The following is a 110,855-nucleotide window of genomic DNA, read 5'->3' as shown; positions in this document are numbered from 1 at the left end:
AACGATACCCTTCCGCAGCCATCAGCTATCACGCCCCCGATAGTTAGCAGCGCGGATTCGCTATTCATTGTAGAGAGTGCTTCGGTGATACCGAATCGAGTTTGAAAAGAATTGATGCCTTGGACTTCAATTTGAGCTTTTGTGCCGGAAGCCATTTCCACAAATTTTTGGATGTCCTGGACTGGCACGTTGAACTTTACACTGAACGCTCCGGCTTCGTATCCAACCTGATTCAGGGAGTTCTGCTTCCTTGAAACATAATCTCCTTGCGATTTACCAACATAGTCTAGTATCGCTTTTTTAAGTCCATAGCCATTTAAGGGTTCAATCTTTCTTGCCTTTTTGAAGCTTAATGTCATTGTTTTTCTATTGAGCTCAGGTTTCCCAAGCTTCGCTGTTTCGATTCGGATTCGCTTCAGTATTTTTTCGCACAGTGAGTTATCAAGGTGTAGGAGGTGGCCGGCAATTGGTCTATCACTGCCACCGTACTCCAGTAATAGATAAAAAGCAGGGAGGGCTGATGTCGCCATCGCCCGAAGGTTGGACAGCTCTATCTTTCTTGTTTTAGCGTCGCCGTCGGTTGCCTTGACTTGGACTTTGCACTCTATGTTTGATTCATGAAGACCGCTGGCGGTTGCTACATCGTTGGTGCTTTCCAACTCAAATAATAGATCCCATCCATAACGATCAGTTAAAGACTGATTTGCGGTGATTCCGCCAATAGCGCACCATTCCTGAACTGCCGACTCACCCGCCTTACCTAAATCTCTCATCATCCTGCTTCCTGATGCGGTGATTTCATGCTGCCAGCATACAAAATCCCTACTCAGAAAAAAATCGAGCGCGGAAATCACTTATCCCCCTCCCGCCGACGGGCTTTGCGTTGGAAAATTGTGCAAAGCCGGAAGGTGCGCCGGCCAGGCCAGCCGCGGCCCTTGTGGCATCATGACTGGTTTCACCCAGTGCAAGGTTTTGCAATGCTGCGCAAGGGCAATCGCTGGAGAGCGTCCACAAAGTGTCCACGGCGGCACGACTTATCCGCGCCCAATAAGCCTACATATGTCAGAAAACATTGAGGATTGCGGGTTTTCCCAATGGACACTGGTCGATTTTTTGGACTTGTAATCAGTAGGTCTCGGGTTCGACTCCTGATGCCGCACCATCACAAGGTTGCAGAGACAATTTTCAGTGTTTCCGGAACCACGAAAAACACGCTTTGGCGGGTTCTTTCGTTTTTGACGTACTGAGTGTGAAGCGGCCCCTTCCTACGAAGCTATAGCCACCGACAGTTCGATGCTTTAGCCGCCGTCCAAGCTGGCAGGCGAACCACCGGCTGGCCGGGTGCCGCCGGCGATGGTAGCGGTATGGCAATACGCTGATCCACATAAAAGGAAAGCGCCGACCCCAGGGCATCTACCGCACCGAAAAGCGCTGCTTCAACCGTATCACCGGCGCAGGCCATTTCAGGCACGTCGGCGCACCTCACCTGTGGGCCGCCGTCTCCCTCGTACACGGCTACAGGGTAGTCATCCTGAACCGAAGCCCAAATTGAAGCGAATTTCTCTTTGTGCCTTGATATTGCAGGGCGATTGTAGAGTGTGATGTAATACATCACACTTTATCGATGATAAAGAGCTTTCAACACAAAGGCCCCAAGGCGTTTTACGAAACCGGCTCGACTCGACGGATCCGGGCCGACCATGCCAAGCGGCTTGCGCGCCTGCTTCCATTTCTGGATCGCGCAACCTGTGCGGGCGACATCGACATGCCCGGTTGGAGGCTCCACCCGCTCAAAGGCGACTTGACCTTGTATTGGTCAGTGACCATCAGCGGAAACTGGAGGGTAATTTTCCGATTCGACGGCACAGACGTTGAACTGGTTGATTACCTCGACTACCACTGAGGAGTTCCCCACATGGCCATGTTCACCCCCCCGCACCCAGGCGAAACCTTGCGCGAAGATGTGTTGCCCGCCCTGGATATCAAGGTGGCCGAGTTTGCACGTCGGCTCGGTTACGCCAGAGAAACACTGTCTCGAATCCTTCACGGCCATGCACCTGTCAGCCCGGACCTCGCCGTCCGGCTTGAGCGGGCCGGCATCGGCAAGGCTCGAACCTGGCTGGCCATTCAGGCTGACTGGGATCTGTGGCAGGCCGAGCATCGCGAACAACCTGTGATCGAGCGCTTTGCGTCTATCGCGTGATACTGAAATAGCCGACGCCAATGGTTTTTCAGTTACCCACAAGCATGGCGCTCGAGCGCACGCTCAAGGTCAGCCAACTCAACACCTGCCCCCTCGCCGCATCTCGCGACACGCCCCGCGCAATCAACCCTCACCCGTAACCCTTCCCCTGTCAGATGCCCTGGATACTTGCCCAACATCAGCTCGACCTACGTATCGCTCATGGGGTGGCAGCTGTACGCGAGTTGGCGGGCCTCTTCGCCGGCAAGGCCGGCTCCTACAAAGGACCACGCCGTCGGTTGGAGCCAGCCTTGCTGGCGAATGGCACCCCACGCTAGTGGGCGCTCTGCCCTTCAAGCAACGCCAGAATCCGCGGCCAACCGGCAATGCCTGCCAACGCCAGCGAAGTCTGGCCGTTGCCGTTGGGCAGCAACGGGTCAGCGCCATGACGCAACAGCGCATCCACCACCGTGTAATTGCCCGCCAGCACCTCGCGGTGCAACATCAGCCATCCCTCGTCATCCGGGTCTCGGGCCACCTGCGGCTGTGCGCTCACACCCTCCTCGATCTTGTCGCGCATGTTCAAGGCCATCGGGTGCTCGGTGCATTCCAGCACCGCCAGCGTCTGCTGGTCTTGAGCACGGTTCAACGCACGGGAGAGCAGCCAAGGCTGCTGACCTTCTGCAGCCGGGACAACTTCAACCAAACCCGGCTCACCGAAATCCATACCCCAGGCCTCATCGTGCTCCAGGCGCTCGTCTTCGTGCATGGCCGCGCGTATCGCATCGACGATGAAGCCGCCGTATACATGGCCCTGGCGCACATACATCCAGTCGTTCAGCAAGGCCAACGGCAGCGTCACAGGCTCCCACGCCTTGAACGAGGTGGCCCAGCTTGGTTCATTCATCAGCACGCCGGTGATGGACTGCCCATCGAACTCGATCTCGCTCACCCACATGTTCTCGACGCTGGGTACCTCGGGGTCGTCGCTCTCGATGGGGAAGGACATTTTCACAGCCGCCATGTCCAGGCCCTTCACGATCCTGCGTGCCTCCCACGACAGCTCTCGCCAGAAATACTTGAACGTCGCCTGAGCACTGGCCACGGCGGCCTTGAACTCGTCGCTTTCGCCTTCAACACCGTAGATGATCTGTTCGGTCATAGATAAATCGTTCCATCGCCTGGTTCACTGAAATGCTCAAGCCAGAGCACTTGCGGCCTGTGCCGCCACTTGAAAAACGGGAGCAGGATAACCTGATCCAGTGAACGTGGCAGCCTTGCCCCCAAGCCCCCGTTACGCTAAAAACCTGCACCCTTGGATACCACGCAAAAGGACAGGCCCAATGTTTGAAAACATCACTGTTACCGGCAGCCCGCTGGTGCTGTCCACAGACGCCGAAGTGGATCAGGCACAAGCTGTGCTGGGTACCCGCTTCCCCACCGGCTACCGCGAGTACGTCACGCAGTTCGGCGAAGGCATTCTTGGCGGCGTGTACGTGCGCATCTACCCACCCCATCAGCTGCTGCACGGCGGAAACAGCCAGGCCCAGTGGGTTGAGCGCATCAACCAGTACTGGTTCTGGGACGACGACAAGGAGCTGATGCCCAAGGAAAAGGCCTTGCAGTGCATCATCATTGGCGACACCTACGACGGCGACGAACTCATCATTCACCCCAGCGACCCGGAGCGCATCTATGTGCTGCCGCGTCACAGTGAAGCCGCCCTCGTTGCGGGTAACGGGCTGGTGGAAGCGATCGAATGGCTGTGCAGTTCGAATGTGCTGACAGAAGCGTTCACCGAGCGCGACTTCGAACCGTTCGACAGTCGCGTACAGCCCTGACAGGAAACGAATACCCAGGCGCACCCACGCCGGGTATTCGCCCGAACAATGAAATCCCGGTCGTCATCCAGAAAGACCCAACATCCGGCCATGGCCTGACCGGGCCCTGCACTTCGAATCGCTGGTAGCCGATGGCTTTTCAGTTACCCACAAGCATGGCGCTCGAGTGCAGTCTCAAGGTCAGTCAATTCAACGCCCGCCCCCTCACCGCACCTCGCGACACGGCCCGCGCAATCAACCCTCACCCGTAACCCATGCCCTGTAAGTTGCCCTGGATACTTGCGCAACATCAGCTCGACCTGCGTATCACTCAACCATGCCGCGCGGTCCAGGGACCAGCGCGGGTCCTGGAACTCGAACAGGCAGGCACCCGACACGGCATCGATAATCCGTGGCGGATACACCCAGTGCGAGTTGCCGGCTTCCCACGGCGCAGCCTCGATGCGATAGCGGCCGTCGGGTGAGGTGGATTGGGTTTCAAATGGGATCATCGGCATTGCGCTCCGTGCATGATCGGAAAGTCTGTCACAACAGGGGCTGAACAGGTCGGCCCCTGTCGCTTCCTCTACGCAGTGGCCTTGCGATTGCCCATGCCGTCGAGCACCGCATCCACCAGCACCTTGGCTAATTCCGTCGAATGCAACGAGACCCACAGCAGAACTTTGCTGGTGGAGTCCTCGGGGTGCAAACAGGCTTTCTGGAGGGTGTCGAAGATGCCTCTGAGCAACAGCGAGGCATGCATCAGGGCGTCTTCTTCGGGTATGTCTGCGCGTACCAGGAAGAATGGCGAGTGTTCGATACGAGGATCAACGCTGGGCTCACCCAGCAGAGCAGTCGGCGGATCAGGAACGATTTTTTTCATGGCGATCACTTTTTGTGGAGTGAAGCTGCCACTGCTCGCGACCAAGCAAGTTGGGTGGCAGCTGTACGCGAGTTGGTCGACCGGGACAAAAAGATCAAAACCCGGCAGGCACGAGGCCTCCCGCGTACAACCGCCATAGGCGGCGCCGAAGCGTGATTTTTTGTCAACGGGCGACCAAACCCGATCGCTGATGCTCAGCGACCGCAGGAGCCTAACGGCCTGCCTGAACCCCAGCAAGGCGCACCGCCCACGCAAAATCTGTCCGCATATTACAGTCCTTCAGACGTGTCTGGCCAAGCGTGTGTAAACGCAGCCCTGCGCCGCAGTGGACGGCCTCTTCGCCGGCAAGGCCGGCTCCTGCAGGGTGGCACCCACAAACGTACAAGCCAGCCGCAGGCCAGCCGTTTAACGTCACCTGCACACCACCTACCCACACTCGCAGGGGATACAATGGAAATCTTTCTCTACGCCTTCAGCGTGATGTACAGCCCCGGCCCGGTGAACGTGATGGGCCTGAACGCCGGCCTTACAGGCCAGTTCCGCCGTACCGCAGGCTTCTTCGTCGGCGTGGGCGGCGCAATGTTCGTGCTGTTCATCCTGTTCGGCTACACCGGCGAAGCCATCATCTCCAAGGCCGCGCTGCCCTACCTCGCCCTGGCCGGCGGGCTCTACACCAGCTACCTGGCCTTCAAGGTCTACACCGCCAGGGTCCAGCTCACCCAATCGTCCGATGCCCCCGCCAAGGCGCTGACCTTCTGGAACGGCTTTCTGATCCAGGCCCTCAACCCCAAGGGCATGATGGTGGTGCTGCCGATCACCAGCGTGATGTTCCCCGCCGCGCACCTCAGCGGCGCCAGCATCGCCGCCGTGTCGGCGCTGATCGCCCTGGGCGCTGCCGGCGCGCCGGGCCTCTACGCCTTGCTGGGCGCCGTGCTGGGCAAGCGCATCAGCAAAGAGGTGTACTTCAACCTGTTCAACCGCCTGATGGGCATCGCCCTGGCCGTGTGCGCCGCTTTCATGTTCCACGATTTCTACATTCACATTCAGGCAAACGCCGGCACGCTGTAACCTGTGTTGTCGCCGGCCTGACTCTATCGCTCGAAAGGTGAGCAGAATGCTCGATCTACCGTCACCGCAAGACTGGGTGAAACACGCCCCGCCGTCCCCCAGGGTCGAACGCCTGGAGGCCTTCTTCAGCGCCCACGGTTTCGACCCGCACCGCCACGATACCTATGCCATCGGCCGCACCCTGGCCGGGGTGCAGAGCTTCAGCTACCGCGGCGCCAGCCGGCACAGCCTGCCGGGGGAGATCCTGGTGCTGCACCCGGACGAGGTGCACGACGGGCATGCGGGCTCGGCGTCGGGGTTTCGCTATCGCATGCTCTACCTCACCCCGGCGCTGGTGCAGGAGGTGCTCGGGGGCCAGCCGTTGCCGTTTCTCAAGGGCGGCATCTCCCGCGACCCGCGCCTGGCGGCCGCCACCCACGCGATGCTCGCGAGCATGGACGACAGGCTAGACCCGCTCGAAGAGGACGACGCGCTGCTGGGCCTGGTAAGCGCGCTGCAGGCCGTGTGCGGGCGCCCGGCATCAAGGCAGGCCCACGACTACGCCGCCGCCCGGCGTGCCCGCGAGTACATGGATGACAGCCTGGAGCAGCCCATCACCCTGGATGACCTGGCCGCCTGCGCCAACCGCGACCGCTGGAGCCTGTCCAAGGACTTTCGCGCCTACTTCGGCACCAGCCCCCACCGCTACCTGACCCTGCGCCGCCTCGACCGCTTCAAGGCCTCGGTGTTCGCCGGTAGGTGCCTGGCGGACGCAGCCGTAGAGGCCGGTTTCTTCGACCAGAGCCATATGTCCAGGCACTTCAAGAACGCCTACGGCATCACCCCCTCGCGCTGGTGCAAACCCCTGCTCGGGCGCCTTGATTGAGTTTGCGCGCTGGCGGGTGGTGGGGTCGCCGACCTTGATATCCCCACCCCCATCCGTTATAGATAAAAAGGAAACCATAACGAAAAGAGGCCATTCCAGCCCCCCATGAACGAGATCACACGCATCTTTCGCCCTTCAGGCCCCCATTTTGCGCCCTGCGCTGATGGCTACGGGCCGAACACAGTCACCCCTTCCCCGCTCTCGACCCTGTTCCACGCACTGTCGATTCCGCCAGGCAACATCCTGCTGGCCCAGATGCGCAAGCGCCCCGTCCCTCCACCTGCACCGTAGCGCCTGAATTCCACCACCCTCGGCTTTTGCCGCTCGGGGTTGGGGAGCCTTTGCATTTTTTCAGCGTTCAACTGTTCAGGAATCTCTATGACTCTTCGTGTAGCCATCATCGGTGCCGGCCCGTCCGGCCTTGCGCAACTGCGTGCCTTCCAATCCGCCCATGCCCAGGGCGCCCCCATGCCCGAAATCGTCTGCTTCGAAAAGCAGGCCGACTGGGGCGGCATGTGGAACTACACCTGGCGCACCGGCCTCGACCAGCACGGCGAACCGGTGCACGGCAGCATGTACCGCTACCTGTGGTCCAACGGCCCCAAGGAATGCCTTGAATTCGCCGACTACAGCTTCGACGAACACTTCGGCCGGCCGATCTCCTCGTACCCACCGCGCGAAGTGCTGTGGGACTACATCCAGGGCCGCGTGAAAAAGGCCGGGGTGCGCGACTACATCCGCTTCAACACCGCGGTCAAGAACGTCAGCTTCGATGAAACCACCCGCGAGTTCACCGTCAGCGCCTACGACTACAGCGCCGGGCAGGGCATCGAGCAGGTGTTCGATTACGTGGTGGTCGCCAGCGGGCACTTCTCTACGCCGCACGTACCGGAATTCGAAGGGTTCGAGCGCTTCGCCGGGCGCATCCTGCACGCCCACGACTTTCGCGAGGCGATGGAGTTCAAGGGCCAGGACCTGCTCATCGTCGGCAGCAGCTACTCGGCCGAAGACATCGGCTCGCAGTGCTACAAGTACGGCGCGCGCTCGATCACCACGGCCTACCGCACCCAGCCGATGGGCTACAAATGGCCCAAGGGCTGGGAAGAGCGCCCGCAGTTGGTGCGTGTCGAGGGCAACCTGGCGTTCTTCGCCGACGGCTCGAACAAGCGCGTGGATGCGATCATCCTGTGCACCGGCTACCAGCATCACTTCCCGTTCCTGCCCGACGAACTGACCCTCAAGACCAACAACCGCCTGTGGCCAACCGGCCTGTACCAGGGCGTGGTGTGGGAGCAGAACCCGCAGTTGATCTACCTGGGCATGCAGGACCTGTGGTACAGCTTCAACCTGTTCGACGCCCAGGCCTGGTTCGCCCGCGACTACATGCTGGGGCGCATCAAGCTGCCGGCCAAGGCCGACATGCAGGCCGACAGTGCCAGCTGGCGCGCCGATGAAGAGGCCCTGGACACCACCGCCTCGATGTACGAATTCCAGGGCCGCTACATCAAGCACCTGATCGCGCAGACCGACTACCCCAGCTTCGATATCGATGCCGTGAACCGCATCTTCCTCAAGTGGAAGAGCGACAAGAAGAGCGACATCATGGGCTATCGCGACAAGTCGTACCGTTCGGTGATCACCGGCACGGCAGCGGTGCCGCACCATACGCGGTGGCTGAAGGCGATGGACGATTCGCTGGAGGAGTACCTGCGCGAAACGGACGGCAAGAAGGGCGAAGTGAAGGCACTGCGCGGGTAGCCCCGCCGACGCCCGAAACCGGTGCCCCCACAAGACCGGCCCTTGCCGGCGCGGCCTCTACTGCGGGCACTGGTAACCGGTTTGCCCCCGCTGCAGGCCGATGACCTCGCGATGCACCTGGCTGGGCGCGTAGTCGGCATTCCAGCCACGGCGTTCGGCCACCGGCTGCGGCGCATAGCCGTCCTTGCAGGCCAGCAGGTTGAGCATCACGTTCGCCTCGCCCATCAGCGGCTCCAGCTTGAGGGTGCGCCTGGGCGCCAGTTGTACCCTCCCCTGCGCGTCGCTGCGGGCCACCACCACCCCTGCATCAACAATGCTCACCCCGGCCAGTGGCTGCCGGGTGTGCTGATCGACGACCGTGGTGTCGAGCCCGTCGTGCACGATCACCGAGCGTGGCATGCAGCCTTGCAGCAGCAACAGCGCGGGCAAAGCGGTGTACCTCCACCAGCGGAATCGGACTGTCATGGCAAGCTCCTGCAAGGCCTGAAACACGGCAGTCTACTTGCGTGACCGGATTTGTGCAGAAGCGTCGACATCGACACGCAGGTGCCTTTCCGTCGCCCGTGGCGCTCACGTATCATCCGCCCCCTGCCCCGGCCCACATGGACGTCCGATGACCCCCGCCGCCCGCCTGTTCACCCTGCTGGCTTCCAGCACCCTGCTTGCCCTTGCCCTGCACACTCCGGCCGCCGTCGCCGCCGGCTTCGATTGCAGCAAGGCACGCACCCTCATTGAAAAGTCGGTGTGCGACACGCCAACGCTGTCGGCCAAGGACGACCAGCTCAACGCGCTGTACAAGCCACTGATGACCCGGCGCATCTATCGCGAACTGGAAACCCGTTGGGTAAACGAGGTGCGCGACCGCTGCCAGACCGCCACCTGCCTTGAGCGCGCCTACGACCTGCAGATCCGCAACCTGACCGCGCTGCCGCCACCGCCCGTGCCCGGCCTGCGCGACGCGGTGCCGCTGCCCCAGGGCAGCGCCTACCGTACCCTGCAGGACGAGCCGTGGCCGCGCTTTGCGCTGGCGGCTATCCCGGACATGTACCCCGATTCGCTGGCCCAGCTGATCGATGTGGGCATCAAGGACGGCGTGCTGTACGCGCTGCTCTACGTGGCAAATTCGTCCGACGGCCCCGGCTACAACCAGGACAACTGGTCGGTGCAGCCGTCTTCGGGCGTGCTGCTCGAATACGCCGACAACCGCCCCGGCCTGCATGTGATCGACCGCGACGTGCGCTTTGCCGGCTGGCGCATCAGCGAGCTGATGGACCAGGGTGAACGCTATGCCGGCATCCAGGACGGCGCGTTCTACTACCGCCAGCGCACCGAGGGCGAGCTGCAGCAGGCCATGGTCTACACCCTGGGCAGCCGCCAGCCGCCGCAGGCCACCACCACGGTGTTCCACGCCCAGTCGCGCACGCTGCGCTTTGCCAAGGCAAGGGTGCTGGGCAACATGAACGACGAGAACAGCGACCTGCGCCTGAACTACGAACACGCCCTGCCGCGCCCCGCCAGCGAAACCGTGCTCGACCCCGAGAGCGGCGGTTGGAGCCTGTCCAACCTGGCCTGGAGCGAGCGCCGCCAGGTGCTGTACTTCGAGAACAGCGGCGCCATGGCCTGCATCTGGCGGGTCGACCTGAGCGGCAAGGTGCTGTCCAAGATCGTGCCCGAACACACGGCCGGGCAACCGCTGGCGGTGGAGCTCGACGGCCGTGAAGCGATCGTGTACGTCGAACACGACCAGTTGATGTTCGCCCTGTCGCCCGACCTGTAAGGACACCCCCATGCATACCGTGACCCGCCTGCTCACCCTGCCCGCCTTGCTGGCCCTGGCCCTGCACGCGCCGGTGGCCTCGGCCGCCGGTTTCGATTGCAGCAAGGCCAACACGATTCTGGAAACCGCGATTTGCAACACGCCCTCGCTGTCGGCCAAGGACGACCAGCTGAATGCGCTGTACACCCCGCTCAAGGCGCAGAAGATATTCCGCGAGCTGGAAACCGACTGGCTGAAGAACGTGCGCAACCAGTGCAAGACCCCCGAGTGCCTGGAGAGCGCCTACGACCGCCAGATCCGCCGGCTGACCGCCGTGCCGGCACCGGCGCCGGTTGCCTCCGACAGCCTCGCACCGCTGCCCAAGGGCGAGGTGTACGCAAAGGTCGAGGACGCGCCGTGGCAGCGCTTTGCCCTGGCCCCGTTCATCGGCATGAGCGAGGACTCGGTGGCGCAACTGATCGATGTGACCGTCAAGGACGGCGTGCTGCACGCGTTCGTGTACGTCTCCGGCGACCCTGACGGGCCCACCTACGTGCAGGACAAACACGTGACGCTGGCCACCTCCGGTACCCTGCTCGAATACGCCGACGATCACCCCGGCTGGCATGTGATCGCGCGCAACGTGCGCTTTGCCGGCTGGTCCCACAGCGGCTTCAACGACCAGCGCGAGCGCTATGCCGGGGTGCAGGACGGCGCGTTCTACTACCGCCAGCGCAGCAACGGCGAGCTGGAGCAGTCGATGGTGTATGCCGTGGGCAGCCAGCAGCCGCCGCAACCGACCACCCAGGGCTATCACGCCGGCTCCAACACCGTGCGCTTTGCCAAGGCGCGTGTGCTCGAAGACCTCAACGTGGCCAACGACCAGTTGCGCCTGGCCTACGAAAGCGACGGCAACTCGCGCGGCTACGAGAGCGTGATGGCGCCCGACTCCAGTGGCTGGAGCCTGGTCAACCCGACCTGGAGCGAACACCGCCCGGTGCTGTACTTCGACAACAGTGGCGGCATGGCCTGCGTCTGGCGGGTCGACCTGGTGAACAAGGTGCTGTCCAAGGTCGTGCCCGAGCACGAGGCGGTGTCGGCCCGCCCGGTGGACATCAATGGCCGCGAAGCGCTGGTGTATGTGCAGGAGAACCAGCTGATGTTCGCCATCGCCCCGGATCAGTAACCCTGTGGCAACGCTCGGGCCCGCCAGCGCCCGAGCAGCCGGCCCACGCTCACCAGCCAGTTGAGCAGCGCCACGCACAGCACGCTGAGCAGCAGTGCATGCGGGCCGCCCTGCACGATCAGGGTGCCGGCCAGCAGCGGGAAGCCGAACACGCCGATGAAGTACCCCAGGCTGAACAGCAGCAGTGCCTGCGGCGTGTAGCCGGTGGGCGCTTCGTTGGCCGCCAGGCCGTTGATCACCGAATAGTTGAGCCCGTAGCCCACCCCCAGCAACGCCGCCGCCAGCAGGTAGCTGAGGGCGTCCTGCACCCACCAGCCCAGTGCGATGACGGCCAGCACCATCAGCCCGGTCAGCAGGCACGAGGTGCGGTAGGCGTCATGCCGCACCACCCAGCCGGCGATCAGCAGCCGGCAGCCGATGGCGGCAAGCATGAAGCCGACGAAGAACAGCGAATAGTCCAGCCCGCGACTGGCCGCGTAGGTGGTCTGAAAGCTGCCCAGCCCGCCGAACACCGCGCCGCCCAGGCCCACCATCAGGATCGGCCAGCGCGCCGACGAGCGCAGCACCTGGATGCCGGCGTGGCGGCTGATGCGGGCGCTGGCTGCCTGTGCCGGGTGCTGGCGGGCCAGCCAGGCGAAGACCAGCATACCCACAGCGGCGGCCAGGGCGGCGGTGTAGAACGCGGTTTCCAGTGGCAGGTGCAGCAGCGAGGCGAGCTTGCCGGCCAGCGGGCCGGAGCCGATGCCACTCATCATGCTGCCTGACAGCAGCGCGAAGCAGTGGGTGCGCCGGGCCGGCTCGACCAGCGCGGCAACCAGGATCGGGCCCAGGGTGTAGAACGCACCCCAGCCCAGGCCCAGCAGCAGGCCGCACAGCCACAGGCTGAAGTCGACACCGGGTACCAGGGCAAAGCCCAGGCAGGCGCCGATCAGGCACAGCGCCGACTGCGCGATGGCGCGGGCGGTGCCGAGCCAGTCGGCGAGATGGCCGCTGCCGAGCACGGCGATCACGGTGCTGAGCATGGCGATGGCGATGATGCTGCCGGCGTCCTGTTCGTTGCCACCTCGGGAAGTGACCAGCAGAGAGAGCAGAAAGGTCGAGCCGTAGGACAGCGACAGCAGGTAGCTGGCCAGGCACAGCAGGCCGAAATGCGGGGTGGTTGTTTTTGTCATGGTGGGTCCGCCGATGGGTATGGCTGTTTTAGCATGGGGATTGGCGGTGGCAGTTGTGCATATACCGGAGTTGGGATCTGCAGCGGCTGGACAAACGCCTTCGCCGGCAACGCCGGCTCCTACAGGGTCAGCGCGGCCCTGTAGGAGCCGGCGTTGCCGGCGAAGAGGCCCGCCAGCCCACCCGCCCGATCAACATGAACACCGCCTGAAACCCCAGAATCAGCACCACGCACCCGGTCCAGCCCCACTGCTGCCACAGCACCGCCGGCAACAGCGCGCCGGCACTCCCGCCCAGGTAATAGCAGGTCAGGTAGCGCCCGATCGCCCCGGCCTTGTTCGCGCCGGCCGTGGTCGCAATGAAAGTGTTGGCCGCCGCCTGCGCCAGGAACACCCCGGTCGAGCTCAACGCCAGCCCCAGCACGATAACCCACAGCGTGGGCACAAGCGTCAGGCCGATGCCCACCGCGCCGACAACGCCCGCCACCATCAGCAGGTGCAACGGCGGGCGAGCCCTGGCCAGGCGGCCGGCAATCGGCGTGACCACCAGCGCCAGCAGAAACACCGCATAGATCGACCCCAGCGCCGCCGCCCCCAGCCCGAACGGCGCCCGGCTCAGGTGCAGCCCCACATAGGTGAACGACGCCACCTGCGAAAACAGCACGCAGAACCCCACCGCGCACGCCGACCACAATGGCCAGCCAAACCGTGGTGGCGCACTGGCCCTGCGCGTGCTCGCCGGCATCGGTTCGAGCACCAGCAGCCAGCGAATCCCCAGCCCCATCAGCAGCACCACCAGCGCCAGCACCTCGAACGCTTCGCGCCAGCCCCAGTACTCGGTCACCCACGCCACCACGAAGCGCCCGGCAAAGCCGCCCAGGATGGTGCCGGTCACGTACAGGCTGGTGACCTCGGTCACGCTCGCGCCCTGCCACCGCTCACCAATCAGCGCCACGCTGCAGGCGAAGATCACCGGTATCAGCAAGCCCTGCACCGCCCGCCACAGCAGCAGCTCGGCAAAGCTGCCCACCGTGGCCATCAGCAGCACCGGGGTGGCCAGCAGCAACGCCGCCACCACGATCAGCGTCACCGGCGACCAGCGCCGCGCCAGCCAGCCGACCCAGGGCGCAGTCAACGCCACCATCAGGGTGGTGATGGTCAGGCTCCAGCTCACCTGGCCAATGTCCACGGCAAACTGCCGGGCCAGTTGCGCGAGGATGCCCTGGGTGGCGTACAAGGGGAGGAACGCCGCGCAGCCGCACAACAACATCGCGACCCGCGCAGCCGAAGAAGGCGCCTGCATGGCAAAACTCGTTAAAGTGTGTGGCGCCCTTTATACGGCGCCCCACTCGCCCCGGGCCAATACCGATTTCGGACCGATCGATACCTCAAGGTGCACCATGCTCGACCTCCGCAAACTGCGCTATTTCCTGGCCGTGGCCCAGGCCCTGCATTTCGGCCGCGCCGCCCAGGCCCTGCACCTGGCCCAGCCCGCGCTGACCCGGCAGATCTCGGCGCTGGAAGCCCAGCTGGGGTTCAGCCTGTTCGAGCGCAGCAGCCGCAACGTCAGCCTCACCGTGCAGGGCCAGGCCTTCGTGCCCTATGCACGCAACGTGATCGAGCAACTGGCGCTGGCCGAAACCATGGCCGCCAGGCTCGCCAGCGGCATGGCCGGCCACCTGAGCCTGGGCTATGCCAGCTCCGTAGCCCTGAGCGACCGCTTTACCCAGGCCATCCAGCGCTTCGCCCAGGCCTTCCCCGAGGTGCAGTTGAACCTGATCGAACAGGCGTCGATGAACCAGTGGGCGCAGCTGCGCGACGGCACCCTGGACATCGGCCTGAGCCGCCTGCCGCCCCCCGCCGAGCACAACCTGCACACCGACACCCTGGAGCACGAACCCCTGCTGCTGGCGCTGCCGGTCAGCGACCCGCTCAGTGACCAGGCACAGGTCAGCCTGGCGCAGTTGCAGCAGCGCCCGGTGATCCTCTACCCCGAGCAGCACGGCACCGGCCTCAACCTGGCCATCGAGACCCTGTTCGCCAACGCCGGCCTGCCGTTGCACCGCGGCCCCAGCGGCCAGCAGACCACCACCATCATCGCCCTGGTCGCCGCCGGCCAGGGCGTGGCGGTGGTGCCGGCCTGCACCAGCGCGCTGGAACGCAAGGGCGTGTGCTACCGCCCGCTGAGCGATGCCGATGCACACATCGCGCTGCATGCCATCAGCCGCCGGCACGGCCGTTCGCGGGCGGCCGAGGCGTTCCTGGCGATCATTAACCAGCCGGGCCCATGAGCCCCGGCGCCTGGCAAGCACGGCGCGGATAAAACTGTTTTACCGAAACCACGGGTTTTCCGCCGCAGTGCTTTGCCTATCCTAGGCGCAACAAACACCATCAGCGGAAGATTCATGCGCCTCTCGTTTCCCAGCCGTTATGCCTGCCTGGCGGCGTGCCTCACGTTCAGCCTGGCCAGCCTGCCGTTTCTTGCCACTCACGCCTGGCTCTGGCCATTGACCCTGATCGGCACGCTGCTCTCGCTGGTGGGCCTGAACGACCTGCGCCAGCGCCAGCACGCAGTGCGGCGCAACTACCCGATCCTGGGCAACCTGCGCTACCTGATCGAGACCATCCGACCCGAGATCCGCCAGTACCTGCTCGAAGGCGACGACGACAAGCTGCCCTTCTCCCGCGCGCAGCGCTCGCTGGTGTACGCACGGGCCAAGAACGAAAGCGCCGAGAAAGCCTTCGGCACGCTCAATGACGTGTACCGCCCGGGCTTCGAGTTCATCAGCCATTCGATGCTGCCGGTCAACACCCCCGACCCGGCCTCGTTTCGCATCGCCATCGGCGGCCCGCAATGCCGCCAGCCGTACTCGGCATCGATCTTCAACATTTCGGCCATGAGCTTCGGCGCCCTCAGCGCCAACGCCATCGGCGCGCTGAACAAGGGCGCCAGCCTCGGCCGTTTTGCCCACGACACCGGCGAGGGCAGCATCAGCCCCTACCACCGCGAACATGGCGGCGACCTGATCTGGGAAATCGGCAGCGGCTATTTCGGCTGCCGCGACGCCCACGGCCGCTTCGACCCGCAGCGCTTCGCCGAACAGGCCCGCGACCCGCAGGTGAAGATGATCGAGATCAAGCTCAGCCAGGGCGCCAAGCCCGGCCACGGTGGCATCCTGCCGGGGCACAAGGTGAGCGCCGAGATCGCCGCCACGCGCGGTGTGGCGCCCGGCGAAGACTGCATCTCGCCCGCCGCCCACAGCGCCTTCAGCACGCCGGTGGGGTTGCTCGAGTTCGTGGCGCAGTTGCGCGAGCTGTCCGGCGGCAAACCGGTGGGCTTCAAGTTCTGCCTGGGCCACCCCTGGGAGTTCATGGGCATCGCCAAGGCCATGCTGGCCACTCAGATCGTGCCCGACTTCATCGTGGTCGACGGCAAGGAAGGGGGCACCGGCGCTGCGCCACGCGAATTCAGCGACAACATCGGCGTGCCCATGCGCGAGGGGTTGATGTTCGTGCACAACACCCTGGTGGGCCTGAACCTGCGCCACAAGGTGCGCATCGGCGCCGCCGGCAAGATCGTCAGCGCGTTCGACATCGCCGGCGTGCTGGCCCTGGGCGCCGACTGGGTGAACTCGGCGCGCGGCTTCATGTTCGCCATCGGCTGCATCCAGTCGCAAAGCTGCCACACCAACCAGTGCCCCACCGGCGTGGCCACCCAGGACCCGTTGCGCCAGCGTGCACTGGTGGTGCCCGACAAGGCCGAACGGGTGTTCAGCTTTCATCGCAATACCCTGCATGCGCTGGCCGAGATGCTCGCGGCCGCCGGCCTCGAGCACCCCAGCGAACTCAAGCCCAAGCACCTGGTGCGCCGCGTCAGCGCCAGCGAGATCCGGCTGTTTTCGCAGTTGCACGTGTTCCTCAAGCCCGGCGAATTGCTCAGCGGCTCGATCGACAGCGAATTCTATGCACGGATGTGGCGGATGGCCCGCAGCGACAGCTTCGCGCCGCAATTGCAGGATGCGCCCGTGGCGCCGGCGAATGCGGTACGCCGAAAACAAACAACCCCGGCCTAGGCCGGGGTTGTTTGAAGGTCGAATCGATCAGAGGATGCTGATCGGGTACTCGACGAATACGCGGACTTCGTTGCCGTCTGCGGTGTAGTCGATAGCGTTGAGGTTGTTGGTGCCACGCAGGAACGAGCTACGCAGTTTGACGGACAGGTCCTTGGCCGGACCTTCCTGAACCACGTACTTGAACTGGTTGAAGATTTCGCGCTCTTTGCCTTCGCCGAAGCCGTGGGTGTTGATGTTGTCACCCGCTACGTATGCAAAGTTGTAGGTCAGACCCGGTACGCCGAAGGCGCTGAAGTCCAGGCCGTAGCCGATCTGCCACGAACGCTCGTCTTCGGCGTTGAAGTCGGACCAGTAGGAGTTGGCCAGGAAGATGGTCGAACCACCGTCACCCACGCCGCGGCGGTTCTGGTACCAGCCGTACTGGTAGCCGGTGTCGCCGGTGTTGCGCTGGTGCGCCAGGGTGATCGAGTGCGGGCCGAAGGCGTAGGTGGCCGCCAGGCTCCAGATGGTGTTGCGGTCACCGGTCAGGCCTGCACGGTTGACGTACTTCTTGTCGATGTCCGACTTGTAGCCGTTGAAATCCAGGGTCAGCGACTGGTCGTCGGAGATGGCGTGGACGTAGTTCAGGCCCAGGTAGTGCTTCTTCAGTACGTCTTCGACGTCGGAGGTGTACAGCGCACCGGTGAAATTCTCGGTGAACTGGTACTTGCCGCCGAACACGTTGATCGACTTCAGACCACCGCTATCGCGACCTTCGGCGCTCTTGCGCGCTTCCTGGGTGTAGCGACCGGCGTTCAGTTCCAGGCCCTTGATCTCCTTGGAGGTGATCGATGTGCCAGTGAAGCTCTCTGGCAGCAGGCGGCCGTCGTCATAGTTCAGCACTGGCAGGGTCGGCATCTGGTCGCCGTATGCCAGTACGGTATTGGAGACGCGGAACTTGATCGCAGCACCGGCACGCGCCAGGTTGTGCGGGGAGTTGCTCGGTTCGGTATCGCTTGGCTTGAAGAAGTCGATACCGGCGCCGCCGTTACGACCCTTGCCGCCGTCCAGGCGGATGGCATACAGGCCGAAGGCGTCTACGCCCACGCCCACGGTGCCCTGGGTGAAGCCCGACGAGAACTTGCCGATGAAGGCCTGGCCCCACTCGGACTGGTCACTGCTGCCATGCTTCTTGTCACGATTGATGAACGCGTTGCGCAGCAGAACGCTGGCCTTGCTGTCTTCCTGGAAACCGTTCGACGCGGCCTGGTCGTTGGCCATTGCCTGAGTCGCCGCCATAAGCCCCAGCGCGATCAGACTGATCCGTGTTTTCAACATGTTATTTTCCTTATTTCGGAGTGTTTTACGCTCTGCGACCAACGCCAGGAACCACGCCCCCTGCGTGGGTTGACGCTCACGGGTCTGCAAACAAAAAGCCCGCCTGCAACAAGGGTGCAGCGGGCCTTTTCTTGGGACTCTTGGCCGATGGGCCTACAGGCGTTGGGTCCGATCCTAGCCGTGCGTACAAGGCCATGTCAAAAATTCGTGAAAACGACAAGTCATATGGCCATTACGCCGTCTTCAGCGGCGCAGACAAGGCAGCCCGCAATCGGTTGCGCCCCGGTGGAAATACCTGGATACGACCGCACCACAAAGGTGCGTAAATAGCGCTAACATTTGTGAATGCAAAGCATTACCATTCGCACCCTTTTCATCACCAAGTACCTTTGCCGATGCGTGCCACGCCCGTCCCTTGCCGTCTTTCCCCTGTGTCTCTGGGGCTTTGCGCCCTGTTCAGCTCCAGCCTGGCGTGTGCTGCCAGCACCACGTTGCCCGAGCTGTCGGTAACCGCCGACAGCGACCGGGATGACCCCCGGGTCAAGGAAGTGACCACCGCCACCCGCACCTCCACCCCGGCGCGCTACGTGCCCCAGGCCATCGATTCGATCAAGACCGCCAGCGTGCACGACTACGGCACCCATGACCTGGGCAAGGCCCTGAGCGGCATCCCCAACGTCAGCAACAGCGCCGACACCCGCTTCGACAGCCTGCGCATCCGAGGCTTCGACGCCAGCAACGACTTCTACCTGGACGGCATCCGCGACGACAGCCAGTACGTGCGCGACCTGTACAACATCGAACGGATCGAGGTGCTCAAGGGGCCGGCGGCGGTGCTGTACGGCCGCGGCAGCCAGGGCGGTATCATCAACCGCGTGAGCAAGGCGCCCGAAGCCGGCCGACACTCCAGCATCGAGGCCCAGGGCGGCAGCGACGAACTGCGCAGCCTGTATGCCGACCTCAGTGCCGACCCCAGCGACACCCTCAGCCTGCGCCTGAACATGGGCAACCGCGACAACAACAGCTTCCGCCACGGCATCGACGGCAGCCGCCAGCTGTTCGCGCCCTCGATGAGCTGGCAGCTCAGCCCGGACCTGAACTGGCTGGTGCAGTACGAATACAGCCGCTACAACCGCACGCCCGACCGCGGTATCCCCGGCGATCCGCGCACCGGTCGCCCGGTGGATGTCAGCCGCAGCACCACCTATGGCGACCCGCAGCGCGACTACATCGACGACACCGCGCAGTCGCTGCGCTCGCGCCTGAACTACCAGCTCAACGATGCCTGGCAACTGCGCCATACCCTGGGCCTGTTCCAGCTCGACAGCGACTTCGACAACACCTACCTCACCGGCTACAACGCCAGCACCGGCCTGGTCGGGCGCCAGCGCTGGCAGCAGGACCTGAACACGCGCAACCTGTTCAACACCGTGGAAATCGAAGGCAACGTATCGACCTTCGGCCTGGAGCACACCCTGCTCACGGGGCTCGAACTGGGCGAGCAGCGCCGTCACTCGCTGCTGCGCAGCGGCAAGGGCGTGCCGGGCGTCGACCTGTTCAACCCGGACCGCGGCCAGCAACACAACGGCGTGCTGGCGGTGTCCAGCAACAACCATACAGACGTGCACAGCCGTGGCCTGTATGTGCAGGACCAGGTCCGCCTGAACGATCAGTGGCAACTGCTCGTGGGCCTGCGCCATGACCGGTTCGAGGTGGACACCACCAGCAAGGTCAGCGGCCTGAGCGAAAAGCAGCAGAGCAACAGCACCAGCCCGCGCCTGGGCGTGGTGTGGACGCCGCTCAGGGACCACGCTTTCTATGCCTCGTGGAGCAAGACCTTTTCGCCGGTGGGCGGCGGCCTGATCGGCATCACCCCGGGGGCGGCGGGCAACGCCAACGAAACCGGGCCTGAACATACCCGGCAGAAGGAGATCGGGGTCAAGAGCGAGTGGCTGGACGAGCGCCTGAGCACCACCCTGGCGGTGTACGAGCTGGAGCTGTACGACCGCCGCAGCCGCGACCCGGACAACGCCGACCGCTACATCCTCACCGGCCTGCAGCGTTCGCGCGGGGTCGAACTGACCGCCACCGGCAAGCTGGGAGGCAACTGGTATGTGCGCGGGGGCATCGGCCTGCAGGACGCCACCATCGTCGAGGACACCGAAGGCAATGCCGGCAACCGCATCAACGACGTGGCGCGGCGCAACGCCAGCCTGTTCGTCACCTGGAAACCGGAAATGGGCTGGTACGCCGAAACGGGTGTGACACTGGTGGGGCAGCGTTATGCCGATACCAGGAACACCATCGTGCTGCCGGGGTATGGCAGTTGGGACGCGCTGGTGGGCTGGCGCACGCAGGATTGGGATGTGCGCGCGGCGCTGAGCAACATTGCCGACAAGACCTACTACAGTTCGGCGACCAGTGCCGGGCAGATCCAGTTCGGTGATCCGCGCAGCCTGGTGGTGACGGGTACCTACAACTTCTAAGTGCTTCGCCGGCAAGGCCGGCTCCTACAGGGTGCAAGTGGCCTGTAGGAGCCGGCCTTGCCGGCGAAGGGCCCAACATGGCCTTTTGTGTTTCAGCGGTAGCACACCCCCAGCAGCGCATCGAGCTCTGCCTCGGTGATCAACCCCTGTGGATAACGTTCCACCAGTGCACGTCGTGGATCGGTCTTCCTGACCCGGAGGGTTCCATGGTGTTTCAACCACTGCGCCACTGCCTCAAGCGCCTCGAGGTTCACCACCGACGGGTGCGAAACCGGTTCACTTGTCGCATTCATTTCCACACGTACTCCCCAGAAGTGTGAGCGGCTACCTTAATCAAACTTTGTGACAGAACTGCGCCGTCGTACTTGCTTGAAATACAAGGCAAAACGAATACAAGAGGTGTGCCAGTTGCGTCGCCGGCCATCGCACAGGCAAAAAAAAGCCCGTCGATGACGGGCTTGATTTGCCAGGCCGCTCTCAGCGCTTGGCAGGGGCGGGTTGCTGCTGGGTCAGGCAATGGATGTTGCCACCGCCCAGCAACAGCTCGCGGCCCGGCACCATGACCACTTCGTGATCGGGGAACAGACGTGCCAGGACCGCTCTGGCCTCGGCATCGGCGGGGTCGTCGAAGCTCGGCGCGATGATCCCGCCGTTGACGATCAGGAAGTTCACGTAGGAACCGGCCAGGCGTACCGACGGGTTGCGCTCCTGGCTGCCGGCCACCAGATCGACCCCGGCGCACTCCTCTTCGGTAGCGTACAACGGGCCCGGGATCGGCATCTTGTGCACCACGAATTCACGGCCCCTGGCATCGCGCTGGCTTTGCAGCACCGCCAGGGCGGCGCGGCAGCGTGCGTAGTTGGGGTCTTGCGAATCATCGGTCCAGGCCAGTAACACTTCGCCCGGGCGAACGTAACAACAGAAGTTGTCCACATGCCCGTCGGTTTCGTCGTTGTACAGGCCCTCGGGCAGCCACACGATGGTATCCACCGCCAGTTGATCGCGCAGGATCGCCTCGATCTGCTCGCGGTTCAGGTGCGGGTTGCGGTTGTGGTTGAGCAGGCACTCCTCGGTGGTGATCAGGGTGCCTTCGCCATCCACGTGAATCGAGCCGCCTTCGAGCACGAAGCCCTCGGTGCGGTAACGCTGGCAGCGCTCCATTTCCAGCACCTTGGCCGCCACCTGTTCGTCGCGGTTCCACGGTGCGTACAGGCCGCCCTCGAAGCCGCCCCAGCTGTTGAAGCCCCAGTGCACGCCGCGCACTTCGCCGCTGTCGTTGATCACGAAGGTCGGGCCGGTGTCACGCACCCAGGCGTCGTCGTTGCTGATTTCCACCACACGGATGTTGGGCATGTCCAGTTGCGCACTGGCGTTTTCGTACTGGCCGGCCGACACACCCACGGTGACCGGCTCGAAACGCGCGATGGCCTTGGCCACCGCCACGTGGGCGGCCTGGGCCGGCTTGCCGCCCAGGCGCCAGTTGTCCGGGCGCTCGGGCCACAGCATCCATACCTGGGTTTGCGGTGCCCACTCGGCAGGCATGTGGAAGCCGTCGGCGCGCGGGGTAGTGTTCAGGGTCTTCATGGTCAGGATTCCAGTGAACCGTCGAGGGTTTTGATCGCACCATACAGGTTCGGACGGCGGTCACGGAAGGTGCCCCAGGCGCTGCGCACGTGTTCCAGTTTGTCCAGGTCAAAGCTGTGCACCAGCACGCCCTCTTCGGTCTGGTCCAGTTCCTCGACCTTTTCGCCGAACTGGTTGGCGATGAACGACGAGCCGTAGAAGGTGATGGCGTAGCCGTCCTGTTCTTCGCGGCCGATGCGGTTGCTGGCCACCAGCGGCATCAGGTTGGCGCCGGCGTGCCCCTGCTGCACACGCTGCCAGTGCTCGCGGGAGAGGATATTGGCATCGTGCGGTTCGCTGCCGATGGCAGTGGGGTAGAACAAAATCTCCGCGCCCAGCAGCGCCATGCTGCGGGCGCACTCGGGGAACCACTGGTCCCAGCAGATGCCCACGCCGATCTTGGCGTAGCGGGTCTGCCACACCTTGAAGCCGGTGTCGCCGGGGTTGAAGTAGTACTTCTCGTGGTAGCCGGGGCCGTCGGGGATGTGGCTCTTGCGGTACACGCCCAGGTTGCTGCCGTCGGCGTCGATGATCGCGATGCTGTTGAAGCGGGCGCGGCCGGCCAGCTCGTAGTAGCTGATGGGCAGCACCACCTGCAGCTCCCTGGCGAGCGTCTGGAAGTGCGCGATGGCGGCGTTGGTTTCGGTGGGCGTAGCCAGTTGCAGGTAGTCGGCGTTGGGCTTCTGGCAGAAGTACGGGGTTTCGAACAGTTCCTGGATCAGGATGATCTGCGCGCCCTTGGCGGCGGCTTCGCGCACCAGTTTTTCGGCGGTGGCGAGATTTGCCTGGCGGTCCCAGGAACAAGCCATCTGGGTGGCGGCGACGGTGACGGTACGGCTCATGGGAACCTCCTTGGGAAGGTACAAGGGAAGACGATGAGCACTTTATAGCCGATAAATATCGGCTTTAAAAGCCAAAAATAATTAAACCTCTCAGCTTCGCCCGATTATTAATCGATATTAATCGACGCAAGGGAGGGTTCGTTGACTGCTTCGCTGGCAAGCCAGCGAATGCAGGACAGCGCCCTCCCGACTCCGCCGCTACACCCCCTGCGTCAACACCCGCTCCACACTGTCCACAAAGAAATCCACGCTCGCCCGCGTAGTGCACATGGGCGGCTTGATCTTGAGGATGTTCAGGTAGTCACCGGTCGGCTGCATGAAGATGCCCAGCTCGCGCAGACGCTCGCACAGCGCCGCCGTCTCTTCGGTGGCCGGTTCCAGGCTGGCGGCATCACGCACCAGCTCCAGGCCCAGGTAGAACCCCGACCCATGCACCGCACCCGCCAGCGGATACTTATCGACAAGCGCCTGCAGACGCGCCTTGAAGTACCCACCCACCTCGCGCGCGTTGTCCCACAGGCCCTCCTCCTCCATCACGTCCAGCACTGCCATGCCGATACGGCAGCTCACCGGGCTGCCACCAGCCGACGAGAAGAAGTAACCCTCGGCCTCCAGCGCCTCGGCGATCTCGCGCCGGGTGATCACCGCGCCCAGCGGCTGGCCGTTGCCCATGCCCTTGGCCATGGTGATGATGTCCGGCACCACACCCTGCTGCTCGAAGCCCCAGAAGTACTCGCCCAGCCGCCCATAGCCCACCTGCACCTCGTCGGCGATGCATACCCCGCCCCGCGCGCGCACCCTGGCATACACCTGCTGCAGATACCCCGCCGGCAACGGAATGCCGCCGGCATTGCCGTACACCGGCTCGCAGATGAACCCCGCCAGCTGACGCTCACCGATCTCGGCCAGGCGTTCGTCGACATCGCGCACATAGTCGGCGGTGGTGTCCTGCCCACGGTACTTGCCGCGGTAGGTGTTCGGTGCGGTCACCGGGTGCACCCAGTCGGGCCGGGTGCTCAATGCCTGCGGGTTGTCGGCGATGGAGGTCGAGATGGCATCGGTGGCCACCGACCAGCCGTGGTACGCCTCCAGCACGCTGAGCATGTCGCGACCACCGCTGGCCGCCCATGCCAGGCGGATCGCCAGGTCGTTGGCCTCGGTGCCGCTGTTGACCAGGAACACCCGGTCCATCCCCGGCGGCGCCAGCGCCAGCAGGCGCTCGGAAAACTCGGCGATGGCCGCATAGTGAAAGCGCGAGTTGGTGTTGAGCAGCGACCACTGGCGCGCCGACTCGCTCACCATGCGCGGGTGCCCATGGCCCAGCACCGCGACGTTGTTGAGCATGTCCAGGTACGAGCGCCCCTGCATGTCGATCAGGTAGTTGCGCCAGCCGCGCTCGATATGTGGCGGCTGCTGGTAGTAGTGCTTCTGCGAGCGCGCGAAGCTGGCGTCGCGACGCGCCAGCAGGGCATGCGGGTCGGGCAGTGGCGCGGCGTCGCAGTCAAAGCCCAGCAGCGCAGCCGGCGAAGGGCACAGCGCCTGCCACGCCAGCGCACGCGAAGGCGCGACGAAGTTCGGCGGTTGCAGGCCGGCCACGCGGCACAGCTGCACCTCGAGCTCGGTGGCGTGCCCCAGCGGCTCGCCCTGGGCGATGACCGCGCCCGATGCGGGGCTTTGCACCACCCCGCGCAGCCACAGGCTGGAGGCGTCACCTTCAAGGCACGCCCAGCCCTGCTCGCCGTGGCGCCAGGTGCCGGCAAACGGCGCCACCAGCGCACTGTCCACGGGCAGGTGCAGCTCCACGTGCAGCGCACAGGTGTGCGGTTCCAGCGGGTTGTCGATATGGGTCTGCGACAGGCGGTACTGGGCATACAACGTGCTGGCCGGGGCCGCATGGGTACGCAGCAGGTGCTGGTCGATGCCGGGCTGCTGCCAGTTGCCGGCGCTGAAGTGCTCGCTCAGCACGCCAAGATCGACCCGCGCTACAGCCTGGTCGCGCAACCCCGGCAGCAGCATGCCCGTGGCCGGCAGCGGCGCGGGCGCAAGGCCGGCTAGTTGCATGATCGCCGCCTCCATCAATGCAAACGGCACACCGGCTGCCACCTCGAAGATCTGCCACTCATGGGCCAGGTTGTCGCGGCTGTAGGTGTTGCCGGGGTCGACGCCCACCTGCTGCTCGCCACTGAGCACCAGCACCGCCGCGCGCGCCACGATCATCGGCCATAGCGCTCGCAGCTCGGCCTCGTGCAGCGGGTTGAACGCATGGTAGGCAGCGATGGCCGGCAGGATGCGCAGCGGGTCGCCGTCGACATGATGCAGCAGCGCCGCGCAGGTCACCGACAGGTCGGCGATGCGCCAGGTGTGCAGCAGGTCGCCGAAATCGATCACCCCCTGCAACTGCCACTCGCGTGCGCCATCGCGCTGCCACACGGCGTTGTCATCGGTAATGTCCAGGTGCACCGCCTGCATCGGCAGCTGCGCCAGCAACGGCTCTAGCGCCACGCGGGCCTGCTCGGCAATGGCCTGCACCCGCACCTTGCGCGGCCCGTCGGCCAGCACCGGGAGCAGGTGGGCGATCACCGCCTGGGCATGGCGCGGGTCCCATTGCAGGGTGCGCTCCAGCCCGGGGTGGGTGAAGTCCGCCAGCGCCAGGTCGACCCGTGCACACAACGCCCCCAGCGCGTGCATCAGGCGCGGCGCCATGTACGGCAGGCGGGTCAGGGTCTGGCCCTCGATGTAGGTGAGCACCCGGGCGCGCACCGGCTGGCCGTCGATCTTCAGTGCCAGCAGCGGCTCGCCACCGTTGGCACGACGAACGGCCGGTACCGGCACACCCTGACGGTGCAGGTGCTCCAGCGCCGCATGCTGGGCTTCAAGCTCCTGCTGCGCATAGTCGCCATGACAGACCTTGAGCACGAAGCGCCCGTGGGGCGTATCGACGCGAAAGTTCAGGTCCTGCTGGCTGCCCAGCGGCTGCAGCGTGCCTTGCAGCCCGTAATGCGCCTGCAGCAGCTGCGCCGCCTGGGCCGGGTCGAGATCGGGGCATGGCAGGCTGGCGCGGTGAATGAGGGTGTTCAGCGACATGGAGAAGGCCTCGATTTTTTTTGTCGCTTATATCGCCACCGCTGCTGCCGATAAGCAAGGGGAGTGACGAAGGGAAAGAATTGAACGTATTCTGACCCGCCGTCGATTTCGCCCTCCAACCCCGGGACAGACGCTTGAAGCAGGTTGCCATCCTCCAATCCAACTACATTCCCTGGAAGGGGTACTTCGACCTGATTGCGGCCGTGGACGAGTTCATCGTCTACGACGACATGCAGTACACCAAGAACGACTGGCGCAACCGCAACCGCATCAAGACCCCCAACGGCCTGGAGTGGCTGACCATCCCGACCGGGCAGAACATCAACCGGCGCATCCGCGACGTCGAGCTGGCCCCGGGCAACTGGCAGGCCAAGCACTGGAAGAGCCTGGTGGCCAACTACGCCAAGGCGCCTTGCTGGCACGAAGTGGCCGCATGGCTGCAACCGCTGTACCTGGACCGCCAGCACCGCAACCTGAGCGAGCTCAACGTGCTGCTGATACAGGCCGTGTGCGACTACCTGGGCATCACCACGCGCATCACCCGCTCGTGGGACTACACCCTGGGCGAAGGCAAGACCGAACGTCTGGTCGATCTGTGCCAGCAGGCCGGAGCCACGCACTATGTGTCCGGGCCGGCAGCCAGGGACTACCTTGATGAACGCCAGTTCGCCGACAGCGCCATCGAGCTCAGCTGGTTCGACTATGACGGCTATCCCACCTATCCACAGCAATGGGGCGAATTCAGTCACGCGGTCAGCATTCTCGACCTGCTGTTCAACTGCGGGCCCCGCGCCGCGCACTACATGAGGTATGCCCCACGATGACCCGCGACACTTCCACCCCACGTCCACCTCTCGGCAGCCTGGTCATCGGCAGCACCTCCGTGATCGGCCAGGCCATCGCCCACGGCCTGGCGCAACTGGGCCCGGTGCAGACCGCAGGGCGGCGTGATGCCGACGTGTTCTTCGACCTGAGCCAGCCCGACCGCGTACCAGCCAGCGTGCCGCCGTTCGACGTGGTGGTACTGGCCGCCGCCGACTTTGGCGGCCCCGGCATCGACGACCTGATCCGCGCCGAGCAGGTCAACGCGGTCGGCACGCTGGCCGCCTGCCAACTGGCACAACGCAGCGGGGCCAGGCACCTGATACTGATTTCGTCGGTGTTTGCCAGCCACGTCCCGGGCGACCCTCACTACAGCATCTACTCGCTATCCAAACGCCACTCCGAGGAGCTCGCCAGCCTGTTCTGCAGCGCGCACGGCATCGCCCTGACCATCCTGCGCCCCAGCCAGGTGTATGACGCCGCCGGTGCCTGCCGCACCCATCAGCCGCTGCTGTATGCCTTCGCCGACCAGGCCCAGGCCGGTAACGACATCAGCCTGTTCGGCAACAACGACGCGCGGCGCAACTACCTGCACCTGGACGACCTGGTGCAGATCTGCACCCGTGTGGCCGCCACCACGACCACCGGGCTGTTCAACTGCGTCCACCCCGACAGCCCTGCACTGAGCGAAATCGCCCAGGCCGCGTTGTCCGCCTTCGGCCAGCAGGGCCAGGTGCGCTTTCTGCGCGACAAGCCGGATGTGCCCGACCTGCCAGCGCAGCTGCTCGACCCGGCGTTGCACGCCGCCATCGACTTCATGCCACAGGTGAATATCCATATGGGTTTCGAAATGATCCGACAGCACCGGGAGCGCACGGCATGAGCACGGTCATGGTTACCGGCGTGGGCGCCATCATGGGCTACGGCCTGCTCAAGTCGTTGCGTGCCAGCGACCCGGCCGTGGTGCTGGTAGGCACCGATATCTACGACGATGCCGCCGGCAGGGCCTGGTGCGACGCCTTCGCGCAGGCGCCCCTGACCGCCAGCGCCGACTACCCGGCGTGGCTCGAACGGGTGGTCAGGCAGCACGCGGTCGACCTGGTGATACCTGGCATCGAGCAGGACCTGCACTGGTTCTCGGACCACCGTGAACAGGTGGCGCAACTGGGCTGTGGCGTGGTGCTCAACAGCCGAGCGCTGATCGATCTGTCCCGCGACAAGTGGGCAATGGACCAGGCGCTGGCCGCCGCCGACGAGCCGGCGCGAATCCCCAGCTACCTGTCGGGCAGTTTCGCCGAGCTGGTCCGGACCCTGGGCCTGCCCTTCCTGCTCAAGCCTCGTCGCAGTTATGCCTCCAAGGGCCTGGTGTGGGTACAAAGCGCCAGCGACTTCGAACCCCATGCGCACCTGCTGGGCGAGGTGCTGATGGCCCAACCGATCATCGGCAGCGCCGAGCAGGAGTTCACCGTGGCGGTGTTCGGCGATGGCGAAGGCGGTAGCTTCGGGTCGATCACCCTGCAGCGCAAGCTGGCCGCCGACGGTTCAACCGCCAAGGCCTGGGTGCGCCAGGAGGCTTCGCTGGATGAAGTGGTGGCGCGCCTGTGTGCACACTTCAGGCCCGTGGGCCCGACCAACCTGCAGTTTCGCCGCGACGCCGACGGCAGCTGGAAACTGCTGGAGATCAACCCGCGTATCTCCTCCACCAGCTCCATGCGCCGGGCCTTCGGCTACAACGAGGCGGCCATGTGCCTGGACTTCTTCCTGAACCGCAAGGCGCCCCCCACTCCCGAGATCCGACCGGGGTTCGCGGTGCGCTACATCGAGGAGCTCGTGGTCCATGATCGGGATCATTTCTGATATCCACGGCAACTTCGTCGCACTCTCGGCGGTGCTCGACGAGCTGGAGCGCCTGGGCGTGTCGCAGATCATCTGTCTGGGCGACACGGCCGGGTACTACTGCCAGATCAACGAGTGCTGCGACGCGCTGCGCGAACGCGGCATCTTCAGCCTGATGGGCAACCACGACTGGTACCTGTCGAGCAACACGCCCTGCCCACGCTCCAACAGTGCCAACGCCTGCCTGGACTACCAGAAGGGCATCCTCACGGCCGCCAACGCGGCATGGCTCGCGGCATTGCCCGCACGCGGCCGGCAACACGGCATCGAGCTGGTGCACGGCGGCTGGAACGACCCCATCGAAGAGTACCTGCGCCCCTCGCAGGCGTATTTCGAGGCGCTGCCCGGCACGCACTTCGCCTCGGGCCACACCCATGTGCAGATGCTCTGGCAGGGCCGCGACAAGGTCTACTGCAACCCCGGCTCGGTCGGCCAGCCACGCGACGGCGACCCGCGTGCGGCCTTCGCCACCTGGCACGCCGGCCAGTTCACCCTGCACCGCGTGGCCTACGACATCCCGCGCATGCAGCAGGCGATGAGCGACGCCGGGTTCACCGCGTACTTTTCCGACAACCTGCCCCTCGGCGCGCAGATCGGCGGCAGGATCAGCCACTATTAACTACGCGGGCATCCGGCCGATAGCCTGACGTCGGCCAGCGCTGCGTTGCCCTTGCACCGGCCGGCGCCTGGCGACAAGCTACGAGCCACCTGAACACCACCCGCTGCACCAAAGGCCATTCGACATGCGCATACTCATCACCGGCGGTGCCGGCTTCATCGGTTCGGCGCTGGTCCGCCACCTGATCGAGCACACCGACCACCACGTGCTCAACCTGGACAAGCTGACCTACGCCGGCAACCTGGAGTCGCTACACAGCATCGCCAGCAACACCCGCTACGAGTTCGTGCAGGCCGATATCGTCGACCAGGCCACGGTGAGCGCGGTGCTGGAGCGCTTCCGGCCCCAGGCGATCATGCACCTGGCAGCCGAGTCGCATGTCGACCGCTCCATCGACGGGCCAGCGGCGTTCATCCAGACCAACATCGTCGGCACCTACAGCCTGCTCGAAGCCACCCGCGCCTACTGGGGCACGCTGCCGGCCGCCGAGCGCGAGGCGTTTCGCTTCCATCACGTGTCCACCGACGAGGTGTATGGCGACCTGCATGGGGTCGACGACCTGTTCACCGAAACCACCCCCTACGCACCCAGTTCGCCCTACTCGGCGAGCAAGGCCGCGTCCGACCACCTGGTGCGCGCCTGGCAGCGCACCTACGGGCTGCCGGTGCTGCTGACCAACTGCTCGAACAACTACGGGCCGTACCACTTCCCGGAAAAACTCATCCCGCTGGTGATCCTCAACGCCCTGGCGGGCAAGCCGCTGCCGGTGTACGGCAATGGCCAGCAGGTGCGCGACTGGCTGTTCGTCGAGGACCATGCCCGCGCCCTGCTCAAGGTGGTCACCGCAGGTGAGGTGGGCCAGACCTACAACATCGGCGGGCACAACGAGCAGACCAACCTCGAGGTGGTGCACGCCATCTGCGCACTGCTCGAAGAGCTGGCCCCCGCACACCCGGCGGGCGTGGCGCGCTATGCCGACCTGATCACCTTCGTGCAGGACCGCCCCGGCCACGACCTGCGCTACGCCATCGACGCCGGCAAGATCGAGCGCGAGCTGGGCTGGCGCCCTGAAGAAACCTTCGCCACCGGCCTGCGCAAGACCGTGCAGTGGTACCTGGATAACCTGGAATGGTGCCGCCATGTGCAGGACGGCAGCTACCAGGGCCAGCGCCTGGGCAACAGCGATTTCAAGGACCTGATTGCATGACCAAAGGCATCGTACTGGCAGGCGGCTCCGGCACGCGCCTGCACCCCATCACCCTGGGCATTTCCAAACAGCTGCTGCCGGTTTACGACAAGCCGATGATCTACTACCCGATCTCGGTGCTGATGCTGGCCGGCATCCGCGAGATCCTGATCATCTCCACCCCTCACGACCTGCCACACTTTCGCCAGCTGCTGGGCGACGGCAGCCAGTTCGGGGTGCACTTCGAGTATGCAGAGCAGCCCTCGCCCGACGGCCTGGCCCAGGCGTTCCTGATCGGCGAATCGTTCATCGGTGACGACTCGGTGTGCCTGATCCTGGGCGACAACGTATTCCACGGCCAGCGTTTCACCGAGCAACTGCTGCGCGCCGCCGCCCACTCCAGCGGCGCAACGGTGTTCGGCTACTGGGTCAAGGACCCGGAGCGTTTCGGCGTGATCGAGTTCGACGCGGCAGGCAACGCCTTGTCGATCGAAGAAAAGCCCGCGCAGCCCAGGTCCAGCTACGCGGTCACCGGCCTGTACTTCTACGACAACGACGTGGTGCGCATCGCCCGCGACATCAAGCCTTCGCCGCGTGGGGAGCTTGAGATCACCGATGTCAACAATGCCTACCTGCGCCGTGGCGACCTGCGCGTGGAGCGCTTCGGGCGTGGCTTCGCCTGGCTCGACACCGGCACCCACGACAGCCTGCTGGAGGCCTCGCAGTACGTGCAGACCATCGAGCATCGCCAGGGCCTGAAGGTCGCCTGCCTTGAAGAGATCGCCTTCCAGCAGGGCTGGATCTGCCAGGAGCGTCTGCTGGAACGGGCCAAGGCCTTCGGCAAGACCGGCTACGGCCAGTACCTGTACGGCCTGACCGGAGACCAGCAATGGAAGTGATCGCCACCGCGCTACCGGACGTGCTGATCCTCGAACCCAGGGTGTTCGGCGATGACCGCGGGTTCTTCTACGAGAGCTTCAACGCCCAGGCCTTCAGGGCCGCAACCGGCATCGATGCACAGTTCGTGCAGGACAATCATTCGCGCTCGCTTCGCGGCGTGCTGCGCGGCCTGCACTATCAGGTGCACAACCCCCAGGGCAAGCTGGTGCGCGTGACCCAGGGCGAGGTGCTGGACGTGGCGGTGGATATCCGCCGCAGCTCGCCGACCTTCGGGCAATGGGTGGCGGTACACCTGTCGGCCGCCAACCACCGGCAGGTGTGGATCCCCCAGGGGTTTGCCCACGGTTTCCGGGTGCTCAGCGACAGCGCCGAGTTCCTGTACAAGACCACCGACTACTACAACCCGAGCGCCGAGCGCTGCATTCGCTGGGACGACCCGCAGCTGGCCATCGACTGGCAACTGGACGCACCGCCGCAGCTGTCGGCCAAGGATCAGGTCGGCCAGTTGCTCAAGGACGCCGACCTGTTCCCATGAAAATCCTCATCACCGGGCGCAATGGCCAGCTAGCCCAGGCCCTGCAGCAGCGCCTGGCCGGGTTGGGCCAGGTGCATGTACTGGGCCGCGAACAGCTCGACCTGGCCGAGCCCGAACGCATCCGCCAGGTAGTACGCGAGCTGAGCCCCGACCTGCTGGTGAACGCCGCCGCCTATACCGCAGTCGACCAGGCCGAAAACGAACCTGCGCTGGCCTTCGCCATCAACGCCACTGCACCCGGCGTACTTGCCGAGGAGGCCGCACGGCTGGGCGTACCGCTGCTGCACTACTCCACCGACTACGTGTTCGACGGCAGCAAGGCCACGCCCTACACCGAAGACGACGCGCCCAACCCCCTGAGCGTGTACGGACGCAGCAAGCTGGCTGGCGAGCAGGCCATCCATGCCGTGGGCGGCGCGCACCTGACACTGCGCACCAGCTGGGTGTACTCGTTGCACGGGCGCAATTTTCTGCTGACCATGCAGCGTCTGCTGCAGGAAAAACCGCAGCTGCGCGTGGTCGCCGACCAGATCGGTGCACCGACCTGGGCCGGTAGCCTGGCCGCCAGCACCCTGGCGTTGATCCAGCGCTGGCAGGCCGGGCAGGCGGGTGCGTGGGGCACCTACCACATGACCGCGCAGGGCCAGACCTCCTGGTTCGGTTTCGCCCAGGCCATCGGCGAGCATCTGAAGGCTCAGGGCAGGCCCTGCGCGCAGCTGCTGCCGATCCCGTCCAGCGAGTACCCGACCCCGGCGCAGCGCCCACTGAACTCGCGCCTGGACTGCAGCCGCCTGCGCCAGCAGTGGCAGGTGGAGCAGCCAGACTGGCGTCAAGCGCTGATCGAGTGCCTGAAGTAGCGCATAATGCGCCCAACGTTTCTGCGCCCTTTGCGACGCCATCGCGGGTCAAGCCCGCTCCCACGGGATAATCAATGACCTTGTGGGAGCGGGCTTGACCCGCGATGGGCTGCAACGCGGCCCCCCACCAAAGCCCGGTTTGCGATGACCATGACCCCGACCCTCCCCCGCCGTCCGCGCTGGCGCAGCCTGGCCCTCCTGGCGCTGTGCCTGGCGCCGCTGCTGTGGCCGCTGCAACGTCTGGCCGAGCACTACTACCAGGAGGAACTGGCCAGCCAGAACCGCCAGACCCTGGACCTGTACGTGGCCAACCTGCTGGGCACCCTGCACCGCTACGAGACCCTGCCGCAGATCCTCGGTGACCTGCCGGCATTGCGTGCGGTGCTGGCCGACCCGATACGCCTCGAGACCCTGACCAACGCCAACCGCCTGCTCGACGACATCTGCGCGCAGACCGGCGCCGAGGTGATGTACCTGATGGACGTCAACGGCAACACCCTGGCGGCCTCCAACTGGAACAAGCACGACAACTTTGCCGGGCGCAACTTCTCGTTCCGCCCCTACTTCAGCGAAGCCATGCAGGGCCGGCTGGGGCGTTTCTTCGGCCAGGGCACCACCTCGGCCAAGCGCGGCTACTTCTTCGCCGCAGCAGTGCGCGACGGCGACCAGGTGATCGGCGTACTGGTGGCCAAGATCGACCTGGACCACACCGAAACCCTGTGGGGCAAGACCCCCGAGCAACTGCTGGTGACCGACCACAACGGCGTGGTGATCCTCACCTCGCGCCCCGACTGGCGCTTTCGCGCCACGCGCCCGCTCAGCGAGGCCGAGCGCGACGCGATCGTGGCGATCCAGCCCTACCCCACCACCACGCCCAAGCCCCTCAGGCTCAACCCCGATGCCTGGCTGACCCAGACCCAGGCCATCCCCGAGACCGGCTGGCAGGTCAGCATCCTGGCCCCGCGCACCCTGGTCGACCGCTCGGTGAGCACGGTGCTGTTCATCGGCGCCGCCACCCTGCTGGTGGTGATGCTGCTGCTCGGGCTGGTGATGCAGCGCCGGCGCAACTACATGGACCGCCTCGACTTCGAGGCCCGCGCCCGCCAGGAGCTGGAGCTGCGCGTGGCCGAACGCACCGCCGCCCTCGAAGGCCTCAACAGCCGCCTCAAGACCGAAGTGCTTGAGCGCGAGCAGGCCCAGCAGGAACTGGTGCGTGCCCAGGACGAGCTGGTGCAGGCCGGCAAGCTGTCGGTGCTGGGCACCATGTCGGCAAGCATCAGCCATGAGCTCAACCAGCCGCTGGCGGCTATCCGCAGCTACGCCGAGAACGCCGAGATCCTGCTCGACCACCAGCGCACCGACGATGCGCGCAGCAACCTCAAGCTGATCAGCGAACTGACCGGGCGCATGGCCTCGATCATCGCCCACCTGCGCGCCTTCGCCCGGCGTGACCGGCATGCGCCGGAAAGCGTGGCGCTGCAGCCGGCACTGGACGACGCCCTGGCCCTGCTGGCCAAGCGGCGCCGGGCGATGGCGGTGGAGCTGGTGCGCGACCTGCCCGAGGCCACCCTGTGGGTGCAGGCCGGCGAAACCCGCCTGCGCCAGGTACTGGGCAACCTGCTGGCCAACGCCCTCGACGCGCTGACCGAAAAGGCCAACCCGCGCAAGCTCTGGCTAAGTGCCGAACGCCGCGAAGGCAGCGTCTACCTGACCATTCGCGACAACGGCCCGGGCTTCAGCAGCCAGGCCCTGCTGCGCGCACGCGAGCCGTTCTTCACCACCAAGACGCGCACCCAGGGCCTGGGCCTGGGCCTGGCGATCTGCGATACGCTGATCAACGCGCTGGGCGGTGAGCTGGTGCTGGCCAACCACCCGGAAGGCGGTGCGCTGCTGACCCTGCAACTGCGCGTGGCCCCCCCCGGCGCCGCGCTTCAAACCTCGGAGGACTCCTCGGCATGACGACCGACACACTGATCGACAGCCGCACCCAGGTCGTCCTGGTCGATGACGACCCGCACCTGCGTCAGGCCCTGAGCCAGACCCTGGACCTCGCCGGCCTGCGCGTGCTGCCCCTGAGCGACGCCCAGGGCCTGGCCGCGCGCCTGGAAAGCGACTGGCCCGGGGTGGTGGTGAGCGATATCCGCATGCCTGGCATCGACGGCCTGCAACTGCTCGAACAACTGCATGCCCAGGACCCGGACCTGCCGGTGCTGCTGATCACCGGCCACGGCGACGTGCCGCTGGCGGTGCAGGCGATGCGCGCCGGGGCCTACGACTTTCTCGAAAAGCCCTTCGCCAGCGACGCCCTGCTCGACAGCGTGCGCCGCGGCCTGGCGCTGCGCCGCCTGGTGCTGGACAACCGCAGCCTGCGCCTGGCCCTGAGCGACCGCCAGCAACTGAGCACGCGCCTGGTGGGCCAGTCGACCCCGATGGCCCGGCTGCGCGAGCAGATCGGCGCGCTGGCCGGCACCCGCGCCGATGTGCTGATACTGGGCGAGACCGGCGCCGGCAAGGAGGTGGTGGCGCGCGCGCTGCACGACCTGTCGAGCCGGCGCGACGGCCCGTTCGTGGCGATCAACGCCGGTGCCCTGGCCGAATCGGTGGTCGAGAGCGAGCTGTTCGGCCACGAGCCCGGCGCCTTTACCGGGGCGCAGAAGCGGCGCATCGGCAAGTTCGAGTTCGCCAATGGCGGCACGCTGTTTCTCGATGAAATCGAGAGCATGAGCCTGGATGTACAGGTCAAGCTGCTGCGCCTGCTGCAGGAGCGGGTGGTCGAGCGCCTGGGCGGCAACCAGCTGATCCCGCTGGATATCCGCATCATCGCCGCCACCAAGGAAGACCTGCGCCAGGCCGCCGACCAGGGGCGCTTTCGCGCCGACCTGTATTACCGCCTAAACGTCGCGCCGCTGCGCATCCCCCCCCTGCGCGAGCGCGGCGACGATGTGCTGATGCTGTTCCAGCACTTTGCCGACGCCGCCAGCGAACGCCACGGCCTGCCCCCCCACGTGCTGCAACCGGCGCAACGTGCGACGCTGCTGCGCCATGCGTGGCCGGGCAACGTGCGCGAGCTGCAGAACGCCGCCGAGCGCTTCGCCCTGGGCCTGGAGCTGGCCCTGGACGGCGACAGCCCTGGCCCGGTCGATCAGGCGCAGGCAGCGCCGGGCAGCGGCAACCTCAGCGACCAGGTCGAGCAGTTCGAACGCTCGCTGATCGCCGCCGAACTGACCCGCCCGCACAGCTCGATGCGCAGCCTGGCCGAAGCCCTCGGCGTGCCGCGCAAGACCCTGCACGACAAGCTGCGCAAACACGGCCTGAGCTTTGCCGACAGCAATGCCAGTGGCACCGACGACACCGAGGACAACCGCTGATGAACCCGAGCCATTACCTGCAGGACGTGCTGCACGCCGACATCCCGCTGACCCGCGAGATGGGCCTGCAGGTGCTCGACTGGCAGCACCAGCGGCTGCGCCTGCAATTGCCGCTGGCGGCCAACGTCAATCACAAGAGCACCATGTTCGGCGGCAGCCTGTATTGCGCGGCCGTGCTGGCAGGCTGGGGCTGGCTGCACCTGCGCCTGCGCGAGGCGGGCATCGGCGACGGGCATATCGTCATCCAGGAAGGCCAGATCAGCTACCCGCTGCCGGTCACCGGCGCCGGCGTGGCGGTGTGCGCGGCGCCCGAGGCCAAGGTCTGGGAGCGCTTCGTGGCCACCTACCAGCGCTACGGCCGCGCGCGCCTGACCCTGCACACCCAGGTGTTCAACGAAGGCAGTGAAACGCCCGCCGTGCAGTTCGGCGGGCAGTACGTGCTACACCGCTGAGGCGAGCGCCAGCAGGCTGGCGCGCCACGGCGCTGCGGCTGGCAGGGCAAGGAAGAAAGGATTGAGCAGGCTTTCGCGGGATGGGTAGGCGAACGGCTGGCCGTCCAGGCCCAGCACTTCGCCGCCGGCGCCTTCGAGCACGCCCTGGGCGGCGGCGGTGTCCCACTGCGAGGTCGGCGCCAGGCGCGGGTAGCAGTCGGCGGCGCCTTCGGCGAGCAGACAGAACTTGAGCGAGCTGCCCACGGAGGTCAGCTCCAGCTCACCCACCGCCGCACTCAGGCCGGCCAGCAGGCGCTCCTGCTCGGGGCTGCTGTGGCGGCGGCTGGCGACCACGGTGAACGGGGTGCCGGCAGGCGGCGCCGCACGCACGCTGATCGGCGCTGCCGGCGCGTGCGGGTCTTCGTGCCAGGCGCCCAGGCCGTGGCCACCGTAGTAGCAACGCCCCGTGGTGGGCACCCCGACCACGCCGAATACCACCCGACCCTGTTCGACCAGGGCGATGTTGACGGTGAACTCTTCACTGCCGGCGATGAACTCCTTGGTGCCGTCCAGCGGGTCCACCAGCCACCAGCGCTGCCACTGTTGGCGCTCGGCCAGGCCGATGTCGCAGTCTTCCTCGGACAGCACCGGGATATGGGGCGCCAGCCGCTGCAGGCCAGCGGCGATCACGTGGTGGGCGGCGATATCGGCTGCGGTCACCGGCGAGGCATCGAGCTTGGTCTGCACGGCCACGTCCGCACGCCAGAACGGCAGGATGGCAGCGCCCGCCTGCCGGGTCAGCTGCACCACCTGCTGCATCAGTTCGCGGTCGTTCATGCGCCGAACACGCCGCGCTGGGTCAGCAGGTCACGCACCAGGTACAGCGCCGCCAGCGCCCGCCCTTCGGAGAACTGCGGATGCTGGGCCAGGGCCGAGAGCTCGCGCAGGTTGACCTTGTCGACACGCATCGGCTCGGGCTCGTCGCCCTCCAGGCGCTCTTCGAACAGGTCGGTGGCCAGCACCACCTGGATCTTCTGGCTCATGTAGCCGGGCGACAGCGACAGCTCGGTCAGGTGTTCCAGCTGCCGGGCGCCGAAGCCGGCTTCTTCCTTGAGTTCACGGTTGGCCGCCGCCAGCACGTCTTCACCGGGCTCGATCAGGCCCTTGGGCAGCGACAGCTCGTACTCGTCGGTGCCGCCGCAGTATTCCTCCACCAGCACCGCGTGCTCGGCATCGAGCATCGCCACGATCATCACCGCGCCATAGCCGTTACCGCGCCCGACCAGGCGTTCATAGGTACGTTCGGTGCCGTTGCTGAAGCGCAGCTCGACCGCTTCGACACGGAACAGGCGGCTGCTTGCAACAATTTCGCGGCTGAGGACAGTGGGTTTCTGGCGCATGAGGGGGCGGCTCCTTGGCGGTAACGGGGTACTATACCGTCCACCGAGTCTGGATCGAACGAGAATATTTCACATGCCCTCCCTGGCCTGGCACGACATCGATACCGTATTGCTGGATATGGACGGCACCCTGCTGGACCTGCACTACGACAACCACTTCTGGTTGGAGCACCTGCCCCAACGCTACGCCGAGCTGCATGGCATCAGCCGTGCGATGGCCGAGCTGGAAATGCAGCCGCTGTTCGAACGCCACGCCGGCTCGCTGAACTGGTACTGCCTGGATTTCTGGAGTGCCGAGCTGAAGCTGCCGGTGCGCGAGCTGAAACTGGAAACGGCCGACCTGATCGCGCTGCGCCCGGACGCCGACACCTTTCTGCAGGCGATCCGCCAGGCCGGCAAACGGGTGATCCTGATCACCAATGCCCATCGCGATTCGTTGTCGTTGAAGCTGGAGCGGGTGGCGCTGGCGCCCTATTTCGAGCGGCTGATCAGCTCCCATGACTATGGCTTCCCCAAGGAAGACCAGCAATTCTGGAGCGCATTGCACGCGGATACCGGGTTCGACCCGGCACGCAGCCTGTTCATCGACGACACCCTGGCGATACTGCGCAGCGCGCGCGACTTTGGCGTGGCGCACCTGCTGGCAGTGCGCCAGCCGGACAGCCGCAAGGGGCCGCGGGATACGGCGGAGTTTGCGGCGCAGGAAGATTATCGGGACTTGTTGCAGGGGCTGTAGGCCGCTTCGCCGGCAACGCCGGCTCCTACACATGGCACCTTACCTGTAGGAGCCGGCGTTGCCGGCGAAGATCACACCACCAAGCTGGAGCCTTATTCCGGAATACGCAGCGTCTGCCCCGGGTAGATCTTGTCGGGATGGCTCAGCAACGGCTTGTTGGCCTCGAAGATCTTGTTGTACTGGTTGGCATTGCCATACACCGCCAACGAAATCGCACTCAGCGTGTCGCCCTTCTTCACCACCACGAAACGCGCCGCCGCCACGACCGGGCCGGTCACGGTGAGCTGGTCGTCCACCGACGCCACGCCGACAATGTTGCCCAGCGCCAGCAGGATCTTCTCCTTCTCTTCCTGGCTGCCTACCTCGCCCTTGACCGTGACCTTGTCGCCGTCGACGGTGGTCTGGATGTTCGGGTTGCCCAGGCCGACCTTCTGCACGTGCTCCTTCAACTGGTCGTCAGCCTTGGCGTTGCCGGGGGTGAGCAGGTCGATCAGTTTTTCACCCGCTTCTTTCACGAAACTAAAAATGCTCATCCTGTGCTCCTTAGGTATCAATGACCGGAGCAGGCAGTCTAGGACAAGATAGAATGCTTCGCCTGCCAATGCCCCGGAACGACGATGGATATCAAACAACTCAAATTCCTCATCGCCCTGGATGAAACCCGCCACTTCGGCCAGGCCGCCGCGCGCTGCCACGTGACCCAGCCCACGCTGTCGATGCGCCTGCGCAACCTGGAGCGCGAACTGGGCCTGCCGCTGGTCAACCGCGGCCAGCGTTTCGAGGGCTTCACCGCCCAGGGCGAGCGCGTGCTGGCCTGGGCGCGCTCGGTACTCTCGGCCTACGACGGCCTGTACGCCGAGGCCGCCGCCTGTCGAGGGCACCTGGCCGGCACGCTGCGCCTGGGGGTGGTGCCGCTGTCTAGCTTCGACCCGCTGCCGCTGCTGCAGCGCCTGCACCGCCAGCACCCCGAGCTGCGTTTCGAGCTGAGCGCGTTGAGCTCCGAACAGATTCTCGACCAGCTGGCGAGCAACCGCCTGGACCTGGGCGTGTCGTACCTGGAGCGTCTCGACAGCGAGCGCTTCGAGGCCCTGCCCCTGGGCGACACACGCATGGGCCTGCTGTTCGACCCACGTCACTTCGCATTCGCCGAACAGCCGTTGAGCTGGGAGGCCGTGGCCGAGCTGCCGCTGGGCCTGCTGACCGCCGGCATGCACTTTCGCCAGTCCATCGACCACGCCTTCCATACCCGCGGCCTGGCCCCGCAGTTGCTGTTGCAGACCGACGCCGTTCATCAGCTGGTGCAAGCGGTGGAGGGCGGCCTGTGCTGCGCGGTAATGCCGCTGAACGCCGGGCTCGAAGCACTCACCGGGCACCTGCGCCTGCAACCGATAGACCAGGCCACCACGCTGGCGCCTCTGGGGCTGATCATGCGCCGCAGCGCGCCGCGCTCGGCCCTGGCCGAGGCCTGCATCGCCGAGTACCGCCTGTCGCTCGATCCGGCGTGATCGATGCGCTCTATCAATGCATCGGCAGTAGCGATTAGACGATACCCGAGTGCAGGCCTAGGCTTAAGGCTGACCTGCCTGCCGGTACCTGCCGATGACCATCAAACCCCCGGCCTGCGGGGCGTCCACGCCCCTGGCCGCGCCCGCTGCCAGCAACCGCTACGACTACCGCCAGCTTGACGACAACAGCCAGGGTGGCGCCGACCTCGCCGAAGAGGTGGCCCTGGCGATCGCCTACAACGGCATCAGCCAGGCGGTGATGCTGGTGAGCCCTACCGATCTGCACGACTTCATCGTCGGTTTCAGCATCGGCAGCGGCATCATCGCCTCCCCCGACGACATCTATGACGTGAGCTTCACGGCCAGCGGCTCGGCCATCCATGCCGAGGTGCAGATAGCCAGCCGCGCCTTCTGGAACCTCAAGAACCAGCGCCGCCAACTGGCCGGCACCAGCGGCTGCGGCCTGTGTGGCGTCGAGGCGGTGGAGCAGGCGCTGCCCGATCTGCAGGTGCTACCCGGCGCGCCCCTGCCGCCGCCGCACTGGCTGGACGGCCTGCGCCAGCGCATCAGCGCCTTCCAGCCACTGGGCCAGCACTGCGGCGCGGTGCACGCGGCACTGTTCATGAACGATCAGGGCGAACTGCTGCTGGGCCGCGAAGACATCGGCCGGCACAACGCCCTGGACAAACTGATCGGCGCCCTGGTGCGTCAGCACATCGCCCTCGACGGCGGCCTGGCGGTAGTCACCAGCCGCTGCAGCCTGGAGCTGATCCAGAAGGTGCTGCGCGCCGGCATCCAGACCCTGGTGAGCCTGTCTGCGCCCACCGGCCTGGCGCTGCAATGGGCGCGCCGCCACCAGCTCAACCTTATCCACCTGCCGCACCACAGTGCGCCAAGGGTCTACAGCCCGGCGCAGGAGAGTCGCCCGTGAGCCTGCATCATCAAGCCGACCAGAAGCCGGTCCCCCGCTACAAGCCCTACCACGGCGCCGCCGGCGGCTGGGGCGCGCTGCGCAGTGTGGCGCAGGCCTGGATCGGCAGCGACAACGCGCTGAAGAACATCCGCGCCCTGCTCAAGACCAACCAGAACGGCGGCTTCGACTGCCCGGGCTGCGCCTGGGGCGACTCGCCGGAAAGCGGCATGGTCAAGTTCTGCGAGAACGGCGCCAAGGCGGTCAACTGGGAGGCCACCAAGCGCCGGGTCGATGCGGCCTTCTTCGCCCGCCACAGCGTCACCTCGCTGCTGGGCCAGAGCGACTACTGGCTGGAGTACCAGGGCCGGCTCACCGAGCCGATGGTGTACAACCCCTCCAACGACCGTTACCAGCCAATCAGCTGGGACAACGCCTTCGCCCTGATCGCGCGCCACCTCAACGGCCTTACCAGCCCCGACCAGGCGGAGTTCTATACCTCGGGCCGGGCCAGCAACGAGGCGGCCTACCTCTACCAGCTGTTCGTGCGCGCCTACGGCACCAACAACTTCCCGGACTGCTCGAACATGTGCCACGAGGCCAGCGGCGTGGCCCTGGGCCAGAGCGTCGGGGTCGGCAAGGGTACGGTGACCTTCGACGATTTCGAGCACGCCGATGCGATCTTCGTGTGGGGCCAGAACCCCGGCACCAACCACCCGCGCATGCTTGAACCGCTGCGCGAGGCGGTCAAGCGCGGTGCCCAGGTGGTGTGCGTGAACCCGCTCAAGGAGCGCGGCCTGGAGCGCTTCCAGCACCCGCAGCACCCGCTGGAGATGCTCACCAACGGTGATCGTCCGACCAACACCGCCTATTTTCGCCCCGCCCTGGGCGGCGACATGGCGCTGCTGCGCGGCATGGCCAAGTTCCTCCTGCAGTGGGAGCGCGAGGCGCAGGCAACAGGTGCGCCAGCGGTGTTCGACCATGCCTTCATCGCCGAGCACACTGCGGCCGTGGAGGCCTACCTTGAAGTGGTCGAGGCCAGCAGCTGGGAGAAGATCGTGCAACAGTCGGGCCTGGGCCTGGCCGATATCGAGCAGGCCGCACGCATGTATGCGCGGGCCGAAAAAGTCATCATGTGCTGGGCCATGGGCATCACCCAGCACCGTCACTCGGTGCCGACCATCCAGGAAATCGCCAACCTGATGCTGCTGCGCGGCAACCTTGGGGTGCCAGGGGCCGGGCTATGCCCCGTGCGCGGCCACAGCAACGTGCAGGGCGACCGTACCATGGGCATCAACGAACGCCCGCCGGTGGCGCTGCTGGATGCACTGGAGCGCCGCTTCGGCTTTGCCGTGCCGCGCCACAACGGCCACAACACGGTGGAGGCGATTCGCGCCATGCTCGATGGCAAGGCGCGGGTGTTCATCGGGCTGGGCGGCAACTTCGCCCAGGCCACCCCCGACACCGAGCGCACTGCACAGGCGCTGCGCAACTGCGAGCTGACGGTGCAGATCAGCACCAAGCTCAACCGCAGCCACCTGATCCACGGGCAGCAGGCGCTGATTCTGCCGTGCCTGGGACGCACCGATATCGACCTGCAGGGCGAAGGCCCGCAGGCAGTGACGGTGGAAGACTCGTTCAGCATGGTGCATGCCTCCAACGGCCAGCTCAAACCGCTGTCGCGCCAGATGCGCTCGGAACCGGCGGTGATCGCCGGAATCGCTGCCGCCACCCTGGGCAGCAAACCGGTGGACTGGCACTGGCTGGTGGCCGACTATGGGCGCATTCGCGAACTGATCGCCGACACCATTCCAGGGTTCGAGGGGTTCAACCAGCGCCTGCAGCACCCCGGTGGCTTCTACCTGGGCAACAGCGCCGGCCAGCGCCAGTGGAAGACATCCAGCGGGCGGGCCAACTTCAAGGCCAATGCGTTGCCCGACGACCTGCTGCACGAGAGCGTGCGCGCCAGCGGCCAGGTGCCGGACCTGATCATGCAGTCGATGCGTTCCCACGATCAGTACAACACCACCATCTACGGGTTGGATGACCGTTACCGTGGGGTCAAGGGGCAGCGCGACGTGCTGTTCGCCAACGAGGCGGATATCATCCGGCTGGGTTTCAACCCCGGTGACAAGGCCGATATCGTGTCGTTGTGGGGCGATGGCCGCGAGCGCCGGGTCAAGGGCTTCACCTTGCTGGCATTCGACATTCCGGCGGGGCAGGCGGCAGCCTACTACCCCGAGGTGAACCCGCTGGTGCCGCTGGAAAGCGTGGGCGATGGCAGCCATACGCCGACGTCGAAGTTCGTGGCGATCAGGATCGAGGCGGCCAGCGCCACGGCCAGGATCATCTAGGCCCCTTCGCCGGCAACGCCGGCTCCCACAGGGTCTTGCGGCGCATGCAGAACGCTGTGGGAGCTGGCTTGCCAGCGAAGAGGCCAGTTCGTTCAGCGCATAACTGCGGGCAAGAAAAAGGCCCTGGCATCACTGCCAGGGCCTTCGTCCCAAGTAAGCTCAGACCCGCAAAAACGCATTAAGTTTCACTGTAAAAACAGTAACTTATAAAATTGTATACACGTCGTGCCAATCGTCGGATTTGCGTTGCCAGCGCGTGTTGCAGAGCCTCAGGATCGCCTCGTCATCCCTTTGAGGCTCCCTTATGAAGTACTCCTCGATTCTGCTGTTGTCTCTCGGCCTGCTCAGTGGCGTTGCCTCGGCAGGTGGCTCCACCGAAGCCGGTATCGGCGGCGCATTGGGCGGGGTATTGGGTTCGGTGGTTGGCCAGTCGATCGGTGGCAGCACCGGTTCGGCCATCGGCGCCGGCCTGGGCGGTGCAGCCGGTAGCGCGGTAGGTGCCGACAAGCGCAGCCGCGGCGAGGCGGCCATCGGTGGCGCACTGGGTGCGGCCGGCGGCAACGTGGTGGGCCGCAGCGTGGGCGGCAACACCGGCAGCCTGATCGGCGCCGCAGCCGGCGGCGGTGCGGGCGGTGCACTAGGCAACTACATGGGCAACAAGAGCGACGACGAAGACCGCCGCTACAACAATCGCGGCCGCGGCTACGATGACCGCCGCCACTACCGCGATCGCGGCCACCACTACGGCCATCGCAAGCACGACAAACGCTGGCGTCACCGCTGAATTCCATCGACGCTGCCGGCCCCGCGCCGGCAGCGCCGCAGTTGTACCCGCAAACGTAGCAATCAAGCCATGTGCCATCACGCCATTGGCTTAAGCCATTCACCTAAGCCTTTCCCCGCCCCGCCCCCTGCGCGAAAACCTTCGAGCCTGTTGTTCGGCCAGCTTTCCAGCCTTTTATATTGACTGTCCGATCAACATCGGCAGGGGCCTGTTTGCGTCGGCTGTTTTGTGACTGACGGGTCGGCTTAAGGGGCGTCCCGATTTTGACGTCAAATAGCAATCGCTATGATCCGCCCCACCTTAAGCGACGCAGTGGGCGCACGGAATGCGGATGTACCTGGGAATATGGATCGGCACGGCTCTCGGCGCCTGCGGCCTGCTGCTCGACCTGCTGCCCCTGGGCCTGGCCGGGCTGTCGCTGGTACTGCTTGCCAGCACCTTGCTGCGCCCGCGCCCCGTGGCACAGGTGGCTGCGGTCAGCGACGCGCCCATCGTGCTCGAACAGCCGCCACTGCACACCCTGCTGCCGGTGGTGGCGCCCAGCTGGATCGACAGCCTCCAACAGAGCCGAACCCTGCTGGGCGACAACATCAGCCAGTTGCTCGAACGCTTCGGCGCCATCAACCAACGCCTGGAACACAGCCTCAACGACGCCGACAACGTGCTGGCCAATGGCGGCGTGGGCGAGAACCTGCGCGAGGCCAACCAGCGTCTGCGCCGGGTCACCGAAAGCTTCGCCGCCAGCAGCCAGCGCCAGCATGAATTTCTGACCACCATCAATCATCTGGGCAGCTACGCCGGCCAGCTCCAGCAGATGGCCAAGCGCGTGCAGGAAGTTGCCAGCCAGACCAACCTGCTGGCGCTCAATGCCGCCATCGAGGCTGCCCGCGCCGGCGAGTTCGGCCGCGGCTTCTCGGTGGTCGCCGACGAGGTGCGCAAGCTTTCCAGCCTGTCGGCCGAGACCGGCCAGTCGATGGACGCCAAGGTGGGCGAGATCAACCAGTCGATCCAGTCCAGCATCGATGCCGCCACCGCGCTGGGCAGCGAAGAGCAGGCCAACCTGCGCGAGCTGGAGCAGGTGCTCGACGAGGTGATCAGCGACCTGGGCGGCAACCTCGACGCCCTCGACGGCGCCTCGCGGGCGCTGCAACAGGATGCCCGCGCCACCCAGGCAGATATCCACGCGATCATGGTCAGCCTGCAGTTCCAGGATCGCGCCGACCAGATGCTCGACCACCTGCAGGCCGACCTGCTGCAACTGCTCGATGCCCTGGCCCACGACGACCCGCGCCTGCACGACCCGCAAGGCTGGCTGCAGCAATTGCGCCAGCGCTTCACCACCAGCGAGGAACGGGCTGGCCACAGCCAGTCGGCATCCAGCAGCGACGTGACCTTTTTCTAACTCCGGAAGCCCTGAACATGGCCAAGACCATCCTGATCGTGGACGACTCCGCCTCGATGCGCCAACTCGTGAAAATCAGCCTGGCCAGCGCCGGCCACCAGGTGATCGAAGCCTGTGACGGGCGCGACGCGCTTAACAAGCTCACCGGGCAGAAGATCAACCTGGTGATCAGCGACGTGAACATGCCCAACCTGGACGGCATCGGCCTGGTCAAGGCGCTCAAGGCGCGCAACGAATACCGCTTCACCCCGATCATGATGCTCACCACCGAAAGCGAGCAGGCCAAGAAGGCCGAGGGCCAGGCCGCCGGAGCGCGGGCCTGGATCGTCAAGCCGTTCCAGCCCCAGCAGTTGCTGGCGGCTGTCGAAAAGCTGATTGGCTGACGCGCATGTTCACACTCGCCGCAGCCACCGCCGACACCCCCGCACGGCTACGCCTGGACGGCGACCTGACCATCTATGAGGTGCGCGCCGCACGCGAGCAGCTGCTGGCCCTGTTGCCCGCTCAGCCAGTGCCCTGGCAACTGGACCTGGGCGGCCTGGGCGAGCTCGACAGTGCCGGCGTGCAACTGCTGCTGAGCCTGCACAAGACCCTCTGCGCAAATGGCCACGACGCCGAGGTGATCGCCCTGCCGGGCAACGCCCGGGCGTTGCTGGAGCTGCTGCGCCTGCCCGCATTGTGCCCGGCCGGTACCCCCGTGCCGTGCGAGGAGTGAGCATGTTCGACGCCGAGCAATGGAGCCAGCTGCTGCAGGGCTTTCTCGAAGAGGCCCGCGACCTGCTCAAGGAAGCCGAAGACAGCCTGCTGCGCCTGGAAACCCGCCCCGATGACGACGCGGCGATCAACGCGCTGTTTCGCGCCGTGCACACGCTGAAGGGCTCGGCGGGGATCTTCTCCCTCGACCCACTGGTGGCGCTGGCGCACCAGCTGGAAAACCTGCTGATGGGGGTACGCGACGGTGCGCGGGTGCTGGACGCTCCGCTCACCTCGTTGATGCTGCAGTGCATGGACGAACTGGGGGTGATGCTCGACAGCATCGACCCGCAGCAGGTCAGCATGCCAGCGCACACGCCACGCCAGGCCGCCCTGCTGGCGGCATTGCAGGCGCATCAGGGCGAGCTGCCCGCGTCTGTGGACAACCCGCTGGCAGCCCCGCACGGTGCGCCCCGCTTGCGTACCTGGCACCTGTCGATCCGCTTTGCCAGCGAGCTGCTGAGCAACGGCTTCGACCCGGCGGCGTTCATCCGCTACCTGGCGCGGCTGGGCGACATCCTCAGCCTGCAGACCCTCACCTGGGCCGTGCCGGAGCTCGACAGCCTCGACCCGGAGGCCTGCTACCTGGGCTTCGAAGTGAGCCTGCACAGCGACGCCAGCCGCGAACAGCTCGAAGACGTGTTCGCCCTGGTGCAGGACTTCTGCACCCTGCGCCTGCAGGCCCAGGAGCCGACCGATACCGCCTTGCCGGCCGAACCCCGCGCACCGGCGCAAACGTTGGCGCCTGCAACCGCCACACCCTTGCCATCGATGCCCGCCGGCGAGCCGCGCACTGCCTCCAGCAGCCAGGTCAAGGTGGCTGCGCAAAAGCTCGACGAGCTGATCAACCTGGTCGGCGAGCTGGTCATCGCCACCGCCGGCGCCCAGATGCAGGCCCTGCGCAGTGCCCACGCCGCCTGCATCGAAAGCGTGCAGGCGGTGCAGCAACATGTGGAGCAGATCCGCGAGCGGGCGCTGAAACTGCGCATGGTCGAAGTGGGCGAGACCTTCAACCGCTTCCACCGCGTGGTGCGCGATGTGAGTCAGGCGCTGGACAAGCAGATTGCGCTGACCATCAGCGGCGGCGACACCGAGCTGGACAAGACCCTGATCGACCGCATCGCCGACCCGCTGGTGCACCTGGTGCGCAACGCCATCGACCACGGCATCGAGGCCCCTGCCGAGCGCCGCGCCGCCGGCAAGCCCGAGCAGGGTCAGCTGCGCCTGAACGCCTACCACGACTCGGGCATGATCGTGCTCGAGATCCAGGATGACGGGCGCGGCCTGAACACCGCGAAGATCCGCGAGAAGGCCATCGCCCGCGGCATGCTCGACAGCGATTCGCCGATGAGCGAACAGGACATCCACCTGCTGATCTTCGAAGCGGGTTTTTCCACCGCCGAGCAGGTGTCCAACCTGTCCGGACGCGGGGTGGGCATGGACGTGGTGCGCAGCGCCATCGACCAGTTGCGCGGGGTCATCGAGATCGACTCCAGGGCCGGCCATGGCTGCACCTTCCGCATCCGCCTGCCGCTGACCCTGGCGATCATCGACGGGTTTCTGGTGAGCGTGGGCGAGGAGCACTTCGTGATCCCGCTGGACATGGTCACCGAATGCATGGAGGCCCCCGCCAACCAGGCCGAGCAGGGCCACCTGAACCTGCGCGGGCGGCCGCTGCCGTGCATCGACCTGCAACCGCATTTCGGCCTGCCGCGCAGCGCCTGCGTGCGCCGCAACATCGTGGTGGTCAGCCAGGGCCGGCAGCATGCCGGGCTGATCGTCGACCAGTTGCACGGCGAACTGCAGACCGTGATCAAGCCCTTGGGGCAACTGTTCCAACACCTCAGTGGCATCAGCGGCTCGACCATCCTCGGCTCTGGCCAGGTGGCGCTGATACTCGATATCCCCAGCCTGTTCCGCCAGTCGCAGCAACGCGCCGAAGGCGAGACGCCGCACCTGTTGCCAAGCCCTTCCGGAGAATAGACATGCAGTTGATCAGCAATATGAAGATAGGCGTGCGCCTGACCCTGGGCTTTCTGCTGGTGGTGGCGCTGACCGCGCTCATCGGAGTCATCGGCCTGCGCAACCTGGAGCAGGTCAACGGCCTGTCGGACCGCATGTACGAGCTGGACGTTGCCGGCCTGAGCACCTTGCAGCAAGCCAACATCCAACTGCTGATGGCCAACCGCGCCGTGCGCCAGAGCCTGCTCTCCACCACCGCCCAGGAGCGCGACCAGTCGGCCGCCACCGCCCGCGCGGCGATGGAAAAGACCCGCGAACTGCTGATCAAGGCGCGCGAGCACTTCATCACCAAGGAAGGCCGCGCCCAGGTGGAAAGAATCGACGCGCCGCTGCAGGCCTACATCAGCGTGGCCAACCAGTTGCTGGGGGTGCACCAGCAGTCGGGCGACCTGCAGATTGCTTCTGAAGCGCTGGCGCTGATGCCGCAGAACGTCGCGGCGGCCAACGTGGTCGACCAGTTGCTGGGTGAGGCCAGCGCTGCCAAGCAGGCGCGCGCCGGCGAGGCGAATGCCGAGATCAGCGTCATCTACGAACGCTCGCGGGTGCAGATGATCGCCCTGGTCGCCGCGGCAACCCTGATCGGCATGCTGATCGGCGTGCTGGTCACCCGCAGCATCACCCGGCCGCTGGCAGGCGCAGTGCAGGCCGCCGACCGCATGGCCGCCGGCGATCTGAGCCAGGACCTGGTAGTGACCCACAAGGACGAGACCGGGCAGTTGCTGGGCTCGATGCAGAACATGACCCTGCGCCTGCGCAGCATCCTGGGCGATGTGCGCAGCGCCGCCGATGCGCTGTCGTCGGCCTCCGAACAGGTCAGTTCGACCTCGCAATCGCTGAGCCAGGCGGCCAACGAGCAAGCCGCCAGCGTCGAGCAGACCAGCGCTTCGGTCGAGCAGATGTCGGCCTCGATCGCGCAGAACACCGAAAGCGCCAAGGTCACCGACGGCATCGCCGGCAAGGCGGCCAACGACGCGGTGCAGGGCGGCGGCGCAGTGGGCGACACGGTGCTGGCGATGAAGCAGATCGCCGAGAAGATCGGCATCATCGACGACATTGCCTACCAGACCAACCTGCTGGCGCTCAACGCCGCCATCGAGGCCGCCCGTGCCGGCGATCACGGCAAGGGCTTTGCCGTGGTGGCCGCCGAGGTGCGCAAGCTGGCCGAACGCAGCCAGGTGGCAGCGCAGGAAATCGGCCAGGTGGCCTCCAGCAGCGTGCAACTGGCCGAACAGGCCGGCAGCCTGCTCAGCGAGATCGTGCCCAACATCCAGAAGACCTCGGACCTGGTGCAGGAAATCACCGCCGCCTCGCAGGAGCAGAGCAGCGCCGCCGGGCAGATCAACATCGCCATGGGCCAGATGAACCAGATCACCCAGCAGAACGCCTCGGCTTCCGAAGAGCTGGCCGCCACCGCCGAAGAGATGAACGCCCAGGCCGGCCAGTTGCAGGAGCTGATCGGCTTCTTCCGCTTCGAGGCCGGCAGCACTGCGCGTGCCCTGCCCCGGGTGGGCGAACCGCAAGTCGGCGCCTACAAGCCCACCCACAAGGCGCTGATCGATGAAGGCCAGTTCGTCAGCTTCACTTGACCGAGGCGTCCCCATGCACACCCTAGAGTCTGCGGCGCCCGCGCCGCACCTGCCCACCAGTGTCCAGCACCTGACCTTTCGCGTGCGCGAGGCCGGCTATGCACTGCCCATCGAACTGGTGCGCGAGATCATCGAGTACGCCGAGATCACCCGCGTGCCGATGATGCCCGCCTACATTCACGGCGTGCTCAACCTGCGCGGCAACGTGGTGCCGGTACTGGACCTGGCAGCACGCTTCGGCATGGAACTGACCGAGGCCGGCAAGCGCACCTGCATCGTGATCATCGCCCTGCCCCTCGAGGACGGTGTGCAGCGCATCGGCCTGGTTGTGGATGCGGTGGACGCGGTACTCGACATCGACCCGCACGGGGTGGTGCCGGCGCCACCGTTCGGCACCGGCATCCGTGCCGACTTCATTGCCGGCATGGCCCAGCAGGAGCAGGGCTTTTTGATCATCCTGAACATGCCCCAGGTGCTGTCGCTGGAAGATATCCGCTACCTCAGCCAGGCCGCGAAGGGCTCCTGAATGCCCTCGACCTTCAAACTGCCGGTGCTGGGCGAACAGGAGTTCAGCCGCCTGCAGACGCTGATGAGCAGCGCCTCGGGCATCCACCTGGCCAGCAACAAGCGCTCGCTGGTGGCCGGGCGCCTGATGAAACGCCTGCGTCACTACCACCTGGACAACTACCGCGACTACCTGCACCTGATCGAGCGCCCGACCCACAGCCGCGAGCGGCGCCTGGTGATCGACCTGCTGACCACCAACGAGACCTACTTCTTTCGCGAGTTCCCGCACTTCGAATTCCTTGGCCAGTGGCTGGGCCGGCGCAAGGGGCCGCTGCGGCTGTGGAGCGCGGCCTGCTCGTCGGGCGAGGAACCCTACAGCCTGGCCATGACCGTGGCCGAGCACGCCACCGGCAGCGACTGGTCGATCCTGGCCAGCGACCTCAGCCAGAGCATGCTGGCGCTGGCCGAGCAAGGCATCTACGACATCGCCCAGGCGCGCTACTTTCCCGATGGCTGGATGCAGCGCCACTGCCTGTGCGGGGTCGGCGACATGCACGGGCGCCTGCGCGTGCAGGCGCACCTGCGGGCGCGGGTGAGCCTGCGCGAGATCAACCTGGTGCAGCCGCTGCCCGAGGGCCTGGGGCCGTTCGACGTGATATTCCTGCGCAACATCCTGATCTACTTCGACACCCCGCAGAAACAGCTGATCGTGCAGCGCCTGGTCAACCAGCTGCGCCCCGGCGGGCTGCTGTTCATCGGGCACGCCGAAAGCATCCACGGCTTCGAGCTGCCGCTCAGGCTGGTGCACCCCTCGGTGTTCGAGCGCGTATGACCGAGCGTGCGGCGGCGCCGGTGCGGGTGTTCATCGTCGACGACTCGGCGCTGGTGCGCCAGGTGCTCAACCAGTGCCTGAACGACCACCCGCGCATCCGCGTGATCGGCATGGCCGCCGACCCGCTGTATGCCATCGAGAAGATGCGCCGGGACTGGCCCGATGTGCTGGTGCTGGACATCGAGATGCCGCGCATGGACGGCCTGACCTTTCTGCGCCAGATCATGGCCGAGCGCCCCACGCCGACCATCATCTGCTCGACCCTCACCGAAGCCGGCACCGACCTCAATCTCCAGGCCCTGGCCGCCGGGGCGGTCGGCGTGTTCACCAAGGCCCGGCTGGGCTTGCGCCAGAGCCTGGAGAACCTCGCCAGCGGGCTGATTCGCAGCATCGAGGAAGCAGCCCGCACCCGCCCGGTATTGTTACCTCTGTCGCAGGCGAAAGAAAAAACCAGTGCACTGCCTGCAACCCCAAGCAAAACCACCGAGCGAATCGTTACACTTGGCTGCTCGACCGGCGGCACCCAGGCGCTGGAATTCATCCTGCGTCAGCTGCCGCGCGATTGCCCGGGCATCGTGATCGTGCAGCACATGCCGGCCAGGTTCACTGCCGACTTCGCCAGGCGCCTGAACAGCCTCTGTCAGATCGAGGTGCGCGAGGCCAGGCATCTGGACCGTGTCCACAGCGGCCTGGCACTGCTGGCCCCGGGGGGCCTGCACATGCAGCTCAAACGCAGTGGTGCGCACTACCTGGTGGAGGTGCTCGACGGTCCCGCCGTCAATCGGCACAAACCCTCGGTCGATGTCCTGTTTCGCTCCGCCGCCCGGCATGCCGGGGGCAATGCCCTTGGCATCATCATGACCGGGATGGGCGATGACGGTGCCCGAGGCCTGCTGAGCATGCGTGAGCAAGGCGCCGCCACCGTGGCACAGGACGAGGCCAGTTGCATCGTGTTCGGCATGCCCAAGGAAGCCATACGGCTGGGTGCGGCCCAGGCGGTGGAACCGCTGACACGGTTGCCGGCGCTGATCGCCCAGTTCAGCGACAACCCACGTGCCAGCTGAGCCATACACCGCCCCTTACCTTGCGACACAGGCCTACCTATGCTTTGCCGAATACTCCTTGCAGACGAGTCGCCCCTGTTCAGAGCGGGGCTGCGCGCGCTGCTCGAACAAAAACAAGATTACGCAGTGGTGGGTGAAACCGGTGACGGCGTGAGCGCCGTCGAGCTCGCCGAACAGCTCAAGCCGGACATCATCATGCTGGACATGGCGCTGGATGCGCTGGAGAGCGAAGAGATCCTGCGCGAGCTGTGCCTGCGCGTGCCGGCAAGCATGGTGCTGATGCTGTCGGCGCGCTCGGAGCTGGAGTTCGTGATGAAGTGCCTGCAGCAGGGTGCCCACGGCTTTCTGCTCAAGACCGCCACCGTGCTGGAACTGGAGCTGGCGTTGCAGGCGTTGAAGAACGGCGGCCAGTACCTGTCGTCGGCGGTGTTGCCGCTGGTGATCGGGCAGGCGGTCAAGCACAGCCGCAAGCGCCATGCCGGCAGCAGCACCATGCAACTGACCACCCGCCAGCTGGAGATCCTGCGCCTGATTGCACGAGGCGAGTCGACCCGCTCGATTGCCGATGGCCTGGGCCTGAGCGTGAAGACGGTGGAGGCGCACCGCTCGCAGATCATGCACCGCCTGCAGATACACGACATACCGGGCCTGGTGCTGTTCGCGGTGCGCGAAGGCATCATCCGCATCAACGACTGACCGCGCCGGGTTTCAGCCTTGCAGGGCTACCAGGGCGCCTTGCAGGGCCGTCGGCAAGCTGGCGGGCTGGCCGGTGGCACGCTCGACGAACACCTGCACCATGCGCCCGGCGGCGCAGGGCTGAGCTTCACCGACCTTGAACAGGGCCAGTTGGTACTCCACCGAACTGCCGGCCACCCGCACCGCGCGCAGGCCGACTTCCAGGCATTCGGGGAAGGCGGCCGAGGCAAAGAAGTCGCACCCCGAACTGACCACGAACCCCACCACCTCGCCGTCCTGCGGGTCGAGCCCGGCATGCTCGATCAGGTAGGCCTGCACGGCGCTGTCGAAGAAGGCGTAGACCGTGGCGCTGGCGATGTGGCCGTTGACGTCGTTGTCCTGCCAGCGGGTCGGCAGGGGGTGGACGTGGGGGTAGTGGTGGCGTTCGGGTGTGGCAGACATGAATGACCTGTATGCAGTGAAGGGGGCGGGAAGCATCCCACAACGAATTCAGAAGCACGGTGACAGTAAACCGTAGCAGGGCTGAATAGCATGGGCGCCTACTCGAAACATCCATGCGGTTGCGCCGCTACTGCGCAAGGCATAGACTCTAACTACGCCAATGGCGTACAAAGGTTGGCATGCTCTTCATCGAAACAAGCGTATTTACCAGCGACGTTTCAAGCCATCTCGATGATCACGAGTACCTGTCGCTTCAGGTGTATCTTGCCGAGCACCCTGAAGCAGGTGACCTGATCGAAGATACCGGCGGGCTGCGAAAAATTCGATGGGCAGCAAAAGGCAAAGGAAAAAGCGGCGGGGTTCGAGTGATCTATTACTACGCCGTGTCAGCCAGCCAGATCCGTTTGCTGCTTATCTACCGCAAAGGCATCCACGACACATTGACTAAAAAACAGAAAGCCGTACTTCGAAGCCTCAACCAAGGGTGGAAATGATGGACAGGAATCTTTTCGGTCGTCTCGTTGACAGCATGACCGAGATGTCTGAAATCGATCGGGGGGAGCGCAAACCTTCACGCGAGTTCAAGGTAGACGCCATGCAGGTCAGGGCCATACGCGAGGCAACCGGGCTTACCCAGGAAAGATTTGCGCAGTGTATCGATGTACCGCTGGGTACGTTGCGCAATTGGGAGCAAGGACGCCGTGCTCCAGAAGGGCCAGCACGGGCACTGCTGCGTGCGATTCACAATGACCCGGAACATGTTCTGGCCGCATTGGCCTGAATCACAGCCCAAACGAAAAAGCCGCCCATTCGGGCGGCTTTTTCTCAGCTGGCGAGCAGCAACTTACAGTTGCGGACCCGCTGCCTTGATGGCGTCGGAAACGTCGAACTTCTTGAAGTTCTCGATGAACAGCGAAGCCAGGCCCTTGGCCGCTTCGTCGTAGGCAGCGCTGTCAGCCCAGGTGTTGCGCGGGTTGAGCAGTACGGTTTCAACACCCGGTACCAGTTTCGGCACGTCCAGGTTGATGATGTCCAGGTGCTCGGTTTCAGCACCGACCAGTGCGCCGCTCTGGATGGCCGCGATCACCGCACGGGTGGTCGGGATGTTGAAGCGCTTGCCCACACCGTAGCCACCACCGGTCCAGCCGGTGTTGACCAGGTACACCTTGGAACCGAAACCACGGATACGCTTGATCAGCAGTTCAGCGTATTCGCCAGCCGGACGCGGGAAGAACGGCGCGCCGAAGCAGGTGGAGAAGGTCGACTTGATGCCGCTGCCCGAACCCATTTCGGTGGAGCCCACCAGCGCGGTGTAACCGGACAGGAAGTGGTAGGCCGCCTGCTCTTCGCTGAGGATCGATACCGGTGGCAGTACGCCGGTCAGGTCGCAGGTCAGGAAGATCACTGCGTTGGGCTCGCCACCCAGGTTCTTCTCGGAACGCTTGGCAACGTGCTCGAGCGGGTAGGCCGCACGGCTGTTCTGGGTCAGGCTGACATCGGAGTAGTCAGCGTGCTTGGCGTCGTCGATGACGACGTTTTCCAGCACGGCACCATGCTTGATGGCTTTCCAGATGACCGGCTCGTTCTTCTCCGACAGGTCGATGCACTTGGCATAGCAACCGCCTTCGATGTTGAACACCACGCCCTCGCCCCAGCCGTGCTCGTCGTCACCGATCAGGTAACGGCTTTCGTCGGCCGACAGGGTGGTCTTGCCGGTGCCCGACAGGCCGAAGAACAGGGTCACGTCGCCTGCTTCGCCGATGTTGGCGGCGCAGTGCATCGGCAGCACGTCGGCAGCCGGCAGCAGGAAATTCTGCACCGAGAACATGGCTTTCTTCATCTCGCCGGCGTAACGCATGCCAGCGATCAGTACCTTCTTCTGGGCGAAGTTGAGGATCACGCAACCGTCGGAGTTGGTGCCGTCACGCTCGGGCACGCATTCGAAGTTGGCGACATTGAGCACTTGCCACTCATCACGACCGGCCGGGTTGTACTGCGCCGGGTTGATGAACAGGCAACGGCCGAACAGGTTCTGCCAGGCAGTCTGGGTGGTCATGCGTACCGGCAGGTAGTGCTCGGCGGCCGCACCTACGTGCACGTGGGAAACGAAATGATCCTGGGCGTTGTTGAACGCCTCGACGCGGTCCCACAGGGCATCGAACTTGTCGGCCGGGAACTTGCGGTTGATCGGGCCCCAGGCGATGGCAGACGAGGTGGACGGCTCGTCGACGATGAAACGGTCGACCGGCGAACGACCGGTGCGGTGACCAGTTTTCACGACCAGCGCGCCCGTATCGGCCAGCTCGCCTTCACCGCGGTTCAGCGCTTCTTTTACCAGTTCATCGACGCTCAGGTCGGTGTACACGGTGTTGTTGGCTTGCGTCATGAGATTCCCCATCCGGCCTGCGGCCGAGTGCTCCGAACGTTTTGTAGTAGAGCTTTTAAAACTACTACAGCGAAAAAAAGTGGCGGGATTATGCCAGAAACGCCCAAAAAAAGTAGGGCCCTCCTGTCAGAACGGCGTGTTTCCGGCGTTCGACAGGAGATTTACCTGAGCTTAAACGTTTTAGTGACGAGTATCTGACGGTGCGTCAACACCCCCGCCGGCGAACAATTGTGCGATTTCGGTTTCATCGAACAGGTAGCGCTGGTTGCAGAACTGGCAGTCGATTTCGATCGCCCCGCCATGCTCGGCCGCCAGGGCCAGGGCATCGTCCTGGCCGAGGCTGACCAGCGCGTTGCCCGAGCGCTCACGCGAGCAGCTGCAGCGGAACTGCAGCGGCTGGATATCGAACAGGCGCACGGCATCTTCGTGGTACAGACGGTGCAGCACGGTCTCGTTGTCCAGGCCCAGTTGCTCTTCGGCCTTCAGCGTATTGGCCAGGGCCGTGACGTGCTTCCAGCTGTCTTCGCGGTCGTCCTCGTCCTTCTGGCGGTCGGCCGGCAACTGCTGCAGCAGCAGGCCGCGGGCGCGCTGGCCATCGGCGTTGAGCCAGAAGCGCGTGCCCACCTGCTGGGACATCACGAAGTAGTTGGTGAAGCACTCGGAGAGGTTCTCGCCATCCAGGTCGACAATGCCCTGGTAGCGCTGGCCCTGCGCCGGGTCGATGGTCAGCGCCAGCTGGCCATCGGGCATCAGGTCGCCCAGGGTGGCATCGGGGGCGATCTGCTCGGCGTGGTAGCGCGCCAGGCCACGGATGTCGCGCTCGCTGGAGCACTCGATCATCAGCAGCGGGATCGGCCCTTCGGAGCGTGCCTGCAGGATCAGCAGGCCGTCGAACTTGAGCGCCCCCACCAGCAGCGCCGCCGCGGCCATCAGCTCACCGAGCAGTTGCGCCACCGGCTGCGGGTAGGGGTGCTTGGCCAGGACTTCGGCGTAGCTGCGCTCGAGCGAAACCAGTTCGCCGCGTACGTCGCGCTCGTCGAAGATGAAGCGTTGGGTGAAGTCGGTATCTGGCAAATCGGACATGGTTTCTGGCTTTCTGAAAGATGACAAAATAATTTCAAGGGCCTATAAAGCCCCGTTTAGAGCACCAGAATGGTGCGAACGATAGCGCTGTAAAAGAGGTAGTTTATGGACAATCCACCCCTGTTCCAAGCCAGGTGGGCTTGGGGCCCCCTGTGTCTGGCTACGTTGATTCCCGTTGCACTACTGTGTTTCTGGTTATGGCCCGTTGGCCAGGCCCTTTGCATGGCGCTCGACGAATGGCTGTTCCACGCCCTCAATCGCCCACTGGCCGACAATACCCTGTGGCGCAGCATCTGGACCCTGGGCAGCCTGCGCCCGTTCGACATCGTGGTCGGGCTCATCATGCTGATGCTGCTGATTCGCGGCGACTGGGTATTCAAGGCCGTCGAGGTGCGCCGGGCGTTTTTCGGCTTCCTGGTGACCCTGCTGGTGCTGGTGGTGATCCGCGCCCTTTTCTCCAAGCTGGTACGCCTGATGGGCTGGCAGCACCATAGCCCGTCGATGGTGTTCAGTGACGCCATCATGCTCAGCGACTACTACCCGGCGCTCGAAGCGCGCTGGGAGCTCAAGGACCGTTCCAGCCAGAGCTTCCCCGGCGACCACGCCTCGGTGCTGCTGCTGTGGGCACTGTTCATGAGCCTGTTCAGCCGCCGCCTGATGCAGCATGTGCTGATCTGGGCACTGGCGGTGCTGTTCATGCTGCCACGCCTGGTGGCGGGTGCCCACTGGGGCCAGGACGACTATATCGGCGGCCTGGGCATGGCCATCCTGGCGCTGGGCTGGAGTTACTATACGCCGTTTGCTGCCCGGACCAGCGCCGGCCTGGTGCGTGTCACCGCGCCCTTGTTCGGTTGGCTGGCACGGCTGCCGCTGCTCGGCCGCCTGAGCGTGATCGGCGCGCGGGGCTAACCGGCGCTGTCGTGCAACTGATGTAGCTGGCGGCGCTGCTTCTTGGTGGGCCGCCCGTCGGTGCTTACCCCAAGGGCGCCGGCCTTGCGCAGCGCCGCGGCCTGCTCGCGGCGTGCCAGGCTCTGTGCAGTCTCCTCGTACAGCGCCTGTGCCTCGGGTGCGCCGCGGCGCACCACCGACAGCGCGGTAACCACCACGGTACGTTCGTCGAAACCGGTACGCAGCACGAACTCGTCACCCACCCGCGGCTCCTTGCCCGGCTTGCAACGCTCGCCCCGACAATGCACCTTGCCGCTCTCGATCGCCGCCTTGGCCAGGGCGCGGGTCTTGTAGAAGCGCGCCGCCCACAACCATTTGTCCAGGCGAACCTTGTCGTCCTCTTCCGGCTTTTGTGCCATGGCATTTCCCCGATTCATTTGTTTCATGGAACTGTACTACCGTAACTGGCGGATGCAAAAAATACGCGGCGTGCTTACAGTTCACCGACTTTTACCCAGGTTGTGCATCTTGAAGACATTTGACCATTTGAGCGTGATCGGCCTGCGCGAGTGGGTGGCCTTGCCCGACCTCGGCGTGGCAGGCCTGCGCGCCAAGATCGACACCGGCGCCAGCACCTCCAGCCTGCACGCCACCGAAGTGGAAACCTTCGAACGCGATGGTGAAACCTGGGTCCGCTTCAACGCGCACCTGGGTTCGGTGGTACAACTGCGTCACCGGCGCTGCGAAGCGCCGCTGGTGACGATGAAGACCATCAAGAGCTCCAATGGCCATGCCCAGACCCGCTACGTGATCCGCACGCCCCTGGCGCTCGGCGACCGGGTGTGGGAAGTGGAGTTCACCCTGGCCTGCCGCAAGGCCATGCGCTATCGCCTGCTGCTCGGCTCCAAGGCCCTGGTACACGGCCAGCTGGTGGTCAACCCGGGCCTCAAATACGTACAGGACAAGCCGGCCTCTCCGGCCACCATTACCCCCTCCACAGGTGTTGCATGAAGATCGCTGTGCTGTCGCGGAACCCGCGTCTGTATTCCACTCGTCGTCTGGTCGAAGCCGGTACGCAACGAGGCCATGAAATGGTTGTGATCGATACCCTGCGCGCCTACATGAACATCGCCAGCCACAAGCCGCAGATCCACTATCGCGGCAAGCCGCTGGAAGGGTTCGACGCCGTCATCCCGCGCATCGGCGCGTCAGTGACGTTCTATGGCTGCGCGGTGCTGCGCCAGTTCGAGATGATGGGCGTGTTCCCGCTCAACGAATCGGTGGCCATCGCCCGCTCGCGGGACAAGCTGCGCTCGCTGCAACTGCTGTCGCGCCGTGGCATCGGCCTGCCAGTCACCGGCTTTGCCCATTCGCCCGACGACATCCCCGACCTGATCCAGATGGTCAACGGCGCCCCCCTGGTGATCAAGGTGCTCGAGGGCACCCAGGGCATCGGCGTGGTGCTGTGCGAAACCACCAAGGCGGCCGAGTCGGTGATCGAGGCCTTCATGGGCCTGAAGCAGAACATCATGGTGCAGGAGTACATCAAGGAGGCCGGTGGCGCCGACATTCGCTGCTTTGTGGTGGGCGACAAGGTGATCGCCTCGATGAAGCGCCAGGCCAAGCCCGGCGAGTTCCGCTCCAACCTGCACCGGGGCGGCACCGCCAGCCTGATCAAGGTCACCCCGGAAGAGCGCATGACCGCCATCCGCGCTGCCAAGGTCATGGGCCTGAGCGTGGCCGGCGTGGATATCCTGCGCTCCAATCACGGCCCGCTGGTGATGGAGGTCAACTCCTCGCCGGGCCTGGAAGGCATCGAGGTCACCACCGGCAAGGACGTGGCCGGGATGATCATCGAACACCTGGAGAAGAACGGCGGGCCGAACCTGACCCGCACCAAGGGCAAGGGCTGAGCCCTTGCGTCCCTACACCGCGTCGCGTGGCAGCAGCAGGCCCAGGGGCAAGCGTACCCGCGCCTCGATGCCGCCACCGGAACGGTTGCGCAGCTCCACATTGCCGCCGTGCTGGGCGGCAATGCGCTTGACGATAGCCAGGCCCAGGCCGGTGCCCTTGCCGCTGCGGGCGCGATCACCGCGAATGAACGGATTGAAGATCGCCTCCAGCTCACCCGGATCGATGCCGGCGCCGCGGTCGAGCACGCTCAGCACCACGTAGGGCGCGCTGGTGTCACCCGAGACATAGGCCGCCACTTCCACGCCCTGCCCGGCGTGATGCAGCGCATTGCCGATCAGGTTGTTGAGCAGGCGCTTGATCGAAACCCGGCGCAGCGGAAACGGCGGGATCGGCTCCAGGCACAGCCGCACCTGCTCTTCGGGCTGGTTGAACGGCGCGACCACCTCGCGAACCAGGTCGCTGAGGTCCACCTCCTCGACCGGCTCGTCGCGGCCATCGCGGATGAACGCCAGGAACTGGTCGAGAATCGCGTCCATGTCCTCGATGTCGCGCACCATGTCATCGGTCAGGTCGCTTTCGTTGGCCAGCAGCGACAGCGACAGGCGCAGGCGCGTCAGCGGCGTGCGCAGGTCATGGGACACCCCGGCCAGCATCAGCTCACGCTCGCGCCCCGCCTGCTCGACATCCTCTGCCATCTGGTTGAAGGCCCGGTAGACCTCGGTCATCTCGCTGGGCGTGTCGCTGATCGGCAGGCGCACGCTGCGCCCCTGGCCCAGTTGCCGGGCGGCGAACACCAGGCGCTTGAGCGGCTGGTTGAGCTGGCGCACGAAGATCCAGGCCGAAGCCGTGGACAACAGGCCGATGGCCAGGAACCAGCCCAGCACGTTCCAGATCTTCTGGCCGCGCAACGGGTGCGGGTACAGCGGCACCTTCAGCCAGCCATCGCCCAGGCTCGGGGCCTGTACCCACAGCGCCGGCGGCGCATGGATGCGCAGGCGCACCTCGGTGTCCTCGCCCAGTTCGGCCTGCATCTGGCGCTGGTAGATCTCGCTGTAGGGCCAGTGCTGCTCACCCTCGGGCACACCGGTGCCGACCACCCGCTTCAAGCCGGCGGCTTCGGCAATCTTCTCGCGGTTTTCCTCATCGGCCGCCCAGTAGGCGCGCAGCGTCAGTGCGACGCCGTGGCTGTACTGGCGGTCCACCAGCACGTCCTCGTTCATCAGCAGGTACACCAGCGTCAGTGCCTTGGAGAACAGCACCACGGCCAGCACCAGCCACAGCGTGCGGGCGAAGAAGCTTTGGGGGAACCACAATGGCGTTTTCATGGGCGACGGCTACACGGTTGGCAGGAGCGAGCGCGGCTCGCAGGCGTTGCGGATTTCGGCACAGGCAAAAACAGGGCAACCCGAGGGGCGCCCTGCCTATGCTGACCTGCTCCTGTACAAGGCTTCACTTGCCGGCATTGCCATCCGGCACGAAGACATAGCCCACACCCCAGACGGTCTGGATATAGCGTGGCTTGGAAGGGTCGGGTTCGATCATGCGGCGCAAACGCGAGATCTGCACATCGATGGAGCGCTCCAGGGCGTCCCACTCGCGACCGCGCGCCAGGTTCATCAGCTTGTCGCGAGTCAGCGGCTCGCGGGCATGCATCACCAGCGCCTTGAGCACCGCGAATTCGCCGGTGGTGAGCATGTGCACTTCGTCGCCGCGCTTGAGTTCGCGGGTGGCCAGCGACAGCGCGTAGTCGCCGAAGGTGACGGTTTCGTCCTCGCTGCCTGGTGCGCCCGGTACCACCGGGGCCTGGCGACGCAGCACGGCCTTGACCCGCGCCATCAGCTCGTCGGGGTTGAACGGCTTGGCCAGGTAGTCGTCGGCACCCAGTTCCAGGCCCTTGATGCGGCTGAGTTCGTCACCCTTGGCGGTGAGCATGATGATCGGCACCTGGTTGTTTGCCCCGCGCAGGCGCTTGCAGGCGGTCAGGCCGTCTTCGCCGGGGAGCATCAGGTCGAGCACGATCAGGTTGAACACTTCACGCGCCAGCAGGCGGTCCATCTGTTCGGTGTTGGGTACGGCGCGGGCACGGTAGCCCTTGCTGGTGAAGAAACGCTCCAGCAGGCTGCTCAGGCCCGGGTCGTCATCGACGATGAGGATTTTCTCGCCTTCGGCGGGTTGTGCAGTGCTGCTCATGGGTAGCTCCTTTAATCTCGGCGGGCATTATGGCTTAGGCGCCATTTGAGCGTGCCGTGTGCATTGTTAGCAGATTTTTCCCAAGTCGCCAGCGGCATGCCCCGACAGGCTGGCGCGCCGCGATCCCCGCAAGCCCGGATCGCTGGGTATAATGCGCCGCTTTGATCCAGCGTCGCCCTGCTCGAGCGCGCCCCGTGGCGCCGGCCTGCGGCCTTTGCATTCACGAATTGTCAGGTGGTTTTATGGACAGCATCAACAGCCGCATCGCCGAGGAACTCGGTGTCCGCCCGCAACAGGTCGAAGCGGCCGTGGCTCTACTTGATGAAGGCTCCACGGTGCCCTTTATCGCCCGTTACCGTAAAGAAGTGACCGGCAGCCTGGACGACACCCAACTGCGCAACCTGGAAGAGCGCCTGCGCTACCTGCGCGAACTCGACGACCGCCGCGCCAGCATCCTGGCCAGCATCGAGGAGCAGGGCAAGCTGACCCCGGAGCTGGCCCGCGAGATCAAGCTGGCCGACACCAAGACCCGCCTCGAAGACCTTTACCTGCCGTACAAGCAGAAGCGCCGCACCAAGGGCCAGATCGCCCTGGAAGCCGGCCTGGGCGAGCTGGCCGACGGCCTGTTCAACGACCCGCAGCTGAACCCGGAAACCGAAGCAGCGCGCTTCGTCGACGCCGAAAAAGGCGTGGCCGACGTCAAGGCGGCCCTCGAAGGCGCCAAGTACATCCTCATGGAGCGCTTCGCCGAAGACGCCAGCCTGCTGGCCAAGCTGCGCAACTTCCTCAAGCAGGAATCGGTGCTCAGCGCTCGCCTGGTGGCCGGCAAGGAAGAGGAAGGGGCAAAGTTTCGCGACTACTTCGAACACGACGAGCCGCTCAAGAGCGCGCCCTCGCACCGCGCCCTGGCGATCTTCCGCGGGCGCAACGAAGGCGTGCTGTCGGCCAGCCTCAAGGTCGGCGAAGAGCTGCCCGGCACCCTGCACCCCTGCGAAATGATGATCGGCGAGCACTTCGGCGTGAAAAACCAGAACCGCCCAGCCGACAAGTGGCTGGGCGAAGTGGTGCGCTGGACCTGGAAGGTCAAGCTCTACACGCACCTGGAAACCGACCTGTTCGGCGAGCTGCGCGACAACGCCGAGAGCGAGGCGATCAACGTGTTCGCCCACAACCTGCATGACCTGCTGCTGGCCGCCCCGGCCGGCCCGCGCACCACCCTGGGCCTGGACCCGGGCCTGCGCACCGGCTGCAAGGTGGCGGTGGTGGATGCCACCGGCAAACTGCTCGACACCGCCACGGTGTACCCGCACGTACCCAAGAACCAGTGGGACCAGACCATCGCCGTGCTCGCCGCCCTGTGCGCCAGGCACAAGGTCGAGCTGATCGCCATCGGCAACGGCACCGCCAGCCGTGAAACCGACAAGCTGGCCGCCGAGCTGATCAAGAAATACCCAGCCTTGAAGATGACCAAGATCATGGTCTCCGAAGCCGGCGCCTCGGTGTACTCGGCCTCCGAGCTGGCGGCCAAGGAATTCCCCGACCTGGACGTGTCGATCCGCGGCGCGGTGTCGATTGCCCGTCGCCTGCAGGACCCGCTGGCCGAACTGGTCAAGATCGACCCCAAATCCATCGGTGTGGGCCAGTACCAGCACGACGTGTCGCAACTCAAGCTGGCCCGTGGCCTGGATGCGGTGGTCGAGGACTGCGTGAACGCCGTGGGCGTGGACGTCAACACCGCCTCGGTGGCGCTGCTGGCACGCATCTCGGGCCTCAACAGCACCCTGGCGCAGAACATCGTGGCACACCGCGATGCCAACGGTGCCTTCAAGACCCGCGCCGCGCTGAAAAAGGTCAGCCGCCTGGGCGAGAAGACCTTCGAGCAGGCCGCAGGCTTCTTGCGCGTGATGAACGGCGACAACCCGCTGGACGCCTCGGCGGTGCACCCTGAAGCCTACCCGCTGGTACAGCGCATCGCCGCCGACACCGACCGCGACATCCGCTCGCTGATCGGCGACAGCGGCTTTCTCAAGCGCCTGGACCCGAAAAAATTCACCGACGAAACCTTCGGCCTGCCGACCGTCACCGACATCCTGCAAGAGCTGGACAAGCCCGGCCGCGACCCGCGCCCCGAGTTCAAGACCGCCGAGTTCCAGGAAGGCGTCGAAGACCTCAAGGACCTGCAACTGGGCATGATCCTCGAAGGCGTGGTCACCAACGTGACCAACTTCGGCGCCTTCGTCGACATCGGCGTGCACCAGGACGGCCTGGTACACATCTCGGCGCTGTCGGAGAAGTTCATCAAGGACCCGCGTGAAGCGGTCAAGGCCGGCGACGTGGTCAAGGTCAAGGTCATGGAAGTGGACATTCCGCGCAAGCGCGTGGGCCTGTCGATGCGCATGGGCGACACCCCGGGCGAGAAAATCGACGGCGCCCGCGGCAGCCGCCCGGGCTCGGCACCGCGCCAGCAGCAGCCGGCACGCGCCAAGGAGACCCCGGCCCCGGCCAACAACGCCATGGCCTCGCTGTTCGCCAACGCCAAGCAGTTGAAGAAGAAGTGACCGACCTGCCCGAAGAGCAGGTGCGCAGCGCATTCAGCCAACTGCTCGGCTGTCGCCTGCAACGCCTCGACCAGGGCGTTGCCGAGGTGGCCCTGGCCCTTGAGCCGCACCTGCGCAACCGCGGCGGCAAGCTGCATGGCGGGGCGATCTTCAGCCTGGTCGACATCGCCATGGGCCTGGCCTGCTCCAGCGCCCATGGCTTCGACAAGCAGAGCGTCACCGTGGAATGCAAGATCAACTACCTGCGTCCGGTCAGCGAGGGCGAGGTGCTGTGCGTGGCCCGCGTGCTGCAGGCCGGGCGGCGCATCCTGGTGGTCGATGCCGACGTGCTGCAAGGCGAAAAACTGATGGCCAGGGCCCAGGGCACCTTCACCGTGCTCTAGCCGCAAATGCCCAATGTGCGGTACTTTCGGCAGTGCGCGGGCACTGCCGGAACCCTGCGAAAACCAGGCGACCACGCCAGTTCCTCTGTCCACCCTTGTAGACCGTCGTTTCCACCCCCATATTGGGGCGACTGACGCGTGAAGGAATCCATCTTGAGCGAACTTCTCAACCGCCGCCTGAGCCTGCTCGGCCAGGGCGACAACCTCTCCCTGCTCAAGCAGTGCCTGCACGGCATCGAGCGTGAATGCCTGCGCGTGACCGAGGACGGTCGTCTGGCCCAGACCCCGCACCCCGAAGCCCTGGGCGCGGCCCTGACCCACGAGCAGATCACCACCGACTATTCCGAGTCGCTGCTGGAGTTCATCACCCCTGCCCTGGCCGACCCTGCCCAGACCCTCGAAAGCCTCGAGAACATCCATCGCTTCGCCTACAGCAAGCTCGGTAACGAATACCTGTGGAGCCCGTCGATGCCCTGCCCGCTGCCGGCCGAGGAAGACATCCCGATCGCCTGGTACGGCACCTCGAACATCGGTCAGCTCAAGTACGTGTACCGCAAGGGCCTGGCCCTGCGCTACGGGCGCACCATGCAATGCATTGCCGGCATCCACTACAATTTTTCGCTGCCAGAACAGATCTGGCCGCTGCTGCGCCAGGCCGAAGGCCAGGCGGGCGACGACCGCGACTACCAGTCGTCGGCGTACATCGCACTGATCCGCAACTTCCGTCGCTACAGCTGGCTGCTGATGTACCTGTTCGGCGCCTCCCCGGCGCTGGACGCAGGCTTCCTGCGCGGCCGCGCGCACCAGCTCGAACAATTCGATGCCGACACCCTGTACCTGCCCTACGCCACCAGCCTGCGCATGAGCGACCTGGGTTACCAGAGCAACGCCCAGGCCGGCCTGACGCCGTGCTACAACAACCTGGCCAGCTACACCGACAGCCTGCGCAAGGCCGTCGCCACGCCCTATGCGCCGTATGTCGAGATCGGCACGCACAAGGATGGCGAGTGGGTGCAGCTGAACACCAACATCCTGCAGATCGAAAACGAGTACTACTCCAACATCCGCCCCAAGCGCGTGACCTACAGCGGCGAGCGGCCGATCCAGGCGCTGATGGCCCGCGGCATCCAGTACATCGAAGTACGCTGCCTGGACATCAATCCGTTCCTGCCCACCGGCATCGACCTCACCGAAGCGCGCTTCCTCGACGCCTTCCTGCTGTTCTGCGCACTGGAGCAGAGCCCGCTGCTGGACAATGGCGAGTGCGGCCAGTGCACCAGCAACTTCCTCAGCGTGGTCAAGCAGGGCCGCAAGCCTGGCCTGGAACTGCAACGTGACGGCCAGCCGGTCGCGCTCAAGCAGTGGGCCGACGAGCTGCTGCAACGTATCGCCCCGCTGGCCGAACTGCTCGACCGCAGCCACGCCAGCGACGAGCACGCCAAGGCCCTGGCCGCGCAGGCGGCCAAGGTCAGCGACCCGTCGCTGACGCCGTCGGCCCAGGTGCTGGCGAGCATGACCGAGCACAAGGAGAGCTTCAGCCGCTTCTCCCTGCGCCAGAGCCAGGCGCATGCCGACTACTTGCGCGGCACGCCGCTGAGCAGCGAGGCGCAGCAGCGTTTCGAGGCCCTGGCGCGTGAATCGCTGGAGGCCCAGGCCACCCTGGAGCGCGAAGAGGACGTGGTCGATTTCGACCTGTTCGTGGGCGCCTACCAGGCCAGCATCCTGGCGATCAGCAACTGACATGAGCCGTGCAGCCACGCCCCGCAAACCGCGCGCTGCCAGCCAGGCCCGGATCGACTCGATCCTGGCCGCCGCACGCGACCTGCTGGCCAGCGAAGGCGTGGCCAGCCTGTCGATCTATGCAGTGGCCGAACGCGCACAGATCCCACCCTCGTCGGTGTACCACTTCTTCGCCAGTGTGCCGGCGCTGCTCGAAGCCTTGACGGCGGATGTGCACAGCGCCTTTCGCGCCTGCCTGCAGGCGCCGATCGAGCCTGGCAGCCTGCAGCACTGGGGCGACCTGTCGCGCCTGGTGGAGCAGCGCATGCTGAGCATCTACAACCAGGATGCGGCGGCGCGCCAGCTGATTCTGGCGCAGCATGGGCTGAGCGAAGTGACCCAGGCCGACCGCCAGCACGATATCGAGCTGGGCGACCTGATGCACAAGCTGTTTGCCGAGCACTTCCGGCTGCCGGCGTTGCCGGACGATGTGGATGTGTTTGCCCTGGCGATGGAGCTGGGAGACCGGGTGTATGCCCGTTCGGTGCAGCTGCACGGACAGATCACCCCGCGCATGGCGGAGGAAGGAATGCGGGTGTTCGATGCGTACCTGGGGTTGTACCTGCCGCCCTTTCTGCCCAAACGCTGACGGCCCTTTCGCCGGCAAGGCCGGCTCCTACAGGCCCGCTGTAAACCTGTAGGAGCCGGCCTTGCCGGCGAAGCTTTTTCAGAGCTTGGCGATCGACACTTCAGTCGACTTCACGAACGCAATCACCTCACTGCCCACCACCAGTTCCAGCTCCTTGACCGAACGGGTGGTGATCACCGAGGTGACGATGCCCGATGCCGTCTGCACGTCGATTTCCGACAGTACAGGACCTTCCAGGATTTCTTTCACAGTGCCTTTGAACTGGTTACGTACGTTGATCGCTTTGATGGTCATGTGCAGGTTTCCTTTTAAAGACGAAAGATCAATGGGCCCAACGCAGTTGCGTGGGCAAAGGTGCTACAGGTTCAGGCTCGGGCGGGGTGCCCGGCACCGACAGGACACGGTTCAGCACTTCGGTTTCCAGCGCCGCCAGGCGATGCGAGCCGCGTGCCCGCGGACGCGGCAGGTCGACCAGCAGGTCCAGGCCGATCTCGCCGTCCTCGATCAGGATCACCCGATCGGCCACCGCCACCGCTTCGCTGACGTCATGGGTCACCAGCAACACGGTGAAGCCGTGCTTGCGCCACAGGTTCTCGATCAGTTGCTGCATCTCGATCCGGGTCAGCGCATCCAGTGCGCCCAGCGGCTCGTCCAGCAGCAGCAGGCGCGGCTGGTGAATCAGCGCACGGGCCAGGGCCACGCGCTGCTTCTGCCCACCGGACAACGCCGCCGGCCACTCGTTGGCCCGGTCTGCCAGGCCCACCGCCTCCAGCGCCTGCAACGCACGCTCACGCCAGTTGCCGGTAAGCCCCAGGCCGACGTTGTCGATGACTTTCTTCCAGGGCAGCAGGCGCGCCTCCTGGAACATCAGCCGGGTGTCCTCGCGGGCATCGCTGAGCGCCGCAGAACCGGCCAGCAGCTCGCCGGCACTGGGCTGGTCGAGCCCGGCCAGCAGACGCAGCAGGGTGCTCTTGCCGCAGCCGCTACGGCCGACGATGGCAACGAACTGGCCCGCCGGGATGTGCAAGTCGATGTCGCGCAGCACCTGACGTTGGCCAAAGGTCTTTTGCAGCTTGTGCACGGCCAGCGGTATTCCGCGCAGCAGCCGTGGCGGTTGTTCCTTGAGCACGGTCATGCGCCGTCTCCCTTGCTGACTTGATAGGCCGGGTGCCAGCGCAGCCATACACGCTCCAGGCCACGGGCGGCCAGGTCGGCGAGCTTGCCGAGCACGGCGTACAGCACGATCGCCAGCACCACCACGTCGGTTTGCAGAAATTCGCGGGCGTTCATCGCCAGGTAGCCGATGCCGGCGTTGGCCGAGATGGTTTCGGCCACGATCAGGGTCAGCCACATGAAGCCCAGCGCGAAGCGCACGCCCACCAGGATCGAGGGCAGCGCACCGGGCAGGATCACCTGGCGAAACAGCGCAAAACCGCTCAGGCCATAGCTGCGGGCCATCTCCACCAGCGCCGGGTCGACGTTGCGGATGCCGTGGTAGGTGTTCAGGTAGATCGGGAACAGGGTGCCCAGGGCCACCAGAAAGATCTTTGCCGACTCGTCGATGCCGAACCACAGGATCACCAGCGGGATCAGCGCCAGGTGCGGCACGTTGCGGATCATCTGCACCGAGCTGTCGAGCAGGCGTTCGCCCCACTTCGACAGGCCGGTGATGAAGCCCAGCGCCAGGCCGATGCTGCCGCCGATCACGAAGCCGACCGCGGCGCGCCAGCCGCTGATGGCCAGGTGGGTCCAGATTTCGCCGCTGCGCACCAGCTCCACGCCGGCACTGAGCACCGCGCTCGGCGCTGGCAGGATGCGCGTCGACAGCCAGCCGGCGCTGACCGCCAGCTGCCACACCGCCAGCAGCAGCACGGGCAGGGCCCACGGCGCCAGGCGATGCGACAAGGGAATGGAGGATCGTTTCATGCTTCGATCCTCACGCCTTGGCCGCGGCTTTGGGCAGGATGTCGTTGGCGACCATCTCACCGAACGGGCTTACGTAGTTGGCACCGGCCGGGGCCTGGGGGCGCTGGATGTCCAGGTGCGGGAACAGCAGTTCGGCCACGCGGTAGGACTCTTCCAAATGCGGGTAACCGGAAAAGATGAAGGTGTCGATACCCAGGTCGGCGTATTCCTTGACCCGTGCGGCCACGGTCGGGCCATCGCCGACCAGCGCGGTGCCGGCACCGCCACGCACCAGGCCGACCCCGGCCCACAGGTTGGGGCTGACCTCCAGGTTGTCGCGGTTGCCGCCATGCAGCGCAGCCATGCGTTGCTGGCCCACCGAGTCGAAGCGCGCCAGCGAGGCCTGGGCACGGGCAATGGTGTCGTCGTCCAGGTGCGAGATCAGACGCTCGGCCGCTTGCCAGGCCTCGGCGTTGGTCTCGCGCACGATCACGTGCAGGCGGATACCGAAACGAACGCTACGGCCCTGCTGGGCGGCCTTGGCGCGCACCTGTTCGATTTTCTCGGCCACGGCGGCCGGTGGCTCGCCCCAGGTCAGGTACAGCTCGACCTGTTCGGCGGCGAGGTCTTGCGCCGCTTCCGACGAGCCACCGAAGTACAGCGGCGGGCGTGGCTGTTGCACCGGCGGGTAGAGCAGCTTGGCGCCTTTTACCTTGATGTGCTGGCCATCGTAGTCGACGGTTTCGCCTTCCAGCACGCGGCGCCAGATGCGGGTGAATTCCACCGAGGCCTGGTAGCGCTCTTCGTGACTGAGGAACAGGCCGTCGCCGGACAGCTCTTCCGGGTCGCCACCGGTCACCAGGTTGAACAGCGCACGGCCATTGGACAGGCGGTCGAGGGTCGCGGCCTGGCGTGCCGCCACGGTCGGCGAGATGATTCCCGGGCGCAGGGCCACCAGGAACTTCAGGCGCTGGGTCACCGGAATCAGCGACGCGGCCACCAGCCACGAGTCTTCGCACGAGCGGCCGGTAGGGATCAGCACGCCACCGAAGCCCAGACGGTCGGCGGCCTGGGCGATCTGTTGCAGGTAACCATGATCGACAGCGCGAGCACCTTCGGCGGTGCCAAGGTAATGACCGTCGCCGTGGGTTGGCAGAAACCAGAAAACATTGAGGCTCATTGGAGTTGTCTCCTAAGGGGTGGCGCAAGCCGGGGCGGCGCCCCGGTGCGGTCGAACGTCAAGGCGCGGTGGCGACCTTGGCCGGTGGCGTCCAGATCACATCCTTGATGCTCAGCGGCTTGGGAATCAGCTTCAGGGTATGGAAGGTGTCGGCGATCTTCTGCTGGGCGGTGACCACGTCCGGGGTCAGGAAATGCGCACCGTAGCCCTGGCGCTTGACCGAGGTCAGGGTGATGTCGGCCGGCAGGCCCAGCAGCGGCGCCACCTGGTCGGTGACCTCCTGCGGGTTGGCCTTGGACCACTCGCCCACCGCGCGCACCTCGTCCACCAGCGCGGCGATCACCTCAGGGTGCTGCTGCGCATAGGGCCGGGTGGCCAGATAGAACTGGTGGTTGTCGACGATGCCACTGCCATCGCGCAGGGTGCGTGCCTGCAACTGCTGCTCGGCGGCGGCCTGGTACGGGTCCCAGATGACCCAGGCGTCGACGCTGCCACGCTCGAACGCGGCGCGGGCATCGGCTGGCGGCAGGAATACCGGCGTGATGTCGGTGTACTTGAGGCCGGCGTCTTCCAGGGCGCGCACCAGCAGGTAATGCACGTTGGAGCCCTTGTTCAGGGCGACCTTCTTGCCCTTGAGTTCCTTCACCGACTGGATCGGCGAACCCTTGGGTACCAGGATCGCCTCGCTGGTGGGGGCCGGCGGCTCGTAGGCCACGTAGAGCAGGTCGGCACCGGCGGCCTGGGCAAACACGGGCGGGGTTTCGCCGGTCACGCCAAAGTCGATGGAGCCCACGTTGAGGCCCTCGAGCAGCTGCGGGCCGCCGGGGAATTCAGTCCACTGCACCTGCACGCCCTGGGCGGCCAGGCGCTTTTCAAGGGAGCCCTTGGCCTTGAGCAGCACCAGGGTGCCGTACTTCTGGTAACCGATGCGCAGGCTCTCGGCCTGGGCTTGAGTGATGGCGCCGAAGGACACAGCCGCAGCAAACAGAGCGACCAGACCGCGACGCAAAACGACAGTGCGCATAGCGCTCTCCTTTTTGCTGTGGGGGTTCAGGCTGCACCTGCTTGCCCGTTGGCGGGCGAGTAAGGTGGGGTAAGACGGTAAAGCCGGTGTAGCGCTTCAGATGCTCCAGCGAGCACTGAGCAGACGTTCGTTGAGCAGGCCCGGGGCCACCGGCTTGGGGCGGCGCGCCAGGGCGCTGTGAAACAGCTCCAGCGATTCGTTGAGACGCTGCTCAAGCACCGGCGCCAATTGGGCGGCGGCGCTGCCTTCGCCGTAGGCGATCTGGCTGTCGTCGGCGAAGATCCCCTGCAGGGTCTCCTGGGCCTTGAGCGCCGAGAGCACCGGCTTGAGCGCGTAGTCCACCGCCAGCATGTGGGCGATGCTGCCACCGGTGGCGATGGGCAGAACCACCTTGTGTTCCAGCGCACGCTCGGGCAGCAGGTCGAGCAGGGTCTTCAGCGCACCGGCGAAAGACGCCTTGTATACCGGGGTGGCAACCACCAGGCCGTCGGCCTGGGCTACCAGTTGCAGGAAGTGCTGCACCGTGGGGCTGTCGAAACGTGCGTGCAGCAGGTCTTCGGCGGGGAAATCGCGCACCTGGAAGCTCACCACTTCCACGCCCTGGCTGTTCAGCCATTGCCGCGCGCGGTCGAGCAGGACGCCGGAGCGCGAACGCAGACTGGGACTACCGCCGAGAGAAACAACCAGCATTGGAGCACTTCCTTGATCGTGTTCTAGAGGGCCGCGAGATTGGATCTCGCTGGAGTGGAGTGACCATAACAGCTCGGCATATATACCAATAAATCATATTTTTTCATTTGTTTATTCTATATGGAACTATAAGAGCTTCGCCGGCAAGGCCGGCTCCTACAGGGGGCAGTGCAACCTTGCAGGAGCCGGCCTTGCCGGCGAAAGAGGCCCGCGCGGACATAAAAAAAGGGCCGTCGAAACGGCCCCGAAATGCCCTGCTGTGGCTACATCAAAACATTCAACGGTTAGGCTGCGGGGTCAGGCGCAGGTACGGCTTGACCGCCCGGTAGCCCTTCGGAAAGCGCCGCTTGATTTCCTCTTCGTCCTTGAGCGACGGCACGATCACCACCTCGTCACCGTCCTGCCAGTTGGCCGGGGTGGCGACCTTGTGGTTGTCGGTGAGCTGCAACGAATCGATCACCCGCAAAATCTCGTTGAAGTTGCGGCCGGTGCTGGCCGGGTAGGTGATGGTCAGGCGGATCTTCTTGTTCGGGTCGATCACGAACAGGGAGCGTACCGTCAGGGTGTCGCTGGCGTTGGGGTGGATCAGGTCGTACAGGTCCGACACCTTGCGGTCGGCGTCGGCCAGGATCGGGAAGTTGACGAGGGTGTTCTGGGTTTCATTGATGTCTTCGATCCAGCGGTGGTGCGAGTCCACCGGGTCGACCGACAGCGCGATGGCCTTGACCCCGCGCTCGGCGAACTGGTCCTTGAGCTTGGCGGTAAAGCCCAGTTCCGTGGTGCACACCGGGGTGAAGTCGGCGGGGTGCGAGAACAGCACGCCCCAGCTGTCGCCCAGCCACTCGTGGAAGCGGATCTTGCCCGCGCTGGAATCCTGTTCGAAATCGGGGGCGATATCGCCGAGTCTGAGGCTCATGGTGCGGCTCCTTGGCTGGGTTGTTTATGACCTCACTGTAGCCTGCCTGTGCATAAGGTTAAAAAGAATAAATATCGATTTATTTATAACTGAAAAGCCTATCAATTCACGGGCAAAAAAAACCCCGCACACGGCGGGGCTTTTCGTTCAGCCAGGCCTTACAGGAAGCTGTAGGTGTAGCTGAGGATCAGACGGTTTTCGTCCTGGTCGCGCTGGTTGACCGCGTCGGAACGCAGCGAGGCGTTACGCCAGGCCAGGCCCAGACCCTTGAGGGTACCTTCCGGTACGACATAGCCCAGGGTGAAGTCACGTTCCCACTCGGAACGGTCACTGCCCGGCGCGTTGACGTTGTCGCCCTTGAGGTAGATTACGGAGGTGGTCAGGCCAGGCACGCCGATGGCAGCGAAGTCATAGGCGTACTGCGCCAGCCAGGTGCGCTCGCCGGCACGCTGGAACTTGCCGATCTGCACGTCGGTGATCAGGTAGCTGGTCGCACCGTCGCCCTGGTTCAGGAACGGGAAGTCGCTGGTACCGTTGACGCGCTGGTAGCCGGCACTCAAGGCATGGCCTTGCAGGCTGTAGGTGAACTTGGCGCTCCAGGTACGGTTGTCGACTTCACCGTTGTTCTGGTAGCCGGAGGCACGGTAGCCGGCCAGGCGGCCTTCGGTGCTGCCGTTCTTGCCGTCCGAATCACTGTAGAAGTAGCGCAGGTCGGACTTCAGGCTACCCACTGGCAGTGCCAGGGTGTGGGTCAGGCCCAGGAAGTGCTGCTTGTAGAAGTCGTCCAGGTTGCCGTAGTAGTACTGCGCCAACAGGTCCTTGGTGACCTTGTAGTCGGCACCGGCGTAGTAGAAGCCGTTGCTGCGCTTGCCTCCGCTGGCGGCGTTGGAGCCGGCGATGCTCAACGACTCGTTGTTGGTCGAGTTACGGCCCTTGGCATGTTCCAGCTTGCCGCCGATCAGGGTCAGGTTGTCGATTTCGTTCGAGGTGATCTGGCCACCTTCGAAAGTCTGCGGCAGCAGACGACCGTCGTTGTAGGTCACGACCGGCAGTTTTGGCTGCAGGGTGCCCAGCTGAGCGACGGTTTTCGAGATCTTGACCTTGCCGGTCAGGCCCACGCTGCTGAATTCGTTGACCGCACGGCCGTCGCCGTCGGTTGGGAACACCAGGCCGCCCTTGGCAGAGCTGGTTGGGTTGTAGTGGGTGCCTTTACCCGAGTCCAGACGGAAACCGGCCAGGCCGATGGCGTCGACACCAAAGCCGACAGTACCTTCGGTGAAGCCCGAGCTGAAGTTGAAGATGAAACCTTGGCCCCATTCTTCCTGCTTGGAAGGTTTGGCGGTGCCATCACGGTTGTCTTGGTTGATGTAGAAGTTGCGCGCAGTGATGCTCGCCTTGCTGTCTTCCACAAAACCGGCTGCACCCGCTTGCTGGGCCAGTACCCCTACGGCCACGGCAAGTGCCAGGCTGGACTTGTTCATGCATCACTCCTTTCGATTCTAATTTTTGTGTGTCGCTTGATGGGCAGACTCTGTCGTTCCGCTCCAAAGACGATTGGCGATTAGCACCAAAGCGTGACTGATAAGTCAATCGTAACCAGTCGTTTCACTACTTTGGTCTAAGGCGCCGGCCTTGGGTGCGAAGGATAATGACAATCCTATAAATCAAAAAAGACAATTTTGTGAATTTTTCAGATTATTACGGAATATAGTCCGATTATTTCAGCGTTTTGCAGGATAGCCCATAAGCTAATTCCCATATCTTCTTAAAAAGATATTTTTTATACCGATCATCTTCCTCATTGCCCCGGCAGCCCGCGATTGTTCACCACCCTGGCAGCGACCACCTTGACCCGGGTCATCCAGCCAATGACTCCTAAGCTAATGCCAAAAAGTTATTTATTTCGGAATTCTTAGATCAACTAGTCTTCTCGTCATCCACACCGCCTACCCGCCTGACGAGGAGTTTTCCATGACCCTGCCTGCCCCGCTGCGCCTGTTCACCGCCCTGGCCCTGGCCGGTGCCGCCTTCTTCGTCCAGGCCGCCGACCTGACCGTGGCCTACCAGACCACCGTCGATCCGGCCAAGGTGGCCCAGGTCGATGGCAACTATGAAAAGACCAGCAAGGCCAGCATCGACTGGCGCAAGTTCGACAGCGGCGCCGACGTGATCACCGCCGTCGCCTCCGGTGACGTACAGATCGGCTACCTGGGATCCAGCCCCCTGGCCGCCGCCGCCACCCGCAAGCTGCCGGTGGAAACCTTCCTGATCGCCACCCAGATCGGCGCCGCCGAGGCACTGGTGGCTCGCGAGGGCAGCGGCATCAACTCGCCGCAGGACCTGATCGGCAAGAAGATCGCCGTACCGTTCGTGTCCACCGGCCACTACAGCCTGCTGGCCGCACTCAAACAGTGGAACATCGACCCGTCCAAGGTGCAGATCCTCAACCTCGCGCCACCGGCGATCATCGCCGCCTGGAAGCGCGGCGACATCGACGCCACCTACGTATGGGACCCAGCCCTGGGCGTGGCCAAGGAAAACGGCAAGGTGCTGATCACCTCCGGCGAGCTGGCCGAAAAAGGCGCACCGACCTTCGACGCCTGGATCGTGCGCAAGGACTTCGCCGCCAAGCACCCCGAGATCGTCAAGGCCTTCGCCAAGGTCACCCTCGACGCCTACGCCGACTACCGCAAAAACCCGCAAGCCTGGCTGGCCGACAAGGCCAACGTCGACAAGCTGGTCAAGCTTTCCGGCGCCAAGGCCGCGGACATTCCGGGCCTGCTGCAGGGCAACGTGTTCCCGCTGGCCGCCGACCAGGTCGCGGCCCTGGGCGCACCGACCACCAAGGCCATCACCGACACCGCCACCTTCCTCAAGGAACAAGGCAAGGTCGACGCGGTACTGCCGGACTACGCGCCCTATGTCAGCGCCCAGTTCATCACCAACTGACACCGGAGCCTCTTCATGGCCCTGCTACAACTGGAGCGCATCAGCGCACAGTACCCCGGCGCTGCCGAACCCGTACTGGCCGACATCTCACTGAGCCTGGGCCCGCAGCAGCTGCTGGTGGCCCTGGGCCCTTCCGGCAGCGGCAAGACTTCGCTGCTCAACCTGATCGCCGGCTTCGTCACCCCCAGCGCCGGGCGCATCACCCTCGATGGCCAAGCGGTGCAGGGCCCCGGCGCCGACCGTGGCGTGGTGTTCCAGGACGACGCCCTGCTGCCCTGGCAGGACGTACTGGCCAACGTCGGCTTCGGCCTGGAACTGGCCGGCGTACCCCGTGCACAACGTGAAGCCAGGGCCCGCGAAATGCTCGCCCTGGTGGACCTGGCCGACTTCGGCAGCCGGCGTATCTGGCAGTTGTCGGGCGGGCAGAAGCAGCGTGTGGGCCTGGCCCGTGCACTGGCTGCCGACCCGCGCATCCTGCTGATGGACGAGCCGTTCGGCGCCCTGGATGCATTCACCCGCGAACAGATGCAGGAACTGCTGCTGCAGGTGTGGCAACGCACCGCCAAACCGGTGTTCCTGATTACCCACGACATCGAGGAGGCGGTGTTCCTGGCCACCGAACTGGTGCTGCTGGCGCCCAACCCGGGGCAGATCGTCGAGCGCCTGCAACTGGACTTCGGCCAGCGCTACGCCGCAGGCGAATCGGCACGCGCGATCAAGTCCGACCCACGCTTCATCGAAACCCGCGAGCACGTACTGTCGCGGGTGTTCTCCCAACGCAGCGCCACACCGCGCAAGGAGCTCGCATGAGCAGCCTCGACCTGCCGGTAACGGCCAAACCTGCCGCTGCTGCAGCGGTGCCCGTGAAGGTGCGGCGCAGCCTGAGCACACGCTGGATCAGCGTACTGACCCTGGCCACGCTGCTGCTGGCCTGGTGGGCGGTGACCGCCGCCGAATGGATCGAGCCGCTGTTTCTGCCCTCGCCCGAGGCGGTGCTGGGCAAGGCCTGGCTACTGATGACCCAGGGCTACATGGAATCGACCCTGTGGCAGCACCTGGGCGCGAGCCTGCAGCGTATCGGCCTGGCCCTGGGCGCGGCGATCCTGACCGCAATCCCGATCGGCATCGCCATCGGCCACAACCGTATTGCCCGCGGCATCTTCGACCCGCTGATCGAGTTCTACCGGCCGATCCCGCCGCTGGCCTACCTGCCGTTGATCGTGATCTGGTGCGGCATCGGCGAGTTGTCCAAGGTGCTGCTGATCTACCTGGCGATATTCGCCCCGATCGCCATCGCCACTGCCACCGGCGTGCGCACCGTCGACCCGGCCAGGCTGCGCGCCGCGCAGTCGCTGGGGGCCACCCGGGCACAACTGATTCGCCACGTGATCCTGCCCAGCGCACTGCCCGACATTCTTACCGGCGTGCGCATCGGCCTGGGCGTGGGCTGGTCGACCCTGGTGGCCGCCGAACTGATTGCCGCCACCAGCGGGCTGGGCTTCATGGTGCAGTCAGCCGCGCAGTTCCTGGTGACCGACGTGGTGGTGCTGGGCATTCTGGTGATTGCCCTGATCGCCTTCGCATTGGAAATGAGCTTGCGCGCCCTGCAGCGCAAGCTGGTGCCCTGGCATGGCCAGAGCCATTGAGACTTGCACAAAGAGACCGACATGAGCCTGACCATTACCCCGCTGAGCCCCGCGCTCGGCGCCCAGATCAGCGGCATCGACCTGACCCGCGAGATCAGCCGTGAACACCGTGACGCCGTGGAGCAGGCGCTGCTCCAGCACCAGGTGCTGTTCTTTCGCGAGCAGCCGCTGACCCCGCAGCAGCAGGCCAGTTTTGCCGCGCGTTTCGGCGACCTGCACATTCACCCCATCTACCCCAACGTGCCCGAAACGCCACAGGTGCTGGTGCTCGACACGGCCGTCACCGATGTACGCGACAACGCCATCTGGCATACCGACGTGACCTTTCTGCCCACCCCGGCGCTGGGTGCGGTGCTCAGCGCCAAGCAGTTGCCGGCCTATGGTGGCGACACCCTGTGGGCCAGCGGCATTGCCGCCTATGAGGCACTGTCGGCGCCGCTGCGCCAGCTGCTCGACGGGCTGACCGCCACCCACGACTTCACCAAGTCGTTTCCGCTGGAGCGCTTTGGCAACACCGCCGAAGACCTGGCGCGCTGGGAAGCGGCGCGGCGCAACAACCCGCCGCTGTCGCACCCGGTGATCCGCACGCACCCGGTGAGCGGGCGCAAATCGCTGTTCGTGAGCGAAGGCTTCACTACCCGCATCAACGAACTGGGCGAGGCCGAGAGCGAGGCGATCCTGAAACTGCTGTTCGCCCACGCCACGCGCCCGGAGTTCACCATCCGCTGGCGTTGGCAGGAAAACGACGTGGCGTTCTGGGACAACCGCGTAACGCAGCATTACGCGGTGGACGATTACCGACCGCAGCGGCGGGTAATGCATCGGGCGACTATTCTGGGCGACAAGCCGTTTTGAGGCGGTGCGCCGCGGCCATTGATTACGTACTACGTGGTACGAATCAAGGTATGAAAACACCCCGTTGGGCGTAGCTGGCAAGAGGGGGGCATTCGCCGGCAAATCCGGCTCCTGATAGGAGCCGGCCTTGCCGGCGAAGGGGCCGGCAGCCCTAACGCACCATATGCAAAAACTGCAGGTGACGCTCGTACTGGTCGAGGATGTCGTTGATGATCTGCTCCTTGCTGTAGCCCACCAGGTCGTAATCCTGGCTGCCTTCGCTCAGGTGCACCTCGGCGCGGTAGTAGCGCCGGTTCTTCAACTCCTGCGTGCCCAGCCCTGCCAGTGCGAACGATGGCGTGAAGTAGCCGCGCATCTGCACCTGGTAGATGAACGGCTGCTCTTCGCCATGGCCGATCTTCAGGCTCACGTTGTCGTGGCTCGGGTCTTCCTGGGTGATGACATTCAGGCCCTTCTCGGCAAACACGTCGGTCACCTCGGCAATCGCCGGGCGCACCACGTCATCCATGAACCGGTACACCTCGTCCCGCGAGGGGAAGTGCACCGCCTGGCTCAGGCGATGCCGCCAGCCGCCACGCCCGCGCCGCGAGTTGGCGAACGGTGCCAGCGAGTGCATCTGCGCGATCTGACGCTGCGACTCCAGGTAGAACGCCTTGTGCAGGCCCCACATCATCGCCAGCAGGATCACCGAGAACGGCAGCGAGGTCAGCACCACCGCCGACTTGAGCGAGTCGATGCTGCCGGCAAACAGCAGCCCGCTGGTCACCAGCGCCGTCATCGCACCCCAGAACACCCGCAGCCAGTTGGGGCCGTCCTCGTCCGGGCTGCCGTCACGGGCCGACAGGGTCGAGAGCACCACCGTGCCCGAGTCGGCCGAAGTGACGAAGAACACGAAGCTGATGAACACCGTGACCGCGATCACCACCTTGCTCCACGGGTAGGTTTCCAGCAGCAGGTACAGGCTCATCGAGGGGTTTTCCAGCGCCGACTGCCCCAGCGCCGTAGCGCCATTGAGCACCTGCAGGATCGCGCTGTTACCGAAGATGGACATCCACGCCAGGGTGAAGCCCAGCGGAATCAGAAGCACGCCGAACACGAACTCGCGGATGGTGCGCCCGCGGGAAATCCGTGCGATGAACAACCCGACGAACGGCGCCCAGGCAATCCACCAGGCCCAGTAGAACACCGTCCAGCCGCCCAGCCAGTCGCTCGGTTCGTTGTAGGCGTACACGTCGAAGCTCTTGCGCGGCAACGCGCCCAGGTAGTCGCCCAGGTTCTGGATCAGGGTGTTGAACAGGTGCTGGGTAGGCCCGGCGAACAGTACGAACAGCAGCAGTGCGCAGGCCAGCACCATGTTGATGTCGGACATCACCCGCACGCCCTTGTCGACCCCGGCGATGGCCACCACCACCGCTGCACCCATCATCAGGCTGATCAGGATCACCTGCACCCACTGGGTGTGCGGGATGCCGAACAGGTAGTCCAGGCCCGAGTTAAGGTGCAGCACGCCAAAGCCCATGTCGGCGCCCAGGCCGAACACCGTGGCGATGATGCCGAAGCCGTCCACCGCGTAGCCGATGGGGCCGTTGATGCGCTTGCCGATCAGCGGGTACAGCGCCGAACGCAGCGCCAGCGGCAGGTTGTGGCGGTAGGCGAAATAGGCCAGCGCCATGCCCACGAAGGCGAACACGCCCCAACCGTGCAGGCCCCAGTGCAGAAACAGCAGCTGCATCGCCTGGCGCCCGGCCTCGGCGGTGCCGGCTTCGCCCTGGGGCGGCTGCAGCAGGTGGGTCAGGGGTTCGGAGACGCAGAAGAAGAACAGCGTGATGCTGATGCCGGCGGCGAACAGCATGCCGGCCCACGACAGGTAGCTGAACTCGGGTTCGTCGTGGTCGGCACCGAGCTTGATCTTGCCGTAGCCGGACAAGGCGGTGACCACCACGAAGACCAGGTACAGGGTCATCGCCAGCATGTAGTACCAGCCCACGGTGTTGGCGGCCCAGTTCTGCGCCGCCAGCAGCCATTCACCGGCCACCTGCGGGTTGCTGATCACGGCCAGGCCGAACAGCAGGATGAAGCTGGCGGCAAAATAGAACACCGGGGGGTTCATGCGGATAGTGCTGGGGGTATTCGAAGACGGTGCACTCATTGCGTGTGCACCTCGCGGGGGTGTGTGAGGGTTGAGTTGTACGGGTTCAGCAAAGGGTTTCCTCCTGTTGAACACCGGCAGCGGACCACCGTTTAAGTTGAACGAGCGTTCAAGTTAAACATGGATGGGGGTTACGGTGCGACCCATCGCGGGTCAAGCCCGCTCCCACAACAACAGCGGTGATCGTTGTGGGAGCGGGCTCGGCCCGCGATGAGGCCTTCAAAAACACTGAAGATCTACTTCTGCGTCCCATCATCATGCTGCAGATTGGCCTGGGTCAGGTTGCTGCCTGCCGCCACACTGCGGGTCAGCCACACATTGCCGCCGATGGTCGAGCCCTTGCCGATGGTGATACGCCCCAGAATAGTCGCGCCGGCGTAAATCACCACGTCGTCCTCGACGATCGGGTGGCGCGGCTGGCCCTTCTGCAACTGCCCCGACTCGTCCGCCGGGAACCGCTTGGCGCCCAGGGTCACCGCCTGGTAGATACGCACCCGCTCGCCAATGATCGCCGTCTCGCCGATCACCACACCGGTGCCATGGTCGATGAAGAAGCTCGGGCCGATCTGCGCGCCGGGGTGAATGTCGATGCCGGTGGCCGAATGCGCGAGCTCCGAACTGATGCGCGCCAGCAGCGGCAGCCCGGCGCGGTACAGGTAATGCGCCAGGCGGTGGTGGATCACTGCCAGCACGCCGGGGTAGCACAGCAGCACCTCGTCCACGCTGCGCGCCGCCGGGTCGCCGTGATAGGCCGCCAGTACATCGGTATCGAGCAACGTGCGCAGGCCCGGCAGGGCGGCGGCGAAATCCTGGATCAGGCGCAGCGCCTGGGCGTCAATCTCCAGCGACTCGGCCTTGCCCTGGCGCGCGGCGTAGCGCAGCTCAAGGCGCGCCTGGGCCAGCAATGCGGTCAGCGCCGCGTCCAGGGTGTTGCCCACATAGAAGTCTTCGCTCTCTTCGCGCAGGTCCACCGGGCCCAGGCGCATGGGGAACAGCGCGCCGCACAGCTGCTCGAGAATCTGGCGCATCGCCTCGCGCGAGGGCAGCTCGCGCCCGCCCTGCTCGCCACTGCTGCGGCCATTGCGGCTGCGCCATTGGTCACGGGCTGAACGCAGCTGGCTGACGAGGGTTTGCAACTGCCAATGGCCTGTTTGCGCGTTGTCGCTCACGGTTGTCTCTCCTGACGCGGCGGCGGCTTGTGGAGGGGGTGGCCGCCTTGTTGCGGATCACTTTACGGCAAATGGCCACGGCGGAAAAAATATCCCTTTATGCACTTTGGCTATAAATCCGGCATAAGCCGGCCCAGTGGAAGAGACGCCCACGGCTGCCTATAGTCGAAGTTTCCCCAGTCAGCCCGATGCCATGATCGAACACCAGCTCGAACGCTTCAAACGCCTGCCCTTGCTCGATGCACCCACCCCGCTGCACCGGCTCGAACGCCTGTCGGCCTGGGCCGGGCGCGACATCTACATCAAGCGCGACGACCTCACCCCGCTGGCCCTGGGCGGCAACAAGCTGCGCAAGCTCGAGTACCTGGCCGCCGACGCGCTGGCCAGCGGTGCCGATACGCTGATCACCGCCGGCGCCATCCAGTCCAACCACGTGCGCCAGACTGCAGCACTGGCCGCGCAACTGGGCCTGGGCTGCGTGGCCCTGCTGGAAAACCCCATCGGCACCGATTCCCCCGCCTACCAGCACAACGGCAACCGCCTGCTGCTGGAGCTGTTCGACGCCAGGGTCGAGCTTGTGGATAACCTCGACGATGCCGATGACCAGTTGCAGGCGCTGGCCGTGCGCCTGCATGCCAGCGGACGCAAGCCCTACATCGTGCCGATTGGCGGTTCCAATGCGCGTGGCGCCCTGGGCTATGTGCGCGCCGGGCTGGAGCTGGCCGAGCAGATCACCCGCAGCGGGCAGACCTTCGCCGGGGTGGTGCTGGCCTCCGGCAGTGCGGGCACCCACAGCGGCCTGGGCCTGGCGCTGGCCGAAGCGCTGCCGCAACTGCCGCTGATCGGCGTGACCGTGTCGCGCAGCGACGAGGCCCAGCGTCCCAAGGTACAGGGCCTGGCCGAACGCACCGCCGAGCTGCTGGGCATCGACCTGCCTGACGCCTTCAAGGTCGAACTGTGGGACGAGTACTTCGCGCCGCGCTACGGCGAACCGAATGCCGGCACCCTGGCCGCCATCCGCCTGCTGGCCAGCCACGAGGGCCTGCTGCTGGACCCGGTGTACACCGGCAAGGCCATGGCCGGGCTGCTCGATGGCATCGCGCGCCAGCGTTTCGACGAAGGCCCGCTGATTTTTCTGCATACCGGTGGGGCACCTGCATTATTCGCCTACCCTGAGGTCTGGAGCAGTCAACCAATAACGGCTTAATTGATATCAGCGGGGCCAGTCATGACGATTTCCGTATTCGGTAAACAGTTGCTGGGCACAGGGGCTGCCCTGGTACTTGGCCTGGGCCTGCTTGGCCAGGCGGTCGCCGGCGAGCAATTGCAGAAGATCAAGGACAGCGGCAGCATCAGTGTCGGCCTGGAGGGCACCTACCCGCCATTCAGCTTCGTCGACACCGACGGCAAGCTGACCGGCTTCGAGGTCGAGCTGTCCGAGGCCCTGGCCAAGGAGCTGGGGGTCAAGGCCAGGCTGCAGCCGACCAAGTGGGACGGCATCCTCGCCGCCCTTGAATCCAAGCGTCTGGACATCGTGGTCAACCAGGTGACCATCTCCGACGAGCGCAAGAAGAAATACGACTTCTCCGAGCCCTACACCGTTTCCGGCATCCAGGCCCTGGTGCTGACCAAGAACAAGGACACCATCAAGACCGCACAGGACCTGGCCGGCAAGAAGGTGGGCGTGGGCCTGGGCACCAACTACGAGCAATGGCTCAAGGACAACGTGCCCAAGGCCATCATCAAGACCTACGACGATGACCCGAGCAAGTTCCAGGACCTGCGCGTGGGCCGCATCGACGCCATCCTGATCGACCGCCTGGCGGCACTGGAATACGCCAGAAAAGCCAAGGACACCATCGCCGCCGGCGACGCCTTCTCGCGCCAGGAAGCCGGCGTGGCCCTGCGCAAGGGCGAGCCGGAACTGCTCGACGCGATCAACAAGGCCCTCGACAAACTGCGCGCCGACGGCACGCTGAAAAAGCTTTCCGAGAAGTATTTCAGTGCTGACGTGACGCAATGATCGAAGAGAGCCTGCAACTGGCCCTGGACAGCGCGCCCTTTCTGCTCAAGGGCGCCTACTTCACGGTGTTCCTGAGCCTGGGCGGGATGTTCTTCGGCCTGTTGATCGGCTTCGGCCTGGCGCTGATGCGCCTGTCTGCGATCAAGCTGCTGAGCTGGACGGCGCGGGTCTATGTGTCGTTCTTTCGCGGCACGCCGCTGCTGGTGCAGCTGTTCATGATCTATTACGGCCTGCCGCAGCTGGGCATCGAGCTGGACCCGCTGCCCGCGGCGCTGATCGGGTTTTCCCTGAACATGGCCGCCTATGCCTGTGAAATCCTGCGCGCCGCGATCAGCTCCATCGACCGCGGCCAGTGGGAGGCCGCCGCCAGCATCGGCATGACCCGCGGCCAGGCGATGCGCCGCGCGATCCTGCCGCAGGCCGCGCGCACCGCCCTGCCGCCGCTGGGCAACAGTTTCATCTCGCTGGTCAAGGACACCGCGCTGGCCGCCACCATCCAGGTGCCGGAGCTGTTCCGCCAGGCCCAGCTGATTACCGCACGCACCTTCGAGATCTTCACCATGTACCTGGCCGCCGCCCTGATCTACTGGGTGCTGGCCAGCGCGCTGGCCCACCTGCAGAACCGTCTGGAAGCGCGGGTCAACCGCCATGACCTGGAGCCCTGAGGCATGATCGAAGTCACCCGCCTGAGCAAGCAGTTCAACGGCCTGACCGTGCTCGACGACATCAGCCTGACGGTCGAGGCCGGTGAAGTGATCGCCATCATCGGCCCCAGCGGCTCGGGCAAGACCACCTTCCTGCGCTGCCTGAACCTGCTGGAGACCCCCAGCAGCGGACGCATTCGTGTGGCCGACATCGAGATCGACGGCGACCGTCCGCTGGCCAAGCAGGCCACGTTGATTCGCCACCTGCGCCAGCAGGTCGGTTTCGTGTTCCAGAACTTCAACCTGTTCCCGCACCGCACCGCCCTGGAGAACGTCATCGAGGGGCCGCTGGTGGTCAAGAAGGCCCCCCGCGAAAAGGCCCTGGCCCTGGGCCGTGCGCTGCTGGCCAAGGTCGGCCTGGCGGGCAAGGAGGATGCCTACCCGCGGCGCCTGTCCGGTGGCCAGCAACAGCGCGTGGCCATTGCCCGGGCATTGGCCATGGAGCCGCAGGTGATCCTGTTCGACGAACCCACCTCGGCGCTGGACCCCGAGCTGGTGGGCGAGGTGCTGGCGACCATTCGCGGCCTGGCCCAGGAAAACCGCACCATGATCATCGTCACCCACGAAATGAACTTCGCCCGCGACGTGGCCAACCGGGTGATCTTTTTCGACAAGGGCGTGATCGTCGAACAGGGCGAGGCCAAGGCCCTGTTCGCCGCGCCGAAGGAAGAACGCACACGCCAGTTTCTGGGCAAGTTTCTCGGCGCGCAGGGCCACGCCTAAATCACCGAACTCTGCTCGAAGCTTCAGGCAGGCATTTGCACGACGATCCAGCTTGCATCGTCATCAACCTCGGGAGCGGCGGTCCAATCGGCCTCAAGCAATCGAGCCTGAACCATGTCACTCAGATCAGCCCAGAATCCATCCGTTGCCAACACCAGCTTTTCACCTTTTCCCATCGCCCTGGTGACGATTTCCGGGTCAGGCTGTTTTCTCGGTTTGAAACAGCGGCTTATGTGATGTCTGCCCGAGTCCGTTGCCAGTTGCCGGTGGCTGCGATCTCGCCGCCAGTTAGCAAGGCAGTGAGGCGCAGTGAGCCAACTGACAGTGCCGCCAGACATCACTACGCCAGCGCAGCAGTCACCCTCATAGGCAACGGCAAGAAAACCTGCAACAACGACAGCGACCAGGTAACTGGCCGATCCTTCAAACCCATTGGAATAAAGTGAAGCGTGTGCGTCTTGCATCAGCCCCCGGAGCAGCAATGCAACGGACTCACGGCTCGAATCAGAAAAACCCTGCGCCAGCCTGTTCTGGTAATCATTGATCAGATGATTGGTCAGTGTGCGCGCCAAGTCGCCACTTCCGGGCCTGGACGTACCATCGGCTATGACGAAAACACCACGAACCCCATCAAACAAAGCGCCCAGCGCATCACGGTTATCCTCTCTGGCCTGTCCTTTCACAGTCCGAGAAAAGAAGATCACGCGACGTTGCTCAGCTGCTTCAGGCGGTCATGAATCAGCTTTCCGCGGCCTGGGTTCGCACGAACTGAGTGCAGGCTTTCGATGACATACTCAAATGAAGCAATGCCCAGCAACGCGGCAATGCCGGACGCAATATACGCGCGCAACACGTGATCTGCCTGGGCCACCTCCTCCAGCAACCGCTCGCGACCATCCACCACAAGAACGATATCTTCGACGTCCTTGTGGAAAGCATCACCGTTGCCACGGCCTTTGAAGGCTTCAAGTTTTGTGGCGACAAAATATGCCGGCTTGAATATTTTTATTGCGATTCCGCTGGGAAGAGTGACGATATCGGCGTTCGCCAGGCCGTCTACAAACCAACGGTTTTCATAACCCAGAACCGCCTCGACAGACGGCATAACGTCGACTGTCACGTCATTGAACACGAACCGGCAAGTCACATCGCTCCGCTCTGCTGTGATCTTGAAACCCTGAATCGCCAAGCGCTCGGTCAGCCTTTCCCAATCGGCAATTCCGCCGAGTTCAATGACCAGGTCAACGTCATCTGTACTGCGGATATCGTCCAACACGATGTCATCTGTGCACAGCAGCCAGGTGGTAGAGCCGCCCACGAAAGCGACCTCCTTCAAGAGCTCATCGCCCAAGCCTTCAGCAACAGCACTCAACATCGCGTAGTTATGTTCAGAGGCGGAATTCAAAGACTCATACCTTTTTTGAGAAGCTGAACGGCAACTTCGACTTCGCGTGGCCCACCCATCCTGATGGAGTCCACCAGCGCCATATAGTGGTAAAGCGTTCGGTCAGCTTTCACCGCTGCAGGCACACTCTTGTACAGCGGCTCGACAGCCTGCCCCCGTTCGGTCCCCTGCGGGTCGGGCCATACATAGATGACACTGCCAGCGCTTTTGAGATGCCTGGAAAGCACCGGAGCGGAAAAGCCTGTGGGAATACCCCGCACCAGCGTCCCGATTCTGGCTGGAAAGAAGTACTTGAGGGCATGCTCGGTGATGCGCAGCAAAGCAAGTCGGTTAACCTTGGGCAACGACGTTTCATAATCGTTTTTTACCAGCCCGGCCTCTCGGCACCGAGCCAACGAATTCGAGATTTCGCTCTTGCTGAGCCCCAGCGCACCAGAGAGTGCCCTGACGGTATAGCGGTCCGCCCAACTCACCTCTGATTTCACTGAGACAGTATCGTCAACAGCCTGCCACCCGGCCCAGCCGAATGACTCTGCATCGATGATGCGTTTGATCGTGACCGATATGTCGCTCCACAATTCATCACGCGGCGGAGTCGAAATGGCCTGTGGCTCCTGCACACAGTCTTCGTCGAGAAGATCAATGGAAGACAACCCCCCCCAGGCAATACTCGAGGAGCCCGACAGAGCATCCTGCGCATGAAGGCTGGCGATCTTGAACATCAACAGTAAATCCTGACTTTTAAGCATGGCCAGATTTTTGTCCACAGTCCATGAATCGTGGACACACGATCATTCAAGAATAACCTAATGTCAACCCTGTATTTTTATCTGCCGCCCGAGCACAGACAAATCCGAGTTTATCCACAGCCCCCATGCCGCTTCGGGTAGGACCGCTCTGAAGCGCTGCCGACTGCCCGGTCACGGCCATCGGGCACCTTGACTCACCTGCCGATCCAGCCAATAACCAAAGCCTCGTGCCACCACCCGCACAAGGAAACGGACCATGCACCGCGCAGCCAAAGGATCTGAACTGCCGCCCCCCGCCCTGCTCCATATCGCGCCCCATGGCATTGGCGTGCACACCGCCAGCCACCTGCAAGCCAGCATCCAGACCGCACCGACCCTGCAGGCCGGCGACCTGCTGGAGCTGTTCTGGGGCAACCGCTACGTGGCCGCGCATCTACTGCGCGCCGGCGAGCCCGGCACCTCGATCGCCCTCGCCGTGCCCAGGCAGATGCTCTACCCGGGGCTCAACACCCTGCACTACCGCCTGCTCCAGCCCGGCCAGCACCCGCGACGCTCCGCGCCATTGCAGGTAGCGGTCAAGCTGAACTGCCCCGGCGGCTACGTGACCACCCCGGAGAACCCGCACCTGACGCCCTTGCGCCTGCCTGGCCGGCTGCTGCGCCAAGGGCTGGATCTGAGCCGCTGCGGGCAGGGTGTACCGTTCAACATCGCGCCGTACCGGCACATGGCCGAAGGCGATGCGATCACCCTGCGCTGGGCCGACCTGCGCATCGACCTGGCGCCACTGCCCGGCGACGGTATCGGCTGCCCGATACAGGGCCTGATCCCGACCCAAGTGCTGCTGGAAGCCGGCAACGACGAGCACCTGGACGCCAGCTACTGCATTCTGGACAAGGTCGGCAACTGCTCGCAGTGGGCCCCGGCCGTGCGCCTGCGGGTGTTCGGCCAAGGGCCGCGGAGGCACTTCTATGCATATTCCTAAAGGTTAGTTTATTTAATTTTTATACACGCTTAGGGTATATAGACCGGACCACCGGACCAGCGCATTTCTGTCGCCCATATCGATCACGGCGACGTTTCCAATACGTGAGGTAGGTATGGTCAGGAACACAATCACCCCAGTGCGCAACGCCAGGGCATTGAGTGCAGCCAAGGAGCGGTACTGATGTCCAGCTTGGTACACGACGCAGTCCACAGCGATCTGGACAACGCCCCATTACTGCTGCCGGCCAAGGTCCTGCGCAATGACGCAGAGGCCCTGGAGGCCGCCCATGAACTGGCCGCCGCCGCGCGCCTGCAGGCCGCCCGCCGCGACCAGCAGCGCAAGCTGCCGTGGGCCGAGATCGAGCAGTTCACCCGCAGCGGCCTGGGCAGCATCAGCATCCCGCGCGAGCACGGCGGGCCGGACGTTTCCTTCGCCACCATCGCCGAGGTGTTCCGCATCATCAGTGCGGCCGACCCGGCCCTGGGGCAGATCCCGCAGAACCAGTTCGGCATCCTCCAGCAGGTCAAGAACACCGGCAACGAACGCCAGAAGCACCTGCTGTTCAAGTCGGTGCTCGACGGCTGGCGCATCGGCAATGCCGGCCCCGAGCGCGGCAGCAAGAACACCCTCGAACTCAAGGCCCGCGCCGTGCGCCAGGGCGATCACTTTCTGCTCACCGGGCAGAAGTTCTATTCCACCGGCGCGCTGTTCGCCCACTGGGTGGCAGTCAAGGCGCTGAACGACGACGGGCGCCAGGTCATGGCCTTCGTGCGCCGTGGCAGCCCGGGCCTGCGTATCGTCGACGACTGGTCCGGCTTCGGCCAGCGCACCACCGCCAGCGGCACGGTGCTGCTCAACGAAGTGCCGGTGGACGCGGAGTTGGTGCTCGACAACTGGCGCCAGGCCGACAGCCCCAACATCCAGGGCGCCGCCTCGCAGCTGGTGCAGGCCGCCATCGACGCCGGCATCGCCGAGGCCGCAGTGGCCGATGCGATCAGCTTCGTGCGCGAACGCGCGCGGCCGTGGGTCGACGCCAAGGTCGATCGCGCCAGTGACGACCCCTATGTGATTGCCGACATCGGCCGCCTGACCCTCGAACTGCATGCCGCCCAGGCGCTGCTCGGCCGCGCCGCGCGCGTGCTCGACGAGGTCAACGCCGCGCCCATCGACGCCGCCGCTGCCGCACGTGCCTCGATTGCCGTGGCCGAAGCCAAGGTGCTGACCACCGAGATTGCCCTGCAGGCCAGCGAGAAGCTGTTCGAGCTGTCGGGCAGCCGCGCCACCCTGGCCGAGTTCAACCTCGACCGGCACTGGCGCAACGCCCGCGTGCACACCCTTCACGACCCGGTGCGCTGGAAGTACCACGCCGTGGGCGCCTACCACCTCAACGCGACCCTGCCTGCCCGGCATTCCTGGATCTGACCAGACCACTGGAGCCCTCTCATGAGCCTATTGCCGCAACCGCACGATCTCGTGGCGGTCATCTCTTCTGATGCCCAGGCGTTGGAAACTGCCGAACAGATTGCCGAACAACTGCGCCGCGACAGCATCGAGCGCGACCGCGAACGCCGCCTGCCGCACCCGGAACTGGCACTGTTCTCGCGCTCGGGCCTGTGGGGCATCAGCGTGCCGAAAGCCTTCGGTGGCGCAGGCGTGTCCAACGTCACCCTGGCCAAGGTCATCGCCCGTATCGCCCAGGCCGACGCCTCGCTGGGGCAGATCCCGCAGAACCATTTCTACGCCCTTGAAGTGCTGCGCGTGAACGGCAGCCCGCCGCAACAGGCGCGCCTTTACGCCGAGGTGCTGGCCGGCAGGCGCTTCGGCAACGCCCTGGCCGAACTGGGCACCAAGACCGCCCACGACCGCACCACCGCCCTCACCCGTGACGGTGACGGCTACCGCATCAACGGCCGCAAGTTCTACGCCACTGGCGCGCTGTACGCGCAGCGCATCCCCACCTCGGTGATCGACGAACAGGGCGTGCAACAGTTGGCCTTCGTGCCCGCCGACAGCGCCGGGCTCGACGTGATCGACGACTGGAGCGGCTTCGGCCAGCGCACCACCGGCAGTGGCTCGGTGGTGTTCGACAACGTGCGTGTCGAGGCCGACGATGTGGTGCCGTTCCAGAGCGCCTTCGAGCGCCCGACCCCGGTCGGCCCGCTGGCGCAGATTCTGCACGCCGCCATCGACACCGGCATCGCCCGCGCCGCCTATGAAGATGCCCTGCATTTTGTGCGCACGCGCACCCGGCCATGGATCGACTCGGGTATCGACAAGGCAGTCGACGACCCGTTGACGCTCAAGTCCTTCGGTCACCTGGCGATCCGCCTGCATGCCACCGAAGCCTTGCTCGAACGCGCCGGCGAATACCTCGACCGAGCCCAGGCCGAGACCGATGCCGACACCGTCGCGGCGGCCTCCATCGCCGTGGCCGAGGCGCGCGCCATCAGTACCGAGATCTCCCTGGCCGCCGGCAGCACGCTGTTCGAACTGGCCGGCAGCCAGGCCACCCTGGCCGAACACGGCCTGGACCGCCACTGGCGCAACGCCCGCGTGCACACCCTGCACGACCCGGTGCGCTGGAAGTACCACGCCATCGGCAACTTCTACCTCAACGATGAAAACCCACCGTTGCGGGGCACTATCTGATGGCGAAAAAGAAGATCCTGCTCAACGCGTTCAACATGAACTGCGTGGGGCATATCAACCACGGCCTGTGGACGCACCCGCGCGACACCTCGACCCGGTACAAGACCCTCGAGTACTGGACCGACCTGGCGCGGTTGCTCGAGCGCGGGCTGTTCGACGGCCTGTTCATCGCCGACATCGTCGGGGTGTACGACGTGTACCAGCAGTCGGTCGATGTGCCACTCAAGGAGTCCATCCAGCTGCCGGTCAACGACCCGCTGCTGCTGGTTTCGGCGATGGCCGCGGTCACCCGCCACCTGGGTTTCGGCCTCACCGCCAACCTCACCTACGAGCCGCCGTACCTGTTCGCGCGCAGGCTCTCGACCCTCGACCACCTGAGCAATGGTCGGGTGGGCTGGAACATCGTCACCGGCTACCTCGACAGCGCGGCCAAGGCCATGGGCCTGGACGCGCAGCCCGAGCACGACCGGCGCTACGACCAGGCCGACGAATACCTGCAGGTGCTGTACAAGCTGCTCGAAGGCAGCTGGGAAAACGACGCCGTGCGCAATGACCGCGAACAGCGCGTGTACGCCGACCCGGCCAAGGTGCACAAGGTGCAGCACCACGGCGAATTCTACCGGGTGGAGGGTTATCACCTGTGCGAACCGTCGCCACAGCGCACCCCGGTGCTGTTCCAGGCCGGCGCCTCCGAGCGTGGCCTGGCGTTTGCCGGGCAGCATGCCGAATGCGTGTTCATCAGTGGCCAGAACAAGGCCGCGACCCGCGCCCAGGTCGACAAGGTGCGCGCCGCGGCCACGGCGGCCGGGCGTGATGGCGACGCGGTGAAGGTGTTCATGGGCCTCACCGTGATCGTGGCCCGCACCGAGGAGCAGGCCCGCGCCAAGCACGCCGAGTACCTGCGCCATGCCAGCCCCGAGGCCGGCGTGGCGCACTTTGCCAGCTCCACCGGCATCGACTTTGCCGAATACGACCTGGACGAGCCGATCCAGTACGTCAAGAGCAACGCCATCCAGTCCGCCACCAAGCACCTGCAGAACAACGACTGGACCCGGCGCAAGCTGCTCGACCAGCACGCCCTGGGCGGGCGCTACATCACCCTGGTCGGCTCGCCGACCCAGGTTGCCGACGAACTGGAGCGCTGGGTCGAGGAGACCGGCCTGGACGGCTTCAACCTGGCCCGCACCGTCACCCCGGAAAGCTATGAGGACTTCATCGACCTGGTGATCCCCGAGCTGCAACGTCGCGGTTCGTACAAGACCGCCTACACCGACGGCAGCCTGCGCGAAAAACTCTTCGCCGCCGGCCCGCACCTGCCCGCCGACCACACCGGCGCGGGCTATCGCACCCTCAACCCGACTGGAGCGCAACCGCATGCTTAAGACATTTCTGGCCCGCCCTGTCGCGGCCCTGGCCCTGGCCCTCGGCCTGATCGGTGGCGCCCATGCCAACGATGCACCGCTCAAGGTCGGCACCACCGCAGCCTTCGCCCCGGCCCTGGAAGCGGCCGTGGACGAGGCCAAGAAGCAGGGCCTCAAGGTGGAACTGGTGGAGTTCAGCGACTGGATCGCGCCCAACGTCAGCCTCGCCGCCGGCGACCTCGACGTGAACTACTTCCAGCACATCCCGTTCCTGGAAAACGCCAACGCCGCGGCGGGCTCGACGCTGGTGCCGTATGCACCGGGCATCATCAACAATGTCGGGCTGTACTCGAAAAAGTACAAAAGCTTCGACGAGCTGCCCCAGGGCGCCACCGCCGCCATCGCCAACGACCCGATCAACGGCGGACGCGGCCTGCAACTGCTGGCCAAGGCCGGCCTGATCACGCTCAAGCCGGGGGTGGGCTACAAGGCCACCGAGGACGACATCGTCGCCAACCCGAAAAAGCTCAAAATCCTGCAGGTCGAGGCCGTGCAACTGGTACGTGCCTATGACGACGCCGACCTGGTGCAGGGCTACCCGCACTACATCCGCCTGGCCAACACCTTCGATGCAGGTTCGGCACTGATGTTCGACGGCGTGGAGCACAAGGAATACGTGATCCAGTTCGTGATCCGCCCGCAGAGCAAGGACGACCCGCGCCTGGCCAGGTTCGTGGATATCTACCAGCACTCGCCGGTGGTGCGCGCAGCCCTCGACAAAGCCTACGGCAAGCTCTACCAGCCGGGCTGGGAGAGCTGAGATGAGTGCTGCCACCGCCCGCCAGACGGCGCACCCCAGCCCACCTGCACAGCCCGCGCCACGGCACGCGCTGCACCCTGAGTTGAGCAGCGCGCAAGTGCGCCTGATCGGCGTCAACAAGACCTACCCCGGGCAGGCCACGGCGGCGCTGGCGGACATCGACCTGAACATCCAGCGCGGCGAGATCTTCGGCATCATCGGCCGCAGCGGCGCCGGCAAGTCGTCGCTGATCCGCACCCTCAACCGCCTGGAGCAACCCAGCAGCGGCCGGGTGCTGATCGACCAGGTCGACATCGGCGAGCACAACGAGGACCACCTGGTGGCGTTGCGCCGACGTATCGGCATGATCTTCCAGCACTTCAACCTGATGTCGGCCAAGACCGTGTGGCAGAACGTCGAGCTGCCGCTTAAGGTGGCCGGCGTGCCCAAGGCCCAGCGCCAGCGCAAGGTGGCCGAGCTGCTGGAGCTGGTGGGCCTGCAGGACAAGCACGGGGTGTACCCGGCGCAGTTGTCGGGCGGGCAGAAGCAGCGCGTGGGGATTGCCCGCGCGCTGGTGCACGACCCGCAGATTCTGCTGTGCGACGAGGCCACTTCGGCGCTGGACCCGGAGACCACCGGCTCGATCCTGGCGCTGCTGCGCGACATCAACCAGCGCCTGGGCCTGACCATCATCCTGATTACCCACGAGATGGCGGTGATCCGCGATATCTGCCATCGCGTGGTGGTGCTCGAGCGCGGGCGCATCGTCGAGCAGGGGGCGGTGTGGCAGGTGTTCGGCGACCCGCAGCACGCGGTCAGCAAGACCTTGCTGGCCCCTCTGCAGCCAGCCTTGCCGCAGCACCTGCAGGCCCGCCTGCTGCCCGAGGCGCCGAATGCGCAGGCCGCGCTGGTTCTGCGCCTGCGCGTCAGCGGGCGCGACCGCGAGGCACCGGAACTGTCGACGCTGTTCGCGTTGCTGGGCGGCCAGGTGAGCCTGCTGCAGGGCGGTATCGAACCGATCCAGGAACGTGCGCTGGGGCAGTTGGTGGTCTCGGTGGCCAACTCGGCGCACGGGCATGCGCAGGTGATCGAACGGGCGCGCCAGTGGGCGGCGCAGGTGGAGGTGCTGGGCTATGTGGTTTGATCGATTGTTGCAGGGGGTGCTCGACACCCTGCTGATGGTGGGCGTGTCGTCGCTGATCGCGTTGCTGGCGGGCATTCCGCTGGCGGTGATCCTGGTAACCAGCGGCAAGGGCGGCATCTACGAGGCGCCGCTGGTTAACCGCGTGCTGGGGGCGTTCGTCAACTTGTTTCGCTCGATACCGTTTCTGATCCTGATGGTGGCGTTGATCCCGTTCACGCGGCTGATCGTGGGCACCACGTATGGCGTGTGGGCGGCGGTGGTGCCGCTGACGATTGCGGCCACACCGTTTTTTGCGCGCATTGCCGAGGTGAGCCTGCGCGAGGTGGATCACGGGCTGATCGAGGCGGCGCAGGCGATGGGGTGCCGGCGCTGGCACATCGTCTGGCATGTGCTGTTGCCCGAGGCGCTGCCGGGCATCGTGGGCGGCTTCACCATCACCCTGGTGACCATGATCAATTCGTCGGCGATGGCTGGTGCGATTGGTGCCGGAGGGTTGGGGGACATCGCGTACCGGTACGGGTACCAGCGCTTCGACAGCCAGATCATGCTGACGGTGATCGTGATGCTGGTGGTGCTGGTGGCGTTGATCCAGCTGGGCGGGGACCGGTTGGCGCGGGGGTTGAACAAGCGATGATCGCTTCGCCGGCAAGGCCGGCTCCTACAGACGACGCCCTACCCGTAGGAGCCGGCCTTGCCGGCGAAGAGGCCAGCCAGAACACATCAATAACCAACTACCTGCACCTTCGACAGCTGCCCGCACAGCCAGGATGAAACGGCCAGGCGTTGGACAGCGTCGGCTGCTTCGCCGGCAACGCCGGCTCCTACAAACGACGCCCTACCTGTAGGAGCCGGCCTTGCCGGCGAAGAGGCCAGGCCGAACACATCAATAACCAACTACCTACACCTTCGACAGCTGCCCGCACAGCCAGGATGAAACGGCCAGGCGTTGAGCAGCGTCGGCTGCTTCGCCGGCAACGCCGGCTCCTACAGACGACGCCCTACCCGTAGGAGCCGGCCTTGCCGGCGAAGAGGCCAGCCAGAACACATCAATAGCCAACTACTCTGCACCTTCGATAACTGCCCACACAGCCAGGATGAAACGGCCAGGCGTTGAGCAGCGTCGACTGCTTCGCCGGCAACGCCGGCTCCTACAGACGACGCCCTACCTGTAGGAGCCGGCCTTGCCGGCGAAGAGGCCAGGCCGAACACATTAAGAACCAAAGCCATACGTCTCACCAACAACGCCACAGCTACCTTGAAATCTCTACCTTTCAAGGAAACTGACATGGATCGTTCAAACGCTCACCTCCTGCGGCGCGGCCGGTTCTCCGAACCCGGCAGGCTGTACCTGCTCACCAGTGTGGTCGAGAACCGGCACCCGGTTTTCAGCGACTTCCAAATCGCCCGCCTGATGGTCGAGCAACTGCAGTACGCCCAGCACCAGCGCCTGGCCAAGTCACTGGCCTGGGTGCTAATGCCAGATCACCTGCATTGGCTGATCGAACTGCAACACGGCACTTTGGCGTCGCTGATGCGCAGGATCAAATCCCGCAGTACCTGCCTGGTGAACAAGACATTCCATCGAAAAGGTCGTCTTTGGCAACACGGCTTTCACGATCGCGCGCTGCGCAAGGATGAGGATGTCTAGGCAGTGGCACGTTACATCGTGGCCAATCCTCTACGGGCCGGGCTCGTGCAAAACATCGGGGACTATCCGCACTGGGATGCCATCTGGCTTTGAACCGTGCAACGGCTTTCGCCGGCAAGGCCGGCTCCTACAGGGGCAGGCCGGCCAGCGAACGGGCCATCACTCGCGCTGCGGCTCCTTGATCTTGTACCAGGCCACATACAGCGCCGGCAAAAACAGCAAGGTCAGCAACGTGGCGACAATGATGCCGCCAATCATCGCGTAGGCCATCGGCCCCCAGAACACTTCCCGCGCAATCGGAATCATGCCCAGGCTCGCCGCCGCCGCCGTCAGCAGAATCGGCCGGCGACGATGGTCCGTGGCCTCCACCACCGCATCCCACGGCGCATACCCATCGGCCTCGTACGCATCGATCTGCGTCACCAGGATCACCGAGTTGCGGATGATGATCCCCGCCAGCGCCAGAATGCCCAGTATCGCCACGAACCCCATCGGCGTACCCGTGGGGATCAGCGCCAGCACCACGCCAATCAACCCCAGCGGCGCCACGCTCGCCACCAGGAACAGCTTCTGCACACTGTGCAGCTGAATCATCAGGAACGTCGCCATCAGAAACAGCATCAACGGCACCACCTTGGCAATCGGCCCCTGGGCCTTGCCGCTCTCCTCCACCGTGCCCCCCGTCGCCACCTGATAACCGGCCGGCAACTTACGCGCAAACTCGTCGATCTGCGGCTTGAGCTGCGCCACCAGGTCAGTCGGCTGGATCTCGTCACGCACCGCCGCCTTGACCGTGATGGTCGGCTTGCGGTCACGCCGCCACACCAGCGGCTGCTCCAGCTCGTAACGCACCGTGGCAAACGCCAACAAAGGAATCGAGGTGCCGCTGGGCGTGACGATCTGCAGGTTCTGCAGGGTCTGCGGCGAGTCACGCTCGCTGTCCACCGCGCGCCCGATCACGTCGATCAGGTAGATGTCATCGTTCACCTGGGTCACCGGCGAGCCGCTGACGATGCCGTTCATCAGGTTGGCCACGTCCTCGGACGACAGCCCAAGCTGGCGCGCCTTGTCCTGGGCAATGTCGATGCGCAGCACCTTGCCCGGCTCGTTCCAGTCGTAAATGATCTCGCCCACATGGGAGTTGCCATCGAGCAGCGCCGCCAGTTCGATCGCATGCTTGCGCACCTGGTCGATGTCCTTGCCGCTGACCCGGTACTGGATCGGCCGCCCCACCGGCGGGCCCATCTCCAGCGACTGCACGTAGCTGCCGATGCCGACGAAGTCCTTGCGCAGGCGCTCCTTCAGGCGCGCCGTGAGCGCCTCGCGCGACTCCAGGCCCTTGCTCACGATCACCAGCTGGGCGTAGTACGGGTTCTCCAGCTGCTGGTCCAGCGGCAGGTAGAAACGGATCGCGCCCTGACCGATGTAGGTACTCCAGCGCACGATGTCCGGGTCGTCCTTGAGGGTCGCCTCCAGCTTGTCCACCGCCTTGCGCGTCTCGTCGATGGAGGCGTTCTGCGGCAGGTTGAGGTCCACCAGGATCTCCGGGCGGTCCGAGGACGGGAAGAACTGGTTCTGCACGAAGCGCATGCTGAACACCGCCAGGGCGAACAGCACCACGGTGCCGATGATGGTGATCCAGCGGTGGCGCATGCACCACAGCAGGCCATGGTTGAAACCGCGACCGATACGCCCGGGCTCGGCGTCGTGGGCCTTGACCTTGGCGCTGAGCAGGTGCACCCCCAGCACCGGCGCGAACAGCACCGCCACCACCCACGACACCAGCAGCGCCACGGCGATCACCGCAAACAGGGTGAAGGTGTACTCGCCCGCAGAGCTGGCGTTCAGGCCGATGGGCACGAAACCCGCCACCGTCACCAGGGTGCCGGTGAGCATCGGGAAGGCGGTGGAGGTGTAGGCGAACGTGGCCGCCTGCTCCTTGCTCTCGCCCTTCTCCAGCCGCGTGACCATCACCTCCACGGTGATCATCGCATCATCCACCAGCAGGCCCAGCGCGATGATCAGCGCGCCGAGGGAGATCCGCTGCATGGTAATGCCGCTGTACTCCATGAACACGAACACCATGGCCAGCACCAGCGGGATCGAGCAGGCCACCACCAGCCCGGCACGCACCCCGAGGCTGATGAAACTGACCACCAGCACGATCACCACCGCCTCGAACAGCGCACTGGTAAAGCCGCCCACGGCCTCCTCGACCACCACCGCCTGGTCCGACACGGTGTGCACGCCCACGCCCACCGGCAGGTCGGCGGTGGCGGCCTCCATGCGCTCGTGCAGCTGCTTGCCGAAGGCCTGGATGTTGCCGCCCTTCTTCATGCCGATGGCCAGGCCGATGGCAGGCTTGCCGTCGTAGCGGAACATCGGCGTGGGCGGGTCGGCGTAGCCGCGGCTGATCTCGGCAATATCGGCCAGGCGATAGAAGCGGTCGTCCAGGCGCAGGTTGACCTGCTCCAGGTCTTTCTCCGAGGCGAACTGGCCAGTGGTGCGCACCGAGATGCGCTCGGGGCCGGCCTCCATCACCCCGGCCGGGGTCACCGCGTTCTGCGCCTGCAACGCCTGCACCACCTGGCGCTGGTCGATGCCCAGGGCCGCCAGCTTGCGGGTGGAGAAGTTCAGGTACAGCACCTCGTCCTGCTGGCCGATCATCTCGACCTTGCCCAGCCCCGGCACCTCGCGGATTTCTGCACGTACCTGCTCGACGTAATCGCGCAGCTGGCGCATCGAGATGCCATCGGCGGTGAACGCATATACCGAGCCGAACACATCGCCGAACTCGTCGTTGAAGCCGGGGCCCTGGATGCCCTGGGGGAACTCGCCGCGGATGTCCTGGATCTTCTTGCGCACCTGGTACCAGATCTGCGGGATGTCGCCAGCCTTGGTGGTATCGAGCAGGTTGACGAACACCGTCGACTCGCCGGGCCGGGTGTAGCTTTTCACGTAGTCGAGCGAGTCCAGTTCCTCGAGTTTCTTCTCGATGCGGTCGGTGACCTGCAGCAGGGTCTCGTCCTGGGTGGCGCCGGGCCAGCGGGTCTGGATGACCATGGTCTTGATGGTGAACGAGGGGTCCTCCTCACGGCCCAGGTTGAAATAGGAAAACACCCCCATCAGCAACGCGACGAACATCAGGTACCAGACAAAGGATTGGTGCTTGAGTGCCCATTCCGACAGGTTGAAGCTTCCTTTCATCGCGGGCCTTCCTCATCGATTTTTACCTTCTGGCCAGGCTTGAGGCTGTTGACCCCCGCCGTGACCACACGCTCGCCCGGCTGCAGGCCGGCACTGAGCACCACGCTGTTGTCCAGCCGCTCGCTGACCTTCACGTCACGCAATGAAACCGTATGCTGCTGCGGGTCGACGACCCATACCCGGGTGTGCCCGTCGACCTCCTGCAGGGCGCTCAACGGCAGCTCGCTGCGCGGTTGGATCGCCGAGCTCAGGGTGACGCTGATGGCCGTGCCCAGGCGAAAGGCCTCGGGGGTGTCGGCCAGGGTCAGGCGCGCGCGCCGGGTACGCGTGGCCGCGTCGGCCTGGGGCTCGATCTCGCGCAGCACGGCACTGGTGTTCACACTGGGGTCGAGCTGCGCGGCCACCAGGAACTTCACCTCGCCCGACAGTTCGTCGGCCAGGCCTGCGGGCAGGTCGATCACCGCCTCCTTGACGTCCGGGCGCGCCAGCGTGACCACGCCCTGGCCGGCGGTGACCACCTGCCCGGCCTCGGCCTGCCAGGCAGTGACCACGGCGGGGTGGTCGGCCTGCAAGGTGCTGTAGCCGAGCTGGTCGCGGGCCTGGTTGACCGCCGCCTTGGCCTGTTCGAGCGAGGCGCCGGTAGTCTTCAGGTCGGTCTGGGCGATGTCCAGCTGGGCCTGGGCCCCCACGCCCCGGTCGAACAGCTGCTGCTGACGACGGGCGTTGGCCTGGGCGTTGATCCACTGCGCCTGCACCTTGGCCAGGTCGCCTTCGGCGGCACGCAACTGGTTCTGCTGGTCAGTGGGGTCGAGGGTGGCCAGGGTGTCGCCGGCCTTCACCGTGGCGCCCACATCCACCCAGCGCCGGGCGATGCGCCCGCCCACGCGAAAGCCCAGGGTGCTTTCGTAGCGCGCCTGGATGGAGCCGGCAAAGCGCCCCAGGCGCGCCTGGTCCTGCGCCTGCACCACCTGGGACAGCACCGGGCGCACCGGCTCGGGCGGCGGCTCGTCATCGGCGCAGGCAGCCAGCAACACACAAGCGAACATCAGCCACAGGGTTCTCATTGCGTCACCCCGATATCGGCTGGGTCTGCCACTTCCACCTGCATGTCTGGGTGCAGCAGCTGCCCACCCGCAATCACCACGGTTTCGCCGCCCTTGAGGCCGTCGCCCACCACCACCTTGCCGGTGAGGTAGCGCAGCACCTTGACCTTGCGCAGGTTGACCTTGTTGTCCTGGCCCACCAGCCACACCGCCGGGTCATGCACATCCTTGGTCAGCGCCGACCACGGCAGCTCGATGCTCGGGGTGCCCTCGGCCCTGGCGGTGGCACTCACCACCGAGCCCAGCTGCATGGCTGGCGGCACCTCGCTCAGGCCCACCTTGACCTGCACCGTGCCGCTTTGCGCCGAGACCGTCGGGGTGATTTCACGCACGTGCCCCTTGGCTTGCACCTTGGGGTCGTCGAGCAGGCTGACGATGATCGCCTGCTGGGTGGGTGGCGCCATCAGCAGCGATTCGTAGACGTTGAACACCGCGTCGCGCTCGCCGTCGCGGGCCAGGGTGAAGATCGGCACGGTGGCCTGCACCACCTGCCCCACCTCGGCCTGGCGCGCGGTGATCACCCCGGGCGCCTCGGCGATCAGCGCGGTGTAGCTCAGTTGTTCGCGGGCGTTGGCCAGTTGCGCCTGGGCGGCCTTGAGCGCGCTCTGGCTGCTGCGCAGGGCGGCCTGGGCCGCGTCGTATTCGCTCTGGCTGGTGTAGCCCTTGGGCAGCAGCTTCTGCTGGCGCACGAAGGCGGCGGAAGTCTGGGTCACGCGAGCCTGTTCGGCGAAGACCTCGGCCTTGGCCGAGTCGACATTGGTTTGCAGGTCCTTGGGGTCCAGGCGCGCCAGCACCTGATTGGCGCTGACGTGATCGCCCACGTCGACGTTGCGCTCGATGATCTTGCCGCCCACGCGAAACGACAGGTCGGCCTGCACCCGTGCCTGAACATCGCCGGTGAGGGTCACGGAGGCTGCAAAGTCGCCGGCCTTGACCTGTTGCACCGCCACCCTGGGCAGGTCGGGTGCGGCGGCTTTCTTCTCGCCGCAGCCAAGCAGCAGCGCAAGCCCCAGGCAGACGATCAGGTTGGGTGGCGACACCGTCATGCGGGCTCCTTGCGTGGGTTCTGGGCAGTTGCTAGATGCGACTGTTAGCGTAGATCAGGGTTCCGCGTGCCGCTTGTCCTGGGGGCAATTGAGCACAGCGGCGACGTTGCGAGGGGTGGATGCTGTCGCCTGCATCGCGTTTGATCGCGGCGCTGGAGCAGGATGTGCAGAGCAACTGCATCGTGCTGGAGAAGGCGTTGGGGCAGACGCGGGGGGGGGGGGCAAGGGCGGTGGCCGGAGAGAAGGCAGGGCCGCGGGGCGGCCCGTCGCGGGTCAAGCCCGCTCCCACACAGACAGCGACGGTCCTTGTGGGAGCGGGCTTGACCCGCGATAAGAGCGACGCGGTGTCAGGGCCTCAGCCCTGCCATTTGCCGCCCTCGACGATCACGCTCTCCGGCTTGGTGTCGTCGCTAAGCTCCTTGCGCACGTACTGGTCATACAGCTTGAGCAGGTACTTCTGCTCGCCCAGACGCGCCAGCTCGCTGTTGACCCAGTCACGCAGCTCGATGTTGCCCTTCTTCACCGCCGGCGCAATCGGCGCTTCCTCGCCCAGCTTCTCGTCCAGCACGCGGTAGCCCGGGTTCTGCTTGGACCAGCTGAACAGGATCAGGTTGTCCTGCGCATACGCATCGCCACGGCCATTGGCCAACGCCTGCAACGACTCGGAGTTCTTCTCGAACTTGAGCAGTTTCCAGTCCGGGTGGTTCTTGGTCAGCCAGATGTCCGCCGTGGTGCCGGTGGTGACGATGGTGGTCTTGGCCGCCAGGTCGTCGAGCTTCTTCACCTCGCTGCCCTCGGGCACCAGCGCCTGTACCGCCACGCGCAGGTTGGGGTTGGTGAACTCCACCGCTTCCTTGCGCTCCGGGGTCACGGTCATGTTGGCCAGAATCAGGTCGACCTTGTCGCTCTGCAGGAAGGGAATGCGGCTGGCCGGCTCCACGGCCACGAACTCGACCTTGTTCTCGTCGCCCAGCAGCGACTTGGCCAGCTCGCGACCGATGTCGGTGTCAAAACCCACATAGCGCCCGCTTTCATCCACATAGCCGAATGGCGGCTTGTCGGTGAACACGCCGACGATCAGTTTGTCGCGGGCCTTGATGGTTTCCAGGTAGCTGGTGGCCGGCGCTGCGGCATTGGCGGCAGGCTTGCTCGGCGCTTCGGATTTGTTGCAACCGGCCAGTACGGCCAGGGTGAACAGCGACAGCAGCAGTTTTGAAGCGTGGGCAGTCTTCATGACAGTTCCTTGTGTGGTGTCTTGGGCAGGCTTTCGACAAAGGAGAATTTCTCCAGGAACTGCTGCGCGCGTGCGGTCTGCGGGTTCGTAAAGAAGCTCTCGGGGGGGCTCTGTTCAAGGATCCTGCCGGCCTCCATGAACACGATGCGGTCGGCCACCGCGCGAGCGAAGGCCATTTCATGGGTCACGATCAACAGGGTCATGCCGTCGCGGGCCAGGCCCTGGATCACCTGCAGCACTTCCTTGACCATCTCCGGGTCGAGGGCGGCGGTCACCTCGTCGAACAGCATCACCTGCGGGTTCATGCACAGCGAACGCACAATGGCGATACGCTGCTGCTGGCCACCGGAAAGCTGGCGCGGATAGGCGTCGCGCTTGTCCAGCAGGCCCACCCGCGCCAGCAGTGCTTCGGCCTGGGCCTGGGCCTCGAGGCGTTCGCGCTTCTGCACCTTGAGCGGCCCGAGCAGCAGGTTTTCCATCACGCTCATGTGGCCGAACAGGTGGTAGCTCTGGAATACCATGCCCACCTGCTGGCGCACCTGGCGCCAGTCGGTGGCCTTGCTCAGCAACTCTTTACCGGCCAGTGTCAGGCTGCCGCCGTGGGCCACTTCCAGGCCATTGAGGCAGCGCAGCAGGGTGCTCTTGCCGCAGCCGCTGGGGCCCAGGATCACCACCACTTCGCCGCTGCGCACCTGCAGGTCGATGCCCTTGAGCACATGGTGCTCACCGAAGAACTTGTTGAAACCCTTGAACTCGATCAATGCGCTCATGCGTGTGTCCAGCGCCGCTCCAGCGCCCGCGAGGCGGCCGACAGCGGGTAGCAGATGAAAAAGAAGAACAGGAACAGCGCGCCGTAGATCAGCACCGACTCATAGGTGCGCTCGATGATCTGCTGGCCCACCTTGATCACGTCCACCACGCCGATCAGCACTGCCAGCGAACTGGTCTTGATGATGCGCGTGTAGATGTTGATGGTCGGCGGGGTCATGCGCTTGAGTGCCTGGGGCAGCAGCACGTAGCCATACAGCTGCCAGCCATCCAGGCCGATCGACAGCCCCGCCTCGCGTTGCCCGCGCGGCAGCGAATGCAGTGCACCGCGCACCACCTCGCCCACCTCGCTGGCACCCCACAGCGACAGCACCAGCACCGCGCACCAGAAGCTGGGAATGCTCACGGCAAAGAAGATCGGCAGGCCGAAGAACAGCAGGTACAGCCACACCAGTACCGGTATCGCCCGAAACAGCTCCAGGTACACCCGCAGCACCAGGTTCACGCTGCGCTTGCCGAGGGTGGCGAGCACGCCGTAGAGCACCCCGCCCAGGGTGCTGAAGGCGATGCCCAGGGCCGAGATCGACAGGGTTTGCGCGGCGCCCTGGGCCAGTTGCGGCAGCGACACCAGCAGCAGTTCAAGACCCGAACTGGCCATGTTGCAACCTCCTTTCCAGGCGGCTCAGCAGCAGCGACAACGGCAAGAACAGCAGCACGCAGATCAGCGTCAGCACCGCGAGCATTTCGTAGGTCTTGTAGTAAAGGGCGATGTAGCTCTTGGTGGTGTAGAGAATCTCGGGCACCGCCACCGCCGACACCACGGTGGTTTCCTTGAGCAGGAAGATGAAGTTGGCGAACAGCGCCGGCAGGCTGAGGATGCCGGCCTGGGGCAGGATCACGTGGCGCAGCAGCTGGCCTTCGGACAACCCGATGGAGCGCCCGGACTCCAGCTGTGCGGCGGGCACCGCCTCGACACCGGCGCGCAGCACCTCGGTCAGGTAGGCCCCGCCGAGAAACGTCATGGTGATGATCGCGGCGGCGAAGCCGGAAATCTTCAGGCCCAGGCTGGGCAGCGCGAAGTACACGAAAAACAGCTGGATCAGCAGCGGCGTGTTGCGTGCCAGCTCCACGTACAGGCCCACGGCACGCTGCAGGTAGGGCGTGCGGTAGACCAGGATCGCGGTGTTGATCACGGCCACCACCAGCGAGGTGGCGATGGCGATCAGGCCGACCTGCAGGGTGACCCCGACGGCCTTGAGAAACGCGGGCAATGTGCTGAGGATGAATGCGACGTCGAAGCTCATCGGCGTGGCCTCGGCGTCCGAAACAGGGTGCGCTGCATGGGGGTGGTCTCGAACCGGCCCGAGGGTAGACGGGCGGTGGCGGCTAGGGTTGGGCGTGCCGGTAAGCACTTTGGTAATACTCTAAAGCTATAAAAATATTTATTTAAATATCTTTATTGCATATTGATATCACGCAAAAAACTAACCGCAAATTTCCTCGTGGCAGGCGGGATCTTTCCCGCGCGCGCGCCATCAAACAGCTGTCGTGCGCGGCCCCGTGGGCCGTTCAACCCACAAGGAAAACAACACCATGAACAGCGACCAGCCGACCCTCGACCCCAGCGAACTGATCAAATGGCTGACGGCCCTGCGCCGCGCGGTCAACACACCACGCTGAAACCCCATTCAAAAAAAACGCCGACCCGGTAACCGGAGTCGGCGTTTTGCATCGTGCGGTCTACAGCGGGCGAATCAGAACGCCGGCAGTACCGCGCCTTTGTATTTCTGCTCGATGAAGGCTTTCACTTCAGGGCTGGTCAGGGCCTTGGCCAGCTTCTGGATGGCGTCGCTGTCCTTGTTGTCGGGGCGCGCCACCAGGAAGTTCACGTAAGGCGAGTCGGAACCCTCGATCACCAGGGCATCCTTGGCCGGGTTCAGGCCGGCTTCCAGCGCATAGTTGGTGTTGATCATGTCCAGGTCAACCTGGTCCAGCACGCGTGGCAGCAGGGCCGACTCAAGCTCCTTGAACTTGAAGTTGTGCGGGTTCTTGGCGATGTCCTTGGGCGTGGCCAGGGCGTTTTTCGGATCTTTGAGTTCGATCAGCCCGGCCTTCTGCAGCAGGATCAGCGCACGGCCACTGTTGGAGCCTTCGTTGGGGATGGCGATGGTGGCGCCGTCCTTGAGCTCGGCCAGGCTCTTGACCTTCTTCGAGTAGCCACCGAACGGTTCGACGTGTACGCCGATCACGGTTTCCAGGTGGGTGCCTTTACCTTCGTTGAAGCTCTTGAGGTAGGGCAGGGTCTGGAAGTAGTTGGCGTCCAGACGCTTCTGATCGACCTGCACGTTGGGCTGCACGTAGTCGGTGAACACCTTGATTTCCAGGTCCACGCCTTCCTTGGCCAGGGTTGGCTTGATCAGCTCGAGGATCTCGGCGTGGGGCACCGGGGTGGCGGCAACCACCAGCTTCTGTCCGGCGTGGGCGAAGCCTGCAACCGACAGAGCGGCTGCCAATGCAGTCAACAACAAAGCCTTTTTCATGCGCAGTCCTTATTCGAATCACAGCCATCGTCGACGGCGAAAGAGAGGGTGCCAGTATTGTGCTAGCTGGCGTGGAGGCGACAATACCGAGATTTTTTATTCCTTAACAATATCTTTTGCTTAGCTGCTTATTCCATTTTTTGTTGCGCGCCCCGCATGACCTCAGGCGGCCGATTGCGCCAGACGCAACGACACCTGCTGCAGCAAGGCCTGCAACGCACTGCGCTCACCCGGCTGGCCCAGGCGGCAGAGCTGGTCGAGCTGCGTGGCCAGCGCCTGCAGCGGAGTGGGCAGGTTCAGATGCTCGGGCAGTATTTCCTCCCCGCTGCTGACCAGCAGGGCGAAGTGAATGACGTTTTCCAGTTCGCGGGTGTTGCCCGGCCAGCTGTGCAGTTCCAGCACCCGCTGCGCGGCCTCGCTGAGCAGCGGCGGCACGGCCAGGTTCAGGCGCGGGCTGTAGATGCCCACGAAGTACTCGGCCAGCGGCAGGATATCGCCCACCCGCTCGCGCAACGCGGGCAGCTCGAGGCGGCCTTCGTGCAGGTAGTGGTAGAGACGGTCGTGGAACTTGCCGGCGGCCACAGCCTGGGCCAGGTCGATGCTGGAGGCGGCCACCAGGCGCACGTCCACCGGGTTGGGTTGCTGGGCGCCAACGCGGGTGACTTCGCGGTTTTCCAGGGCGGCCAGCAGCTTGACCTGGATCGGCAGCGGCAGGTCGGCGATTTCATCCAGGTACAGCGTGCCGCCGTTGGCCGAGCCGAACCAGCCGGCGCGGCTGCTGGCGGTACCACTGTGGGCGCCGGCGCTGTAGCCGAACAGTTCGGCGTCGGCGTAGGTGGGGCTGATGGCGCCGCAGTTGACCGAGACGAACAGCCCGCCGCGGTCGCTGGCGCGGTGGATCTGCCGGGCCAGCAGCTCCTTGCCGGTGCCGCTTTCGCCGCGGATCAGCACGGGCAAGGCCAGCGGCGCCAGCAGCTCCAGCTCTTCGCGCAGCTGGCGCGAGCGCGGGTCGACGAACACCAGCGCCTTGGCGCGGATGCTCAACGGGCTCTTGTCGCTCTCGGGGAAGGTCAGCAGTGGCTGGCCGTAGGTGTCGTGAAGGCTCATGGCAAACTCCCGCCCGAGCGACTCACGGCGCGGACGTCTTGATGAAAAAGAGGGTAGCGCCCGGGGTCAGGCGCGACGCAGTGCGTGCTGTTCCAGGCGGCTCTGCAGGCGATAGAGGTAGGCAAAGCCCTGCTCCCAGCGCCGGTGTCCAGACTTGACGTTGATATGCCCGGCGCCGCCGAGCACACCGGCTTCTGCGCCCCAGGCGCGGGCCAGTTGCATCGCCCGTGGCGCACTGACCGCCGGATCGTTGTCGGAGGTGACCACCTGGCTGGGAAACGGCAGCAGGTTCTGCGGAATCGGCGCGAAGTTGCGCAGGGCCGGTGCACAGGCCGGGCGTTCGACGTCGGCCGGGGCCACCAGCAGTGCGCCACGTACCTGCTGCAGCAGGGTTTCGCTGGCGTGGGCGGCCCAATGCGCGACGGTGATGCAGCCCAGGCTGTGGGCGATCAGGATCACCGGCGAGGTGTCGGCGGCGATGGCATGTTCGAGCGCGGCAACCCAGTCTTCACGACGCGGGGTGATCCAGTCGGCCTGTTCGACGCGGGCACTGTTGGGCAGGCTGTTCTGCCAGTGGGTTTGCCAGTGATCGTCTGGCGATCCTTGCCAGCCCGGCACAATCAGGTAACGAATCGACTCATTGCGCATGAGATGCCTCCTGCTGGGTTTGCATTGCATGAGGGCAAGTATAGGGCGGGGGTTATATTCGTAAAGGAATAAGAAGCTATTTATTAATAACCAAAACTGCTTTCCGAATACTGTGTGCAACCCTGTGGGCGCTGGTATCGGCGCCTTCGGAACGGGCATAAAAAAAGGGGCCGTCCCCTGCCAGGATACGGCCCCCGAATGCGTTGCCCTTACCGTTGCATCGTGTTCAACGCGCGGTGATCACCGAAAGCTTGGTGATACCCGCCCGCTCGATCGAGGCCATGGCGCGCGCCACTTCCCCATAATTCACACCGTCGTCCGCCTGCAGTTGCACGCGTACCTCCGGGTCCTTGGCCTTGGCCGCCTGCAAGCTGGTCTCCAGCAAGTCCGGCTGGATCTCGTCCTTGTTGATGAACAACTTGCCGCCCCCATCGATGCTCACCACCAGCGGGTCCTTCTGCTCCACCGGGGCCACGGCCTCGGTCTTGGGCAGGCTGATCGGGATCGCGTTGGTCAACAACGGCGCGGTCACGATGAACACCACCAGCAGCACCAGCATCACGTCCACCAGCGGCGTCACGTTGATCTCGCTGAGTACCTCGTCACTGTCCTGGGTAGAAAAGGCCATGTCAGGACGCCTCTTTCACAGGTTGGCCGCTCACTGTTGCAGCTTTGTGAAGCGCAGGGTGCACCAGCACGCGGAAGGCACTCTTCTGCGCCAGGCTGTAGAAGTCGTGGGCAAAGTCGTCGAGGTCGGCCGCCGTGAGTTTCAGGCGACGCAGGAAGTAGTTGTAAACCAGCACCGCCGGCACCGCGACCGCGATCCCCACACCCGTGGCCACCAGCGCCGCACCAATCGGCCCGGCCACGGTTTCCAGGCTCGCCGAGCCCGCCGCACTGATGCCCTTGAGCGCTTCCATGATGCCCCACACGGTACCGAACAGGCCGATGAACGGCGACGTGCTGCCGATACTGGCCACCACCGCCAGGCCGGTTTCCAGCGAGCGGCGCTCACGCACGATCTGCTGGCGCAGGGCGCGTTCGAGGCGGTCCTGGTGGTTGATCGCCTGGCTCAGGTCATTGGCCTGGCCGGGCTCGCCCACCGCGATGGCGGCGTAGCCGGCCTGGGCCACGCGGGCGGCAGCGCCGGGCTGTGTCTGGGTGAGTTCGGCGGCCGAATCAAGGCTTGAGGCCGCCCAGAACTGCTTGTGGAAGCGCTTGTCCTGGTTCTTAAGACGGGCGAACTGCAAGCCCTTGACCAGGGCCAGGCCCCAGGTCGCGACGGAAAACACCACCAGCAGCCAGATCACCGCGCTTTCGATGGATTCAAGGGGGGATGCCAATACACTCATGATGGTTTCTCTCTGTTAGCGCGAAATTTTTAGCGAATCTTGAAATCGATCGGTACGCTGACCCAGCCCGCCTGGGCCACGTCGCCCTGCTTGGCCGGCACGAAGCTCCAGCGCTTTACCGCCGCCAGCGCGGCGTCGTCGAGCTGCTGGCGACCACTGCTCTTCTGCAACTGGATCTCGCCAGGCTTGCCGCTGGGCAACACATGCACCCGCAGCAGCACGGTGCCTTCCCAGCCGCGACGCTGGGCCAGCGACGGGTATTCCGGCGCCGGGTTCTTCAGGTACGCCGCGCTGGCCGAAGCCGGGGTCACCGGCGCCGGGGCAGGTGGCGCAGGCGGGGCGGCAGGTTGTGGCGGTGCCGGCGGCGGCTCGACCGGTTTGGGCGCAGGCTTGGGCACGGGCTTGGGCACCGGCTTTGGCTTGGGCTTGGGTACCGGCTTGGGCGGTGGCGGCTTGACGGCCAACTCGTCGACCACCGGCGGTGGCGGCTCCACCACAGGCTCGGCCGGCGCCGGGGGCGGCGGCTCGACAACCGGTGGCGCCGGCTGGGAAAACTCGATGGTCATCGGCGGGATTTCCGGTGGAACCACCGGCAACACCGGGGCCGGTGCCTGGCTGACCCAGTAGGCCACGGCACCATGCAGCACCAGCGCGAAAACCCCGAGCAGCACCTTCTCGCGGCCCTTCAAGGCACTACGCGGGGTGCGCTGCAAGCGCTGTTGCGCCAGCGGCAACCGGTGCGGCCGACCGAGGTCGACCAGCTCGCCGCCCGGCGCCTGGCGCCAAAGCACATCGAGAGCACTGGCGGCGGTCTGGACATTACCCATTGATCAACTCCTGGGAGGTTCGGTGCATGTGCATCGGAGGCCGCCCGGTCTGGCCGGCCTTCGCTGAGGTGGATGATCGACGCGTGCTGCTTATCTCTTAAAGTAATCTTTGAAGTTATGGATAGAACCTGATCGCATATACAAAACCGCTGAACCGCTCTAGCCCGCGCCAATCAAGGGCTGGAGGGCATTGCTGATCTGGCAATGCCTTTGCGGCATCGAAAATATTCGCCAAAGGCATCGAAAAACCCCTCAGAAATCATAGCGACCGGTCACGCCCAGGGTCCGCGGGGTGCCGAGCAGCCCTTCGTAGCCGCCGTTGGCGGCGCTCCACAGGGTGGTGTAGTAGGTCTTGTCGAAGGCGTTCTTCAGCCATAGCGACACGTCCCACTGCCCGCCCCCGGCATCGCCGCGCAGGCCGGTACTGAGGTTGACCACGGCGTAGCTGGGGATCTGCGCGAAGTCCGAGTCCTCGACCGTGCCCACCGCCCTGGAGCGGAACGCATAGCTGGCGGTGACATAGGGCTGCAGGCCGTTGTCCAGGTCCCACTGGTACTGGCCGTTGGCGTTGGCGATCCATTTGGAGGCGCCGACCACCTGATGCCCGCTGAGGTCGCAGGCGGCCGGGGCACCCGGTTGCAGAGCCACCTCCGGCGCGCACGGGGCGTCCTTGTAGGCGAGGTAGCGCACGTCGTTGAACGAGCCGTTGAGGTTCAGCGTAAGGCCGCGCAGCGGCACCAGGGTGCTGTCGAACTCGACCCCGCGTGAGCGCACCGAGCCTGCGTTGGTCAGGTACTGCACGCGGTTGGCGTCGTCGTAGGCGTTGGTCTGGTAGCCGTCGACCTGGGTCCAGAACAGGTTG

General features: G+C 65.0%; 108 protein-coding genes and 1 pseudogene (2 of these 109 cut by a window edge). 61 read left to right on the top strand and 48 right to left on the bottom strand.

Annotated elements, in window-relative coordinates; all coding sequences use genetic code 11:
* Positions 1-773 carry the 5' portion of a hypothetical protein gene (locus NP552_RS07530; protein ID WP_196932872.1) on the bottom strand. Its footprint begins 814 nt before the window's first position, so the window shows 773 of its 1,587 coding nt (coding positions 1-773); its start codon is at positions 771-773; its stop codon lies beyond the left edge, outside the window.
* Between the two features lie 851 nt (positions 774-1,624).
* On the opposite strand from NP552_RS07530, the gene NP552_RS07525 reads away from it, so the two are divergent.
* The gene (locus NP552_RS07525; protein WP_058541662.1) at positions 1,625-1,903 is read left to right on the top strand and encodes a type II toxin-antitoxin system RelE/ParE family toxin; all 279 of its coding nucleotides are present in this window, start codon (positions 1,625-1,627) and stop codon (positions 1,901-1,903) included.
* A gap of 12 nt (positions 1,904-1,915) precedes the next feature.
* Complete coding sequence (locus NP552_RS07520; protein WP_229589755.1) at positions 1,916-2,203, top strand: HigA family addiction module antitoxin; 288 nt, start codon at positions 1,916-1,918, stop codon at positions 2,201-2,203.
* A gap of 313 nt (positions 2,204-2,516) precedes the next feature.
* Here the strand turns inward: NP552_RS07520 and NP552_RS07515 are convergent, their stop codons facing one another.
* Positions 2,517-3,344 carry a DUF2314 domain-containing protein gene (locus tag NP552_RS07515; RefSeq protein ID WP_229589756.1) on the bottom strand — a complete coding sequence of 276 codons (828 nt, stop codon included), beginning with the start codon at positions 3,342-3,344 and terminating at the stop codon, positions 2,517-2,519.
* A 181-nt stretch (positions 3,345-3,525) separates the two neighbouring features.
* Here NP552_RS07515 and NP552_RS07510 point away from each other — a divergent pair, with 181 nt between their 5' ends.
* Positions 3,526-4,023: an SMI1/KNR4 family protein gene (locus NP552_RS07510; protein WP_213606731.1), complete on the top strand. Its 498-nt coding sequence runs from the start codon at positions 3,526-3,528 to the stop codon at positions 4,021-4,023.
* 143 nt (positions 4,024-4,166) lie between these two features.
* On the opposite strand, the gene NP552_RS07505 is transcribed toward NP552_RS07510, so the two are convergent.
* Together NP552_RS07505 and NP552_RS07500 are read right to left on the bottom strand one after the other, a co-directional pair.
* A complete protein-coding gene (locus tag NP552_RS07505) occupies positions 4,167-4,520 on the bottom strand; it encodes a hypothetical protein (protein WP_229589757.1) in 354 nt (117 codons plus the stop codon).
* 68 nt (positions 4,521-4,588) lie between these two features.
* On the bottom strand, positions 4,589-4,885 hold the full coding sequence (locus NP552_RS07500; RefSeq protein WP_153046062.1) for a DUF3077 domain-containing protein: 297 nt from the start codon (positions 4,883-4,885) through the stop codon (positions 4,589-4,591).
* A gap of 450 nt (positions 4,886-5,335) precedes the next feature.
* Between NP552_RS07500 and NP552_RS07495 the strand changes: the two genes are divergently transcribed.
* The 3 genes from NP552_RS07495 to NP552_RS07485 all read left to right on the top strand — a co-directional run bounded on the left by NP552_RS07495 (position 5,336) and on the right by NP552_RS07485 (position 8,576).
* Positions 5,336-5,953, top strand: coding sequence for a LysE family translocator (locus NP552_RS07495; RefSeq protein WP_043859804.1), 618 nt, complete (start codon positions 5,336-5,338; stop codon positions 5,951-5,953).
* Positions 5,954-5,999: 46 nt separating this feature from the next.
* The gene (locus NP552_RS07490; RefSeq protein WP_258660809.1) at positions 6,000-6,818 is read left to right on the top strand and encodes an AraC family transcriptional regulator; all 819 of its coding nucleotides are present in this window, start codon (positions 6,000-6,002) and stop codon (positions 6,816-6,818) included.
* Positions 6,819-7,196: 378 nt separating this feature from the next.
* Positions 7,197-8,576 (top strand): NAD(P)-binding domain-containing protein, encoded by a 1,380-nt coding sequence (locus NP552_RS07485; protein ID WP_100632945.1) that lies wholly within the window; start codon positions 7,197-7,199, stop codon positions 8,574-8,576.
* Between the two features lie 57 nt (positions 8,577-8,633).
* Here the strand turns inward: NP552_RS07485 and NP552_RS07480 are convergent, their stop codons facing one another.
* A complete protein-coding gene (locus NP552_RS07480) occupies positions 8,634-9,041 on the bottom strand; it encodes a hypothetical protein (protein ID WP_229589760.1) in 408 nt (135 codons plus the stop codon).
* A gap of 148 nt (positions 9,042-9,189) precedes the next feature.
* Between NP552_RS07480 and NP552_RS07475 the strand changes: the two genes are divergently transcribed.
* Together NP552_RS07475 and NP552_RS07470 are read left to right on the top strand one after the other, a co-directional pair.
* Positions 9,190-10,353 carry a lysozyme inhibitor LprI family protein gene (locus tag NP552_RS07475; protein ID WP_043861668.1) on the top strand — a complete coding sequence of 388 codons (1,164 nt, stop codon included), beginning with the start codon at positions 9,190-9,192 and terminating at the stop codon, positions 10,351-10,353.
* Positions 10,354-10,363: 10 nt separating this feature from the next.
* On the top strand, positions 10,364-11,518 hold the full coding sequence (locus tag NP552_RS07470; protein WP_274096608.1) for a lysozyme inhibitor LprI family protein: 1,155 nt from the start codon (positions 10,364-10,366) through the stop codon (positions 11,516-11,518).
* Here NP552_RS07470 and NP552_RS07465 read toward each other — a convergent pair.
* Both NP552_RS07465 and NP552_RS07460 read right to left on the bottom strand, forming a co-directional pair.
* Positions 11,512-12,690 carry an MFS transporter gene (locus tag NP552_RS07465; protein ID WP_043861666.1) on the bottom strand — a complete coding sequence of 393 codons (1,179 nt, stop codon included), beginning with the start codon at positions 12,688-12,690 and terminating at the stop codon, positions 11,512-11,514. The two genes, NP552_RS07470 and NP552_RS07465, sit on opposite strands and share 7 nt — an antisense overlap.
* A 127-nt stretch (positions 12,691-12,817) precedes the next feature.
* On the bottom strand, positions 12,818-13,990 hold the full coding sequence (locus NP552_RS07460; protein WP_274096607.1) for an MFS transporter: 1,173 nt from the start codon (positions 13,988-13,990) through the stop codon (positions 12,818-12,820).
* Between the two features lie 97 nt (positions 13,991-14,087).
* Here NP552_RS07460 and NP552_RS07455 point away from each other — a divergent pair, with 97 nt between their 5' ends.
* The gene (locus tag NP552_RS07455) at positions 14,088-14,978 is read left to right on the top strand and encodes a LysR family transcriptional regulator (protein ID WP_274096606.1); all 891 of its coding nucleotides are present in this window, start codon (positions 14,088-14,090) and stop codon (positions 14,976-14,978) included.
* Between the two features lie 114 nt (positions 14,979-15,092).
* Positions 15,093-16,760, top strand: a complete 1,668-nt coding sequence (locus NP552_RS07450; RefSeq protein WP_054915933.1) for an FMN-binding glutamate synthase family protein — start codon at positions 15,093-15,095, stop codon at positions 16,758-16,760.
* Positions 16,761-16,787: 27 nt separating this feature from the next.
* On the opposite strand, the gene NP552_RS07445 is transcribed toward NP552_RS07450, so the two are convergent.
* Positions 16,788-18,077, bottom strand: a complete 1,290-nt coding sequence (locus NP552_RS07445; RefSeq protein ID WP_043861662.1) for an OprD family porin — start codon at positions 18,075-18,077, stop codon at positions 16,788-16,790.
* A gap of 395 nt (positions 18,078-18,472) precedes the next feature.
* On the opposite strand from NP552_RS07445, the gene NP552_RS07440 reads away from it, so the two are divergent.
* The gene (locus tag NP552_RS07440; RefSeq protein WP_229589765.1) at positions 18,473-20,563 is read left to right on the top strand and encodes a TonB-dependent receptor; all 2,091 of its coding nucleotides are present in this window, start codon (positions 18,473-18,475) and stop codon (positions 20,561-20,563) included.
* A 92-nt stretch (positions 20,564-20,655) separates the two neighbouring features.
* Here NP552_RS07440 and NP552_RS07435 read toward each other — a convergent pair whose 3' ends face one another.
* From NP552_RS07435 to NP552_RS07420, 4 genes are all read right to left on the bottom strand, one after another.
* The gene (locus tag NP552_RS07435) at positions 20,656-20,856 is read right to left on the bottom strand and encodes a hypothetical protein (protein ID WP_078481589.1); all 201 of its coding nucleotides are present in this window, start codon (positions 20,854-20,856) and stop codon (positions 20,656-20,658) included.
* Between the two features lie 184 nt (positions 20,857-21,040).
* On the bottom strand, positions 21,041-22,147 hold the full coding sequence (gene aguA / locus NP552_RS07430; protein ID WP_229589766.1) for an agmatine deiminase: 1,107 nt from the start codon (positions 22,145-22,147) through the stop codon (positions 21,041-21,043).
* 2 nt (positions 22,148-22,149) lie between these two features.
* On the bottom strand, positions 22,150-23,028 hold the full coding sequence (aguB, locus tag NP552_RS07425) for an N-carbamoylputrescine amidase (protein ID WP_043861659.1): 879 nt from the start codon (positions 23,026-23,028) through the stop codon (positions 22,150-22,152).
* A 198-nt stretch (positions 23,029-23,226) separates the two neighbouring features.
* Positions 23,227-26,112 (bottom strand): aminotransferase, encoded by a 2,886-nt coding sequence (locus NP552_RS07420; RefSeq protein WP_274096605.1) that lies wholly within the window; start codon positions 26,110-26,112, stop codon positions 23,227-23,229.
* A 134-nt stretch (positions 26,113-26,246) separates the two neighbouring features.
* On the opposite strand from NP552_RS07420, the gene NP552_RS07415 reads away from it, so the two are divergent.
* From NP552_RS07415 to NP552_RS07365, 11 genes are all read left to right on the top strand, one after another.
* The gene (locus tag NP552_RS07415) at positions 26,247-26,936 is read left to right on the top strand and encodes a WbqC family protein (RefSeq protein WP_100632951.1); all 690 of its coding nucleotides are present in this window, start codon (positions 26,247-26,249) and stop codon (positions 26,934-26,936) included.
* Positions 26,933-27,817 (top strand): NAD-dependent epimerase/dehydratase family protein, encoded by an 885-nt coding sequence (locus tag NP552_RS07410; protein WP_157811418.1) that lies wholly within the window; start codon positions 26,933-26,935, stop codon positions 27,815-27,817. Before NP552_RS07415 ends, NP552_RS07410 begins: the two co-directional genes overlap by 4 nt.
* Positions 27,814-28,791, top strand: a complete 978-nt coding sequence (locus NP552_RS07405) for an ATP-grasp domain-containing protein (protein ID WP_054915926.1) — start codon at positions 27,814-27,816, stop codon at positions 28,789-28,791. The genes NP552_RS07410 and NP552_RS07405 overlap by 4 nt, the downstream gene beginning before the upstream one ends.
* Positions 28,772-29,449 carry a metallophosphoesterase family protein gene (locus NP552_RS07400; protein ID WP_054915925.1) on the top strand — a complete coding sequence of 226 codons (678 nt, stop codon included), beginning with the start codon at positions 28,772-28,774 and terminating at the stop codon, positions 29,447-29,449. The genes NP552_RS07405 and NP552_RS07400 overlap by 20 nt, the downstream gene beginning before the upstream one ends.
* 124 nt (positions 29,450-29,573) lie before the next feature.
* Positions 29,574-30,656 carry a dTDP-glucose 4,6-dehydratase gene (gene rfbB / locus NP552_RS07395; RefSeq protein WP_043861652.1) on the top strand — a complete coding sequence of 361 codons (1,083 nt, stop codon included), beginning with the start codon at positions 29,574-29,576 and terminating at the stop codon, positions 30,654-30,656.
* Positions 30,653-31,534 (top strand): glucose-1-phosphate thymidylyltransferase RfbA, encoded by an 882-nt coding sequence (rfbA, locus tag NP552_RS07390; protein ID WP_054915924.1) that lies wholly within the window; start codon positions 30,653-30,655, stop codon positions 31,532-31,534. The genes rfbB and rfbA overlap by 4 nt, the downstream gene beginning before the upstream one ends.
* Complete coding sequence (rfbC, locus tag NP552_RS07385; protein ID WP_043861650.1) at positions 31,525-32,070, top strand: dTDP-4-dehydrorhamnose 3,5-epimerase; 546 nt, start codon at positions 31,525-31,527, stop codon at positions 32,068-32,070. Before rfbA ends, rfbC begins: the two co-directional genes overlap by 10 nt.
* Positions 32,067-32,927: a dTDP-4-dehydrorhamnose reductase gene (rfbD, locus tag NP552_RS07380; RefSeq protein ID WP_054915923.1), complete on the top strand. Its 861-nt coding sequence runs from the start codon at positions 32,067-32,069 to the stop codon at positions 32,925-32,927. Before rfbC ends, rfbD begins: the two co-directional genes overlap by 4 nt.
* A 144-nt stretch (positions 32,928-33,071) precedes the next feature.
* Positions 33,072-34,886 (top strand): sensor histidine kinase, encoded by a 1,815-nt coding sequence (locus tag NP552_RS07375; RefSeq protein WP_274096604.1) that lies wholly within the window; start codon positions 33,072-33,074, stop codon positions 34,884-34,886.
* A complete protein-coding gene (locus NP552_RS07370; protein ID WP_043861648.1) occupies positions 34,883-36,295 on the top strand; it encodes a sigma-54-dependent transcriptional regulator in 1,413 nt (470 codons plus the stop codon). The genes NP552_RS07375 and NP552_RS07370 overlap by 4 nt, the downstream gene beginning before the upstream one ends.
* Positions 36,295-36,747: a YiiD C-terminal domain-containing protein gene (locus NP552_RS07365; RefSeq protein WP_043861647.1), complete on the top strand. Its 453-nt coding sequence runs from the start codon at positions 36,295-36,297 to the stop codon at positions 36,745-36,747. The genes NP552_RS07370 and NP552_RS07365 overlap by 1 nt, the downstream gene beginning before the upstream one ends.
* Here the strand turns inward: NP552_RS07365 and cysQ are convergent.
* Complete coding sequence (gene cysQ, locus NP552_RS07360) at positions 36,736-37,563, bottom strand: 3'(2'),5'-bisphosphate nucleotidase CysQ (RefSeq protein ID WP_274096603.1); 828 nt, start codon at positions 37,561-37,563, stop codon at positions 36,736-36,738. The genes NP552_RS07365 and cysQ overlap by 12 nt on opposite strands.
* Positions 37,560-38,126 carry an ADP compounds hydrolase NudE gene (nudE, locus tag NP552_RS07355; protein WP_043861645.1) on the bottom strand — a complete coding sequence of 189 codons (567 nt, stop codon included), beginning with the start codon at positions 38,124-38,126 and terminating at the stop codon, positions 37,560-37,562. Before nudE ends, cysQ begins: the two co-directional genes overlap by 4 nt.
* A 73-nt stretch (positions 38,127-38,199) precedes the next feature.
* Between nudE and yrfG the strand changes: the two genes are divergently transcribed.
* Positions 38,200-38,862 carry a GMP/IMP nucleotidase gene (yrfG, locus tag NP552_RS07350; RefSeq protein ID WP_043861644.1) on the top strand — a complete coding sequence of 221 codons (663 nt, stop codon included), beginning with the start codon at positions 38,200-38,202 and terminating at the stop codon, positions 38,860-38,862.
* Between the two features lie 92 nt (positions 38,863-38,954).
* Here the strand turns inward: yrfG and lysM are convergent, their stop codons facing one another.
* A complete protein-coding gene (gene lysM / locus NP552_RS07345) occupies positions 38,955-39,395 on the bottom strand; it encodes a peptidoglycan-binding protein LysM (RefSeq protein ID WP_043861643.1) in 441 nt (146 codons plus the stop codon).
* Between the two features lie 84 nt (positions 39,396-39,479).
* Here lysM and NP552_RS07340 point away from each other — a divergent pair, with 84 nt between their 5' ends.
* The 13 genes from NP552_RS07340 (at position 39,480) to NP552_RS07280 (ending at position 53,277) form a co-directional block, all read left to right on the top strand.
* Positions 39,480-40,367 carry a LysR family transcriptional regulator gene (locus NP552_RS07340; RefSeq protein ID WP_054915921.1) on the top strand — a complete coding sequence of 296 codons (888 nt, stop codon included), beginning with the start codon at positions 39,480-39,482 and terminating at the stop codon, positions 40,365-40,367.
* Between the two features lie 94 nt (positions 40,368-40,461).
* The gene (gene fdhD / locus NP552_RS07335; protein ID WP_054915920.1) at positions 40,462-41,298 is read left to right on the top strand and encodes a formate dehydrogenase accessory sulfurtransferase FdhD; all 837 of its coding nucleotides are present in this window, start codon (positions 40,462-40,464) and stop codon (positions 41,296-41,298) included.
* A complete protein-coding gene (locus tag NP552_RS07330) occupies positions 41,295-43,631 on the top strand; it encodes an FdhF/YdeP family oxidoreductase (RefSeq protein ID WP_274096602.1) in 2,337 nt (778 codons plus the stop codon). The genes fdhD and NP552_RS07330 overlap by 4 nt, the downstream gene beginning before the upstream one ends.
* 304 nt (positions 43,632-43,935) lie before the next feature.
* Positions 43,936-44,415: a glycine zipper domain-containing protein gene (locus tag NP552_RS07325; RefSeq protein ID WP_043861639.1), complete on the top strand. Its 480-nt coding sequence runs from the start codon at positions 43,936-43,938 to the stop codon at positions 44,413-44,415.
* Positions 44,416-44,740: 325 nt separating this feature from the next.
* Entirely contained in the window at positions 44,741-45,817 is a 1,077-nt protein-coding gene (locus NP552_RS07320) for a methyl-accepting chemotaxis protein (protein WP_043861638.1), read from the top strand.
* Between the two features lie 17 nt (positions 45,818-45,834).
* Positions 45,835-46,200, top strand: coding sequence for a response regulator (locus NP552_RS07315; RefSeq protein WP_043861637.1), 366 nt, complete (start codon positions 45,835-45,837; stop codon positions 46,198-46,200).
* A gap of 5 nt (positions 46,201-46,205) precedes the next feature.
* A complete protein-coding gene (locus NP552_RS07310; protein ID WP_088514118.1) occupies positions 46,206-46,532 on the top strand; it encodes an STAS domain-containing protein in 327 nt (108 codons plus the stop codon).
* A 2-nt stretch (positions 46,533-46,534) separates the two neighbouring features.
* The gene (locus tag NP552_RS07305) at positions 46,535-48,553 is read left to right on the top strand and encodes a chemotaxis protein CheA (RefSeq protein ID WP_043861635.1); all 2,019 of its coding nucleotides are present in this window, start codon (positions 46,535-46,537) and stop codon (positions 48,551-48,553) included.
* Between the two features lie 2 nt (positions 48,554-48,555).
* Positions 48,556-50,178 (top strand): methyl-accepting chemotaxis protein, encoded by a 1,623-nt coding sequence (locus tag NP552_RS07300; RefSeq protein WP_043861634.1) that lies wholly within the window; start codon positions 48,556-48,558, stop codon positions 50,176-50,178.
* 13 nt (positions 50,179-50,191) lie between these two features.
* Positions 50,192-50,704 (top strand): chemotaxis protein CheW, encoded by a 513-nt coding sequence (locus NP552_RS07295; RefSeq protein ID WP_043861633.1) that lies wholly within the window; start codon positions 50,192-50,194, stop codon positions 50,702-50,704.
* Positions 50,705-51,517: a CheR family methyltransferase gene (locus tag NP552_RS07290; RefSeq protein ID WP_088514116.1), complete on the top strand. Its 813-nt coding sequence runs from the start codon at positions 50,705-50,707 to the stop codon at positions 51,515-51,517. It begins immediately after the preceding gene.
* Positions 51,514-52,581 carry a protein-glutamate methylesterase/protein-glutamine glutaminase gene (locus tag NP552_RS07285; protein WP_054915916.1) on the top strand — a complete coding sequence of 356 codons (1,068 nt, stop codon included), beginning with the start codon at positions 51,514-51,516 and terminating at the stop codon, positions 52,579-52,581. Before NP552_RS07290 ends, NP552_RS07285 begins: the two co-directional genes overlap by 4 nt.
* 39 nt (positions 52,582-52,620) lie before the next feature.
* On the top strand, positions 52,621-53,277 hold the full coding sequence (locus tag NP552_RS07280; protein ID WP_043861630.1) for a response regulator: 657 nt from the start codon (positions 52,621-52,623) through the stop codon (positions 53,275-53,277).
* 12 nt (positions 53,278-53,289) lie between these two features.
* On the opposite strand, the gene NP552_RS07275 is transcribed toward NP552_RS07280, so the two are convergent.
* A complete protein-coding gene (locus NP552_RS07275; protein ID WP_043861629.1) occupies positions 53,290-53,718 on the bottom strand; it encodes an acyl-CoA thioesterase in 429 nt (142 codons plus the stop codon).
* A 179-nt stretch (positions 53,719-53,897) separates the two neighbouring features.
* Between NP552_RS07275 and NP552_RS07270 the strand changes: the two genes are divergently transcribed.
* Positions 53,898-54,212: a hypothetical protein gene (locus NP552_RS07270; protein ID WP_043861628.1), complete on the top strand. Its 315-nt coding sequence runs from the start codon at positions 53,898-53,900 to the stop codon at positions 54,210-54,212.
* Positions 54,212-54,499 (top strand): helix-turn-helix domain-containing protein, encoded by a 288-nt coding sequence (locus NP552_RS07265; RefSeq protein WP_274096601.1) that lies wholly within the window; start codon positions 54,212-54,214, stop codon positions 54,497-54,499. Before NP552_RS07270 ends, NP552_RS07265 begins: the two co-directional genes overlap by 1 nt.
* A 63-nt stretch (positions 54,500-54,562) precedes the next feature.
* Here the strand turns inward: NP552_RS07265 and NP552_RS07260 are convergent, their stop codons facing one another.
* Complete coding sequence (locus NP552_RS07260; RefSeq protein WP_043861627.1) at positions 54,563-56,104, bottom strand: phosphoenolpyruvate carboxykinase; 1,542 nt, start codon at positions 56,102-56,104, stop codon at positions 54,563-54,565.
* Between the two features lie 180 nt (positions 56,105-56,284).
* Complete coding sequence (hslO, locus tag NP552_RS07255) at positions 56,285-57,187, bottom strand: Hsp33 family molecular chaperone HslO (protein WP_043861626.1); 903 nt, start codon at positions 57,185-57,187, stop codon at positions 56,285-56,287.
* A 105-nt stretch (positions 57,188-57,292) separates the two neighbouring features.
* On the opposite strand from hslO, the gene NP552_RS07250 reads away from it, so the two are divergent.
* A complete protein-coding gene (locus NP552_RS07250; RefSeq protein WP_043861625.1) occupies positions 57,293-58,096 on the top strand; it encodes a phosphatase PAP2 family protein in 804 nt (267 codons plus the stop codon).
* Here the strand turns inward: NP552_RS07250 and NP552_RS07245 are convergent.
* Positions 58,093-58,494, bottom strand: coding sequence for an RNA-binding S4 domain-containing protein (locus NP552_RS07245; RefSeq protein WP_043861624.1), 402 nt, complete (start codon positions 58,492-58,494; stop codon positions 58,093-58,095). The two genes, NP552_RS07250 and NP552_RS07245, sit on opposite strands and share 4 nt — an antisense overlap.
* A 109-nt stretch (positions 58,495-58,603) precedes the next feature.
* Between NP552_RS07245 and rimB the strand changes: the two genes are divergently transcribed.
* Positions 58,604-59,086: a retropepsin-like aspartic endopeptidase RimB gene (gene rimB, locus NP552_RS07240; protein WP_054915912.1), complete on the top strand. Its 483-nt coding sequence runs from the start codon at positions 58,604-58,606 to the stop codon at positions 59,084-59,086.
* Positions 59,083-59,988 carry a 30S ribosomal protein S6--L-glutamate ligase gene (gene rimK / locus NP552_RS07235; protein ID WP_043861622.1) on the top strand — a complete coding sequence of 302 codons (906 nt, stop codon included), beginning with the start codon at positions 59,083-59,085 and terminating at the stop codon, positions 59,986-59,988. The genes rimB and rimK overlap by 4 nt, the downstream gene beginning before the upstream one ends.
* A gap of 12 nt (positions 59,989-60,000) precedes the next feature.
* Here the strand turns inward: rimK and NP552_RS07230 are convergent, their stop codons facing one another.
* Positions 60,001-61,314, bottom strand: coding sequence for an ATP-binding protein (locus NP552_RS07230; protein WP_043861621.1), 1,314 nt, complete (start codon positions 61,312-61,314; stop codon positions 60,001-60,003).
* Between the two features lie 124 nt (positions 61,315-61,438).
* Positions 61,439-62,179 carry an osmolarity response regulator transcription factor OmpR gene (gene ompR / locus NP552_RS07225; protein WP_043861620.1) on the bottom strand — a complete coding sequence of 247 codons (741 nt, stop codon included), beginning with the start codon at positions 62,177-62,179 and terminating at the stop codon, positions 61,439-61,441.
* Between the two features lie 242 nt (positions 62,180-62,421).
* On the opposite strand from ompR, the gene NP552_RS07220 reads away from it, so the two are divergent.
* From NP552_RS07220 to NP552_RS07205, 4 genes are all read left to right on the top strand, one after another.
* Entirely contained in the window at positions 62,422-64,737 is a 2,316-nt protein-coding gene (locus NP552_RS07220) for a Tex family protein (protein ID WP_058541685.1), read from the top strand.
* Positions 64,734-65,120, top strand: coding sequence for a PaaI family thioesterase (locus NP552_RS07215; protein ID WP_052504261.1), 387 nt, complete (start codon positions 64,734-64,736; stop codon positions 65,118-65,120). Before NP552_RS07220 ends, NP552_RS07215 begins: the two co-directional genes overlap by 4 nt.
* A 153-nt stretch (positions 65,121-65,273) precedes the next feature.
* Positions 65,274-66,860 carry a glutamate--cysteine ligase gene (gene gshA / locus NP552_RS07210; RefSeq protein ID WP_043861618.1) on the top strand — a complete coding sequence of 529 codons (1,587 nt, stop codon included), beginning with the start codon at positions 65,274-65,276 and terminating at the stop codon, positions 66,858-66,860.
* Between the two features lies 1 nt (position 66,861).
* Positions 66,862-67,488, top strand: coding sequence for a TetR/AcrR family transcriptional regulator (locus tag NP552_RS07205; RefSeq protein ID WP_043861617.1), 627 nt, complete (start codon positions 66,862-66,864; stop codon positions 67,486-67,488).
* Between the two features lie 78 nt (positions 67,489-67,566).
* On the opposite strand, the gene NP552_RS07200 is transcribed toward NP552_RS07205, so the two are convergent.
* The 8 genes from NP552_RS07200 to NP552_RS07165 form a co-directional block, all read right to left on the bottom strand.
* Positions 67,567-67,782, bottom strand: a complete 216-nt coding sequence (locus NP552_RS07200; protein WP_043861616.1) for a TOBE domain-containing protein — start codon at positions 67,780-67,782, stop codon at positions 67,567-67,569.
* A gap of 28 nt (positions 67,783-67,810) precedes the next feature.
* Positions 67,811-68,623 carry an aliphatic sulfonates ABC transporter ATP-binding protein gene (ssuB, locus tag NP552_RS07195; protein WP_043861615.1) on the bottom strand — a complete coding sequence of 271 codons (813 nt, stop codon included), beginning with the start codon at positions 68,621-68,623 and terminating at the stop codon, positions 67,811-67,813.
* Positions 68,620-69,414: an aliphatic sulfonate ABC transporter permease SsuC gene (gene ssuC / locus NP552_RS07190; RefSeq protein WP_043861614.1), complete on the bottom strand. Its 795-nt coding sequence runs from the start codon at positions 69,412-69,414 to the stop codon at positions 68,620-68,622. The genes ssuB and ssuC overlap by 4 nt, the downstream gene beginning before the upstream one ends.
* Before the next feature lie 10 nt (positions 69,415-69,424).
* Entirely contained in the window at positions 69,425-70,573 is a 1,149-nt protein-coding gene (gene ssuD / locus NP552_RS07185) for an FMNH2-dependent alkanesulfonate monooxygenase (RefSeq protein ID WP_274096600.1), read from the bottom strand.
* A 58-nt stretch (positions 70,574-70,631) separates the two neighbouring features.
* A complete protein-coding gene (locus tag NP552_RS07180) occupies positions 70,632-71,597 on the bottom strand; it encodes a sulfonate ABC transporter substrate-binding protein (protein ID WP_054915910.1) in 966 nt (321 codons plus the stop codon).
* 96 nt (positions 71,598-71,693) lie between these two features.
* Positions 71,694-72,287 (bottom strand): NADPH-dependent FMN reductase, encoded by a 594-nt coding sequence (gene ssuE / locus NP552_RS07175; protein ID WP_043861611.1) that lies wholly within the window; start codon positions 72,285-72,287, stop codon positions 71,694-71,696.
* Between the two features lie 277 nt (positions 72,288-72,564).
* Positions 72,565-73,203 carry a peroxiredoxin gene (locus NP552_RS07170; protein ID WP_054915909.1) on the bottom strand — a complete coding sequence of 213 codons (639 nt, stop codon included), beginning with the start codon at positions 73,201-73,203 and terminating at the stop codon, positions 72,565-72,567.
* Between the two features lie 158 nt (positions 73,204-73,361).
* On the bottom strand, positions 73,362-74,684 hold the full coding sequence (locus NP552_RS07165) for an OprD family porin (protein ID WP_043861609.1): 1,323 nt from the start codon (positions 74,682-74,684) through the stop codon (positions 73,362-73,364).
* A gap of 490 nt (positions 74,685-75,174) precedes the next feature.
* Here NP552_RS07165 and tauA point away from each other — a divergent pair, with 490 nt between their 5' ends.
* From tauA to tauD, 4 genes are read left to right on the top strand one after another with little or no spacing between them, the layout of a single operon-like run.
* Entirely contained in the window at positions 75,175-76,152 is a 978-nt protein-coding gene (gene tauA / locus NP552_RS07160; RefSeq protein WP_274096599.1) for a taurine ABC transporter substrate-binding protein, read from the top strand.
* Between the two features lie 15 nt (positions 76,153-76,167).
* Entirely contained in the window at positions 76,168-76,962 is a 795-nt protein-coding gene (gene tauB, locus NP552_RS07155; protein ID WP_043861607.1) for a taurine ABC transporter ATP-binding subunit, read from the top strand.
* Complete coding sequence (gene tauC, locus NP552_RS07150) at positions 76,959-77,798, top strand: taurine ABC transporter permease TauC (RefSeq protein WP_043861606.1); 840 nt, start codon at positions 76,959-76,961, stop codon at positions 77,796-77,798. The genes tauB and tauC overlap by 4 nt, the downstream gene beginning before the upstream one ends.
* A gap of 21 nt (positions 77,799-77,819) precedes the next feature.
* Positions 77,820-78,653 carry a taurine dioxygenase gene (tauD, locus tag NP552_RS07145; protein ID WP_054915908.1) on the top strand — a complete coding sequence of 278 codons (834 nt, stop codon included), beginning with the start codon at positions 77,820-77,822 and terminating at the stop codon, positions 78,651-78,653.
* Between the two features lie 151 nt (positions 78,654-78,804).
* On the opposite strand, the gene betT is transcribed toward tauD, so the two are convergent.
* Together betT and epsC are read right to left on the bottom strand one after the other, a co-directional pair.
* Entirely contained in the window at positions 78,805-80,802 is a 1,998-nt protein-coding gene (gene betT, locus NP552_RS07140) for a choline transporter BetT (RefSeq protein ID WP_054915907.1), read from the bottom strand.
* A gap of 236 nt (positions 80,803-81,038) precedes the next feature.
* Positions 81,039-81,971 (bottom strand): serine O-acetyltransferase EpsC, encoded by a 933-nt coding sequence (gene epsC, locus NP552_RS07135; protein WP_274096598.1) that lies wholly within the window; start codon positions 81,969-81,971, stop codon positions 81,039-81,041.
* A gap of 193 nt (positions 81,972-82,164) precedes the next feature.
* On the opposite strand from epsC, the gene NP552_RS07130 reads away from it, so the two are divergent.
* The 4 genes from NP552_RS07130 to tcyN are packed head-to-tail and all read left to right on the top strand — an operon-like array spanning position 82,165 to position 85,421.
* Complete coding sequence (locus tag NP552_RS07130) at positions 82,165-83,178, top strand: D-cysteine desulfhydrase (protein WP_274096597.1); 1,014 nt, start codon at positions 82,165-82,167, stop codon at positions 83,176-83,178.
* Between the two features lie 21 nt (positions 83,179-83,199).
* Entirely contained in the window at positions 83,200-83,994 is a 795-nt protein-coding gene (gene tcyJ / locus NP552_RS07125; RefSeq protein WP_043861601.1) for a cystine ABC transporter substrate-binding protein, read from the top strand.
* Positions 83,991-84,659 carry a cystine ABC transporter permease gene (tcyL, locus tag NP552_RS07120; RefSeq protein ID WP_088514101.1) on the top strand — a complete coding sequence of 223 codons (669 nt, stop codon included), beginning with the start codon at positions 83,991-83,993 and terminating at the stop codon, positions 84,657-84,659. The genes tcyJ and tcyL overlap by 4 nt, the downstream gene beginning before the upstream one ends.
* A 3-nt stretch (positions 84,660-84,662) precedes the next feature.
* Positions 84,663-85,421, top strand: coding sequence for an L-cystine ABC transporter ATP-binding protein TcyN (tcyN, locus tag NP552_RS07115; protein WP_274096596.1), 759 nt, complete (start codon positions 84,663-84,665; stop codon positions 85,419-85,421).
* Between the two features lie 23 nt (positions 85,422-85,444).
* On the opposite strand, the gene NP552_RS07110 is transcribed toward tcyN, so the two are convergent.
* Genes NP552_RS07110 through NP552_RS07100 form a run of 3 tightly spaced genes read right to left on the bottom strand, consistent with a single transcriptional unit; the run spans position 85,445 to position 87,575 of the window.
* A complete protein-coding gene (locus NP552_RS07110) occupies positions 85,445-86,125 on the bottom strand; it encodes a PP2C family protein-serine/threonine phosphatase (RefSeq protein WP_274096595.1) in 681 nt (226 codons plus the stop codon).
* Positions 86,122-86,826: a hypothetical protein gene (locus tag NP552_RS07105; RefSeq protein WP_213606698.1), complete on the bottom strand. Its 705-nt coding sequence runs from the start codon at positions 86,824-86,826 to the stop codon at positions 86,122-86,124. The genes NP552_RS07110 and NP552_RS07105 overlap by 4 nt, the downstream gene beginning before the upstream one ends.
* Positions 86,823-87,575, bottom strand: coding sequence for a hypothetical protein (locus tag NP552_RS07100; protein WP_043861597.1), 753 nt, complete (start codon positions 87,573-87,575; stop codon positions 86,823-86,825). The genes NP552_RS07105 and NP552_RS07100 overlap by 4 nt, the downstream gene beginning before the upstream one ends.
* 256 nt (positions 87,576-87,831) lie before the next feature.
* Between NP552_RS07100 and NP552_RS07095 the strand changes: the two genes are divergently transcribed.
* From NP552_RS07095 to NP552_RS07060, 8 genes and pseudogenes are all read left to right on the top strand, one after another.
* Positions 87,832-88,557: a hypothetical protein gene (locus NP552_RS07095; RefSeq protein ID WP_088514096.1), complete on the top strand. Its 726-nt coding sequence runs from the start codon at positions 87,832-87,834 to the stop codon at positions 88,555-88,557.
* Positions 88,558-88,740: 183 nt separating this feature from the next.
* Complete coding sequence (locus NP552_RS07090) at positions 88,741-89,982, top strand: SfnB family sulfur acquisition oxidoreductase (RefSeq protein WP_054915904.1); 1,242 nt, start codon at positions 88,741-88,743, stop codon at positions 89,980-89,982.
* Positions 89,983-90,003: 21 nt separating this feature from the next.
* A complete protein-coding gene (locus NP552_RS07085) occupies positions 90,004-91,209 on the top strand; it encodes an SfnB family sulfur acquisition oxidoreductase (protein ID WP_274096594.1) in 1,206 nt (401 codons plus the stop codon).
* Positions 91,209-92,591 (top strand): LLM class flavin-dependent oxidoreductase, encoded by a 1,383-nt coding sequence (locus NP552_RS07080; protein WP_236177224.1) that lies wholly within the window; start codon positions 91,209-91,211, stop codon positions 92,589-92,591. Before NP552_RS07085 ends, NP552_RS07080 begins: the two co-directional genes overlap by 1 nt.
* Complete coding sequence (locus NP552_RS07075) at positions 92,584-93,390, top strand: MetQ/NlpA family ABC transporter substrate-binding protein (protein ID WP_043861592.1); 807 nt, start codon at positions 92,584-92,586, stop codon at positions 93,388-93,390. Before NP552_RS07080 ends, NP552_RS07075 begins: the two co-directional genes overlap by 8 nt.
* A gap of 1 nt (position 93,391) precedes the next feature.
* The gene (locus tag NP552_RS07070) at positions 93,392-94,513 is read left to right on the top strand and encodes a methionine ABC transporter ATP-binding protein (protein WP_043861591.1); all 1,122 of its coding nucleotides are present in this window, start codon (positions 93,392-93,394) and stop codon (positions 94,511-94,513) included.
* On the top strand, positions 94,503-95,147 hold the full coding sequence (locus NP552_RS07065; protein ID WP_054915900.1) for a methionine ABC transporter permease: 645 nt from the start codon (positions 94,503-94,505) through the stop codon (positions 95,145-95,147). Before NP552_RS07070 ends, NP552_RS07065 begins: the two co-directional genes overlap by 11 nt.
* Positions 95,148-95,798: 651 nt before the next feature.
* A pseudogene (locus NP552_RS07060) lies at positions 95,799-96,254 on the top strand (REP-associated tyrosine transposase).
* Positions 96,255-96,320: 66 nt separating this feature from the next.
* Here NP552_RS07060 and NP552_RS07055 read toward each other — a convergent pair.
* The 14 genes from NP552_RS07055 to NP552_RS06990 all read right to left on the bottom strand — a co-directional run.
* Complete coding sequence (locus NP552_RS07055) at positions 96,321-99,368, bottom strand: efflux RND transporter permease subunit (RefSeq protein WP_043861588.1); 3,048 nt, start codon at positions 99,366-99,368, stop codon at positions 96,321-96,323.
* Positions 99,365-100,432, bottom strand: a complete 1,068-nt coding sequence (locus tag NP552_RS07050) for an efflux RND transporter periplasmic adaptor subunit (protein WP_043861587.1) — start codon at positions 100,430-100,432, stop codon at positions 99,365-99,367. The genes NP552_RS07055 and NP552_RS07050 overlap by 4 nt, the downstream gene beginning before the upstream one ends.
* Positions 100,429-101,517 carry an efflux RND transporter periplasmic adaptor subunit gene (locus NP552_RS07045; RefSeq protein ID WP_043861586.1) on the bottom strand — a complete coding sequence of 363 codons (1,089 nt, stop codon included), beginning with the start codon at positions 101,515-101,517 and terminating at the stop codon, positions 100,429-100,431. Before NP552_RS07045 ends, NP552_RS07050 begins: the two co-directional genes overlap by 4 nt.
* 355 nt (positions 101,518-101,872) lie before the next feature.
* Positions 101,873-102,751 (bottom strand): transporter substrate-binding domain-containing protein, encoded by an 879-nt coding sequence (locus NP552_RS07040; protein ID WP_054915897.1) that lies wholly within the window; start codon positions 102,749-102,751, stop codon positions 101,873-101,875.
* On the bottom strand, positions 102,748-103,521 hold the full coding sequence (locus NP552_RS07035; protein WP_274096593.1) for an amino acid ABC transporter ATP-binding protein: 774 nt from the start codon (positions 103,519-103,521) through the stop codon (positions 102,748-102,750). Before NP552_RS07035 ends, NP552_RS07040 begins: the two co-directional genes overlap by 4 nt.
* Complete coding sequence (locus tag NP552_RS07030; protein WP_043859912.1) at positions 103,518-104,177, bottom strand: amino acid ABC transporter permease; 660 nt, start codon at positions 104,175-104,177, stop codon at positions 103,518-103,520. Before NP552_RS07030 ends, NP552_RS07035 begins: the two co-directional genes overlap by 4 nt.
* Positions 104,158-104,823, bottom strand: coding sequence for an amino acid ABC transporter permease (locus NP552_RS07025; RefSeq protein ID WP_043859911.1), 666 nt, complete (start codon positions 104,821-104,823; stop codon positions 104,158-104,160). Before NP552_RS07025 ends, NP552_RS07030 begins: the two co-directional genes overlap by 20 nt.
* Positions 104,824-105,273: 450 nt before the next feature.
* Positions 105,274-106,059, bottom strand: a complete 786-nt coding sequence (locus tag NP552_RS07020) for a MetQ/NlpA family ABC transporter substrate-binding protein (RefSeq protein WP_043859910.1) — start codon at positions 106,057-106,059, stop codon at positions 105,274-105,276.
* A 162-nt stretch (positions 106,060-106,221) separates the two neighbouring features.
* Positions 106,222-107,166 carry a sigma 54-interacting transcriptional regulator gene (locus NP552_RS07015; protein ID WP_058541698.1) on the bottom strand — a complete coding sequence of 315 codons (945 nt, stop codon included), beginning with the start codon at positions 107,164-107,166 and terminating at the stop codon, positions 106,222-106,224.
* 66 nt (positions 107,167-107,232) lie between these two features.
* On the bottom strand, positions 107,233-107,814 hold the full coding sequence (locus NP552_RS07010; protein WP_043859907.1) for an alpha/beta hydrolase: 582 nt from the start codon (positions 107,812-107,814) through the stop codon (positions 107,233-107,235).
* A 226-nt stretch (positions 107,815-108,040) separates the two neighbouring features.
* Positions 108,041-108,442 carry an ExbD/TolR family protein gene (locus NP552_RS07005; RefSeq protein ID WP_043859906.1) on the bottom strand — a complete coding sequence of 134 codons (402 nt, stop codon included), beginning with the start codon at positions 108,440-108,442 and terminating at the stop codon, positions 108,041-108,043.
* A 1-nt stretch (position 108,443) separates the two neighbouring features.
* Entirely contained in the window at positions 108,444-109,166 is a 723-nt protein-coding gene (locus NP552_RS07000) for a MotA/TolQ/ExbB proton channel family protein (RefSeq protein WP_043859905.1), read from the bottom strand.
* A gap of 29 nt (positions 109,167-109,195) precedes the next feature.
* Positions 109,196-109,993: an energy transducer TonB gene (locus tag NP552_RS06995; protein ID WP_274096592.1), complete on the bottom strand. Its 798-nt coding sequence runs from the start codon at positions 109,991-109,993 to the stop codon at positions 109,196-109,198.
* 252 nt (positions 109,994-110,245) lie between these two features.
* Positions 110,246-110,855: the end of a TonB-dependent receptor gene (locus tag NP552_RS06990; RefSeq protein WP_274096591.1), read on the bottom strand. Its footprint extends 1,730 nt past the window's final position; only the last 610 of its 2,340 coding nucleotides appear in the window; its start codon lies off the right edge, out of view; its stop codon occupies positions 110,246-110,248.

This window comes from Pseudomonas sp. 8209, from assembly GCF_028682105.1.
In the GTDB taxonomy this organism is placed as follows: Bacteria; Pseudomonadota; Gammaproteobacteria; order Pseudomonadales; family Pseudomonadaceae; genus Aquipseudomonas; species Aquipseudomonas palmensis.
This window is presented reverse-complemented; position numbering and strand designations above follow the sequence as displayed.

What these genes read in the sequence shown, in the direction of transcription:
- NP552_RS07525 (WP_058541662.1), top strand. Translation starts at nt 1,625, where the DNA reads ATGATAAAGAGCTTTCAACACAAAGGCCCCAAGGCGTTTTACGAAACC.
- NP552_RS07520 (WP_229589755.1), top strand. Translation starts at nt 1,916, where the DNA reads ATGGCCATGTTCACCCCCCCGCACCCAGGCGAAACCTTGCGCGAAGAT.
- NP552_RS07515 (WP_229589756.1), bottom strand. Translation starts at nt 3,344, where the DNA reads ATGACCGAACAGATCATCTACGGTGTTGAAGGCGAAAGCGACGAGTTC.
- NP552_RS07510 (WP_213606731.1), top strand. Translation starts at nt 3,526, where the DNA reads ATGTTTGAAAACATCACTGTTACCGGCAGCCCGCTGGTGCTGTCCACA.
- NP552_RS07505 (WP_229589757.1), bottom strand. Translation starts at nt 4,520, where the DNA reads ATGCCGATGATCCCATTTGAAACCCAATCCACCTCACCCGACGGCCGC.
- NP552_RS07500 (WP_153046062.1), bottom strand. Translation starts at nt 4,885, where the DNA reads ATGAAAAAAATCGTTCCTGATCCGCCGACTGCTCTGCTGGGTGAGCCC.
- NP552_RS07495 (WP_043859804.1), top strand. Translation starts at nt 5,336, where the DNA reads ATGGAAATCTTTCTCTACGCCTTCAGCGTGATGTACAGCCCCGGCCCG.
- NP552_RS07490 (WP_258660809.1), top strand. Translation starts at nt 6,000, where the DNA reads ATGCTCGATCTACCGTCACCGCAAGACTGGGTGAAACACGCCCCGCCG.
- NP552_RS07485 (WP_100632945.1), top strand. Translation starts at nt 7,197, where the DNA reads ATGACTCTTCGTGTAGCCATCATCGGTGCCGGCCCGTCCGGCCTTGCG.
- NP552_RS07480 (WP_229589760.1), bottom strand. Translation starts at nt 9,041, where the DNA reads ATGACAGTCCGATTCCGCTGGTGGAGGTACACCGCTTTGCCCGCGCTG.
- NP552_RS07475 (WP_043861668.1), top strand. Translation starts at nt 9,190, where the DNA reads ATGACCCCCGCCGCCCGCCTGTTCACCCTGCTGGCTTCCAGCACCCTG.
- NP552_RS07470 (WP_274096608.1), top strand. Translation starts at nt 10,364, where the DNA reads ATGCATACCGTGACCCGCCTGCTCACCCTGCCCGCCTTGCTGGCCCTG.
- NP552_RS07465 (WP_043861666.1), bottom strand. Translation starts at nt 12,690, where the DNA reads ATGACAAAAACAACCACCCCGCATTTCGGCCTGCTGTGCCTGGCCAGC.
- NP552_RS07460 (WP_274096607.1), bottom strand. Translation starts at nt 13,990, where the DNA reads ATGCAGGCGCCTTCTTCGGCTGCGCGGGTCGCGATGTTGTTGTGCGGC.
- NP552_RS07455 (WP_274096606.1), top strand. Translation starts at nt 14,088, where the DNA reads ATGCTCGACCTCCGCAAACTGCGCTATTTCCTGGCCGTGGCCCAGGCC.
- NP552_RS07450 (WP_054915933.1), top strand. Translation starts at nt 15,093, where the DNA reads ATGCGCCTCTCGTTTCCCAGCCGTTATGCCTGCCTGGCGGCGTGCCTC.
- NP552_RS07445 (WP_043861662.1), bottom strand. Translation starts at nt 18,077, where the DNA reads ATGTTGAAAACACGGATCAGTCTGATCGCGCTGGGGCTTATGGCGGCG.
- NP552_RS07440 (WP_229589765.1), top strand. Translation starts at nt 18,473, where the DNA reads ATGCGTGCCACGCCCGTCCCTTGCCGTCTTTCCCCTGTGTCTCTGGGG.
- NP552_RS07435 (WP_078481589.1), bottom strand. Translation starts at nt 20,856, where the DNA reads ATGAATGCGACAAGTGAACCGGTTTCGCACCCGTCGGTGGTGAACCTC.
- aguA (WP_229589766.1), bottom strand. Translation starts at nt 22,147, where the DNA reads ATGAAGACCCTGAACACTACCCCGCGCGCCGACGGCTTCCACATGCCT.
- aguB (WP_043861659.1), bottom strand. Translation starts at nt 23,028, where the DNA reads ATGAGCCGTACCGTCACCGTCGCCGCCACCCAGATGGCTTGTTCCTGG.
- NP552_RS07420 (WP_274096605.1), bottom strand. Translation starts at nt 26,112, where the DNA reads ATGTCGCTGAACACCCTCATTCACCGCGCCAGCCTGCCATGCCCCGAT.
- NP552_RS07410 (WP_157811418.1), top strand. Translation starts at nt 26,933, where the DNA reads ATGACCCGCGACACTTCCACCCCACGTCCACCTCTCGGCAGCCTGGTC.
- NP552_RS07405 (WP_054915926.1), top strand. Translation starts at nt 27,814, where the DNA reads ATGAGCACGGTCATGGTTACCGGCGTGGGCGCCATCATGGGCTACGGC.
- NP552_RS07400 (WP_054915925.1), top strand. Translation starts at nt 28,772, where the DNA reads ATGATCGGGATCATTTCTGATATCCACGGCAACTTCGTCGCACTCTCG.
- rfbB (WP_043861652.1), top strand. Translation starts at nt 29,574, where the DNA reads ATGCGCATACTCATCACCGGCGGTGCCGGCTTCATCGGTTCGGCGCTG.
- rfbA (WP_054915924.1), top strand. Translation starts at nt 30,653, where the DNA reads ATGACCAAAGGCATCGTACTGGCAGGCGGCTCCGGCACGCGCCTGCAC.
- rfbC (WP_043861650.1), top strand. Translation starts at nt 31,525, where the DNA reads ATGGAAGTGATCGCCACCGCGCTACCGGACGTGCTGATCCTCGAACCC.
- rfbD (WP_054915923.1), top strand. Translation starts at nt 32,067, where the DNA reads ATGAAAATCCTCATCACCGGGCGCAATGGCCAGCTAGCCCAGGCCCTG.
- NP552_RS07375 (WP_274096604.1), top strand. Translation starts at nt 33,072, where the DNA reads ATGACCATGACCCCGACCCTCCCCCGCCGTCCGCGCTGGCGCAGCCTG.
- NP552_RS07370 (WP_043861648.1), top strand. Translation starts at nt 34,883, where the DNA reads ATGACGACCGACACACTGATCGACAGCCGCACCCAGGTCGTCCTGGTC.
- NP552_RS07365 (WP_043861647.1), top strand. Translation starts at nt 36,295, where the DNA reads ATGAACCCGAGCCATTACCTGCAGGACGTGCTGCACGCCGACATCCCG.
- cysQ (WP_274096603.1), bottom strand. Translation starts at nt 37,563, where the DNA reads ATGAACGACCGCGAACTGATGCAGCAGGTGGTGCAGCTGACCCGGCAG.
- nudE (WP_043861645.1), bottom strand. Translation starts at nt 38,126, where the DNA reads ATGCGCCAGAAACCCACTGTCCTCAGCCGCGAAATTGTTGCAAGCAGC.
- yrfG (WP_043861644.1), top strand. Translation starts at nt 38,200, where the DNA reads ATGCCCTCCCTGGCCTGGCACGACATCGATACCGTATTGCTGGATATG.
- lysM (WP_043861643.1), bottom strand. Translation starts at nt 39,395, where the DNA reads ATGAGCATTTTTAGTTTCGTGAAAGAAGCGGGTGAAAAACTGATCGAC.
- NP552_RS07340 (WP_054915921.1), top strand. Translation starts at nt 39,480, where the DNA reads ATGGATATCAAACAACTCAAATTCCTCATCGCCCTGGATGAAACCCGC.
- fdhD (WP_054915920.1), top strand. Translation starts at nt 40,462, where the DNA reads ATGACCATCAAACCCCCGGCCTGCGGGGCGTCCACGCCCCTGGCCGCG.
- NP552_RS07325 (WP_043861639.1), top strand. Translation starts at nt 43,936, where the DNA reads ATGAAGTACTCCTCGATTCTGCTGTTGTCTCTCGGCCTGCTCAGTGGC.
- NP552_RS07320 (WP_043861638.1), top strand. Translation starts at nt 44,741, where the DNA reads ATGCGGATGTACCTGGGAATATGGATCGGCACGGCTCTCGGCGCCTGC.
- NP552_RS07315 (WP_043861637.1), top strand. Translation starts at nt 45,835, where the DNA reads ATGGCCAAGACCATCCTGATCGTGGACGACTCCGCCTCGATGCGCCAA.
- NP552_RS07310 (WP_088514118.1), top strand. Translation starts at nt 46,206, where the DNA reads ATGTTCACACTCGCCGCAGCCACCGCCGACACCCCCGCACGGCTACGC.
- NP552_RS07305 (WP_043861635.1), top strand. Translation starts at nt 46,535, where the DNA reads ATGTTCGACGCCGAGCAATGGAGCCAGCTGCTGCAGGGCTTTCTCGAA.
- NP552_RS07300 (WP_043861634.1), top strand. Translation starts at nt 48,556, where the DNA reads ATGCAGTTGATCAGCAATATGAAGATAGGCGTGCGCCTGACCCTGGGC.
- NP552_RS07295 (WP_043861633.1), top strand. Translation starts at nt 50,192, where the DNA reads ATGCACACCCTAGAGTCTGCGGCGCCCGCGCCGCACCTGCCCACCAGT.
- NP552_RS07290 (WP_088514116.1), top strand. Translation starts at nt 50,705, where the DNA reads ATGCCCTCGACCTTCAAACTGCCGGTGCTGGGCGAACAGGAGTTCAGC.
- NP552_RS07285 (WP_054915916.1), top strand. Translation starts at nt 51,514, where the DNA reads ATGACCGAGCGTGCGGCGGCGCCGGTGCGGGTGTTCATCGTCGACGAC.
- NP552_RS07280 (WP_043861630.1), top strand. Translation starts at nt 52,621, where the DNA reads ATGCTTTGCCGAATACTCCTTGCAGACGAGTCGCCCCTGTTCAGAGCG.
- NP552_RS07275 (WP_043861629.1), bottom strand. Translation starts at nt 53,718, where the DNA reads ATGTCTGCCACACCCGAACGCCACCACTACCCCCACGTCCACCCCCTG.
- NP552_RS07270 (WP_043861628.1), top strand. Translation starts at nt 53,898, where the DNA reads ATGCTCTTCATCGAAACAAGCGTATTTACCAGCGACGTTTCAAGCCAT.
- NP552_RS07265 (WP_274096601.1), top strand. Translation starts at nt 54,212, where the DNA reads ATGGACAGGAATCTTTTCGGTCGTCTCGTTGACAGCATGACCGAGATG.
- NP552_RS07260 (WP_043861627.1), bottom strand. Translation starts at nt 56,104, where the DNA reads ATGACGCAAGCCAACAACACCGTGTACACCGACCTGAGCGTCGATGAA.
- hslO (WP_043861626.1), bottom strand. Translation starts at nt 57,187, where the DNA reads ATGTCCGATTTGCCAGATACCGACTTCACCCAACGCTTCATCTTCGAC.
- NP552_RS07250 (WP_043861625.1), top strand. Translation starts at nt 57,293, where the DNA reads ATGGACAATCCACCCCTGTTCCAAGCCAGGTGGGCTTGGGGCCCCCTG.
- NP552_RS07245 (WP_043861624.1), bottom strand. Translation starts at nt 58,494, where the DNA reads ATGGCACAAAAGCCGGAAGAGGACGACAAGGTTCGCCTGGACAAATGG.
- rimK (WP_043861622.1), top strand. Translation starts at nt 59,083, where the DNA reads ATGAAGATCGCTGTGCTGTCGCGGAACCCGCGTCTGTATTCCACTCGT.
- NP552_RS07230 (WP_043861621.1), bottom strand. Translation starts at nt 61,314, where the DNA reads ATGAAAACGCCATTGTGGTTCCCCCAAAGCTTCTTCGCCCGCACGCTG.
- ompR (WP_043861620.1), bottom strand. Translation starts at nt 62,179, where the DNA reads ATGAGCAGCACTGCACAACCCGCCGAAGGCGAGAAAATCCTCATCGTC.
- NP552_RS07220 (WP_058541685.1), top strand. Translation starts at nt 62,422, where the DNA reads ATGGACAGCATCAACAGCCGCATCGCCGAGGAACTCGGTGTCCGCCCG.
- NP552_RS07205 (WP_043861617.1), top strand. Translation starts at nt 66,862, where the DNA reads ATGAGCCGTGCAGCCACGCCCCGCAAACCGCGCGCTGCCAGCCAGGCC.
- NP552_RS07200 (WP_043861616.1), bottom strand. Translation starts at nt 67,782, where the DNA reads ATGACCATCAAAGCGATCAACGTACGTAACCAGTTCAAAGGCACTGTG.
- ssuB (WP_043861615.1), bottom strand. Translation starts at nt 68,623, where the DNA reads ATGACCGTGCTCAAGGAACAACCGCCACGGCTGCTGCGCGGAATACCG.
- ssuC (WP_043861614.1), bottom strand. Translation starts at nt 69,414, where the DNA reads ATGAAACGATCCTCCATTCCCTTGTCGCATCGCCTGGCGCCGTGGGCC.
- ssuD (WP_274096600.1), bottom strand. Translation starts at nt 70,573, where the DNA reads ATGAGCCTCAATGTTTTCTGGTTTCTGCCAACCCACGGCGACGGTCAT.
- NP552_RS07180 (WP_054915910.1), bottom strand. Translation starts at nt 71,597, where the DNA reads ATGCGCACTGTCGTTTTGCGTCGCGGTCTGGTCGCTCTGTTTGCTGCG.
- ssuE (WP_043861611.1), bottom strand. Translation starts at nt 72,287, where the DNA reads ATGCTGGTTGTTTCTCTCGGCGGTAGTCCCAGTCTGCGTTCGCGCTCC.
- NP552_RS07170 (WP_054915909.1), bottom strand. Translation starts at nt 73,203, where the DNA reads ATGAGCCTCAGACTCGGCGATATCGCCCCCGATTTCGAACAGGATTCC.
- NP552_RS07165 (WP_043861609.1), bottom strand. Translation starts at nt 74,684, where the DNA reads ATGAACAAGTCCAGCCTGGCACTTGCCGTGGCCGTAGGGGTACTGGCC.
- tauA (WP_274096599.1), top strand. Translation starts at nt 75,175, where the DNA reads ATGACCCTGCCTGCCCCGCTGCGCCTGTTCACCGCCCTGGCCCTGGCC.
- tauB (WP_043861607.1), top strand. Translation starts at nt 76,168, where the DNA reads ATGGCCCTGCTACAACTGGAGCGCATCAGCGCACAGTACCCCGGCGCT.
- tauC (WP_043861606.1), top strand. Translation starts at nt 76,959, where the DNA reads ATGAGCAGCCTCGACCTGCCGGTAACGGCCAAACCTGCCGCTGCTGCA.
- tauD (WP_054915908.1), top strand. Translation starts at nt 77,820, where the DNA reads ATGAGCCTGACCATTACCCCGCTGAGCCCCGCGCTCGGCGCCCAGATC.
- betT (WP_054915907.1), bottom strand. Translation starts at nt 80,802, where the DNA reads ATGAGTGCACCGTCTTCGAATACCCCCAGCACTATCCGCATGAACCCC.
- NP552_RS07130 (WP_274096597.1), top strand. Translation starts at nt 82,165, where the DNA reads ATGATCGAACACCAGCTCGAACGCTTCAAACGCCTGCCCTTGCTCGAT.
- tcyJ (WP_043861601.1), top strand. Translation starts at nt 83,200, where the DNA reads ATGACGATTTCCGTATTCGGTAAACAGTTGCTGGGCACAGGGGCTGCC.
- tcyL (WP_088514101.1), top strand. Translation starts at nt 83,991, where the DNA reads ATGATCGAAGAGAGCCTGCAACTGGCCCTGGACAGCGCGCCCTTTCTG.
- tcyN (WP_274096596.1), top strand. Translation starts at nt 84,663, where the DNA reads ATGATCGAAGTCACCCGCCTGAGCAAGCAGTTCAACGGCCTGACCGTG.
- NP552_RS07100 (WP_043861597.1), bottom strand. Translation starts at nt 87,575, where the DNA reads ATGCTTAAAAGTCAGGATTTACTGTTGATGTTCAAGATCGCCAGCCTT.
- NP552_RS07095 (WP_088514096.1), top strand. Translation starts at nt 87,832, where the DNA reads ATGCACCGCGCAGCCAAAGGATCTGAACTGCCGCCCCCCGCCCTGCTC.
- NP552_RS07090 (WP_054915904.1), top strand. Translation starts at nt 88,741, where the DNA reads ATGTCCAGCTTGGTACACGACGCAGTCCACAGCGATCTGGACAACGCC.
- NP552_RS07085 (WP_274096594.1), top strand. Translation starts at nt 90,004, where the DNA reads ATGAGCCTATTGCCGCAACCGCACGATCTCGTGGCGGTCATCTCTTCT.
- NP552_RS07080 (WP_236177224.1), top strand. Translation starts at nt 91,209, where the DNA reads ATGGCGAAAAAGAAGATCCTGCTCAACGCGTTCAACATGAACTGCGTG.
- NP552_RS07075 (WP_043861592.1), top strand. Translation starts at nt 92,584, where the DNA reads ATGCTTAAGACATTTCTGGCCCGCCCTGTCGCGGCCCTGGCCCTGGCC.
- NP552_RS07070 (WP_043861591.1), top strand. Translation starts at nt 93,392, where the DNA reads ATGAGTGCTGCCACCGCCCGCCAGACGGCGCACCCCAGCCCACCTGCA.
- NP552_RS07065 (WP_054915900.1), top strand. Translation starts at nt 94,503, where the DNA reads ATGTGGTTTGATCGATTGTTGCAGGGGGTGCTCGACACCCTGCTGATG.
- NP552_RS07055 (WP_043861588.1), bottom strand. Translation starts at nt 99,368, where the DNA reads ATGAAAGGAAGCTTCAACCTGTCGGAATGGGCACTCAAGCACCAATCC.
- NP552_RS07050 (WP_043861587.1), bottom strand. Translation starts at nt 100,432, where the DNA reads ATGAGAACCCTGTGGCTGATGTTCGCTTGTGTGTTGCTGGCTGCCTGC.
- NP552_RS07045 (WP_043861586.1), bottom strand. Translation starts at nt 101,517, where the DNA reads ATGACGGTGTCGCCACCCAACCTGATCGTCTGCCTGGGGCTTGCGCTG.
- NP552_RS07040 (WP_054915897.1), bottom strand. Translation starts at nt 102,751, where the DNA reads ATGAAGACTGCCCACGCTTCAAAACTGCTGCTGTCGCTGTTCACCCTG.
- NP552_RS07035 (WP_274096593.1), bottom strand. Translation starts at nt 103,521, where the DNA reads ATGAGCGCATTGATCGAGTTCAAGGGTTTCAACAAGTTCTTCGGTGAG.
- NP552_RS07030 (WP_043859912.1), bottom strand. Translation starts at nt 104,177, where the DNA reads ATGGCCAGTTCGGGTCTTGAACTGCTGCTGGTGTCGCTGCCGCAACTG.
- NP552_RS07025 (WP_043859911.1), bottom strand. Translation starts at nt 104,823, where the DNA reads ATGAGCTTCGACGTCGCATTCATCCTCAGCACATTGCCCGCGTTTCTC.
- NP552_RS07020 (WP_043859910.1), bottom strand. Translation starts at nt 106,059, where the DNA reads ATGAAAAAGGCTTTGTTGTTGACTGCATTGGCAGCCGCTCTGTCGGTT.
- NP552_RS07015 (WP_058541698.1), bottom strand. Translation starts at nt 107,166, where the DNA reads ATGAGCCTTCACGACACCTACGGCCAGCCACTGCTGACCTTCCCCGAG.
- NP552_RS07010 (WP_043859907.1), bottom strand. Translation starts at nt 107,814, where the DNA reads ATGCGCAATGAGTCGATTCGTTACCTGATTGTGCCGGGCTGGCAAGGA.
- NP552_RS07005 (WP_043859906.1), bottom strand. Translation starts at nt 108,442, where the DNA reads ATGGCCTTTTCTACCCAGGACAGTGACGAGGTACTCAGCGAGATCAAC.
- NP552_RS07000 (WP_043859905.1), bottom strand. Translation starts at nt 109,166, where the DNA reads ATGAGTGTATTGGCATCCCCCCTTGAATCCATCGAAAGCGCGGTGATC.
- NP552_RS06995 (WP_274096592.1), bottom strand. Translation starts at nt 109,993, where the DNA reads ATGGGTAATGTCCAGACCGCCGCCAGTGCTCTCGATGTGCTTTGGCGC.